Source organism: Nocardia aurea (genome assembly GCF_003123685.1).
Lineage (GTDB): Bacteria > Actinomycetota > Actinomycetes > Mycobacteriales > Mycobacteriaceae > Nocardia > Nocardia aurea.
Map to the genome: position 1 here is coordinate 514,547 of NZ_QCYJ01000021.1, position 113,813 is coordinate 628,359.

Annotated in this window: 95 protein-coding genes and 4 pseudogenes (1 of these 99 cut by a window edge); 57 read left to right on the plus strand and 42 right to left on the minus strand. The window is 67.7% G+C overall.

All coding sequences use genetic code 11. The annotated features are described in order from the left end of the window. The 10 genes from DAT37_RS43980 to DAT37_RS09890 form a co-directional block, all read left to right on the plus strand. Positions 1 to 192, plus strand: the 3' portion of a protein-coding gene (locus DAT37_RS43980; RefSeq protein ID WP_157978377.1) for an acyl carrier protein. Its footprint begins 60 nt before the window's first position; the window shows 192 of its 252 coding nt (coding positions 61–252); its start codon lies off the left edge, out of view; it ends in the stop codon at positions 190 to 192. Continuing rightward, entirely contained in the window at positions 189 to 1,916 is a 1,728-nt protein-coding gene (locus DAT37_RS09850) for a fatty acyl-AMP ligase (protein WP_157978378.1), read from the plus strand. The genes DAT37_RS43980 and DAT37_RS09850 overlap by 4 nt, the downstream gene beginning before the upstream one ends. After that, a complete protein-coding gene (locus DAT37_RS09855) occupies positions 1,913 to 3,307 on the plus strand; it encodes a cytochrome P450 (RefSeq protein WP_109524374.1) in 1,395 nt (464 codons plus the stop codon). The genes DAT37_RS09850 and DAT37_RS09855 overlap by 4 nt, the downstream gene beginning before the upstream one ends. 14 nt (positions 3,308 to 3,321) lie before the next feature. After that, positions 3,322 to 6,057 carry a PEP/pyruvate-binding domain-containing protein gene (locus DAT37_RS09860; protein ID WP_198654164.1) on the plus strand — a complete coding sequence of 912 codons (2,736 nt, stop codon included), beginning with the start codon at positions 3,322 to 3,324 and terminating at the stop codon, positions 6,055 to 6,057. Then, entirely contained in the window at positions 6,054 to 7,361 is a 1,308-nt protein-coding gene (locus DAT37_RS09865; RefSeq protein ID WP_109524376.1) for an aminotransferase class I/II-fold pyridoxal phosphate-dependent enzyme, read from the plus strand. Before DAT37_RS09860 ends, DAT37_RS09865 begins: the two co-directional genes overlap by 4 nt. Beyond that, entirely contained in the window at positions 7,358 to 8,752 is a 1,395-nt protein-coding gene (locus DAT37_RS09870) for a nucleotidyltransferase domain-containing protein (RefSeq protein ID WP_109524377.1), read from the plus strand. The genes DAT37_RS09865 and DAT37_RS09870 overlap by 4 nt, the downstream gene beginning before the upstream one ends. Beyond that, on the plus strand, positions 8,749 to 9,498 hold the full coding sequence (locus DAT37_RS09875; protein ID WP_109524378.1) for an HAD family hydrolase: 750 nt from the start codon (positions 8,749 to 8,751) through the stop codon (positions 9,496 to 9,498). Before DAT37_RS09870 ends, DAT37_RS09875 begins: the two co-directional genes overlap by 4 nt. Then, positions 9,483 to 10,436 carry a diacylglycerol/lipid kinase family protein gene (locus DAT37_RS09880; protein WP_157978379.1) on the plus strand — a complete coding sequence of 318 codons (954 nt, stop codon included), beginning with the start codon at positions 9,483 to 9,485 and terminating at the stop codon, positions 10,434 to 10,436. The genes DAT37_RS09875 and DAT37_RS09880 overlap by 16 nt, the downstream gene beginning before the upstream one ends. Then, positions 10,433 to 11,209, plus strand: coding sequence for an SDR family NAD(P)-dependent oxidoreductase (locus DAT37_RS09885; RefSeq protein WP_157978380.1), 777 nt, complete (start codon positions 10,433 to 10,435; stop codon positions 11,207 to 11,209). The genes DAT37_RS09880 and DAT37_RS09885 overlap by 4 nt, the downstream gene beginning before the upstream one ends. Before the next feature lie 178 nt (positions 11,210 to 11,387). Beyond that, positions 11,388 to 11,864 carry an HAD-IIIC family phosphatase gene (locus DAT37_RS09890; RefSeq protein ID WP_109524381.1) on the plus strand — a complete coding sequence of 159 codons (477 nt, stop codon included), beginning with the start codon at positions 11,388 to 11,390 and terminating at the stop codon, positions 11,862 to 11,864. 9 nt (positions 11,865 to 11,873) lie between these two features. Here DAT37_RS09890 and DAT37_RS09895 read toward each other — a convergent pair. Continuing rightward, positions 11,874 to 12,753 (minus strand): annotated as a pseudogene (locus DAT37_RS09895) (sigma-70 family RNA polymerase sigma factor). 128 nt (positions 12,754 to 12,881) lie between these two features. Between DAT37_RS09895 and DAT37_RS09900 the strand changes: the two are divergent. Then, positions 12,882 to 13,229: a DoxX family protein gene (locus DAT37_RS09900; protein ID WP_109524382.1), complete on the plus strand. Its 348-nt coding sequence runs from the start codon at positions 12,882 to 12,884 to the stop codon at positions 13,227 to 13,229. Positions 13,230 to 13,239: 10 nt separating this feature from the next. Here the strand turns inward: DAT37_RS09900 and DAT37_RS09905 are convergent, their stop codons facing one another. The 5 genes from DAT37_RS09905 to DAT37_RS43985 form a co-directional block, all read right to left on the minus strand. Further along, positions 13,240 to 14,823 (minus strand): GMC family oxidoreductase, encoded by a 1,584-nt coding sequence (locus DAT37_RS09905; protein ID WP_232839616.1) that lies wholly within the window; start codon positions 14,821 to 14,823, stop codon positions 13,240 to 13,242. Positions 14,824 to 14,926: 103 nt separating this feature from the next. Further along, entirely contained in the window at positions 14,927 to 15,505 is a 579-nt protein-coding gene (locus DAT37_RS09910; protein WP_109524384.1) for a TetR/AcrR family transcriptional regulator, read from the minus strand. A 19-nt stretch (positions 15,506 to 15,524) separates the two neighbouring features. Then, complete coding sequence (locus tag DAT37_RS09915; protein WP_109524385.1) at positions 15,525 to 16,991, minus strand: FAD-dependent oxidoreductase; 1,467 nt, start codon at positions 16,989 to 16,991, stop codon at positions 15,525 to 15,527. 51 nt (positions 16,992 to 17,042) lie between these two features. Continuing rightward, positions 17,043 to 17,933 carry an NAD(P)-dependent oxidoreductase gene (locus DAT37_RS09920; RefSeq protein ID WP_109524386.1) on the minus strand — a complete coding sequence of 297 codons (891 nt, stop codon included), beginning with the start codon at positions 17,931 to 17,933 and terminating at the stop codon, positions 17,043 to 17,045. Then, positions 17,930 to 18,070, minus strand: coding sequence for a hypothetical protein (locus DAT37_RS43985; protein ID WP_157978381.1), 141 nt, complete (start codon positions 18,068 to 18,070; stop codon positions 17,930 to 17,932). The genes DAT37_RS09920 and DAT37_RS43985 overlap by 4 nt, the downstream gene beginning before the upstream one ends. Positions 18,071 to 18,366: 296 nt before the next feature. Between DAT37_RS43985 and DAT37_RS09925 the strand changes: the two genes are divergently transcribed. From DAT37_RS09925 to DAT37_RS09940, 4 genes are all read left to right on the plus strand, one after another. Then, the gene (locus DAT37_RS09925) at positions 18,367 to 19,572 is read left to right on the plus strand and encodes a cytochrome P450 (RefSeq protein ID WP_109524387.1); all 1,206 of its coding nucleotides are present in this window, start codon (positions 18,367 to 18,369) and stop codon (positions 19,570 to 19,572) included. After that, positions 19,572 to 20,366: an SDR family oxidoreductase gene (locus DAT37_RS09930; RefSeq protein ID WP_109524388.1), complete on the plus strand. Its 795-nt coding sequence runs from the start codon at positions 19,572 to 19,574 to the stop codon at positions 20,364 to 20,366. Before DAT37_RS09925 ends, DAT37_RS09930 begins: the two co-directional genes overlap by 1 nt. Continuing rightward, positions 20,363 to 20,566, plus strand: a complete 204-nt coding sequence (locus DAT37_RS09935; protein WP_109524389.1) for a ferredoxin — start codon at positions 20,363 to 20,365, stop codon at positions 20,564 to 20,566. Before DAT37_RS09930 ends, DAT37_RS09935 begins: the two co-directional genes overlap by 4 nt. Positions 20,567 to 20,664: 98 nt before the next feature. After that, positions 20,665 to 22,275 carry a succinic semialdehyde dehydrogenase gene (locus DAT37_RS09940; protein ID WP_109524390.1) on the plus strand — a complete coding sequence of 537 codons (1,611 nt, stop codon included), beginning with the start codon at positions 20,665 to 20,667 and terminating at the stop codon, positions 22,273 to 22,275. Positions 22,276 to 22,355: 80 nt separating this feature from the next. On the opposite strand, the gene DAT37_RS09945 is transcribed toward DAT37_RS09940, so the two are convergent. Beyond that, complete coding sequence (locus DAT37_RS09945; protein WP_232839617.1) at positions 22,356 to 22,901, minus strand: hypothetical protein; 546 nt, start codon at positions 22,899 to 22,901, stop codon at positions 22,356 to 22,358. 386 nt (positions 22,902 to 23,287) lie between these two features. Here DAT37_RS09945 and DAT37_RS09955 point away from each other — a divergent pair, with 386 nt between their 5' ends. Then, complete coding sequence (locus DAT37_RS09955; protein WP_232839618.1) at positions 23,288 to 24,169, plus strand: hypothetical protein; 882 nt, start codon at positions 23,288 to 23,290, stop codon at positions 24,167 to 24,169. Positions 24,170 to 24,190: 21 nt separating this feature from the next. On the opposite strand, the gene DAT37_RS09960 is transcribed toward DAT37_RS09955, so the two are convergent. The 5 genes from DAT37_RS09960 to DAT37_RS09980 form a co-directional block, all read right to left on the minus strand. Next, positions 24,191 to 25,432 (minus strand): sensor domain-containing diguanylate cyclase, encoded by a 1,242-nt coding sequence (locus tag DAT37_RS09960; protein WP_232839619.1) that lies wholly within the window; start codon positions 25,430 to 25,432, stop codon positions 24,191 to 24,193. A 122-nt stretch (positions 25,433 to 25,554) separates the two neighbouring features. Further along, positions 25,555 to 26,697, minus strand: a complete 1,143-nt coding sequence (locus DAT37_RS09965) for a terpene synthase family protein (protein ID WP_232839620.1) — start codon at positions 26,695 to 26,697, stop codon at positions 25,555 to 25,557. A 37-nt stretch (positions 26,698 to 26,734) separates the two neighbouring features. After that, positions 26,735 to 28,051, minus strand: a complete 1,317-nt coding sequence (locus DAT37_RS09970) for an NtaA/DmoA family FMN-dependent monooxygenase (RefSeq protein WP_232839621.1) — start codon at positions 28,049 to 28,051, stop codon at positions 26,735 to 26,737. A gap of 37 nt (positions 28,052 to 28,088) precedes the next feature. Beyond that, positions 28,089 to 29,930 carry an ABC transporter ATP-binding protein gene (locus DAT37_RS09975; RefSeq protein WP_109524393.1) on the minus strand — a complete coding sequence of 614 codons (1,842 nt, stop codon included), beginning with the start codon at positions 29,928 to 29,930 and terminating at the stop codon, positions 28,089 to 28,091. After that, positions 29,927 to 31,975: an ABC transporter ATP-binding protein gene (locus tag DAT37_RS09980; protein ID WP_109524394.1), complete on the minus strand. Its 2,049-nt coding sequence runs from the start codon at positions 31,973 to 31,975 to the stop codon at positions 29,927 to 29,929. The genes DAT37_RS09975 and DAT37_RS09980 overlap by 4 nt, the downstream gene beginning before the upstream one ends. A gap of 236 nt (positions 31,976 to 32,211) precedes the next feature. Here DAT37_RS09980 and DAT37_RS09985 point away from each other — a divergent pair, with 236 nt between their 5' ends. The 4 genes from DAT37_RS09985 to DAT37_RS10000 all read left to right on the plus strand — a co-directional run bounded on the left by DAT37_RS09985 (position 32,212) and on the right by DAT37_RS10000 (position 36,886). Next, positions 32,212 to 33,153, plus strand: coding sequence for a TauD/TfdA dioxygenase family protein (locus tag DAT37_RS09985; RefSeq protein ID WP_109524395.1), 942 nt, complete (start codon positions 32,212 to 32,214; stop codon positions 33,151 to 33,153). Positions 33,154 to 33,395: 242 nt separating this feature from the next. After that, positions 33,396 to 34,328, plus strand: coding sequence for a family 2A encapsulin nanocompartment shell protein (locus DAT37_RS09990; RefSeq protein ID WP_109524396.1), 933 nt, complete (start codon positions 33,396 to 33,398; stop codon positions 34,326 to 34,328). Then, positions 34,300 to 36,288 (plus strand): family 2A encapsulin nanocompartment cargo protein cysteine desulfurase, encoded by a 1,989-nt coding sequence (locus DAT37_RS09995; RefSeq protein ID WP_109524397.1) that lies wholly within the window; start codon positions 34,300 to 34,302, stop codon positions 36,286 to 36,288. Before DAT37_RS09990 ends, DAT37_RS09995 begins: the two co-directional genes overlap by 29 nt. 211 nt (positions 36,289 to 36,499) lie before the next feature. Then, on the plus strand, positions 36,500 to 36,886 hold the full coding sequence (locus DAT37_RS10000; protein WP_232839622.1) for a nitroreductase/quinone reductase family protein: 387 nt from the start codon (positions 36,500 to 36,502) through the stop codon (positions 36,884 to 36,886). Positions 36,887 to 36,934: 48 nt separating this feature from the next. Here DAT37_RS10000 and DAT37_RS10005 read toward each other — a convergent pair whose 3' ends face one another. Further along, positions 36,935 to 37,741, minus strand: a complete 807-nt coding sequence (locus tag DAT37_RS10005) for an SDR family NAD(P)-dependent oxidoreductase (RefSeq protein ID WP_109524398.1) — start codon at positions 37,739 to 37,741, stop codon at positions 36,935 to 36,937. 111 nt (positions 37,742 to 37,852) lie between these two features. On the opposite strand from DAT37_RS10005, the gene DAT37_RS10010 reads away from it, so the two are divergent. Both DAT37_RS10010 and DAT37_RS10015 read left to right on the plus strand, forming a co-directional pair. Beyond that, on the plus strand, positions 37,853 to 38,515 hold the full coding sequence (locus tag DAT37_RS10010) for a TetR/AcrR family transcriptional regulator (RefSeq protein ID WP_109524399.1): 663 nt from the start codon (positions 37,853 to 37,855) through the stop codon (positions 38,513 to 38,515). Further along, the gene (locus DAT37_RS10015; RefSeq protein ID WP_109524400.1) at positions 38,466 to 39,689 is read left to right on the plus strand and encodes an oxygenase MpaB family protein; all 1,224 of its coding nucleotides are present in this window, start codon (positions 38,466 to 38,468) and stop codon (positions 39,687 to 39,689) included. Before DAT37_RS10010 ends, DAT37_RS10015 begins: the two co-directional genes overlap by 50 nt. Before the next feature lie 101 nt (positions 39,690 to 39,790). On the opposite strand, the gene DAT37_RS10020 is transcribed toward DAT37_RS10015, so the two are convergent. After that, on the minus strand, positions 39,791 to 40,651 hold the full coding sequence (locus DAT37_RS10020; RefSeq protein WP_109524535.1) for a helix-turn-helix domain-containing protein: 861 nt from the start codon (positions 40,649 to 40,651) through the stop codon (positions 39,791 to 39,793). A gap of 151 nt (positions 40,652 to 40,802) precedes the next feature. On the opposite strand from DAT37_RS10020, the gene DAT37_RS10025 reads away from it, so the two are divergent. Genes DAT37_RS10025 through DAT37_RS10035 form a run of 3 tightly spaced genes read left to right on the plus strand, consistent with a single transcriptional unit; the run spans position 40,803 to position 43,836 of the window. Further along, positions 40,803 to 42,026, plus strand: a complete 1,224-nt coding sequence (locus DAT37_RS10025) for an acyl-CoA dehydrogenase family protein (RefSeq protein WP_109524536.1) — start codon at positions 40,803 to 40,805, stop codon at positions 42,024 to 42,026. Positions 42,027 to 42,037: 11 nt separating this feature from the next. Then, positions 42,038 to 43,072, plus strand: a complete 1,035-nt coding sequence (locus DAT37_RS10030; RefSeq protein WP_109524401.1) for a phosphotransferase family protein — start codon at positions 42,038 to 42,040, stop codon at positions 43,070 to 43,072. Then, complete coding sequence (locus DAT37_RS10035; protein ID WP_109524402.1) at positions 43,069 to 43,836, plus strand: SDR family NAD(P)-dependent oxidoreductase; 768 nt, start codon at positions 43,069 to 43,071, stop codon at positions 43,834 to 43,836. The genes DAT37_RS10030 and DAT37_RS10035 overlap by 4 nt, the downstream gene beginning before the upstream one ends. Positions 43,837 to 43,908: 72 nt before the next feature. Here DAT37_RS10035 and DAT37_RS10040 read toward each other — a convergent pair whose 3' ends face one another. After that, positions 43,909 to 44,112 carry an EF-hand domain-containing protein gene (locus tag DAT37_RS10040; protein ID WP_109524403.1) on the minus strand — a complete coding sequence of 68 codons (204 nt, stop codon included), beginning with the start codon at positions 44,110 to 44,112 and terminating at the stop codon, positions 43,909 to 43,911. Positions 44,113 to 44,403: 291 nt separating this feature from the next. Between DAT37_RS10040 and DAT37_RS10045 the strand changes: the two genes are divergently transcribed. After that, positions 44,404 to 44,949, plus strand: a complete 546-nt coding sequence (locus tag DAT37_RS10045) for a PaaI family thioesterase (RefSeq protein ID WP_232839623.1) — start codon at positions 44,404 to 44,406, stop codon at positions 44,947 to 44,949. 53 nt (positions 44,950 to 45,002) lie between these two features. On the opposite strand, the gene DAT37_RS10050 is transcribed toward DAT37_RS10045, so the two are convergent. From DAT37_RS10050 to DAT37_RS10075, 6 genes are read right to left on the minus strand one after another with little or no spacing between them, the layout of a single operon-like run. Beyond that, positions 45,003 to 45,845: an acyl-ACP desaturase gene (locus DAT37_RS10050; RefSeq protein ID WP_109524404.1), complete on the minus strand. Its 843-nt coding sequence runs from the start codon at positions 45,843 to 45,845 to the stop codon at positions 45,003 to 45,005. Between the two features lie 18 nt (positions 45,846 to 45,863). Beyond that, positions 45,864 to 46,736 carry an SAM-dependent methyltransferase gene (locus DAT37_RS10055; RefSeq protein ID WP_109524405.1) on the minus strand — a complete coding sequence of 291 codons (873 nt, stop codon included), beginning with the start codon at positions 46,734 to 46,736 and terminating at the stop codon, positions 45,864 to 45,866. Continuing rightward, on the minus strand, positions 46,733 to 46,996 hold the full coding sequence (locus DAT37_RS10060; protein ID WP_109524406.1) for an acyl carrier protein: 264 nt from the start codon (positions 46,994 to 46,996) through the stop codon (positions 46,733 to 46,735). The genes DAT37_RS10055 and DAT37_RS10060 overlap by 4 nt, the downstream gene beginning before the upstream one ends. Then, on the minus strand, positions 46,993 to 47,544 hold the full coding sequence (locus DAT37_RS10065; protein ID WP_109524407.1) for a PaaI family thioesterase: 552 nt from the start codon (positions 47,542 to 47,544) through the stop codon (positions 46,993 to 46,995). Before DAT37_RS10065 ends, DAT37_RS10060 begins: the two co-directional genes overlap by 4 nt. A 14-nt stretch (positions 47,545 to 47,558) precedes the next feature. Next, positions 47,559 to 48,347: a ferritin-like domain-containing protein gene (locus DAT37_RS10070; RefSeq protein WP_109524408.1), complete on the minus strand. Its 789-nt coding sequence runs from the start codon at positions 48,345 to 48,347 to the stop codon at positions 47,559 to 47,561. 46 nt (positions 48,348 to 48,393) lie between these two features. Beyond that, entirely contained in the window at positions 48,394 to 50,064 is a 1,671-nt protein-coding gene (locus tag DAT37_RS10075) for an AMP-binding protein (RefSeq protein WP_109524538.1), read from the minus strand. Positions 50,065 to 50,394: 330 nt separating this feature from the next. Here DAT37_RS10075 and DAT37_RS10080 point away from each other — a divergent pair, with 330 nt between their 5' ends. From DAT37_RS10080 to DAT37_RS10155, 16 genes and pseudogenes are all read left to right on the plus strand, one after another. Beyond that, positions 50,395 to 51,558, plus strand: a complete 1,164-nt coding sequence (locus tag DAT37_RS10080; protein ID WP_232839624.1) for a cytochrome P450 — start codon at positions 50,395 to 50,397, stop codon at positions 51,556 to 51,558. Beyond that, positions 51,555 to 52,781 carry a cytochrome P450 gene (locus DAT37_RS10085; protein ID WP_109524409.1) on the plus strand — a complete coding sequence of 409 codons (1,227 nt, stop codon included), beginning with the start codon at positions 51,555 to 51,557 and terminating at the stop codon, positions 52,779 to 52,781. Before DAT37_RS10080 ends, DAT37_RS10085 begins: the two co-directional genes overlap by 4 nt. Further along, a complete protein-coding gene (locus DAT37_RS10090; RefSeq protein WP_109524410.1) occupies positions 52,778 to 54,097 on the plus strand; it encodes an NAD(P)/FAD-dependent oxidoreductase in 1,320 nt (439 codons plus the stop codon). Before DAT37_RS10085 ends, DAT37_RS10090 begins: the two co-directional genes overlap by 4 nt. Positions 54,098 to 54,128: 31 nt before the next feature. Beyond that, a complete protein-coding gene (locus tag DAT37_RS10095; RefSeq protein ID WP_109524411.1) occupies positions 54,129 to 55,409 on the plus strand; it encodes a cytochrome P450 in 1,281 nt (426 codons plus the stop codon). Between the two features lie 138 nt (positions 55,410 to 55,547). Beyond that, entirely contained in the window at positions 55,548 to 56,480 is a 933-nt protein-coding gene (locus DAT37_RS10100; protein ID WP_109524412.1) for a LysR family transcriptional regulator, read from the plus strand. Between the two features lie 86 nt (positions 56,481 to 56,566). Then, positions 56,567 to 58,231: an AMP-dependent synthetase/ligase gene (locus DAT37_RS10105; protein ID WP_232839625.1), complete on the plus strand. Its 1,665-nt coding sequence runs from the start codon at positions 56,567 to 56,569 to the stop codon at positions 58,229 to 58,231. A gap of 129 nt (positions 58,232 to 58,360) precedes the next feature. Beyond that, on the plus strand, positions 58,361 to 59,611 hold the full coding sequence (locus DAT37_RS10110) for an NAD(P)/FAD-dependent oxidoreductase (protein WP_109524413.1): 1,251 nt from the start codon (positions 58,361 to 58,363) through the stop codon (positions 59,609 to 59,611). After that, positions 59,608 to 60,210, plus strand: a complete 603-nt coding sequence (locus DAT37_RS10115) for an SGNH/GDSL hydrolase family protein (RefSeq protein ID WP_109524414.1) — start codon at positions 59,608 to 59,610, stop codon at positions 60,208 to 60,210. The genes DAT37_RS10110 and DAT37_RS10115 overlap by 4 nt, the downstream gene beginning before the upstream one ends. Positions 60,211 to 60,239: 29 nt before the next feature. Then, a complete protein-coding gene (locus DAT37_RS10120; protein WP_109524415.1) occupies positions 60,240 to 66,593 on the plus strand; it encodes a type I polyketide synthase in 6,354 nt (2,117 codons plus the stop codon). Then, positions 66,590 to 68,905 (plus strand): beta-ketoacyl synthase, encoded by a 2,316-nt coding sequence (locus DAT37_RS10125; protein WP_109524416.1) that lies wholly within the window; start codon positions 66,590 to 66,592, stop codon positions 68,903 to 68,905. The genes DAT37_RS10120 and DAT37_RS10125 overlap by 4 nt, the downstream gene beginning before the upstream one ends. Then, positions 68,905 to 70,473, plus strand: a complete 1,569-nt coding sequence (locus DAT37_RS10130; RefSeq protein ID WP_109524417.1) for a PfaD family polyunsaturated fatty acid/polyketide biosynthesis protein — start codon at positions 68,905 to 68,907, stop codon at positions 70,471 to 70,473. The genes DAT37_RS10125 and DAT37_RS10130 overlap by 1 nt, the downstream gene beginning before the upstream one ends. Continuing rightward, positions 70,470 to 72,164, plus strand: a complete 1,695-nt coding sequence (gene accD / locus DAT37_RS10135; protein ID WP_109524418.1) for an acetyl-CoA carboxylase, carboxyltransferase subunit beta — start codon at positions 70,470 to 70,472, stop codon at positions 72,162 to 72,164. The genes DAT37_RS10130 and accD overlap by 4 nt, the downstream gene beginning before the upstream one ends. Then, positions 72,161 to 72,727, plus strand: coding sequence for an acetyl-CoA carboxylase biotin carboxyl carrier protein (locus DAT37_RS10140; protein WP_109524419.1), 567 nt, complete (start codon positions 72,161 to 72,163; stop codon positions 72,725 to 72,727). Before accD ends, DAT37_RS10140 begins: the two co-directional genes overlap by 4 nt. Beyond that, positions 72,724 to 74,097, plus strand: a complete 1,374-nt coding sequence (locus DAT37_RS10145; RefSeq protein WP_232839626.1) for an acetyl-CoA carboxylase biotin carboxylase subunit — start codon at positions 72,724 to 72,726, stop codon at positions 74,095 to 74,097. The genes DAT37_RS10140 and DAT37_RS10145 overlap by 4 nt, the downstream gene beginning before the upstream one ends. 143 nt (positions 74,098 to 74,240) lie before the next feature. Next, positions 74,241 to 74,834, plus strand: coding sequence for a hypothetical protein (locus DAT37_RS10150; protein ID WP_109524542.1), 594 nt, complete (start codon positions 74,241 to 74,243; stop codon positions 74,832 to 74,834). A 340-nt stretch (positions 74,835 to 75,174) separates the two neighbouring features. Continuing rightward, positions 75,175 to 76,351, plus strand: a pseudogene (locus tag DAT37_RS10155) (alanine--tRNA ligase-related protein). A gap of 36 nt (positions 76,352 to 76,387) precedes the next feature. On the opposite strand, the gene DAT37_RS10160 reads toward DAT37_RS10155, so the two are convergent. After that, complete coding sequence (locus DAT37_RS10160) at positions 76,388 to 77,638, minus strand: aromatic ring-hydroxylating oxygenase subunit alpha (RefSeq protein ID WP_109524420.1); 1,251 nt, start codon at positions 77,636 to 77,638, stop codon at positions 76,388 to 76,390. A gap of 77 nt (positions 77,639 to 77,715) precedes the next feature. Beyond that, positions 77,716 to 78,453, minus strand: coding sequence for an SDR family NAD(P)-dependent oxidoreductase (locus tag DAT37_RS10165; RefSeq protein ID WP_408637387.1), 738 nt, complete (start codon positions 78,451 to 78,453; stop codon positions 77,716 to 77,718). Between the two features lie 158 nt (positions 78,454 to 78,611). Here DAT37_RS10165 and DAT37_RS10170 point away from each other — a divergent pair, with 158 nt between their 5' ends. Then, positions 78,612 to 79,205, plus strand: coding sequence for a TetR/AcrR family transcriptional regulator (locus DAT37_RS10170; RefSeq protein ID WP_109524422.1), 594 nt, complete (start codon positions 78,612 to 78,614; stop codon positions 79,203 to 79,205). Between the two features lie 111 nt (positions 79,206 to 79,316). Beyond that, positions 79,317 to 80,165, plus strand: coding sequence for a sulfurtransferase (locus tag DAT37_RS10175; protein ID WP_109524423.1), 849 nt, complete (start codon positions 79,317 to 79,319; stop codon positions 80,163 to 80,165). Between the two features lie 91 nt (positions 80,166 to 80,256). On the opposite strand, the gene DAT37_RS10180 is transcribed toward DAT37_RS10175, so the two are convergent. The 10 genes from DAT37_RS10180 to DAT37_RS10225 form a co-directional block, all read right to left on the minus strand. Then, positions 80,257 to 81,270 (minus strand): aldo/keto reductase, encoded by a 1,014-nt coding sequence (locus DAT37_RS10180; protein ID WP_109524424.1) that lies wholly within the window; start codon positions 81,268 to 81,270, stop codon positions 80,257 to 80,259. After that, positions 81,270 to 82,643, minus strand: a complete 1,374-nt coding sequence (locus DAT37_RS10185) for an NtaA/DmoA family FMN-dependent monooxygenase (RefSeq protein ID WP_109524425.1) — start codon at positions 82,641 to 82,643, stop codon at positions 81,270 to 81,272. The genes DAT37_RS10180 and DAT37_RS10185 overlap by 1 nt, the downstream gene beginning before the upstream one ends. A 39-nt stretch (positions 82,644 to 82,682) precedes the next feature. Next, positions 82,683 to 84,134 (minus strand): LLM class flavin-dependent oxidoreductase, encoded by a 1,452-nt coding sequence (locus DAT37_RS10190; protein WP_157978382.1) that lies wholly within the window; start codon positions 84,132 to 84,134, stop codon positions 82,683 to 82,685. A 19-nt stretch (positions 84,135 to 84,153) separates the two neighbouring features. Continuing rightward, positions 84,154 to 85,818, minus strand: coding sequence for a dipeptide ABC transporter ATP-binding protein (locus tag DAT37_RS10195; protein WP_232839628.1), 1,665 nt, complete (start codon positions 85,816 to 85,818; stop codon positions 84,154 to 84,156). Next, positions 85,805 to 86,716 (minus strand): ABC transporter permease, encoded by a 912-nt coding sequence (locus DAT37_RS10200; RefSeq protein ID WP_109524427.1) that lies wholly within the window; start codon positions 86,714 to 86,716, stop codon positions 85,805 to 85,807. The genes DAT37_RS10195 and DAT37_RS10200 overlap by 14 nt, the downstream gene beginning before the upstream one ends. After that, a complete protein-coding gene (locus DAT37_RS10205; RefSeq protein WP_109524428.1) occupies positions 86,716 to 87,654 on the minus strand; it encodes an ABC transporter permease in 939 nt (312 codons plus the stop codon). The genes DAT37_RS10200 and DAT37_RS10205 overlap by 1 nt, the downstream gene beginning before the upstream one ends. Positions 87,655 to 87,660: 6 nt before the next feature. After that, the gene (locus DAT37_RS10210; protein WP_157978383.1) at positions 87,661 to 89,259 is read right to left on the minus strand and encodes an ABC transporter substrate-binding protein; all 1,599 of its coding nucleotides are present in this window, start codon (positions 89,257 to 89,259) and stop codon (positions 87,661 to 87,663) included. A 431-nt stretch (positions 89,260 to 89,690) separates the two neighbouring features. Continuing rightward, complete coding sequence (locus tag DAT37_RS10215) at positions 89,691 to 90,584, minus strand: alpha/beta hydrolase family protein (RefSeq protein ID WP_198654165.1); 894 nt, start codon at positions 90,582 to 90,584, stop codon at positions 89,691 to 89,693. Next, positions 90,581 to 91,105 carry a YiiD C-terminal domain-containing protein gene (locus tag DAT37_RS10220; RefSeq protein WP_109524430.1) on the minus strand — a complete coding sequence of 175 codons (525 nt, stop codon included), beginning with the start codon at positions 91,103 to 91,105 and terminating at the stop codon, positions 90,581 to 90,583. The genes DAT37_RS10215 and DAT37_RS10220 overlap by 4 nt, the downstream gene beginning before the upstream one ends. A 28-nt stretch (positions 91,106 to 91,133) precedes the next feature. Then, positions 91,134 to 92,294, minus strand: coding sequence for an acyl-CoA dehydrogenase family protein (locus DAT37_RS10225; RefSeq protein WP_109524431.1), 1,161 nt, complete (start codon positions 92,292 to 92,294; stop codon positions 91,134 to 91,136). A gap of 118 nt (positions 92,295 to 92,412) precedes the next feature. Between DAT37_RS10225 and DAT37_RS10230 the strand changes: the two genes are divergently transcribed. The 5 genes from DAT37_RS10230 to DAT37_RS10250 all read left to right on the plus strand — a co-directional run bounded on the left by DAT37_RS10230 (position 92,413) and on the right by DAT37_RS10250 (position 97,757). Beyond that, positions 92,413 to 93,345 (plus strand): PDR/VanB family oxidoreductase, encoded by a 933-nt coding sequence (locus DAT37_RS10230; protein WP_109524545.1) that lies wholly within the window; start codon positions 92,413 to 92,415, stop codon positions 93,343 to 93,345. 55 nt (positions 93,346 to 93,400) lie between these two features. Next, a complete protein-coding gene (locus tag DAT37_RS10235) occupies positions 93,401 to 94,621 on the plus strand; it encodes a cytochrome P450 family protein (RefSeq protein ID WP_109524432.1) in 1,221 nt (406 codons plus the stop codon). Positions 94,622 to 94,740: 119 nt separating this feature from the next. Beyond that, positions 94,741 to 95,193: a PaaI family thioesterase gene (locus DAT37_RS10240; protein WP_109524433.1), complete on the plus strand. Its 453-nt coding sequence runs from the start codon at positions 94,741 to 94,743 to the stop codon at positions 95,191 to 95,193. A 102-nt stretch (positions 95,194 to 95,295) separates the two neighbouring features. Continuing rightward, on the plus strand, positions 95,296 to 96,378 hold the full coding sequence (locus DAT37_RS10245; protein WP_109524434.1) for an acyl-CoA synthetase family protein: 1,083 nt from the start codon (positions 95,296 to 95,298) through the stop codon (positions 96,376 to 96,378). Further along, a complete protein-coding gene (locus DAT37_RS10250) occupies positions 96,378 to 97,757 on the plus strand; it encodes an aldehyde dehydrogenase family protein (protein WP_109524435.1) in 1,380 nt (459 codons plus the stop codon). Before DAT37_RS10245 ends, DAT37_RS10250 begins: the two co-directional genes overlap by 1 nt. Here DAT37_RS10250 and DAT37_RS10255 read toward each other — a convergent pair. Next, entirely contained in the window at positions 97,735 to 98,712 is a 978-nt protein-coding gene (locus tag DAT37_RS10255; protein ID WP_109524436.1) for an NAD(P)H-dependent flavin oxidoreductase, read from the minus strand. The genes DAT37_RS10250 and DAT37_RS10255 overlap by 23 nt on opposite strands. 38 nt (positions 98,713 to 98,750) lie before the next feature. Beyond that, positions 98,751 to 99,383: a TetR/AcrR family transcriptional regulator gene (locus DAT37_RS10260; RefSeq protein ID WP_109524437.1), complete on the minus strand. Its 633-nt coding sequence runs from the start codon at positions 99,381 to 99,383 to the stop codon at positions 98,751 to 98,753. A gap of 137 nt (positions 99,384 to 99,520) precedes the next feature. Here DAT37_RS10260 and DAT37_RS10265 point away from each other — a divergent pair, with 137 nt between their 5' ends. From DAT37_RS10265 to DAT37_RS10275, 3 genes are all read left to right on the plus strand, one after another. After that, positions 99,521 to 99,871 (plus strand): DoxX family protein, encoded by a 351-nt coding sequence (locus DAT37_RS10265; protein WP_109524438.1) that lies wholly within the window; start codon positions 99,521 to 99,523, stop codon positions 99,869 to 99,871. 98 nt (positions 99,872 to 99,969) lie between these two features. Continuing rightward, complete coding sequence (locus DAT37_RS10270) at positions 99,970 to 100,719, plus strand: SAM-dependent methyltransferase (RefSeq protein WP_232839629.1); 750 nt, start codon at positions 99,970 to 99,972, stop codon at positions 100,717 to 100,719. Positions 100,720 to 100,812: 93 nt separating this feature from the next. Further along, entirely contained in the window at positions 100,813 to 101,316 is a 504-nt protein-coding gene (locus tag DAT37_RS10275; protein ID WP_109524440.1) for a hypothetical protein, read from the plus strand. Positions 101,317 to 101,318: 2 nt separating this feature from the next. Here DAT37_RS10275 and DAT37_RS10280 read toward each other — a convergent pair whose 3' ends face one another. Together DAT37_RS10280 and DAT37_RS10285 are read right to left on the minus strand one after the other, a co-directional pair. Continuing rightward, on the minus strand, positions 101,319 to 103,046 hold the full coding sequence (locus DAT37_RS10280; protein WP_109524441.1) for a GMC oxidoreductase: 1,728 nt from the start codon (positions 103,044 to 103,046) through the stop codon (positions 101,319 to 101,321). Positions 103,047 to 103,140: 94 nt separating this feature from the next. Beyond that, the gene (locus tag DAT37_RS10285) at positions 103,141 to 103,293 is read right to left on the minus strand and encodes a hypothetical protein (protein WP_198654167.1); all 153 of its coding nucleotides are present in this window, start codon (positions 103,291 to 103,293) and stop codon (positions 103,141 to 103,143) included. An 89-nt stretch (positions 103,294 to 103,382) separates the two neighbouring features. Here DAT37_RS10285 and DAT37_RS44840 point away from each other — a divergent pair, with 89 nt between their 5' ends. Together DAT37_RS44840 and DAT37_RS10290 are read left to right on the plus strand one after the other, a co-directional pair. Beyond that, positions 103,383 to 103,607 carry a hypothetical protein gene (locus DAT37_RS44840; RefSeq protein ID WP_198654168.1) on the plus strand — a complete coding sequence of 75 codons (225 nt, stop codon included), beginning with the start codon at positions 103,383 to 103,385 and terminating at the stop codon, positions 103,605 to 103,607. Further along, a complete protein-coding gene (locus DAT37_RS10290; protein WP_109524442.1) occupies positions 103,600 to 103,884 on the plus strand; it encodes a hypothetical protein in 285 nt (94 codons plus the stop codon). The genes DAT37_RS44840 and DAT37_RS10290 overlap by 8 nt, the downstream gene beginning before the upstream one ends. Here the strand turns inward: DAT37_RS10290 and DAT37_RS10295 are convergent. Next, positions 103,881 to 104,920: pseudogene (locus DAT37_RS10295) on the minus strand (transposase); the annotation flags it as partial. The gene DAT37_RS10290 and the pseudogene DAT37_RS10295 sit on opposite strands and share 4 nt — an antisense overlap. A gap of 193 nt (positions 104,921 to 105,113) precedes the next feature. Here DAT37_RS10295 and DAT37_RS10305 point away from each other — a divergent pair. Next, positions 105,114 to 106,505: pseudogene (locus DAT37_RS10305) on the plus strand (NF041680 family putative transposase). A 3-nt stretch (positions 106,506 to 106,508) separates the two neighbouring features. Here the strand turns inward: DAT37_RS10305 and DAT37_RS10310 are convergent. The 4 genes from DAT37_RS10310 to DAT37_RS10325 form a co-directional block, all read right to left on the minus strand. Beyond that, complete coding sequence (locus tag DAT37_RS10310; protein ID WP_109524446.1) at positions 106,509 to 106,856, minus strand: hypothetical protein; 348 nt, start codon at positions 106,854 to 106,856, stop codon at positions 106,509 to 106,511. Positions 106,857 to 107,675: 819 nt separating this feature from the next. Beyond that, positions 107,676 to 108,314 carry a sigma-70 family RNA polymerase sigma factor gene (locus DAT37_RS10315; RefSeq protein WP_109524447.1) on the minus strand — a complete coding sequence of 213 codons (639 nt, stop codon included), beginning with the start codon at positions 108,312 to 108,314 and terminating at the stop codon, positions 107,676 to 107,678. Between the two features lie 468 nt (positions 108,315 to 108,782). After that, on the minus strand, positions 108,783 to 109,592 hold the full coding sequence (locus tag DAT37_RS10320) for an ABC transporter permease (RefSeq protein ID WP_232839630.1): 810 nt from the start codon (positions 109,590 to 109,592) through the stop codon (positions 108,783 to 108,785). Then, positions 109,589 to 110,515, minus strand: coding sequence for an ABC transporter ATP-binding protein (locus DAT37_RS10325; RefSeq protein WP_109524449.1), 927 nt, complete (start codon positions 110,513 to 110,515; stop codon positions 109,589 to 109,591). Before DAT37_RS10325 ends, DAT37_RS10320 begins: the two co-directional genes overlap by 4 nt. An 899-nt stretch (positions 110,516 to 111,414) precedes the next feature. Here DAT37_RS10325 and DAT37_RS10335 point away from each other — a divergent pair. Both DAT37_RS10335 and DAT37_RS10340 read left to right on the plus strand, forming a co-directional pair. Next, positions 111,415 to 111,894 carry a hypothetical protein gene (locus DAT37_RS10335; protein WP_332873276.1) on the plus strand — a complete coding sequence of 160 codons (480 nt, stop codon included), beginning with the start codon at positions 111,415 to 111,417 and terminating at the stop codon, positions 111,892 to 111,894. Positions 111,895 to 113,070: 1,176 nt separating this feature from the next. Then, positions 113,071 to 113,742, plus strand: coding sequence for a TOTE conflict system archaeo-eukaryotic primase domain-containing protein (locus DAT37_RS10340; RefSeq protein ID WP_198654169.1), 672 nt, complete (start codon positions 113,071 to 113,073; stop codon positions 113,740 to 113,742). Positions 113,743 to 113,813: the final 71 nt, after the last annotated feature.

Here is a 113,813-nt window from a genome sequence, read left to right on the forward strand (position 1 = left end):
GAGGTGCTGTGGGTCGCCGCGGACGACATCCGCGCCGCCGCGCCGCTCATCGATTACGGCCTCGACTCACCGACCGCTATCGAGTTGACCATCCAGCTGGAGCAGGCGTTCGGCATCGAGATCCCCGAGGACGCCGCGTCGCGATTGAACACCGTCGACGACATCGTCGCCTACGTCCGGGACGACTCGTGAGCGCCCTGCGGCCCCGGCATCCGAGCATCGTGCACGCGCTGTTCGCGAACGCCGAACGGGGAGCACAGGCGCCGTCGACGATCTTCGCCCCCGAACGCGTCGGTGACAGCGCGGCCGACGATATCCGTTGGCGCCACGACGCGCTCGCGGCGGCGGCCTGCCGGTCGGCCGCGGCACTGGCGAGCGCCGGGGTGCGGCCGGGTGACCGGGTGATGCTGTGTCTGCCCACCTCACCGGAATTCGTGACCGCGTTCTTCGGTGCGCTGGTACTCGGCGCGGTGCCGACCGCGGTCGCCACGCCGGGCGGATTCGGTTCGTCGGACCTGTTCTACGACAAATTCCGCAGATTGGCGGCCTACCTGGAACCGAAGGCGGTGATCGCCTCGGCGGGTGTGCTCGAAGCGGCCGAACTCGGCGCCGACGTCACGGCGCTCGACAGCGCGTCGCTGCACGGATCGGCCGTCTCGCCGACGTCGCCCGCCGTCGCGCCCCGGTTTCCCGAACCCGGCGATATCGCCTTCATCCAGTCGACCTCCGGTTCCACCGGAACCCCGAAGGGCGTGCAGATCACCCACGCCAATCTGGCCGCCAACTGCGAGCAGATCGCGCTGGCCGCGTCGATGGATATCGGCGACACCTGGGTCGGCTGGCTGCCCCTGCACCACGACATGGGGCTGATCGGAGGATTCCTCACCCCCGTCTTCACCGCCAACGACGCGGTGGTGATGCCGCCGAGCCGATTCCTGCGCAAACCGGGCGACTGGCTGCGCGCGGTCGGCCGGTATCGCGGGACATTCACCGCCGCACCGAATTTCGCCTACGGATACGCCGCGGCCAGGGTCACCGACGAGGAGATGGCCGGGGTCGACCTGTCGAGCTGGCGCTTCCTGTTCTGCGGCGCCGAGCCGATCCACGCCCCCACGGTGCAGCGTTTCGTCGATCGTTTCACGGCGTGGGGACTGCCGGAGGACGCGCTCGTGCCCTGCTACGGCATGGCGGAAGCGTCACTGGCCGTGACGGTTTCCCGTCCGCACGCACCGGTCGCCTTCGACTCGATCTCGCGGCGCGCGCTCACCGCGGACGGGCTGGTCGCCGATGTCGACGTCGATGATCCGGACGCGATGCAGATCGTCGATTGCGGCGAGCCGGTGCTCGGCACCGAGGTGCGGATCGTCGACGGCGACAACCTGCCGGTCACCGAGGATGTGGTCGGACGCATCCAGTTCCGCGGTCCGTCGACCACGGTGGGCTACTTCCGGCTGCCGGAGGCGACCGCGTCGTCGCACGCCGAGGACTGGTGGGACACCGGCGATATCGGATATCTGCGCGCGGGCCGGTTGCGGGTCACCGGTAGGCAGAAGGATCTGATCATCATCAGAGGCGCGAACTACCTGCCCACCGATTTCGAGATCGCCGCCGAGGCGGTGCCCGGTGTGCGGCCCGGCGGAGCCGCAGCGGTCGGCTACGCCGATGCCGACGGATTGTCGGAGGACCTGTACCTGATCGTGGAATCGGCCGTCGACCCGGCCGAATACGACGAGTTGCGGCGCGCGGTCCGGGTCGCGGTCAGCAAGCGCACCGGGATACTCGCCGCCGACGTGCTGGTGGTGCCGCCGCGAAGTATTCCCAAGACGACCAGCGGCAAGGTACAGCGGGCCCGGGCCCGCGCGCTGTTCGTCGAACGCGCCGTGCCGGAACCGGTCGGAGCCGGGGGAGCCGGATGAGCGGGGCGCGCCCGAGAACGCTGACGGGGCCCTCGTCGCGGCATCCGCTGGGTTTCTACCCCGCCTACCGGTCCGATCCGTTGACGCTGTTCTACGAACAGGCCGTCGCCCACCGGGGCAGTGTGCGGTTGCGGCTGGCCAACCAGCACGTGCACCTGCTCGTCGATCCCGATCACATCGACCAGGTGCTCGTGACCGGCGCGGCCAAGTACCGCAAGGGCATCAGCTACCAGAGCCTGAATCACCTGCTCGGGCCCGGTCTGCTGACCAGCGGTGGCGAACTGTGGAAACGTCAGCGCGCGCTGATCAAACCGGCGTTCGGGCGCAGGCATGTCGACGCCGAGATCCCGCTCATGGTCGCGTGCGGGCAGCGCATGCTCGAACGCCTCGACGCCCGCGCCGCGGAGGGCGCACCGTTCGATCTGGTGCCCGAGGTGATGGGATTCGCGGCCGACGTGGTGTGCCGCGCGGTGATGGGCGCCGAAATCGACGGCATCCTGCCCCAGATCGAGGACGACGTCCGCGACGGGGTGGACTGGGTGATGCGCCACATGGCCGCGCCGATCCAGCTGCCGCCCGGCCTGCCCACCCCGGCGAACCGCCGATTCCGCGGCGTGCTCGCGCGTCTGCACCGGGTGGTCGACGACGTCATCGCGGGCAATCGCGATACCGAGGGGGAACAGGCTCATTCCCTGCTCGCCAGGTTGCTGGCCGCCCGCGACGACGCCGGTCACGCCATGGACGACGAACAACTGCGCCACGAGGTCCTCACCTTCCTGCTGGCCGGGCACGAGACCACCGGCGGCGCGCTGGCCTGGACGGTCTACGAGCTGTGCCGCAACCCCGCGGTGCTGGCGCGGGTGCGCGACGAGATCGACACGACGCTGAGCGTCACCGCGATCGAGAACGCCCTGCCCGCACTCGAATCGACCGGGCGCTGCGTCGACGAGGCCATGCGTCTGCACCCGCCCGCGTGGGCGTTCAGCCGCACCGCGATCGAACCCGACAGTTTCGACACCTTCGATCTGGAACCGGGGGCGATCGTGGTGATCAGCCCCTTCGTGAACCACCGATTCCCCGATTTCTGGGAATCGCCGCTCACCTTCGATCCCGAGCGTTTCACCAGGGAACGTGCCCGCGCGCGTCCGCCGTTCCGCTATTTCCCCTTCGGCTGGGGCGCGCACCTGTGCGTCGGCCAGCACATGGCCCTGGTGGAGGTGCGGGTCGGCCTCGCGATGTTGTTGTCGCGCTACGACATCGAACTGGTGAACGGCCTGCGGGTGCGTGAGAACCCCGAGATCTCCAATACCCCCGATCCGGTGCTGGTTCGGCTCACCCGCCGACAGCACGCGGCCCCCGCCGAGGACTCCTTGGCCGAGGCCGCGCGATGAAGAGGCAGAACTCTATGAATCCGACAGATACCGGCACCGTGGTGCCCGCCTCGGTACTGGCCGAATCCGGGACACCGGACGACACCGCGCTGTTCGGCGCCAAGGCCGCGAACCTGGGCAGGCTGCTCGCCGCCGGGTACCGCGTCCCGCCGTTCGTGGTGGTGCCGACGCGGGCGTGCGCGGAGATCCTGGCCCCGGTGGCCGACGCCGTCGCCGAAATCCTGACGACCCTCGACCACACCGATTCCGCGTCACTGCGTTCGGTGTCCGCCGATATCCGAGCGTTGATCCTCGATCTGTCACTGCCGGAGTCGGTGTCGGCCGGACTCGAATCCGCGCTCGCCGAATTGGCCGACGGGCCGGTACGGCTCGCGGTGCGATCATCGGTCAGCGGTGAGGATTCGGCCACCGACTCCTTCGCCGGGCAGCTCGACACCTTCCTCAACGTCGCCCCCGAAGCGGTACCTCGTGCCGTGCTCGGCGTCCTCGCCTCGGCGTACTCGGAGCGGTCGCTGTTCTACCGGGCCCACCGCGGGCTCGACAACGGCGGCGTCGACTGCGCCGTGCTGGTGCAGGTACTGGTCGACAGCGCCGTCGCGGGGGTGGCGTTCAGCTGTAATCCGCAGACCGGCGACCCCGCCGAATCCGTGGTCTCGGCGGCACTCGGTCTCGGCGAGGGGGTGGTCGCGGGCACGGTCGAATGCGATACCTATTTCCTCGACAACGCCTCGGGCGCCATCGTGTCCAGGAGTGTGGCGGACAAGCGCCACCGCGTCGTGGCCGACGGTGCGAAGGGCACCGTGGTGGCCGCGATCGAGGGCGGTGACACCGCGCCCGCGTTGACCGACGCGCAGGTGACCGAATTGGCGCGCACCGCCGCGCGGCTCGCCGAAACATTCGGCGCCCCACAGGATATCGAATGGGCCTACGACGTCGACGGCACGCTGTTCCTGTTGCAGGCGCGTCCGGTCACCGCGACCGGCGCGCGCGAGACCATCTTCGACAACGTCAATGTCGCCGAATCGTATCCGGGACTGTCGAGCCCGCTGACCTTCTCGATTCTGCGCGCGGCCTACGAGCAGGTGTTCCGCGCCTGCCACCGGGATTTCGGCGCGACCGCCGAGATCGTCGACCGCAACGCCGCCGATCTCTACCCGTATCTGGTCGGCACCGCACACGGGCGGATCTACTACAACATCAGCAACTGGTATCGGCTCTTCCTCCAGATCCCCGGCATGGAATTCGCGATCGAAGGGTGGGAGGCCGCGCTCAATATCGAGAACCGCTACCGGCGTCCCGCCGCTCCCGAACGCGGATTCGCGCGGTTGCGTATGTACGCGCTGCGGGTGCGAGTCATCGCGATCATCGCCTTCGGCTGGCTGCGGCTGCCACGTCGACTCCGGGCATTCTTCACCGAACTGGCCGCGTTCACCGCCGATCTCGACCATCGTCTGGCGCCGGAGACGCCCGCGCGCGAACGTGATCCGGAAGCGCTGCTGCAATGGACCGAGCGCTGCCTGAACGAACTGGTACCCGCCTACTCGGTGCAGATCTTCAACGATTTCCTCGCCCAGCAACTCTTCCACGTCGTCGGACAACTGCTCGAGCGCAAGGGCCTCGACGAATCCGAGGCCATCACGTTGCGCAACGAATTGTTCTGCGGCGAGGAAGGCGTCGACAGCGTCGACCCGGTCCGTTCGGCACTGGAGCTGACAGCGACCATCAGGGCCGACGCGGAACTGCGTGCACTGTTCGAGGGACCGCTGGACGCACACGCCGTCTGGAAGACGCTGGCACAGCGCGAATTCGGTACCTTCCGGGCCGCGTACCTGCGTCACATCGCCCTGTTCGGCGACCGCACCGTCGACGAACTGAAACTCGAGACCGATCCGCTGGGCGAACACCCGCAACGGCTCGTGCCGATGCTGCGCAACTACCTGCGCGGCGGTCAGAACATCGATGACATGGCCGCGCGCGAGAAGGCGATCCGGCGTGAGGCCGAGGCCACGGCGACGGCTCTGTTCCGCGGCGGCAGCGCCGTCGAACGGCTCGCGTTCCGGTTCGCGCTGGGCCGGGCCCGCGAACATGTCAAGCAGCGCGAGAACATGAGACTCGGACGCAGCCGTTCCTTCGGCCTGATCAAACGGGTGTTCCGGGAATTCGGCACGCAATTCCACGAGGCCGGGCTGCTGGAGCGGCCACGCGACATCTTCTGGCTGACCTACGAGGAGATCGCCGCGCTGACCAGGGGTACCGCCGTCGACACCGATGTCGCCAGGACGGTGCGGACCCGCCACGGCGACCACGAACGCTGGCGGGCCGTGGCGATGCCGTCGCGCATCGTCACCACCGGGATCGCCGCGACCGAGATCAACGATCCGGCCCTGGAAGCGCCGCCGACCGACGCCGACACCTCGCAGAAGGTTCTGCGCGGCATCGGTTGCGCGCCGGGACGGGTCGAGGCCTCCGCGCTTGTCCTGGGCACACCCGATCCCGACGTGGAGATCGACGGACAGATCCTGGTCGCCTCCACCACCGACCCCGGCTGGGTGTTCCTCATGGTCGCGGCCGGTGGCCTGATCAGTGAACGGGGCAGCGTGCTGTCCCATACCGCGATCATCGGGCGCGAACTCGGAATTCCTACCGTGGTGGGAGTTCCCGGCGTCACCCGATTGGTCGCCAGCGGCGACCGGCTGGCACTCGACGGCCGCGCAGGCACCGCGACGATCCTGGACGAGGACCCATCATGACCGCATCACCGGTATCCCCGCCCGTGGCGGGCCACGGCGAGAACTTCAGTCTGGAGCACTATCTCGACAGTGGGGCACACACCTTCGAGCAGCGTTTCGACGATTTCCGGCCCTATGTCACCAATGCCAGGGGCACCGGATTCGTGCTGCGCGAGATCACCGGCCCCGCCGGACCCGTGGTGCGGGTCCGCGATCCCGACGGCGGCGAGATCCGCGAGCTGATCATGCTCGGCTCCAACAACTATCTCGGCCTGGGCAACGAGCCGGAGATCATCGAGGCGGCCGTCGCGGCGACCCGCGAATTCGGTATCGGCTGCGGCGGGCCGCCGCTGCTCAACGGCACCACCTCGCTGCATCGGCGACTCGAGGACCGCCTCGCCGAGACCAAGGGATGTGAGGCGGCCCTGGTCTTCTCCTCCGGCTATGCCGCCAATGTCGGGTGGGTGACCGGGCTGCTGCGCAACGGCGACATCCTGCTCTACGACGAGCAGAGCCACGCGAGCCTCTACGACGGCATCCAACTGGGCAGGGTTCGCTCGATGGCCTTCGAGCACAACGATATGGGCCATCTGCGCCACCGCCTGATGCAGGTGCGCTGGCGCAATCCCGGTGCGAATATCGTCGTCGCGGTCGAAGGCGTGTACTCGATGGACGGCGATATCGCGGCACTGCCGCAGATCCGCGCGCTGTGCGATTCGTTCGGCGCCTGGCTGGCGATCGACGACGCGCACGGCACCGGGGTGCTCGGCGCGCGGGGGCACGGCACCGCCGAACATTTCGATATGCCCGACGGCGCGGTCGAGTTGTATATGGGCACCTTCTCGAAGGTATTCGCGACCACCGGCGGATTCGTGGCCGGATCGCGCGATCTGGTCGACACCCTGCGCTTCTTCGCCAGGTCCTACATGTTCTCCGCGTCGCTGTCACCGGCGGTGGTCGCCTCGGTACTGGCGTCGATCGATTTCATCGATGAGCATCCCGAGCGCATTCGCCGATTGCACGACAACACCGACTATTTCGTGCGCGAACTGCGCCGCATGGGTTTCGCTGTCGACCCGCAGACGGCCATCATCCCGATTCTGGTGCCGCAGCGGCTCGCGGTCGCCGAGGTGGTGGCGGCCCTGCATCGGGCGGGCGTGTTCGTCAACGGCGTCGAATTCCCCGCGGTGCCCCGCGAACAACAGCGACTGCGAATCTCCATGATGGCCACGCTCACCCGTGACCAGCTCGATTTCGCGCTCGAACAGATAGCCGCCGTCGCGCGGAACTTCGGATTCCATCCAGAACAGGAGGGCGACGCATGACCGAGATCGCGACGGGTGGTTCGGCGCCCGAACGGCTGCTGGTCCTCGCGGCCCTCGCCGCACCGAGTGCCGACGAACGGGTCGAACTCGCGAAACTGGCGCACGAGGTGACGGACTGGCCGGAATTCCTGGCCCTGGCCCGCCTCAACGCGACGGTGCCGCTGGTGCAACGCCGACTGGAGGCCGAGGAACTGTTCGGACTCGTGCCGGAACCGGTCGCCACCGAATTCCGTACCGTGACAGATCATATCGGCGCGGTGAACGACCGCAGACTGGCGGGCGCACTGGAACTGCTGCGGCGCTTCGACGAACGCGGGGTGCGCTGCGTCGTTCTCAAGGGGATGCTGTTCTCCGCCGAGATCTATCACGATCCGCGCTACAAACGCATGAACGACCTCGACATCCTGATCGAACTGGATCAGGTCGAGACCGCGATCGAGATCTACCGGGAACTGGGGCTTTTCGCTACCTCGGAGTTGCTGGGCAAGGCCCCCAAGGTGCGCGCGGAACGGTCGCATCATCTGCCGTCGTTCGTCTCGCGCGACGGCGCGCTCGTCGTCGGCACGCACTGGGGCCTGATCACCCCGCTGACCCCGTACACCATCGACTACGCCGCCATCTGGGAGCGGGTGCGGCGCATAGATTTCTACGGCGTGCCCGCCTGGGCGATGGCCGACGAGGACAATCTGCATCACCTGGGCATCCACCTGCCCTACTACAAGACCGGGGTGCGCGAACTCGGCGACATCTGGAACCTCGCGCGTCACGCGACCGACCTGGACTACGGCCTGCTCGAACGTGAGATCAGCCGGGCGGGGACCGAAAGCCTGATGTACCACGCGTTGTCGCTGTCGCACCGGCTGGTGCCGTCACCGGATTTCGCCCGTCTGCTCACCGGGCTGCGGCCGCGAATCACCCGATTCACCCGCTACGACACCGCGCGCAAGATCGCCGACATCTCCGCCCTGCTTCGCAGTCGCTCGACCCACACCTCCCGAATCGAGAAGGCGTACACCGAATTCAACATGACCGCGGTCGCGCACGAGAAGCGCGAGAGTTTCGCCCGGCTCTGGAAGGATCTGCTGGCTGTGCCCGGCGACGAAGCGGCGCGGATGAGTTCGCTGCGCGCGCCGGGTCCGCTCTCGGCGGTCGGCGCGCGGGTTTCGGCACCGTATCGACTGACCAGGGTGTTCCAGCGGGACCTCGGCCGCTGGCTGTTTCCCGCTGCCCTGGCGAAGACGGTCGTCGATCTGGGCGCCGCCTACGGAGCCGAGGCGACGCGCAGGGTGCGCGGACGCGGACGGGCGGTGCGCCCCGGGATCGAGGACTACGCGGCCGAACTCGGCCTGACCCGCGCCGACCTGCAAGCCGTTCTGGACAGTCAGGAATGACGGGCGCGGTAGGGCAGCACCCGCGCACGGTTCTGTGGGATCTGGACGGCACCCTCGTCGGCCTGCGCAAACGCACCTTCAAGACGGTGATGCCGCTGACGGCGGCGCTGTCGTTCCGCGATCTGACACCGCCGCACCGGTTCCTGCGGATCCTGCCCGGGATCATGAGACAGGTGCGCGGCAACGACACCGAGCACACCAATACCGACCTCATGGTCGAATTGCTGGCGCGTGGACTCGGCGTCCCGGCCGAGATCGCCCGGCTGCGGCTCGGCCGCTTGACCGAGGTGGATTTCGCCCGGCTGCGGGCGTGTTTCCCGGCGCTTCCCGCCGCCGTGGCGACGGTGGCGGACCTGCGCGCTGCGGGCGTCGCACAGGTGGTCGCGACCAATCCGCTCTGGCCGTTGGCCTCGGCGACCACCCGATTGGGCTGGGGCGGACACGATCCGGCCGATTTCGACTTCATCACCAGCGGCGAGACCATGCGGCGGTCGAAGCCGCGGGTCGAGTTCTACCACGAACTGCTCGAACGTTTGGCCGTCGAGCCGCGACAGTGCGTGATGATCGGCAACGACGCCGCCAACGATGCCCCCGCGGCCCGCGCGGGTATCCCGGTCTTCCTGATCGGCGCGGCGAAAAGCGCCGTGCCCGAGGAATGTTCGCGGACCGGACTGGTATCCACGGGCAATTGGCCCCGGCTGCGCGAATGGCTGGGTATCGAGGAGAGGTCATGCTCGTCGTCCTGAATCCCCAATCCAACGCCGGTACCGCGCCGCGGCGCTGGGAACCGGTGGAACAGCTACTGCGACAGCGGTATCCGGCGCTGACCGTGGAACTGCCCGCCGACGCCGAACAGGCGACGAAACTGGTCAGAGCGCATATCGACAACCACGCGGACCGCACGCCGGGACCCATCGTCGCGGCGGGCGGCGACGGCATGGTGAACCTGGTGCTCAATGCCGTCATGGATCCGGAAACCGATCGTCCGCGTCGCGGGGCCGAGGAGATAGCGCTCGGCGCGGTCGGACTCGGCAGCTCCAACGACTTCCACAAACCGCTCCGCTCGGAGTCGATGATCGCCGACGTCGCGGTCCGCGTCGACGCGGACCGCGCGGAACGGGTCGATGTCGGCAAGGTGAGCATGCTGCTGCCCGACGGCACGCGCGCGGTGCGGTACTTCCTGCTCAACGCCAGCATGGGCCTGGTCGCCGCGGGTAACGACTCGTTCAACCACGCGAGCGGTGTCGTCGGTTGGCTGAAGTCCAGGAATGTGGAGGCCGCCATCGTCGCGACCGCGCTGGCCAATATCGCCACGCACACGCCGCTTCGGGTCGAGATACGCGGCACCGATTGGGAACACCGGACGCCGATCACGAATATCGCGGTGATCAAGAGCGTGCATTTCGCGGGCGGCATGTACTACGACACCCCGGTGACCCGTGCCGACGGCCACTTCGATGTGAATATCTGGGACGCCGTGGGACGAGCGCGCGTCCTCGCCCTCATCGCGGGGCTCTACCGTGGCAAATTCAGCACGTCGACGGCGGCGATCTGCCATCGCGACACCGCCGTCGAACTGCGTCCAGACCGTCCCGCCCCGTTGGAATTGGACGGTGAGATCACCGTGGTCGAATCCGCGCGCCTGGAAGTGCTGCCGCGGGTACTGAAGGTGTGCGCGGCATGAGCGTCGTGCTGGTCACCGGCGCCGCCAACGGAATGGGCGCGGCGACCGCGAAATATCTGGCGGGCCTGGGCTATACGGTCGAGGCGTGCGATCGCCTCGACGGCGACGGTCACGCCACCGTGGATGTCAGGGATACCGAGGCCGTCGATGCCTGGGTCGGGTCGGTACTCGACCGGCACGGCCGTATCGACGCGGTGGTCACCTTCGCGGCGTACGGGGTCGTCGGCTCGGTCGAGGAGACCGGGCCGGACGAGGCCGCCGACCTGTTCGACACGAACGTCCTCGGCACCCACCGCGTCGTGCGGGCCGCCATGCCGACCATGCGCGCCCAGGGCGCGGGCCGGGTGGTCGTGGTGAGTTCGGGCGCGGGAGCGATCGCCGAGCCCTACGGCGGCTGGTACTCGGCGACCAAAGCGGCGGTGGAGCGTCTCGGCGAGGCGCTGCGGATGGAGGTCTCACAGTTCGGCGTGCGGGTCTCGGTTCTGGCCCCGGGGTGGACGGTCACCCCGATCATCGATTCGTCGCTGCGGGTCACCCGGCCGATCGCCGACTACGACGCGGATCGCGGCGCGGTGCTGACGAGGGTGAGCGGATATCTCGCGCAGGGACAGCAGGCCGAGGAAGTTGCCAGAAAAGTGCAGGAGATCCTGTCCGCCGCGAGACCGCGCCAGACCTATCTGTGCGGCAACGACGTTCGGCTCTCCTTCTGGACCAGGCGACTGGTGTCCGGACGGATGTACGAACGCCTGGTCCGGGGCTATTACGGGATTTGACGCCGGAAATGCCCCGTTATGCCGGTAATATCAGCCCGCCGGAACGGCCCCACGAAACCGGGGGCTTGCTCGGCACGCGTCGTGCCCTGGATTGTTGGGAGCAGTGTCCTCTCCCGCCGTCGTCCGCCGGGGTGCGCGCGGTAGGACACGCGACGACGACCAACGATAGGGGCAGGCGATGCGACCGGCTCTGAGATGTCTTGTCTGGGAACTGGACAACACACTGTGGGACGGAGTGGTGTGCGATGCCACCAGTTCCGCGCCCAGGCCCGAGGCGCTGCGCACCATGGCGATACTGAGCGACCGCGGCATCTGGCACGCGGTCGCCAGCCGCAGCGATCGAGAGGAAACGGTCGGCAAGCTGTACCGGGAGGGTGTGCACGAGAGGTTCGCCGCCTTCGAGATCGGCTGGGGCCGGAAATCCGCGGCGATCGTCAGGATCGCGCGCACGCTGGGTCTACGACTGGATACCGTCGCCTTCATCGACGCCGAACCGGTCGAACGCGCTGAGGTGGCTCGCGCGCTCCCGGACGTCCGGTGCTACGCCGCCCGCAATGTCGACGTGATCACCGCCCTTCCCGATTTCCGTCCGGTCCTGCGGCTCGGACCCGACCCGACACCGCCGCTGGGTTTCGCGCGCGTCCCCGCGTTCTGACCGGACTGCCTACACCTCGGGCAGCACCGCGATCTCCAGGGTCGGCAATCTCGCCGGATCGGCGACGACGTCGTACCCGCTGATCCGATCACCGTCGAAGGTCATCCGCAGGGCCAGCAGCAGCCGTCCACCCGGCGCGACGACGACACCCGGCGCGCCGTCGACCCACGCGGCGACCGCGAACCCGGCCCGCGTCCGCAGGAACACCGTCTCCTCGGCGACCGCGTCGGCGCCGCGCACCTCGGCCGCCATGCCGGGGCGCAGGGCCGCGAGGTCGGCGGTACGCACCACATCCGGCGCGAGAACGGCGACCAGGGCCTCGAGATCGCCGCTGCGGGCCGCCGCGAGGAACGCCTCGACGACCCGGCGCTCGCGGACGCGCTCGGGATCGGCCGCCGGCTGCCGGGCCGTGCACGCGCCGCCGGGCACGGCTGGCCAGTTTCTTCGCGGTCGCGGCGCTGCGGTCGACGAGGGGACCGATCCGATCGAAGGGCACCGCGAACAGATCGTGCAGGACGAAGGCGACCCGCTCGTGGGGCTCCAGCGTCGCGAGGACCACGAGCAACGCGCGTCCGACCGAATCCACGAGGACCGCTTCGGCTTCCGGATCGACACCGGTCGTGTCATCGAGTTCGGCGACCCGTTCCAGCGGATCCTCGCGCCGAGTGGCCCGCGCGCGCAGCATGTCGAGGCAGATCCTGGACACCACCGTGGTCAGCCATGCGCTCAGGTTCGCGATGGCGGCGGAGTCGGCGGAAGCGAGCCGTAGCCAGCTCTCCTGGACCGCGTCCTCGGCCTCGGCCGCCGAACCGGGCAGGCGGTAGGCGACGGCGCGCAAACGGTCACGTTCGGCCTCGAAACGCCGCGCTTGCACGTCCTGTTCGATCACCGGTCACCTTTTCCGCTCGGCATCCGTCTCCGATACGACGGGCGCGACCGCGCTCGGGCCACGGGGGTGTCGAGCACGCACCCACGATGGCAGATCCCACACTGTCGACCACCGGAGGGTATCCAGTCATGTCCATCGCCTATATCGTCGTCACCGTTCTCGCGGCTCTGGCCGCGGCCTTCGCCGCCGGATACGACGTGGTCGCCGCCGACCGCGTCCGTGAGACCATGCTCGGCTACGGTCTGCCGTTGTGGAGTCTCGCTCCGCTGGCCGTGATCAAGGCGGTCGGTGCGCTGGGATTGCTTGCCGGCCTGCTCTACCCCGGCCTCGGATTGGCCGCCGCCATCGGTCTCGTGCTGTATTTCGTGCTGGCGGTCGCCACCATCGTGCGGGCGCGCGCCTATGCCGACATCGGTTATCCGCTCCCGTATCTCGCGCTCGCGGCAGGCTCGCTCGCCCTGTTCGCCTATGCCTGACCCGGGCCGGTCACTCGAGCAGGAAATCGGCGGCGCGCGAGCCGACGAAGACGCTCGGCGCGTGGGTGTGACCGCGGATCAGCAGCGGCATGACCGACGCGTCGGCGACGCGAAGTCCCTGTACGCCACGCACTTCCAAACGCGGGGTGACCACACTGGCCGGGTCGGTGCCCATACGGCAGGTACCGGCCGGGTGGTAGAGGGTGTGGGCGTAGCCGCGCAGAGCGAGTTCGATGGTGGCTTCGATGTCGACGGGCGCCTCCGGCGGGTAGATCACCGGTCCCAGCACCGTTTTCAGCGCGCGCGTTTCGGCGAGCCGCGCGCAGACGCGCAGACCCGCGCGCATCGCCTCGTGATCGGCGCCCGCGCTGTCGGACAGGTAGCGCGGGTCGATCGTCGGCGCCGCGGTGGGTTCGGCGCTCGCGAGCCCGATCCGGCCGCGACTGTGTGGTCGCAGCAGTACGCAGGCCAGGATGACGCCGTGTTCGGTCGGGTCGCGCAGGCCTTCGTAGTAGAAGGGCGCGGGCGCGTAGACCAGTTCCAGATCGGGCAGGTCCAGATCCGGGGCACTGCGCACGAAACCGTAGGCCTCACCGACATTGGAGGTCAGCATGCCGCGGTGCCGGATCAGGTAATCCAGGAGTTGCCGCGGCTTCTCGGCGCCGAACAGGGAATCACCGTCGACGCCGTAGCCGATTCCGGCGACCAGGTGATCCTGGAGATTGGCACCCACTTCCGGTGCGTTGTACACCGGGCGGATACCGTGGCGCGCCAATTCGTCGATATCGCCGATCCCCGAGAGCATCAGCAGTTGCGGGGTATTGACGGCGCCGCCGCAGAGGACGACCTCGCGGCGCGCGGAAACGGTGAATGTCTGTCCACCCGTGACGTATTCGACACCGGTGGCGCGGGTGCCGTCGAAGAGCACGCGGGTGGCGAGCGCGTCGCCGAGCACCGTCAGATTCTCGCGGCGCATGGCCGGTCGAAGGAACGCGTCGGCGGCGCTCCAGCGGCGACCGCCGCGCTGGGTCACCATGGTCTGGCTGAAACCGTTGGGCTGCGGCCTGTTCGGTGGTTCCACCGGGTAACCCAGTTCCCGCGCGGCAGCCAGATACGCGGCGGTCGACGCGCGCGGGCTGCGCTGTTCGGAGATGTGGAGCGGTCCGGCCGCGCCCTCGTCGGGATACTGCGCGTTCTCGACGTTCTCGACGCGGCGGAACGCGTCGATGGCGGCGGCGAAATTCCATTCCTCGCCCGCGAGCAGGGCCCATTCGTCGTAGTCCGCGCGGAAACCGCGCACCCACATCATCGCGTTCATCGAGGAGGAACCCCCGAACATCCGCCCGCGCGGCCAGTAGATCCGCCGGTCGTCCAAACGCGGCTGCGGTTCGGTCAGATAGTTCCAATCCAGTTCGGAGCGGAACAGTTTGGCGAAGGCCGCCGGAATGTGGGCGAATTTGTTCTTGTCCGGCGGACCGGCCTCGAGGACGACCACCCGGACGCCGGGCGCGGCGCTGAGCCGATCCGCGAGCACGGCGCCGGCCGAACCCGAACCGACGATGACGTAATCCGCGACAATCTCACCCTGGTGCACAGTCCCCACTCCGATTCGACCCGACCTACGCCAGAACATACGAGCATCGGGCGGTGCGGTGGGTTCGAATCGGCCGAACGTGACCGAAGTTGCCGCGACAGTGCTAGTGCAGGATCAGCAGCGCGGATTTCTCGATGCGGTCGGCGATCTCGGAATAGGATCCGTACCCCATCCCCGCCCGGACCAATGCCCCCGCGTAGAGCAGTTCCAGTGATTCCACGACGTCGGGATCGGCGTCGGAGCCCAGCGCGGTGATGATGCGTCGGCGGATCTCGGCGCCGATGCGGATGCGCAGGTGTTCGACGTCGGGATCGCGCCCGAGCAGGGCGCTGGTGACCGCGCCGGACAACTCCTGTTCGTCGGCGACGAGCATCGCGATATCGCGCAGCTCGGCGACCACCCGGACGGTCGGGTCGGGATCCTCGCTGACGGGGGAGGGCGCCGCCATCAGCCGTCGCCAGAAGATCTCGGCGACCAGATGTTCCTTGGAGGAGAAATAGGTGTAGGCCGTCGCGGTTCCCACCCCGGCGGCGGCCGCCACCAGCCGAATCGTCATGCCCGCGAACCCCTCGCGGGCCAGCACCTCCACCGCCGCCTTGGTGAGTTTGTCGACGGTATCGGCTTGTTTGCCGGTGAGGCGACGACGGGTCGCCTCGCGGATGATGGACTCGGGCTCGGACATATGTCTGGATACTACCTGGTCAGCTCTTCGCGGCCGCGATGCCCGCACGCCGTCCGTAGAAACTGCCGTCGCCGAGTGACGCGCCGCTGACATAGCCGCCGGTCGCGATCCCCGACGTGCACCGTCCCGCGGCGAACAGGCCGGGAATGGGGTCGCCCGCCACGTGCAGGACCCGGGAATCCAGATCGGTGCGAAGTCCGCCCAGGGTGAACCCCGCGGTGAAACCGCGCAGGTCGAAGGCAGCCAGCGAACCACGCAGCGGGCGTACCCATTCCGGCTTCTTTCCCAGCAGCGGATCCGAGCCCTCGGCGGCGTGGCGGTTGTAGCACTCCACCGTGGATTGCAGCGCCAGCGTCGGCAGGCCCATATCGGCCTCCAATTCGGCGACGGTCTCGGCCGCCCACTTCGGCGGTTGCCGGAAGAAGGGGGTGGCGCTCACCGTCGCCAGCGCCTGTTCGTAGGACTGTTCGTCCAGGATCAGATACGCCTGGTTGTCCTGCTGCATCAGCGTGAGCTGCCCGATCCGGCCGCCGTAGGTGTCCTCGGGGACGTAGCGCTGACCGCGGCCGTTGACCAGGATTCCCCTGGCCAGCATCTGCGGATCGGCGAAGAAGGCCACCTCGGTCGCGTCCATGTGGGCGAGATCGGCGCCGAGGGCCTGTGCCAGCCGGATCCCGATGCCGTCATGTTCCTCGATGGCCGCCGCCGGTCGGCCGATCAGCCGTGGCGCGTAGCCCTCGATCATCTTCTCCTGGTAGGCGAAACTGCCGGTGGCGAGCACCACGCCGCGTTCGGCACGTACGGTGATCTCCTCCCCGAAGCGGGTCGCGCGCAGACCGACGACCCGGCCGTCCTCGTCGACTACCAACCTGCGGATGCGGGTGTCGAATTCGGCGCGCACGCCGAGGGATTCGGCGGTTTCGGCCAGCGGCTTCATCAGCATGTATCCGCCGCTGCGCTGCCCGATCCGCTTGTCGGCCATCTGCGGGACATGGCCGCGCGGAGCGGGTTTCGCGATGGCGTTGAACGGCGCGGCGTTCTCGCCGCCGGAGTACATGAGCCCTTCGTCGTGCGGGGGTTCCCAGCCGGGCTCGCCCCAGAACGCCTCGCGGAAGGGCACCCCGTTGGCCACCAGCCAGGAGTAGTGCTCGACGCTGCCTCGGCAGTAGTCGGCGATCTTCTCCTTGTCCGCGCCGGCCCCGATCGCGGCGAGCAGGAATTTCTCCATGTTCTCGGGGGTGTCCTCGAAGCCGAGGGCCTGCTGCAACGGGGTACCGCCGCCGAGGTAGATGAACCCGCCCGCCATCGCGGCCGCGCCGCCCCAGCCGCCGGTGCGTTCCAGGATCAGCACACTCGCGCCCGCGCGAGCGGCCTCGATCGCGGCGCACACGCCCGCGATGCCGTATCCGGCGACGACGACGTCGGCGGTATGCGTCCAGTCGGTGACCTCGGCGGCGGGCAGCGGGCGAAGGGAGGTGTCGGCCATCTGTCGGGAGTCCTTACTTCTCGGTTGTTTCGGTCGGTGCGGCCACGTCGCTCATGCGGGCGATCCGCCGGAGCGCTTCTTGGTGGCGATCGGGCCGGTGCCGACGCCCAGGCCGATTCCGAGGCCGTCGATCGCGAGTTCGGCGAAGGGCAGCGCGACACCGAGGCGTTCGCCGAGTTCCATCGCCAGCGACAGATCCTTCTCCCCGAGGTCGCGGGCATGGCTGAGGATCGGCAGCCAGAAATCGCCCTCCTCGATCGCGGCCGTGGTGTCGCGCAGCATGATGGCTCCCGCGCCGCCGGTCACCGCGTCGGAGTGGCGTACCACCTTGCCGAGTGCGGCGATGTCGAGACCGGCCGCCTCGGCCAGGCGCTGCGCCTCGGTCGCGGCGGTGAAGGCCGCGAAGTGAAGCAGGTTGCGCGCCAACTTCATTCGTGTGCCCGCGCCGACCGGGCCCGCGTGCACGATCAGATCGGCGAACGCGCCGAACGGCTCGCGCACCCGCTGGAAGGCGGTCTCGGTGCCGCCGACCATCACGGCGAGGACGCCGCGATTGGCGCCCGGCGCACCGCCGCTGACCGGAGCGTCCACGAATTCGACGTCGTGTGAGGCGCAGATTCCGGCGAGTTCCTCCGCGGTGGCGTCGCTGATCGTGGAATGTATGGCGATCACCGAACCCGGTTTCGCGGTCCGCAGAATGCCGTCGGGTCCGTCGACGACACCGCGCACCTGCGCGTCGTCGACCACCGCGATGCTGATGACCTCGGCCTGCTCGGCCACCGCCGCCGGTGTGTCGGCCGCGTTCGCCCCCGCGTCGGTGTAGGTGACGACGACTTCGGGACGCATATCGCAGACGGTGAGCCCGCCCGGCCGGTCCAGCAGTCGTTTCGCCATGGGCGCGCCCATATTGCCCAGCCCGATGAAACCCACGCGATCGGTCATGCCGGTGACCCCTGCCTGCCGTCGGAGATCTGCCCGGAGCTCGAGCATGTCTGGTCGGACCTCGCGGGCGCGTACGGCGCGCCGCCGGTCGGTGCCGCGTCGGCGACGATGGCGGATCTTCCCGTGAATCGGGTCATGCGGGACTCCTGAACTGTCTGGACACGTGTACGGAAATATAGGCTCGTCGCGTCGAATGGCGCAAGAACAGGTTTCAGAATGTCCCCCCGTGGTCGAGTGGAATCGATGTGGGACAGTTGCCGATCATCCGGGTTCGCGCCGGTAGATCGCCGGACTCGATCGGGAGTAAAAGCGAGCATTGTCTCGGACCGGTTGCGCTGGTAGTGTCCAGACACATGTCCAGCTATGTGTCTCCTAGTGGCTCGGCGGAGCGTCGCTGCGTAGCGAACGCGTTCTCGATTTTCGGATGTGCCCGATGACCGCCGCGTCGTTGGAGCCGCTGACCTTCGATCCGTACGATTACCGCTTCCACGACGACCCGTACCCCACGTATCAGCGACTTCGCACCGAAGCGCCGCTCTACCACAACGCCGATATCGGTTTCTACGCGCTGTCGAGGCATGCCGACGTCACCGCCGGATTCCGGGACCACCATCGGCTCTCCAGCGCCAACGGCGTCTCGCTCGACCCGGCCGCGTGGGGGCCGCACGCGCACAAGGTGATGTCCTTCCTCGCCATGGACGACCCGCGTCACGTCCGGATGCGCAAACTCGTCTTCAAGGGGTTCACGCCCAAACGCGTCGCGGCGATGGAAGACAGCATCAGGGATCTGACCGTCTCGTATCTGGAACCCGCACTGGCCGAACGCCGTTTCGACTGGATCGACGAGGTCGCGGGCAAGCTGCCGATGGATGTGATCTCCGAACTGATGGGCGTGCCGGTCGCCGACCGGGCCGAGATCCGTCGACTCGCCGATCTGGTGGTGCACCGGGAGGACGGGGTGCTCGACGTGCCCATGGCCGCCGCGCACGCCTCCATCACCCTGATCACCTACTACACCGAACTGGTCGCCGACCGGCGCAGGAAACCCGCCGACGACCTGACCTCGGCGCTGCTCGACGCGGAGATGAACGGCGACAGGCTGACCGACGAGGAGATCATCGGCTTCCTGTTCCTCATGGTCGTCGCGGGGAACGAGACCACGACCAAACTCCTCGGCAATGCCCTGTACTGGGCCGGAATGAATCCGGGGGAGTACGCCGAGGTGACGGCCGACCGGGATCTGGTCTCGGACTGGGTCGAGGAGACCCTGCGCTACGACGCGTCCAGTCAGATCCTCGCGCGCACCGCGACCGTCGATATCGAATACCCGTACGGCACGATTCCGGCGAATTCCAAGGTGCTGCTGCTCATCGGATCGGCCAATCGCGATACCGACGCCTTCGACGACGCGGACAGTTACCGGATCGGCCGTCCGGGCAAAGCCGCGCTCACGAGTTTCGGCGCGGGCGTCCACTTCTGCCTCGGCGCCCATCTGGCCCGTCTCGAAGCGAATATCGCGCTGGGTGAATTCGCCGCGCGGGTCCGGCGCTACGAGGTAGAAACAGCGGGCATCGAGCGGGTGCATTCCACCAGCGTCCGCGGATTCGCCAAATTACCGATCGTTGTGGAGGCAGGCTGATGCCACGTTTCGAACCCCATCCCGAACGCAGGACCGTCATGGTGGCGGGCGCGTCCTCCGGTATCGGCGCCGCGACCGCGATCACGCTGGCCGAACTCGGGCATCCGGTCGCGCTCGGCGCGCGCCGGGTCGAGAAATGCGAGGAGCTGGCCGCGCGGATCCGGGCCGACGGCGGCACCGCCTTCGTGTATCCGCTCGATGTCTCCGAAACCGGCTCCGTCGATGATTTCGTGACCGCGACCGAGAAGGAACTGGGCCCGGTCGAGATCCTGGTCTCCGGCGCGGGGGATATCGAATTCGGGCTGGTGCACGAAATGGATCCGGCGCGTTTCGTCGCCCAGATCGGTGTCCATCTGGCGGGCGCGCAGCGCCTGGCGCACCGGGTGCTGCCCGGCATGATCGAGCGCAGACGTGGCGATTTCGTGCTGATCAGCTCCGATTGCGCCGACCATCCGCGCCCGCGCACCGCCGCGTACAGCGCCGCCAAGGCGGGGCTGGAGGCGATGGCGGGGCAGTTGCGTATGGAACTGGAAGGCACCGGCGTGCGCGCCTCGCTGGTACGGCCGGGACCGACGCTGACCGGCATGGGGATGACCTCCACCCCCGAGGTGGTCGGGCCGATGTTGCAGGACTGGAAGGACTGGGGATTCGCCCGGCATCCGTACATGCTGCGCGCGAGTGATCTGGCCGCCGCGGTGGCCGCGGTGGTGAGTACCCCGCGCGGGGCGCACCTGGTGCTCGTCGAGGTGCAGCCGGAAGCGCCGCTGCGTCCGAAGGAGGAGGCGAAGGAGTGAGAATCCACCTCGACCCCGATCTGTGCCAGGGGCACGCCGTGTGTCAGGACGAGGCACCGGACGTGTTCTCCGTGCCCAAACGCGGCACGGTCGACATCCTCGATCCGACGCCGGGGGAGAACCTGCGCGCCGATGTCGAGCGGGCAGTGCGCTACTGCCCGACGCAGGCGCTGTCGATCACGGCCGACGAAAACGGCTGACGCTCGGATTCTCGGTAGGCGCGAACCGAGAACGTGTTCTAATTTCATTGCGCGGCCGCCCCCGCATCCCGGATGTCGAGCCCCAACGGAGAGAGTCGATGAGTACAACCGAAACCCGACCCGGTCCCGTGGCGACGCTGCCCGCCCGGATCACCCCGGAACTGATCGCCGGGCTGACCACGCTGGTCACCGCCACCCCGGCGGACGGCGCCGATGCCCTGCCCGCCTACGACATGATCGAGGTGTACACCGGCGCGACGGTCGGACAGTTGCCGCAGTCACGGCCCGAGGACGTACACGCCGCCTACGAGAAATCCCGTGCGGCACAGCGGGAATGGGCCTCCTGGCCGTTGAAGCGCAGGCTGGCGGTCTTCGAGCGCGCGCACGAACTGCTGGTGCGCGAATGCGAGACCGTCGCCGATCTGATCCAGATCGGCTGCGGGAAGACCAGGCGCATGGCGGTCGAGGAATCCTGTGACGTCCCCATGGTCATCAGCCACTACCTCAAGACCGCGCGCCGCGTCCTGCGTTCCACGCGCCGCGGCGGCCCGGTGCCGCTGTTCACCACCTCCACCGAGGAACATCGCCCGAAAGGCGTCGTCGCGGTCATCGCGCCGTGGAATTTCCCGTTCGCCATCGCCCTGTCGGATTCGGTGCCCGCGCTCATCGCGGGCAACGGCGTCGTGCTCAAGCCGGACAACAAGACCGCGCTATGCGCCCTGTTCGGTGTCGAACTGCTGCGGAAGGCGGGGTTGCCGGAGGGACTGTTCCAGGTGGTCTGCGGCGAGGGGCCCGACATCGGCCCGACGCTGATCGACAACGCCGATTTCGTCATGTTCACCGGATCGACCGCCACCGGGCGCGTGGTCGGCGAGAGCGCGGGCCGCAATCTCATCGGATGCAGCCTCGAACTCGGCGGCAAGAATCCGATGATCGTGCTCCCGGACGCGAATCTCGACGAGGTGATACCCGGCGCGGTATTCGGCGTCTTCGCGAATTCGGGCCAGGCCTGCATGCATATCGAGCGCATCTACGTACACGAGAGCATTCACGACGAATTCCTGCGCCGATTGGTCCGGGCGGCGACCGATCTGAACGCCACCATGGGCGCGGCCTACGACTACACACCCGAATTCGGATCGCTGGTCTCCCCGCACCATCTGGCTCGGGTCGCGGCCCACGTCGACGACGCGCGGGACAAGGGCGCGACCGTACTGGTCGGCGGCCAGGCCCGTCCCGATATCGGCCCCGCCTTCTACGAGGCCACGGTGCTCACCGATGTCACCCCCGATATGGCGCACGCGACGCTGGAGACCTTCGGGCCGGTGGTGAGCGTCTACCCGTTCACCGACGAACAGGAAGCGATCCGATTGGCCAACGACACCGAATACGGGCTGAACGCCAGTGTCTGGAGCCGCGACCTGTCGCGGGCCGGGCGCATCGCCGGGCAGTTGCAGGCGGGCAGCATCAATATCAACGACGGTTTCGTCACCAGCTACGCGTCCAAGGGCAGCCCGTCGGGCGGGGTGAAGCAATCCGGTGTCGGATCACGCCACGGGGACAGCGGGTTGCTGAAATACACCGATTCGATCAACGTCGGCGTGCAGAAACGTCAGGTACTCGCCGCGCGGTCGGGTCAGCCCTACGACCGCCAGCTCCGGATCACCCTCGCCACGCTCCGTTTCATGCGCCGCACCCGACTGCGCTGATCCGGCTCCCCGGCGGGACTCCTCGTCGACGATCGGCCCGAGGACGCGCGGGCCGTCTCGCCGATCGCGTCGGCGGCGAATCAATCGAGTTCGCGGGCCATCTCACGCAGTGTCGCGACACGGGATTCGAGATAGGCCAGTTCGGTCTCGTCGACCACGGTGCGCTGGATGCCCGCCTCGACGAGGAAGGCTCCCTGGCGGTGGTCGTCGATCACGTCGACATCGATGACGACGGCCGCGTAATCCTCGGCCCCCGGCATCGGATCGGCCACCACCCGCGCGGTACCGCGTGCGCACAGCGCCACGTCGCCACCGCCGATGATGGTCAGCGCCACCTCGGCATTGCTACGCAGCCGCAGCAGCGAACCGCGATTTCTTCGCAGGCTCAACAGGATTCGGCGATCACCCGCGCGGACCGGCCACGAGACCGGAATGGCGTGCAACGACGGCGCCGCCGTCACCAGCACCGCGATGGTGTCCAGCGGCCATTCCGGCAGTACCCTCAGTTCGGGATGCCCGACCGGTGCGGTCGGTGGATCGGCGGGGATCTGTCGATATTCCCGGGCCTCGGCCACCGCATCCCCCGCCATCACGCGCTCGCTCCGGACTCCGATCGAATCACCCATCGCACCAGTGTATGCCGCCGTACCGACAGTCGCCCGGCGTGCGAGCCGGGTGCGGTGCGGGCCTGCTCGCGTGCGCGACGAGCGCGCGAGATCCGCGGCACCGGGGTTCGGCCGTCCACTGTGAGACGACATGGAAAACGGGCCTCGCCGATTGGGATTCGTACGGCGTGTCCTGGCGCGTCGAAACTTACTTCGACCTGCGGTATGTCGATCCGGCCGATGTGCTGTAACTTACTGCCCGGGAAGAGGGTTGACCGTGTGCAGCGGTCGACATGCTGAACCGCAGTGTGGTTCATGACGCAGTGGGAGTGTTTGTCTTGGCAGGTCGGCATCGACGGGTACAGAACTCCGCGGCACGCAATGCCGTGAAGCCCATGGTGAGCGCGGTGCCGATCGTGCTAGCGGTGGTATGCGCGGGCACCGCGAACGCCGATCCGGTACCGACACCGCCCGGCGTCAGCCAGCCCGAACAGCCGATTCAGCCGAGGGCGATCCCCGCGTCGCCGTCGCAGCCCGGCGTCACCATCACCCCTTCGGTCACCCCGCGGCCCGCGGGCCCCGAGGCGGGCCCGGCCATCGTCGAGCAGGATGCCCCCGCAGATCCGGACGCTCCGGTCGACGCGGTCGATCCGGAGGCCGACGCCGGGATTCAGCACGCCGAACCCGCCCCCGCGCGGTCCGCCCCCGCGCCGCAGAACACCCCGTCGTCTCCGCAGGCCCTCCAGGAAGCGCCGGAACCGCCCGACACCATGACCATCTCGCCCGAGCCCGCCCACACGTTGCGTGTCGGCGCGTTCAGCGCACCGGTTCCGCGTGAGGTTCCCGCCGACATGCTGGCCGGGCTGAACAGCGGCATCGCCGGTATCGAAGCCCAGTGGTCGGCGGCGTCGCAGTCGGTGGGTATCGACGCGAACCGCGCGGGCACCATCGCCGGGGGCGCGCTGCTCGGCGCCGCTGTCGCCGGCGTGCCCGCCGCGGTCGTCGGCGGAGTCGGCGGCGGCCTGATCGGCGCCGGTGTCGGCTTCGGGGTGGGCGTGGCCGGGACCGCCGCGGGCGGTGCCATCGCCACCGCTGCCTCGGCGGTGCCGTCCGGCGGTGTGGCCGCACTCCCCGTACTCGGCGCGACGGCGATCGCCGCGGTCCCGATCGCCGCGGGCGCGATGGCGGTCGGCGCGGGTGTCGGCGCCGTCGTCGGCGCGGCCGCGGTCGGCATTCCGGCCGCAGTGGTCGGCGGCCTCATCGGCGGCGCGGTGGCGTCCCAGATCTGATTCGGGATCACCGCACCCGTCTCAGTCGAATGGTGCCTGCGTGTGCATGACCCAGCGCCCTTTGCTGTTTCGCTTGGCGTTGCGCAGTCCGGTATCGGCGGCGTCGAGCAGCGATTCCGCGTCGGCGTGGGCCAGTGAGGTGACCACGGCCCCGATACTGGCCGAGATCTCGATCTCGAGCCCGTCGACGATGACGGGCTCGTCGAAGGCGGCGAGCATGCGGTCGGCGAACAGGGAGACCGTGTCGCCGTCGGTCGGCGGCTCGATGAGGGCCACGAATTCGTCGCCGCCGAGGCGGCACACGAAACAGCCGCTCTCGTGGACGGCGCGGTAGAGGCGGTCCGCCGCTTCCGACAGCACCCGGTCGCCCACGCGGTGGCCGTAGTGGTCGTTGACGTGTTTGAAATGGTCGAGATCGGCGAAGCACAAACCGGTTCGAGTGTCCGTGTCCGCGTCGGCGATCAGCTCCTCGATCCGTTCGAGCAGGAAGCGCCGGTTCGGCAGTCCGGTCAGCGGATCGTGCCTGGCCTGTCTGTGCAATTCCTCCTGGAGCAGATGCCGTTCGGTGACGTCCGCGCCGATGGCGAGCAGGCAATCGGACCTGCCGTGCGAACCCCTGACGTAGGTGATGGCGAAGGTCATCCATCCGATGCTGCCGTCGGCGCGGACCAGCCGTTGGTCGAGTGTGACGGTGCCTTCCCCCGCGGGGACGAGTTTCTCGTACAGCAGGGTGCGAATGGTGTCGCGGTCGTCGGGGTGGGCGAAATCGTAGACCGAGATGCCACGCAGATTCTCGACGGGAATGCCGATCATATCGGCGAGGGCGGGGTTCGCGTCGACCAGTGTGCCGTCGGTGTCACCGATGGCTATCGCCACGCCGGTGCTGTCGAACAGGACGCGGAACCTCGCATCCTGTTCGCTCACCTCGTCGACCTTGCGCTGGTGGCCCTGGCCGAGCCCGGCCAGCAGGCCGCTGAGCCGGATACCGGCGTCGGGGTGCGCGCTCGCCTCGGCGAGTGCGTGCAGGACCGGCGCGGACAGGATCGGGACCATGGGGTCGGTGAAGTTCGCCGCCCAGAGCGCCGCGCCCACCCCGACGCCGACGGTCGCGTCGAACGGTTCGGCGTCCAACGCCGCGGCCAGCCGATCCACGAGGCCGGATAGTCGAAGACCATCGGTGCCCGCCTCGATGGGCTCGATGCCACCGGTGGCAAGGGCCTGTCGCCAAGTCCGCGCCAGCGCGGCACGGTCGATGTCGTCCACCACATCCCCTCGGAGCTTCGCTTACCCGCGGCTTCCGGTCGCCGAGGGCGGTGTGCTGCGTCTTTCGACCATAGTCGGTCGCCGGAACCGCCGTACGGAAGTCCCGGTCAGGGCAACGACGATCAGGTCATCCGGTTCTCGACGAAGATCGACGCGCCCTTGTATCTGAGGGTCGTGAGCTGCCAGACCCACGTGGCTCGCACGCACCCCGACATATCCTCGACCTGGGTGCCGACCATAACAGCGACGTCGCGTTCCGGCAGCGCGTCGCACAGGGCCCCGATCCGGTCGCGCAGCATGACGAACTCGAGCAACCGTTCGCGCACGATGCCCGCGGCCGCCTCGACGGCGTCGGCGAGGCGGGCACCCGGCGTGTTCAGCAGCCACACCGAGACGAGATTGAAATCCGACCCGTCGCGGATGCATTCCTTCTCGAAGGAGAACAGATCGTTCATCAACGCGCCGATATCGGCGGTCAGCCGCCGGAGCCGGGCCAGGGGTTCGCCGAGCCCGGCGGCTCGGATCCGATCCCATCGCAGGTACTCGTCGCGGCCGAATTCGCACAGCGCGATCGCGGGATACATCCCGGAGACATCGCCTCTGAGGTCGATGTACTCCGTCACGCCGAGTACTCCGCCGCGGGCGCGCGCGTTCTGGTCCCTGATGGCCGTATTCAGATGGGCGCGCGTGGACTCCAGGAATTCGTCGAGCCACGCCGCGTCGGCGGAATCGGCCAGCAGCGTGAGGAATTCGGCAGATGCCATCTCCACCGGATCGGGATCGGCCGCGGCGGAGCGTGTCTCGAGCAGAGCGGACAGACGTCGAAGGGTTCGGGTCGCGCGTTGCTGGTCGACGGCGGTCAGGTTCGCGAATTTCTCGCGACCCACGGTGTCGTTGAGCCAGAACAGGATCGCGTTGTAGATCCCGATGGTCGTCATGCGCTCCGGGGAGATCGTGTTCGGATGCAGGTAGGGGGTCATGCTGTTGTAGTGCGTGCCCGTGGACTCGAGCCAGATGCCGTATCGGCGGCAGAAGCTCTCGGTCTCGGCGAGCGCGACGGCTGCGAACCGGTTCGGTCGGAAATCCGCGCAGAACGCGGCGATATCGAAATCGGCCGTACTGAACAACCGCTGTAACGACCATCCGTCGCCGTGCAGTAACTCCTCGTACTCTGCCCGCATCGCCTCGAGCTTCGCCTCGACCTCGGGTAGGCACTCGACCACCACGAACCCCCTCATCACATCCGCTTCCACAAAGGTAGCCATGAAACAGACTGGACGCACGTTCAAAGGGGGTGTCGGGTCAGCGGGTCGGTGCGGACGCCACCGGGTCGGGAAGCCCGAAGCGGGCGCGGACGGTGGATTCCGGGTAATCGGTGGTCACCGCGCCCTCGGCCCGCAACAGCGGAACGACCTGTTCGACGAAGGTGCGCAGGTCGTGGGGGAGGGTCGGCGGCTGGATCGTGAAACCGTCGACCACGTCGTCGCGCCACCAGTCCAGGATCTGTTCGGCCACCTCGGCGGGGGTGCCGAGCACGAGCCGATGGCCGCCGTCGACGCGACGTGCGAGTTGACGCAACGTCGACGGTTCGGCGGACACGAGATCGTGCAGCGAACGGGTGAAACCGACGGGGCCCTGCTGGTTCTCCTCGGAGTGGAACAACTCCGGTACGACGATGCCGTCCGGATCGAACGGCAGACCGTGCCGGTCGGCGAAGGAGCGCACCAGCGAGAGCTCGTCGGCGTGACCGTTGAGGCGCTCGTGGCGACGCAGTGCCTCGTCGGTGCTGTCCGCGACGATCGGGACGAGACCGGGCAGCACGCGCACCGTCTCCGGATCGCGATCGTGCGCCGCGGCCCGCTCTCGCAGCTGCGCCCCGAACTCGCGTGCGGCATGCTTGCCGAGCAGTGCGGCGTACACCAGGTCGGCGTGACGGCCCGCGAGATCTATCCCCGCGTCGGACGCCCCGGCCTGGGCGATGAGCGGATGCCCCTGCGGCCCGAGCGGCACATTGAGCGGGCCGCGGATATCGAAGAATTCGCCGTGGTGGTCGATCGGGCGCGCCGACTCGCCGGACCACAGCGGGTCGCCGAGTGCCGCCGGGGTGTCGACGGCATCGTGGTCCCAGCTGCGCCACAGCTGCTTGACCACCGAGACGAACTCCTCGGCACGGCGATACCGCTCCGCGCGACCCGGCAGCGGAGCCGATCCGAAATTGGCGGCGATATCCGGATTGAAGCTGGACACCACATTCCAGATCACCCGGCCGCCGGAGATGTGATCCATACTCGACAGCCGCCGCGCCAGGTTGTACGGCGAGTTGTAGGAGCTCGACGCCGTCACCACGAACCCGATATCGGGTACCCGGGCGGCGAGCGCGGTGAACAGCACGATCGGGTCGAGCGAGTGCAGCGGCCTGCTGGTGTCGGCGCGCTGCAACGCGGGATGGTCGGAGAGGAACACGGCGTCGAAGCCGCCCTCGCGCGCCAGCCGGGCCACCTCGACGTAATGGTCGAAGGAGAGGAACCGGTCCCACGCCGCGTCCGGGGCCAGCCACGAATTGCCGTGGTAGCCGGTGCTGTTCACACCGACATTGAGGAACAGTCTGCGAGAGGGCATGTCGATTCTCCGTTCGGACAGGGATGGGTGGGCGCGGTCAGCCGCCGACGTCGCTCGGCACACGCTGGTGCACTGCGACCGAATCCCGCGCCCAGACCGCGTGCAGGCGCGCGTAGCGACCGTCGCGCGCGAGCAGTTCGGCGTGCGTGCCCTGTTCGACCACGGTCCCGTCGTGGAACAGCAGCACACGATCGGCGGTTTCGGCGGTGTGCATCCGGTGCGCGATGGTCACCGTGGTCCGGCCGTGGGTCAGCCTGGCCAGCGCGTGCTGCACCCGTACGTCGGTACCCGCGTCCACCCCGCTGGTCGCTTCGTCCAGAACCAGCAGATCCGGGTTGACCATGGCGGTCCTGGCCAGCGCGACGAGTTGGCGTTCACCCGCCGAGAGCGCTTCGCCGCGTTGACCGACGCGGGTGTCGAGCCCCTGGGGCAGTCCGCGAATCCAGCCGGTGAGGCCGAGTCGCGCCAGCACCGCGAGCACGTCGGCCCGCGAGGCTCCCGCACGTCCGAGGGCGATGTTCTCCTCGACGGTGCGATCGAACAGGAAGGCTTCCTGCGGGACGATGGCGACGCGTCGCGTGAGCGCGTCGTCGGAGATCTCCGCGATATCGACATCCCACAGCGTCGCCGTGCCCGACCCCGGCAGCAGCTGCCTGGTCACCAGTTTCGCGAAAGTGCTCTTACCCGAACCGGTCTCGCCGACCAAGGCGACGTGCTCGCCCGCGGAGATGCGCAGGTCGACATCGTGCAGCGCGGGTCTGCCGGTGACGTAGGCGAATCCGACCTCGCGGAATTCGACGGTGGCGGGTCCTTCCGGCAGGGTGGTGCGGCTGCCCGTCCCCGACACCTGCTCCAGATCGAGTATCTCGACCACGCGGCGCAGGCCCGCTTCGGCATTGCGCGCGTCGGCGAGACTGCTGACCGCGAACTGCATCGGCCGGACGAAGAACGTGACCAGGAACAGGAAGGCCACGACATCGCCCGCGCTCAGCCCGAACCCGACCCCGAACACCCCGACCCCGGCGGCGGTGCCCGCGACGAGTACCGCGGTGGTGATCAGTCCGCTGGCGACCTCGCCGATGGAGATGTTGAAACCCATCGGCCACAGCGTGCGGCACTGTGCGTCGCGCACCCCGTCGATCTGCGCGGCGGCGCGTTCGCCCATGCGCTCCTCGATGCCGTATCCGCGGATGGTGTCGATGCCGACGAGTACCTCGAGCAGCCCCGCGTAGAGTTCGCCGATGCGTCGACGCACGGTGTCGAACCGTCGGCCCACCCACCGCTGCAAACTGTGTCCGGCCAGCGGGACACCGAGACCGATCAGTAGGACGAGTACGGCGGGCGGCCAGGAGTAGACCAGCATCACCGCCAGCGCCAGCAGCATCTGGGCGATGTTCTGCACCAACGTGATTCCGCCGGACTGCGCGTACAGGGTGACGACGTCGACATCGTTGGTGACGCGCGCGACCAGCGCGCCGCCGGACTCGGCCCTCGGGTCGGCGGGCGAGAGCCGCAGGATGCGCGCGAACGCCGCGACCCGCAGTTCGTACAGCGCCTGTTCGACGGCGCGGATCAGCCGGTGGTTCATCAGCGCGGAGGCGAGCATCGCCAGCAGGACCGCCGTGACCCCGACGGCCACCGCGCCGGTCACCACACGCGACCGGGTCGCGGCGTCGGCGTCGGAGAGCAGGGCGTGGTCGAGCGCGTACTGGATGGTGACGGGAATGACGATGCGGCCCGACGCCGCGACCGTCGCGAGCAGCAGGATCAGAACCAGGGAACGGCCGGAGAACGTCGTGTCGCGACGCACCCGCCGCAGCAGAGCGGCGGTGCCGTAGGTGCGTTCGGGGGTGGCCCGCTCGTACTCGGAGGTGCTCACCGCGCCTGCAGAACGGTGCGGCCGGGTCCGGACCGGTGGCCGGGTGGCGGTGGGTTCGCGCAGACCGTGTCGAATTCGCGCCCGTCACCGTCGCCGGGTCGCGTCGGGAATCGCCCGTCGGCGGCATCTGTTTCGTGCACCTCGCCGCCGTCTTCGTCCGCCCGGTACGCACCGAGCAGCGCGCTGTATCCCGGCTCGGTGTCGAGCAGTTCCTCGTGTGCGCCGACCGCGCGAATCCGCCCGCCCTCGAGGAAGACCACGGTGTCGGCCAGGGCGATGGTGGCGGCGCGGTGTCCGACCAGCACGACGGTGGTACGGCGATCATCGCCCGCGTACTCCGCGCGCAGGGCGTCGACCACCTCGCGTTCCACCAGCGGGTCGAGAGCGGAGGTGGCGTCGTCGAGCAGCAGCAGGCCGGGACGTCGGAAAACCGCCCTGGCCAACGCGATCCGCTGGCGCTGTCCGCCGGAGAGTTGCACGTCCTCGCCGAGGACGGTGTCGGCGCCGTGCGGCAGTTCGCCGACGAATTCCGCCGCACCCGCGATATGCAGCGCCCGGTCGAGTTCGGTGTCCGCGTCGTCGACGCTCCGCGGCCGGGCCGGCTGCGGTGTCGTCCCGTCGACGAATCCGGTGGGCCGCGCGTCGAGGACGACGTTGGCCCGCACGGTATCGGCGAACAGGAACGCGTTCTGGGTGACGAGCGCGGTACGTCGGCGCACCGCCTCCGGCGCGACGAGTCGGGTGTCGACGCCGTCTACCGACACCGTGCCGCGGTCGGCCTCCAACAGGTGGGCGAGCAGCGCGAGCAGCGTGGTCTTGCCCGCGCCGGTCGCCCCGGCGACGGCGACGACCGCACCCGGGCGGACGGCGAGCGTGAGATCCCGCACGGCGTCGCGATCGGCGTGCGCCCGCCCGCCGCCCGCGTCGCGATAGCCGAAGTCGACGTCGGCGAGTTCGAGCGCCACCCCGTCGGGCCGTCCCGAGGGCGTGGACCGGCCGTGGGCGGGTCGCTCGGTCGCGGTGAGAATCTGCTCGACCCTGGTGTGCCCGGCGACCCCGAGCGGCAGCACACCGAGGAATCGGGCGATGACATTGAGTGGAATGGCCGTGGTGATGAGCAGATAGATGACCTCGACCAGGGCGCCGACTCCGAGGTGGCCCGCGTCGACACGGGCCACCCCGACGGCCAGGATCACCAGCGCGGCCAGCGGCGGCATGAGTTCGATCGCCGGATCGAAGATCGCGCCGGCGTTGCCCATGCGCCGGTTGGCCGCGCGTGAGGCGTCGGCGGCCCGCGCGAACCGATCGATCTCGCGTTCGGTGATGCCGAGGGTCCGGATCACCTGGCGTCCGGCGACCGCCTCGTGCGCGAGTCCGCTGACGACGGCGCGCTGCTGTTGGGCGGCGCGCGCCCGGGGCGCGAGCACCCGCTGATACAGCAGGTTCGCGGCGAAGACCAGCGGGATGAGGATCGCCGCGATCAGCGCCAGCCAGGGGTCGGCCAGCGCGATATCGGCCATGACCAGCAGCAACATGCCCGTCATGCCGACCGCGAAGGGAAAGTGCTGCATCGGGTCCCACGCGGTCTCGGCGTCGGAGACAGCGCGCGACACCAGTTCGCCCGCCGAATGCCTGCGGTGCCACGAGACGCCGAGCCGCAGGTACGCGGCGGTGACGGCCTTCCTGGTCGCGGCCTCGTTGTGGTACTGCACGATGCCGGTCGCGACGCCGCGGGAGATGATCGTCAGGATGCGCAGCAGCGAGACCACGAGGACGAACAGCGCTCCCGTCGCGGCCGCGCCCACCAGGAATCGCTGCTCGGCGAAGCCCGCGACGACCACGTGTTCGGTACTCCAGCCGATCGCCTTCGCGGCCAGCACCATGCACACCGCGTTGGTGAGTCCGGAGCCGATCGCTATCGCGGCCGCTCCCGGCATGCGGGCACATCCGCGCGCCATCATCGCCAGGCCGGTACGCAGGGTGCGGACGTCGCCGCCGGTCCCGGTATCCGCTCCGGCGAGCAATGCGCCTCTGCCGTAGCTCATGATCGGGAAACCTCCTGCATTTCGAACACACACGCCAGGACAACAGTGCGCGAAATTCGTTGCCTAGGGCAATGAACTGGATCAGGATGATCGAAAATTCTGCTCGGAAACACCGTCAAGGGAAACTTCAAGAATGGTGTAGACAATCTTGCCGATCGCAACCCGTCAGGGATTTCGCCGTCCGTCCTAGCCTGGTCAGGACATGTTCTCCCCGAGCGAATCAGGTGGTGGGTCCGATGACAATCGCGGCGACAGAACAGATTTCGACGGAATCGACGATCACGGTCGCGCCGCAGTCCGGGTATACCGGCGCTGAGATATCCGGTGTCGACCTTTCCGAGGAACTTTCCGATCAGGTGATCGCGGAAATTCGGCAGGCATTGTTGAAGTGGAAGGTGGTGTTCTTCCGGGATCAGACGATCGGGCACGCGGAACAGATCGCCTTCGCCCGCCGGTTCGGAAAGGTCACTCCGGCCCATCCGTACGAGGAGAACCCGCCGGAGGGTTTCCCGGAGATCCTGCCGATCGACAGCCGTCGCTACGGCACGCAGTACGGGCGCAAGCGGACCTCCTACGACAGCAGTTGGCATACCGACGTCACCGCGCTGATCAATCCGCCCGCCTTCTCCATCCTGCGCGCCGACATCCTGCCCCCGTACGGCGGCGACACCGCGTGGACGAATCTGGTGGCCGCCTACGAGAATCTGCCCGCCGAGGTGCGCGCCTTCGCCGACGTCCTCGACGCCGAGCACACCTTCGAGAACCGGGCGACCCAGGGCAGTGCGCGGGCGGCGGTGATCGACGGCAAGCCGTTGCGCACCTTCCATCCGGTGGTGCGCGTGCATCCGGAGACGGGGGAGCGGGCGCTGTTCGTCAGCCCCGGTTTCACCCGCAAGACGAAGACGGTGCGCAATCTCGGCCCTCGCCTGAGCTCCCACCTGCTCGACGCGCTGTGGGAGGAAGCCACTCGCACCGAGTACACGGTGCGCTTCCGCTGGGCGCCGGGCAGCGTCGCGTTCTGGGACAACCGTGCCACCGCGCATCTCGCCATTCCCGACGCGGGCCACCTCGGCTACGACCGGGTGCTCTACCGGGTGACCATCGAGGGCGATGTCCCCCGGGGTGTGGACGGGCGGCTCTCCGAATCGCTCGAGGGCGAGGCCTTCCTCGGCGCCTGACCGCCACGCTCGGCGAAGAATACTGAACGGCAGGGGGATTCGGGCACGCCATCGATACGCGGCCACCGGCATCGCCGGTGGCCGCTCGGCGTGTCCGGGGCGCCACCGACTCGGCGTGTCCAGTTGGAGTGACTCTCGCGACACGACGCGTCGGAGATCGGATCCAGCGCGACAACCGGGGTCTGCGGCGCTAGCATTGGCCCAGCCGATAACGGTGGATTTGCCGAGCCGAGGTGGTTCGAATGACAAGTGCAAGGCCGCAACCGGTTGCCCTCAGCGACGACGCCGCGAGGACACTGGCCAATGCGACGAAATCCGTTCCCCAGATGGAGTCGATCAGCCCCCGCTGGCTCGTTCATCTGCTGAACTGGGTTCCGGTGGAAGCGGGTATCTTCCGGCGCAACCGGGTCACCCACGAGAACACCGTCGATATCCAATGCGACAATTTCGATGAGTCCCCCCTGCCGGACACCTTCGTCGATTACGACCGTGAACCCAGGGAGTACCGCCTCAAGGCGGTGCACACCATCATGGATGTGCACACTCGCGTCTCCGATCTGTACTCGAGCCCGCACGATCAGATCGCCCAGCAGCTGCGGCTCACGATCGAGGCGATCAAGGAGCATCAGGAAGGCGAATTGATCAACAGTCCGGACTACGGACTGATCGCCAATACCGCGGAGAAACAGCGGATCTCCACGCTCGGTGGACCGCCGACCCCGGACGATCTGGATAATCTCATCGCCCGCGTGTGGAAGGAGCCCGCGTTCTTCCTCACCCACCCGCAGGGAATCGCGGCCTTCGGCAGAGAATGCACCCGGCGCGGGGTTCCGCCGCCGACGGTGAGTCTGTTCGGGTCCCAATTCATCACCTGGCGCGGCATTCCCATCATTCCGTCGGACAAGGTTCCGGTCGAAGGCGGGAAGACGAAATTCCTGCTGATCCGTACCGGTGAGTCCAGGCAGGGCGTGATCGGTCTCTACCAGCCGGGCCTTTCCGGCGAGCAGGGCCTCGGTCTCTCGGTGAAATTCATGGGAATAGATCGCAGCGCGATCGCCTCGTATCTGGTGTCGCTGTACTGCTCGCTCGCGGTACTCACCGACGACGCGGTGGCCGTGCTCGAGGGAGCCGAGGTGGACAAGTTCCATGACTACGCCCCGACCTACCGCAGCTGATCAGTCGGGCGCGTCGGAGCAGGCCGAATACGCCGCTGCGCCGGGTCCGCTGTTACCGGACGAATCGACCCTGAATCGGCTGGCCGCGCAGATCTTCGCGGCCATGCCGTCCGCGTCGCCGGGTGTGACGGCACTCGCCGCCACACCCACGGCTCCGGCGCCCCGAGCGGGTACGTCGCCGTCCGCGACTCCGGTCGGCGGGGCCGCCGCGCCCCCGGGCGGGGCGACACCGGAGCCGACCGTGCCCGGCTGGGAGATCGACCCGGCCGGGCCGCCCGCGCGGACGGCACCGGTGTACACCTCCCCGGCGACCGCCGTCCCGTCCGCTGCCGTGAATGGCATGCGCGAGCCGAGTTCTTCGGTACCGCAATCACTTTCGTCACCGCGTGGTCATTCGGGAACACCCGCCACCGGCATCCCCGCCGCCGGTGCGGCCGTGCCCGCGCCGACATACGCGACCGCGGCGACCGTCGCGCCGGAATCCGCGGCCCCGACCGTCGCGGATCCGTCGACCGGTGTGATCGGTTCCTACGCCGAATACTTCACGCCGCCGCTGCCCGCGTTCACCGAACTGCTCCCACCGACCCGGGCGCTGGATTCGGCGGGGTCGGTGCCGATCGCGGGTGCGCCCGCTTTCTATTTCCTCGACCGGCCGACAGAACAGGCCAAAGCCCCCGCGCCGTCGTCGCCGTTCTACTTCCTGGAATCGAACGCGGGCCGAATCGCGCCCGACCCGCGTCCGCCGTTCGACGTGTACGCCGTCCGCAACGATTTCCCGATTCTGCGGGAGCGGGTCAACGGTCATCCGCTCGTGTGGTTCGACAATGCGGCGACCACGCAGAAGCCGCGCGCGGTCATCGACCGTCTCGCGTATTTCTACGAGCACGAGAATTCGAATATCCACCGGGCCGCGCATGAGTTGGCGGCGCGTTCCACCGATGCCTACGAGAACGCACGCGATATCGTCGCGCGTTTTCTCGGTGCGTCGTCCTCGGAGGAGATCATCTTCGTCCGAGGCGCCACCGAGGGGATCAACCTGATCGCACAGACCTGGGGTCGCGCCAATATTCGCGAAGGCGACGAGATCGTCATCTCACATCTCGAGCATCACGCGAATATCGTGCCGTGGCAGATGCTCGCGGCGGAGACCGGCGCGGTACTGAAGGTGATCCCGGTCGACGAGAACGGGGATCTGCTTCTCGACGAATACACCCGTCTGCTGTCCGACCGCACGAAACTCGTTTCGGTCGCCCACGTGTCGAACGCGCTCGGTACGGTGACCCCGGTACGCGCCATCGTGGACCAGGCCCACCGTGCCGGAGCGATCGCGGTGATCGACGGCGCTCAATCGGTGCCGCACACGCGTGTCGACCTGCGTTCGCTGAACGCCGACTATTTCGTGTTCTCCGGGCACAAGTTGTACGGGCCGACGGGTATCGGCGTGGTCTACGGGAAATCCGAAGTGCTGCAAGATGTTCCGCCCTGGCAGGGGGGTGGCAACATGATCAGCGACGTGACACTGGAACGCGCGTTGTTCCAGCCGCCGCCGGGACGTTTCGAGGCGGGCACCGGCAATATCGCCGATGCCGTCGGTCTCGGCAGCGCGATCGAATACGTGGAACGTATCGGCATGGAGAATATCGCCCGCTACGAGCACGATCTCCTCGAATACGCGACACCGCTGCTCGCGGCCGTTCCGGGTGTGCGGTTGGTCGGCACCGCACGGGAGAAGGCCAGCGTCCTGTCATTCGTGATGGCGGGATTCGAGCCGCTCGAAGTCGGAAAGGCATTGAACGAGAAGGGGATAGCGGTGCGCGCCGGGCACCACTGCGCGCAGCCGATCCTGCGCCGCTACGGTCTGGAGGCAACGGTGCGTCCCTCCTTCGCCTTCTACAACACCTGCGAGGAGATCGACCGGATGATCGCGACCCTCATCCAACTCGCTCGTTCTCGGCGGTAGAAACCTGCGATAGCTGAAAGGTAGCGAAGGGCCCGTTCTCGCCTCGTATCGAAGCGAGAACGGGCTCTTTCGTTGTCCGACTCGAGTCGGGCTGTCGCGGTCGCCCCGAGGTGTCCTCGGGCCGCCGCCGCAAGTCGTCCGCAAGTCGACCTTCAGTGGCATCGGGAGGCTGGTGACAGGTATCCACCGATAGCCGAGAGAGAGTCGAATCATGGTGACCGATCGCCAGCTCAGAACCATCAATGCCATTCACCGCGGCGTGATGACGCTCAGCCGGGGCACCCTCGGCACGGTCTTCAAAGGTATGCCCACGATCGCGCTCACCACGATCGGCCGTCGATCCGGGCGATCGCATACCGTCATCCTCACCGCGCCGATCCTCGACGGGGACACGATCGTCATCGTGGCCTCCCGCGGTGGCGCACCGACCGACCCCGCGTGGCTGCACAACCTGCGTGCGAATCCCGCCGTCGAGGTCTCGGTCAAGCGCGGCCCCGTTCGGCCGATGATCGCGCGCGAGCTGCCGTCGGAGGAACGCGACGAACTCTGGCGCGAGATCGTCGCCGTCCAGCCGGGGTACGCCGCTATCAGTCGATGACCACTCGGACCATTCCGATCGTGGTGTTGACCGCCGCCGCATGACGGTTCAGACCGCTTTGTTCGAACCGGCGTCCACCAGGACGTCGGTCCCGGTGGTACTGGCCGAACGCGGTGAGCACAGCAGCACGATCGCGTCGGCGACCTCCTGTGGCGCGATGAGCCGACCGGTCGTCAACCGCATCATCCGCGCCGCGCCGCCGCCGAGGACGTCGGCGCGATCGGTGCCCGTCGCCGCCGCGATGACATCGGCGGCGCCGCCGTCCTCGGTCCACCAGGGTGTGACGACCGGCCCGGGCGAGACGGTGTTCACCCGGATGCCCCGCGGCCCGAATTCCTCCGAGAGGGCCTTGGTGAGATTGCGGACACCCGCTTTCGCCACCCCGTAGTCGACATTCGTGCCACTGGGCACGTGGGCCATGGTCGAGGAGATGTTGACGATCGCGCCCCCGCCTCGTGCCAGCAGGCGCGGGATCGCGGCACCCACCGCCCGCACCGTCGTCATGAGATTGAAGTCCAGCATCGCCTGCCAGTCGGCGTCGTCGAGGTCGTGGAAGGAGAACCGCGGCAGAACCGCCCCCTTCGGCGGGCCACCGGCGTTGTTGACGAGGATGTCGAGTCCGCCGAACAGCTGTTCGGCCCGCTCGACGGCCCATGCGGGACCGTCCGGGGTGGACAGATCGACGGCGACGTGAGCGAACCGATCACCGGCGAGTTCGTCGAGTTCGGGGGTCGAACGCCGCGACGCGGCGACGACGAGTGCCCCTTCGGCGTGAAGGGTGCGCGCGGTGGCGAGCCCGATTCCCTTCGACCCGCCGGTGACCACCGCGACCTTGTTCTGCAACTGAAGATCCATGAGCAGAAGTCTCGTTCGGCGCCGGACGGTGCGCTGGCGGCTTCCGGTCGCGGCGTTGGGGCCCGGGGGTGAGACATTGACATAATGCAACATGATTTCTATCTTCGTTACATGAGGGATGGATTCGACGATGTGGACGAGGCGATCATGGACGCCGCGCTCGAACGCATCGTGCAGGTCGGAATCCGGCGTGCCAGCCTCGAGGACATCGCCCGTCGAGCGGGTATCAGCAGGGTCACCGTGCACCGCCGGTTCGCGGGTAAGGACAACCTCGTGGAAGCGGTCCTGGCCCGCGAGACCCGGCGGATGCTCGCCGAGGTCACCGGGATCGCGGCGACGGCCTCCGGCGTCGACGCGCAGATCGAGGAGACGATGCTGCATGTCCTGGTGCAGACCAGAATCCACCGGCTGATCACCGAATTGCTTCGCGTCGCCCCCGATGAAGTGCTCGGTTTCTACACCGTCCAGGGCGAACGCCTGGTGGCGATCGGGATCGACTACATCGTCGGGATGCTCACCCAGGCGCAGGCCGCGGGTCTCGTCGCCCGATACGACCCCCGACCCGTCGCCGAACTCGTTGCCCGCCTGGCACATTCGCTGATGCTCACGCCGGGCGGCGGCAACGTCGACTTCGCCGATCCGGACAAGGCCCGCGCTTTCGTCCGCACCGCCATCGTGCCGTTGATGAAACACGGCATCGCCACACCATCTGAGGAAGTCAAGGATGACCACTTCGCCGAATCTGCCTACTCGACACCCCGATCAGCCCCGTAGGCCGCCCGGTCTCGGACCGATCGCCCTGCTGCTCGGCATCGGTGAGCCCTCGCCGGACCGGTGGCGTCGACTCGGCGAATCCCTCGTCGTCGGCGACGAACCGATGGATCGGCTTGTCGACTGGATGTACGCCGAGGGCATGGCGACCACCCGCCCCCTGTTCGAACAGGCGCTGCGTGCGGGAATCGACAGCGTCCCCGACGCGCCGCGACCCCTGCGCGCGTTCTTCTCCATGGTCGAGACGACGCCCGACTGGGTCGATCCCGAACTGCTGCGCCGTGGCGAGCGGGTCTTCCGTTCCGGCGGTTCCGACGGTCTCTATTTCGCGCGCGACGTGTCCTTCCTCGGTGGATATCTCGCCTCGGGTTTCAACAAGACGCTGATCCGCACCGGTGCGCTGGAGAAGGGCCCGGCCCGGCGGTTCGCCGAAACCCTGCAATGGGCCATGGATGTGTCCACCGAGAACGGTATGGACCTGTTCGGTCAGGGCTACCGCTCCACGCTGCACGTGCGTTTCATCCACTCGATGGTCCGCCGCCACGTCGCCGCCATGCCGGATTGGCGCGGGGACGATTGGGGCCTGCCCATCAATCAGACCGATATGGCGGCCACGCTCGTCGGCGCGCTGCTCGCCCCCTTCGTCGGAGGCATGGTGCTCGGCATCGTCCCGTCGCGGGCCGACACGGTCGCCGCCGCCCACCTGACCCGCTACGTGGGCTGGCTGATCGGCGTCGAAGAGCAGTGGCTGCCAACGGGTTTCCGCGACGGCGTGGAGATCCTGTACCACTGCCTGGCCGCCATCACCAACCCCGACGAGACCAGCCGCCAGCTCGCCGTGCCGATGGCCGACGACCCGTTGCAGTGGTCCTATCCCAACCTGCCCGGCCTGCGCGGTCGCATCGCCCGCGCCCAGCATCTGTCGGTGACCACCGCGTTTCTCGGCCCGAAGGCGATGCGCACACTCGGCCTGCCCGCCTACGTTCCACCCTGGTACCCGGCGCTGCGCATCCCGGTCAACCTGGTGCGCAGCGCGTTCGTCCGCTTGTCACCCGGCGGCACCGACCGGGCCGCGATCCAGGGGCGACGCGAACAGGAAGCGTTCCTGCGCAGGCTGATCGGCGAGACGAAGGCCACCATCGGCGAATCCGCGCCGCCGCTGGAGAAGATCGCTTAGCCGCGCGATCCGATCCGACAGGGATGGGCGAGGGAGTACTCCCGCCGCCGACGTGCGCGCATCCGGGTGAGCGGTCGGTCGAGCGGGCCCGTGCCCATCGACTACCCGGGCGTCTTCCTGAGCAGATCGAGTGCGAATTCGGAGTATTCGCGCGCGATCTGCTCAGGCGTGGAGGGGCCGTCGATCCGGAACCACTGTGACAGCGAGGTGCACATGGTGGCGATCGCCCGCCCCGCGTCGCGCGGGTGTTCGGTCCGCAGGGTGCCCTCGGCGGCGGCCGCGGCGATCTCCTCGTCGAGCAGATACTGGATCTCGTTGCGGGAGTGCGTGATGCGACGTCGGTTCTCACCCTTGAGACTGCGCATCTCGCTCGCGCCGATGAAGGCGAGCGCCCGGCGGTGGGTGTGGTAGAGCGCCAGCGCCTCCACGATCAGCGCGACCCGTTCGACGCTCGTCGCACCGTCGGCGCGCGCGGCGGCGACCCGCCAGTGCAATTCGTCCATGGTGATGTCGAGGACACGGACGAGCAGTTCCTGTTTGTCGCGATAGCGGTGATAGACGCCGGGCACGCTCATTCGCGCGCGATGGGCCAGCGAGCGCATGGTCGCCCCGTGGTACCCGGTCTCGACGAACGATTCGATCGCCGCGTCGAGCACCGGATCGATCGACAGCGGCGGGAATTCACGCCAGTGCCGCGCGCCGTCCCGCCGCACCGCCGCCCGTACTCCGGCGTCGGATCCGCGACCGCGCGCGACGGGCTCGGCGCCGCCGACCAGGTCGCGTACATCCACGTGCAGGGCGTCGGCGAGTACCCGGAGTCGCTCGACGCTGACACCGGTCTTCCCGCTTTCGATCGCGCTGATGGTCGCGGTGCTCAGACCGAGCCTGCGCGCCAGTTCGCGCTGGGAAACCCCGGCCGCGCGCCGCGCGGAACGAATCGACTCGTGAGTATCGGACGCCATCGCCGGTTCTCCTCCGCTCTGTTCAGGATTACTGAACATTTTGACGTGCACAGCACGAACATGCCAGTGTATTGCCTCAAGAGGACCGAACGATCGTTCTAATCGATCGGTGGTCCGCTGCCCACCGCCGCCCACGCTGGAGGAGTTTCCGATGCCGATCGACCTGTCGTATTCACCGGAGACGACCGCGCTGGTCGAGAAGGTGCGGACCTTCGTCCGCGAGGTCGTGCTCCCGATCGAGGACCAGCACGTCGGCGATATCGCCGCCGCCGGTGGGGACGCGATACGGGTCGAACTGCACGCGCGGGCGCGGAAGGCGGGCGTCTTCGCCCCGCACGCGCCGGTCGAATACGGCGGACACGGTCTGAACATGTCCGATCGCGCACCGGTCTTCGAGGAGGCGGGTTATTCGCTGTTCGGTCCGACGGCGCTGAATATCGCGGCCCCGGACGAGGGCAATGTCCACATGCTGGCCCATATTGCCGACGCAACGCAGAAGCAGCAGTACCTGGAACCGCTGGCACGCGGTGAGGTCAGGTCCGCCTTCGCGATGACCGAACCCGCGCCCGGCGCGGGCTCGGATCCCTCCGCGCTGACGACACGAGCGGTACGCGCGGACGGCGGCTGGCGGATCTCGGGCCACAAATGGTTCATCACCGGAGCGGACGGCGCGGGATTCTTCATCATCTTCGCCCGTACCTCCGGCGAACCGGGGGATCGCGGTGGCGCCACCATGTTCCTCACCCCGGCCGACGCGCCCGGCCTCCGGGTCGGCAGGCATATTTCCACCCTGGACAAATCCATGCTCGGCGGCCACTGCGAGGTGTTCTTCGACGACCTGTTCGTCCCCGACGCCGGGGTGCTCGGCGAGGTGGACCGCGGCTTCGAATACGCGCAGGTGCGGCTCGGACCCGCCAGGATGACCCATGTGATGCGCTGGCTCGGCGCGGCCAGGCGCGGGCACGACATCGCCGTCGCCCACGTCGCGCGGCGGCAGGGATTCGGCGCGAAACTCGGGGATCTGGGCATGGTCCAGCAGATGGTGGCCGACAACGAGATCGACATCGCGGCGACCAGGGCGCTGCTGACCCGTGCGTGCTGGGAACTGGACGCCGGTGAGACGGCGGCGAATTCCACTTCCGTGGCGAAGACCTTCGCTGCCGAGGCGATCTTCCGGATCGTCGACCGCAGCGTCCAGATGTGCGGCGGACTCGGGGTTTCCGACGATCTGCCGCTGGCACGACTGTCGCGCGAGGTGCGGCCGTTCCGGGTATACGACGGACCGTCGGAAGTGCACAGGTGGGCGATCGCCAAACGGGTGATCGGCGCGGCCAAGCGCGCCGCGCGGGAGACCGAATCGAAGGAGACCCCGTGACTCTGCCGGGTATGGACGTCGCGGCTCTGCGTGACTACCTCGTCGGCGCCGGTATCGACGTCGCAGGCGAACTGCGGGTCGAACTGATCAGCGGCGGGCGCTCGAATCTGACCTTCAAGGCCTACGACGACCGCTCGACCTGGGTGGTGCGCCGTCCGCCGACGAGCGGACTCACCCCGTCCGCGCACGACATGGCGCGCGAGTACACCGTCACCAGTCGACTGGCAGGGACCTCCGTGCCGGTCGCGGCGGCGGTGGCCTTCGACGCCGACGGCGCCGCGCTGGGCGCGCCCATGACGGTCGTGGAATACGTCGAGGGCAGCGTGATCCGCGACCGCGCCGATCTGGCGACGCTCACCGACGCGCAGGTCGAGGCGAGCGCGGCCGCGCTCGTCGCCACCCTGGTCGATCTGCACGCCGTCGACTATCGGGCCGCGGGGCTGGAGAATTTCGGTCGCCCACACGAATTCGTCGCCCGCCAGGTCGCGCTGTGGGCCCGGCAATGGGATCGGGTGAAGACCCGAGACCTCCCGGATTTCGCGGCACTGCACGCGGCATTGTCCGAGGCGATTCCCGCGACGTCGGACGCGTCGATCATCCACGGCGATTTCCGGATCGACAATACGATTCTCGATTCGGAGTCGCCGGATATCGTGCGCGCCGTTGTCGACTGGGAGATGTCGACACTGGGTGACCCGCTGACCGATATCGCGCTGATGTGCGTCTATCGCACACCGGTATTCGATCTCGTCCTCGGCGCGGACGCGGCATGGACCAGCCCGCGCCTTCCGTCGCCGGAGGTTTTGGCGCAGCGATACGCCACCCTGTCCGGGCGTGATCTCGCGGACTGGAATTTCTATCTCGCCCTGGCCAATTTCAAACTCGGCGTCATCGGCGAGGGCATCACGCATCGCGCGTTGCACGGTTCGGACGCGGGCGGGGACGCCCGTCGCGCCGCCGAGGCGACGCCGGAATTCATGGCCGCCGGATTACGCGCGTTGCGAACCGTCTCGCGCACCGGACATCGTTCGACGGAGTCACTGTGAGCAACGTACTCGACCTGTTCCGCCTCGACGGCAAGGTCGCGATCGTCACCGGCGCGAGCTCGGGTCTGGGCGCGGGATTCGCCCTGGCGCTGGCCCAGGCGGGCGCGGATCTGGTACTGGCGGCCCGCAGGACCGAACAGTTGCAGACCGTCGCCACCCGGGTGCGCGAACTCGGCAGGCGCGCACTCGTCGTCGGCGCGGACGTATCCGATCCCGAACGGTGCCAGGCCATGGCCGAGGCGGCGATGACCGAGTACGGCCGCATCGACATCCTGATCAACAACGCCGGTATCGGAACGGCGGTCCCGGCCATGCGGGAGCAGCCCGACGAATTCCGCAAGGTCATCGACCTGAATCTCAACGGCGCGTATTGGGCGGCGCAGGCCTGCGGGCAGCGGATGACGCCGGGTTCGAGCATCGTCAATATCGCCAGCGTGCTCGGCCTGATCAAATCCTATGCGCCACAGGCGGCCTACGCCGCGAGCAAGGCCGGGCTCATCGGCCTGACCCGAGATCTCGCCCAGCAGTGGTCGGGCCGCCGAGGTATCCGGGTGAACGCCATCGCCCCCGGCTATTTCGCCAGCGAGATGACCGCCGCCGTGCCCGCCGACCAACTGCTGACCTTCGTGCGACAGACCAGCCCGCTGGGCAGGCTCGGCGAACAGCACGAACTCGACGCGGCCGTCGTCTTCCTGGCGAGTCCCGCGAGTTCCTACATCACCGGGACGACCCTCGCGGTGGACGGCGGCATGTCAGGGCACTGACACCGACGAGAAAGTCGGTCCCGGAACGATATCCGGGACCGACTCGCTCGCGGAGCCCGCGTTCGAACCGACTCAGATACGGTCGCGCGCGGCCTGGACCTCGTGCTTGACGATCATCCCGTCACCGTCGCTGTCGAGAGTGTCGAACATGGCGATGATGTCGTGCGGCTGACGTCCCTCGTTCTGGTAATGCGCGAAGAATTCGTCGCGGGTGACGTAGCCGTCGCCGTCTCGGTCCATGAGTGCGAAGGCGGCGAGAATGTCGCGATTGTCCATTCGGTGCTTCTCCCAACTTCTAGGCGAAGTGGTCGAATACCACTTCGCGACAGGTGGTCGAGCCGTAGTGGAAAACTGACGCGTCAAGGGTAGGCGCACAGGGGCGTGATCGGTGGCGAATTCTTCGATATTTCTGCACGCGGTGCGTCATGACATCGAATGCGTACCCGCGTGAGGCGGTATTTTCGGGCATTGTCACAGATCGCGAAACGCCGTTCGTGAGGCGTCGATCGCGAACGTCGATCGCGCCAATCGAATATCGCGCGGGACCGGCGTCCGGCCGGGGAATGGGTGAGCGTTGAGAAGCCGATGCGGATGCGCGGCGAATTCGGCACTTTGTACGGCAGGGAGGAAGATCTCATGACCAGCACCCAGACCAACGGCAGCGGACTCACCGGAACGGTCGCGTCGCGAGCCGGTGAACTGACCGAGGTGTTCGAGCGGGGCCTGCGGGAGAATCTGGGCGTCGGCGCGTCGCTCGGAATCCGGCAGGAGTACGTGGGCGACGGTCGTACCCGCTACTACCTCGACCCGAATCCGGCCACCATCAACGCGATGTTCACCGTGCACGGCGGCGTGCTCGCCACCCTGATGGACACCGCGATGGGCAGTGCGGTGTTCACCAGGCTCGCCGACGGCGTCGCGTACACGACGCTGGAACTGAAAGTGAATTTCATCCGGTCGGTCACGCTCGACGGCAGCAGGCTCACCTGCGATGCCGAGGTGGTGCACGTCGGGCGGCGCACCGCCACCGCCGAGGGCCGGATCACCGACGCGGGCGGGAAGCTGATCGCGCACGGTTCGACCACGATCCTGGTCCTTCAGCCGGGGAGCTGACCCGACGAGAAGGGGCCCGCGACACGATGTCGCGGGCCCCTTCCTTGTCGCGGTCAGGCCACGATCCGGCACTGGTCGATGAATCGCACCAGTTCGTCGACCCGATCGGTGCGCGCGTCGACCGCGCGGTCGATCACCTTGACCAAATGTTCGTAGGCCTCGGTGTGGTCGTATTCGGCCACGTCCGCGATCTTGAGCGCCCAGCGCCAATACCCGCGCATGGTGTCGGCGAGCGGCATCCGGAAATGCGCCACCACGTCGCGGATCGGTTCGACGACGGCGTCACCGTGCACGCGCAGATAGCGCCCGACCACATCGGCCATGAAACTGAAATGCCGTGACTCGTCGCGCGCGAGCCGCGACAGCACCGTCGCCAGCACCGGATCGCCCACCACGTCACGCAGCTGCTGGTAGTACATCTGCGTCGCCTTCTCCTGCACCAGCGCGTAGGCGAAGAACTGCACCGGATGCTCGTAGGGCAGGTCGAACGGGCGACGACCCTCCACCGCCAACGCGGTGCGAAGGGCGTCGCGCTCGGCCATCCCCGACGCCTGCTGGTAGCGCGTCAGCGCGCGGGCATGAGTGTCCTCTTCCAGGGCCCAGCGGACCGTGAAGTGGTACAGCTCGCGATTGTGGACGAAGGTCGGCGCGTCGACGGTGTCGTCGACCGGGAAATACCGGTGGTACACCTCGAAATAGCCGGGCAGGTGATCCTCGATGAGCGTGATGAACTCGACCGCCGAGCGTTGCCCCTCGCTGAGCAGACCCGCGTCGGCACGGCTCCAGTCGACGGCGGTCTCCACATCCCAGCCACGGGCGGCGGGGGAGGCGGCGAGGAACCCGTCGACGGCCTCGGCGATATCGCCGACGGGGATCAATCCGGACTCGATGTCCATGGTCGTCGTCCTCCGGTGTCAGCGGCCGTTGCGGCACACCAGCGCGTAATGCTTGGTGGTGTACCCCCAGCCCGCGTTGGCGATCTCCAGGTAGTGCCGCAGCCGCTGGGCCATGCCCGCCCCGTGCGTGTCGATCGTGGCCGCGTTCGCCTCGACGTTGGCGATCCAGTCCTCGATGGTGCGGTGGTAGTCCTCGGTCAGATCGTCCACCGAGATGATCGACAAGCCCGCGTTCTCCGCGGCGGTGACCAGATCCGACAGCGGTCGCAGATCGCCCCAGCCGAAGATGTCCTCGCGGACGAAATCGGTACCGGCTCTGTCGTCGAAACGGGCCCGGATCGCGGCATTGCGGAAGCAGCTCTCCGAGACGTAGAGCCTGCCGTCGCGGCGCAGCACGGCACGCGCGCGCCGGAACACCTCGTCCAGGTCGGGCATGTGCACGATCGAACCGAGCATGGTCACCGCGTCGAAACCGCGCGCGGGCAGGTCGAGACGTTCGAAGTGGCCGACCCTGGTGCGGACCAGATCCGCGACACCGCGGGCGGCGGCCTGTTCGGCGATGTATCCGTGCTGGCGCGGCGCCGGGCTGACCCCGAGTGTCTCGCACCGCAGTTCGGCCGCCATGTACAGGATCAGCGAACCCCAGCCGCAGCCGATGTCGAGCAGTCGTTCGCCGCCGCGCAGGCCGAGGCGGTCGGCGACGAAGCGCAACTTGTTGCGCTGGGCCTGTTCGAGGGTGTCGTGTTCGGACAGGTAGCGGCCCGCGCTGTACTTGCGCAGCGGATCGAGGAACTGGCCGAAGATATCCGGGTCGAGGTCGTAGTGCTGATTGGTATCGGCGATCGCGCCCGGCCCGCTGACGCTGTCCGCTGTGACGCTGTCGACGCTCACGCGGCGGCCTGGCGCAGTTCGCTGTCCACCACGGCGACGACATCGTCGAGTGTGGCCATGCCGAAAACGGCTTCGTCTTCGAGTTCGATGTCGTAGGCGCGCTCGATCTTGGCGACCATGCGCAGCACTCGCACCGAGTCGACGCCCGCCATCGCGCGCAGGTCGACATCGGGACGCAGGTCCGCCTCGGGGATACCGGTTTCGGCCACGGCGATGGCGGTGATGGTGCGCAGGATCTCGTCGGGGGTGTTCGCGGTCATGGCAGGGCTCCGTTCGTTGCGGGACGGTTGGTTGCGGGGCGGTCGTGCGATTCGGGGGCGAGAGCGTGTGCGAGCAGGGCGACCTCGTCGTCGTCGAGGGTGAGCTGATGGCGCACGTCGCGGAAGTCGAAGGGCTGGTAGGTGGCGGTCGATCCGGCGCACAGGGCTCCGGACGCGTCGAGGATCTCGGCGTTGCCCTGGATCAGGGCATCCGAGCGGCTACCGGAAAGACTTGCCACGCAGGTGTATTCGCGATCCACGAGCAGCGGTGTGACGAACCGGGTGCGCTGGGAGACGGTGAACGCGGGCGTGTGCCGTGCGAGCACGATCAGATTCCCCATCACCTCGTCGCAGATCACGCCGGTCAGTCCGCCGTGCACGACACCCGGGTAGGACTCGAAGGATCGGTCGAGTCGGAACCTGGCCTGTAACCCGTCGGGGTGTGCGGTGAAGACCAGACGCAGGCCGCCTTCGTTGTGCGGGGAACACCCGAAGCACCGGTAGTCGGGGATGACCGACCACGGCACGGCGATGGTTTCCTGATCCATGACGTCGATCCGGCTCAGACCAGCGCGTCCGCGAGCGCGCGGCGCACCCTGGCGTTACTCGACAGATCGAGGCCGGTCATATTCGCGAAGGTGCGGCGGACCTTGTCGTGCAACACATCCAGTTCGCCGACGGCTGCGACCTGTTCGAGGAACAGCTCGAATCCGGTATCGATGGTCTCGTGGTCGCCGAGTTCGGTGATCCCGGATTTGAAGGTGCTCACCGGATGTTTGATCTTGGCTTCGGAGCTGTAGACGTAGAGCGTTTCCAGCACGGAGGGCAGCTCTTCGGGGCGTCGCTTCAACCGCTCGGTGGCGTAGTGGATGAATTCGCGGGCATGGCCCGCTTCGTCGCGGCTGGCGTCGAGCAGCAGGTTCTTCAGCACCGGCTCGCGCACCCAGTTCGACACCGCGCGGTAGATGTGGTTGACCGTCAGCTCGGAGATGATGTTGGTGGCCAGGGTGGCGGAGGGGGTGGTGCCGGGGGCGTAGGGCTCGCGCATGGAATCGACGGCTTTCTCGTCGACGGCTTCGCCGACCGCGCCGAGCCACGACCGGAACGCGTAGTGGTGCTGTACTTCCTGGTATCCCCAGATCACGGCGAAGGTGGAGAAGTCGTAGTCGTCGACGAATTCGTTCATGAATCCGTGGACGGCGGCGATCACATTGGATTCGCCCATGGTAGCGCTCTTGGCCAGGGTGATGTACTCGGGGCGGACCAGACTGCGGTCGATCGCGTCGAGATCCAGGTCGGCGAGGCGCCAGTGCAGCCGCTCGTAATGGCGGAATACGTCGTAGCTGTGCATCGTGGCTCCAGATCGGTAGAGGCGGTGCGGAAGTGGCCGGAGGGGTTCAGTGACCGGCGGTCAGCAGGTCACGTGCGGCGAGGCGGCGGAGTTTGCCGCTGCTGGTGCGGGGAATGCTGCGCGGAGCGACGATGTGGACTTCGACGGCGGCCAGGCCGAGTTCGGCCGCGATCCGGTCGCGGATATCTCGGGCGAGCAGCTCGGCCTCGGCGCCGGTGCGCTCGGATTCGGCGATCAGCGCGATGATGTCGGCTCCGCCCGGATCGGCGGCCGCTGTGCACCGGCCCTTGTAGATGCCGTCGAGATCGCCGATCGCGGCCTCCACGTCCTGGGCGTAGTAGTTCGCGCCGCGCACGGTGATCATGTCCTTGCCGCGGCCGGTGACGAAGAGTTCACCCGCGCGCAGGTATCCGAGATCGCCGGTGCGCAACCAGCCGTCGTCGGTGATGAGGCCCGCGGTCGCGGCCGGATCGGCGGACAGATACCCCGCGGTCACCGCGGCGCCGCGGATCAGGATCTCGCCGACCGCGCCGTCGCGCAATTCGGTTCCGGTATCGGGTGCCACGACGCGCAGGGTGAGTCCGGCCACGGCCGAACCGACGCCCGCGACCGCGCGTGCGCCCGCGGCGTCGGAGGGGACGGTCTCGGCGCGACTGTCGTCGCTGAGCCGGGCGCGGTCGACCCATTCGAAGACCGGTACGCGGCCCAGCGGCGGGAAGGCGACGGCGAGCGTCGCCTCTGCCATGCCGTACACGCCGAACATGGTCGACGGCGCGAATCCCACCGGTGCGAAACGTGCGCAGAACGCGGAAACCACGTCGTGCGAGATCGGTTCGGCCCCGTTGAACGCGATCCGCCACCGCCGCAGATCGAATTCGGTGACCTCGTCCGGCGGGATCGCGGCCAGCAGCGATTCGTAGCCGAAATTCGGCATCGCGGTGATGGTCGATCCGCTCTCGGCGAATTCGCCCAGCCAGCGCGCCGGATCCTTGACGAACGACATCGGCGACCACACGTGCGCCGGGATACCGCGAAGGACCGCCGACAGCGTGCCGAACAGGCCCATGTCGTGGAACAGCGGCAGCCAGAATCCGCCCTGATCATCGAGGCTCAGGTCGATGCCGGAACGGATGGCGGCCAGTCCGCTCAGCACGTTGCGATGGGTCAGGCGAACACCTTTGGGCATCGCCGTGCTGCCGGAGGTGAACTGCACGATGGCGGGTTCGTCGTCTCGCATCTGCGGCAACGCGGTGTCGGTGTCCTCGATCTCGTCGGCGAGGCGGGTCAGCGCGCCGGTGTCGAGCAGTTCGGCCTCGACCGCGTCGGCGATCAGGGGCGTGAGATCGGCGAAGCGATGCGAGACGAGCAGGGTGTTCATTCCCGCCGCCTCGGCGATGGCGGCCAGTTTCTTGGGATAGGCCCCGGTCTGTTTCGCGCCGGCGGGCAGCGGAAGCGGCGTCGCCGCGCCGCCCGCCGCGGCGACGGCGAACAGGCAGATCAGGAATTCCGGAGCGTTGGGGCACAGGATGCCGATCGGTTCACCGCGCCGGATCCCGCGCCGGACCAGCGCGGCGGCCATCGAACGCGCCGCCCGATCGAGTTCGCGATAGCTCAGCGATTCGGAGACCGACCAGAACCGGGCGTGCACCAGGGGGTGGTCGGCGGCGACGCGGGCTAGCAGGCCGTGCAACGTTTCGGCCGAATCCGCAGAATTCATGTTTTCCACGACAACAGCGAATTGTGACAACTCTTTGAACGCATCGTGAATTGAACGGTGCGATATGAATCCGCGATCACGCCATTGTTCCGGGTGATCGAGAAATTCCGCTATGGCGCGATTGAAGCAGTCGATTGCCGAGGCGTCCCCGCCGGTCGATGGCACGATTGTTCTCGAATGCGCTGGGCTGCAAGTCGTTCCGAACGGCGGGAGTGCGGTGCGCTTTTCACCTATTTCTGTATCCAGGAGTTGCCGGTGATTTCCGATCATTCCGCGAGTGCGGCGCCGACCCCCGTGCAAATCGCGGTTCTCGAGAGTGTCGCACCACATATGCGACACAATCCGTACGGCAGCTACGAGATATTACGCGCCGACGGCCCGTTCGTCCCGGGACCGCACGACACGCATCTGGTCACCCGGCACCGGGAGGCGCAGGCGATCATGCAGGACGCCAGGTGGAGCCATGCCGAGGAACCCGAACTCCTGCACGGCGACAGCGATGTCGAACTGCCGGGGTCGTTCCTGTGGATGGAACCCCCGGAGCACACCAGATTGCGCGGCCTGGTCGGCAAGGCGTTCACCGCCCGCACGATCTCCGGCATGCGCGAGCGCGCCGAGCAATTGACCGGGGATCTGCTGGACAAGATCCTCGCGCAGGGTGAGGTCGATCTGCTCGACGCGCTGGCCTACCCCCTCCCGCTGACCATGGTGTGCGAACTGCTCGGCGTCCCCGAGGAGGCGCACGAGCACGTCAGGACCATGTCGACGGGGATCGCTCGCGGGCTCGATCCGGATGTGCTGCTCTCCCCGGACGAATTGGCCGCGCGGACCACGGCCGTGCACGCCTTCCTGGAATTCTTCGGCGCCCTGGTCGACCGACGGCGCGCGGAGCCACGAGCGGACCTGATCACCGCCCTGGTCCAGGCCGACGACGCGGGCGCCGGACTGACCCGCACCGAACTGCTCGGCACCCTCCTGATCCTGGTCGTCGCGGGCCACGAGACCACGGTGAACCTCATCGGCAACGGCGTGCTGGCCCTCATCCGCCACCCGGAGGAATTCCAGCGACTGCGATCGTTCCCCGAACTCGCCGAACCGGCCGTCGACGAAGTGCTGCGCTACGACGCCCCGGTGCACCTGACCACCCGCACCGCCCACGACGAAATCACCGTGGGCGAAAGGACATTCACCCACGGTGACGCGGTGATCGTCCTGCTGGCCTCCGCCAACCGCGATCCGCTCGCCTTCCCCGACGCCGACCGCTTCGATATCGCCCGCTACGCGCGCGGCAGTCGCCCCGAACGGCACCTGTCGTTCGGTCTGGGCCTGCACTACTGCCTCGGCGCGCCGCTGGCCCGGCTCGAGATGTCGGTGGTCCTGCGAGCTCTCGCGAGCCGGGTCGAGTCGATGACGCTGCTCGAGGAACCGCCGTACCGACCGAATGTGGTCGTGCGCGGCATGTCGCAACTTCGTGTCCGAATGGAGCCCCGATGAGCACCGCACTCCCCACCGGCGTCACCTTCGACGCCTGGCAACCCGATCAGCACGCCGATCCCTATCCCGCCTACCGCCGCGTACGCGACGCGGCGGCGTTGTTCCCGTTCGAATTCGGGGACGTGCCGGTCACCATGGTCACCCGGTACGAGGAGTGCGCGCAGATCCTCACCGGCTCGGATTGGGGACACGGGTACAGCGCGGGTATCAGCCCGTTCCGCGACACCACCGCGGCCATCCCCGGGTCGTTCGTTCGGATGGACCCGCCCGAACACGGCCGCTATCGCAAGGTCGTCGCGAAGGCGTTCACGCCGAAGACCATGGCGGAGATGTCGCCGTTGGCGGGCCGGGTCGTCGGCGAATTGGTCGATCGCGCACTCGAACGGGGCGAACTCGACGTCCTCAACGATCTCGCCGTGCCGCTCGCGGTGGCGATGGTTCCGGTGCGCCTGCTCGGCGCCGACCCCGCCGACGGCGCGCTGTTCCGCGAATGGCAGCTGGCGATCGCGCGCGGCAGTGACCCCGATTGGCTGCTCGGTGAGCAGGACGTCGCCGCCAGGGGCACGGCGGCGATGGAATGTATGGGATATTTCGCGCGGGTGGTCGCGCGCAAGAAGGAGCAGCCGAGTTCGGATCTGCTCGGCGAACTCGTCGCGGCCTCGGCCGCGGGCGTGCTGACCGAACCCGAGGTCATCGGCATCGCGCTGTTGACACTGGTCGCGGGTATGGAAACCTCGATCAATCTCATCGGCAACGGAATGCTCGCACTGCTGCGCAACCCCGACCAGGTGGCGATCCTGCGCGAGAATCCGGACCTGATCGCGCCCGCCCTGGACGAGATGATGCGCTACGACCCGCCCACGCAATTCACCATCCGGGTCGCGTTGGCCGACACCGTGGTGGGCGGGCGTACCTTCCGTCGTGGCGACGGGGTCGTGGTGCTCACGGCGTCGGCGGGTCGCGACGACCGGGTGTTCTCCGACGCCGACAGCTTCGACGTCACCCGTTACGCCGGAAACCGCCCCGCCCGTAAACATCTCGGCTTCAGTCTCGGCATCCACTTCTGCGTCGGCGCGCCGCTGGCCCGGATCGAAGCCGACACCGCCGTGCGCACGCTGTTCGAACGGACCTCGTCGGTGGACCTGGCCACCGAACGGATCGACTACCGGCCCAGTCTGATCCACCGTGGGATCGCCGCCCTCCCGGTGACGCTGACACGATGAGTGCCGAGGGTTCCGGGCACGCGGTCGTACTCGGCGCGGGAATCGCCGGAATGCTCACCGCCCGTGTGCTTTCCGATCACTTCGCGCGGGTCACCCTGGTCGAGCGCGACCCGCTCGACGAGGAGGGCTCGCGCCGGGGCGTCCCGCAGGCGAGGCATCTGCACGGCCTGCTCGACCGTGGACGCACCATCATGGAGGAGCTCTACCCGGGTTTCACCGCGCGGGTGGCCGCCCTCGGCGCACCGACCGCCGAGGCATTGCTCGGCACCCGCTGGTATCTCGGGGGCCTTCGGGTCACCCCGACGTCCACCGGGCTGACCTCGCTGATGGCGACGAGACCGTTGCTTGAATCGGTCATCAGGGATCACACGCTGGCGATTCCCGGTGTCACACTGCGTGATCGGACCACGGCGAAGGCGCTCGCGGGCACCGCGCGGGAAGTGACCGGGGTCGTGGTCTCCCGCGACGACGACCCGCGCACGCTCGCCGCCGATCTGGTGGTCGACGCGACCGGAAGAGCATCGCGAGCATCGGAATGGCTGCGAGCCCTCGCGGCGCCGGTCCCGCCGCAGGATCGGGTGGAGGTCGATCTCGGCTACGCGTCGCGGTTCTACCGGCGCAGTCCCGGCCAGCTCGACGATCACAGCTCGGTCATCATCTCGACCGGACCGAACGGACGCGGCGGCGGCGCGATCCGCGTCGAGGACGATCGCTGGCACGTGACACTCGCCGGGATGCTCGGCGATCATCCGCCGACCGACCCCGCCGGCTTCGCCGCCTTCGCGGCCACGTTGGCCGCACCCGATATCCACGGCATCATCACCGCCGCCGCACCGCTCGACGACATCGTGCCCCACCGGTTCCGGCATTCGATACGACGCCGGTACGAGCGCAGCGACGCGCCGATCGACGGATTCCTCGCCCTCGGTGACGCGGTATGCAGTTTCAATCCCCTCTACGCGCAGGGGATGTCGGTCGCCGCGCAGCAGGCACTCGCGTTGCGCGACTGCCTCGCCGCCGCGGGCACGAAGGATCTGCCTTCGCGTTTCTACGCCGCCGCGGGCCGGATCGTCGACGTCGCGTGGCAGATGTCGACGGGCTCGGATCTGCGCTACCCCGGTGTCGTCGGTGACCGCACGGCACGCGTCCGCGTCACCAACGCCTACGTCGGCGCGGCCCATCGCGCCGCGCATACCGACCCGAAGGTGGCGCGGACCTTCCTGCGCGTCGCCAACCTCGTCGAGCCACCCGCCGCGCTGCTGCACCCCGCGATGGCGGGCCGAATACTGCTGCGTGGCAGTCGAAACCATCGATGACCGATCGTTCGAACAGGAGGCACCACCCGCTATGACTTCCGAGACAGTCGCACCCGCTCCGCTGACGGTCGTCGCGGAACGCGACGCCGCGATCCAGGACGCACTCGTGAAACTGTTCGGCCCCGAAGGCCGATCCGACCCCTATACCCCCGGCCGCGTGCTGCGCGAGGCGGGCCCGGTGCACCAGACCCCACTGGGCCACCGCGTCCTGACCCGCTACGAGGATTGCGCCGCGGTGCTCTCGACCACCGCGTGGAGCCACGCGGAGGAAGCGGGAATGATGCATCCGACGGTGTCGCCCGAAGACGCACCCGAGGAACTGCCGACCTCGTTCCTGTGGATGGAACCGCCGGACCACACCCGGCTGCGCAATCTGGTGACCAAGGGTTTCACGCCCCGCATGGTCACCCGGCTGCGGCCCCGGATCGAACAGCTCACCGAACAGTTGGTCGACAACGCTCTCGAGGCCGGGGAATTCGATCTGGTCGAGATGATCGCCTACCCGCTGCCGCTGGTCATCGCCTGCGAGCTGATCGGCGTCCCCGAGGAGGCCTACGCCCAGGTCCACCGGTGGTCGCTGGATCTGGCGCGCGGTTTCGACCACGACTACACGCTGCCCGAGGAAGCCTTGCGGGCCCGCAGCGCGGCCTCGCGCGGTTTCATGTCCTACTTCCGCGAATTGTTGAACGAGCGCAGGGCGCGTCCCACCGACGACCTGCTCAGTGTGCTGTCCCAGGTCGAGGATCGCGGTGACGTGCTGACCGAACAGGAGTTGCTCGCCACCTGCATCACCACCTTCGTCGCGGGTCACGAGACCACGGCGAACCTGATCGGGACCGGCATGTTGCGGCTGATGCGCAATCCGGACCAGATCGCCGCCATGCGCGCGAACCCCGGCCTGACCGCCTACGCGCCGGACGAATTGCTGCGGCTCGAGCCGTCGGTGCAGATCACCACGCGCGCCGCCACGCGCCCGATCACCGTGGCGGGCCACGAATTCGAGAAGGGGGAGGGGGTCGTCGTCCTGATCAACTCGGCCAACCGCGACGACGCGGCCTTCGCCGACCCCGACCGCACCGATGTCTCCCGCTACGCCGACCGGATGAAACCGGCCAACAGGCATCTCGGTTTCAGTCTCGGCATCCACTACTGCCTGGGTGCGCCGTTGGCGCTGCTGGAGATGGAGGTCCTGCTCGATGTGCTGCTGCGCAAGGTGCGCGGCATCGAATTGCTCTCCGACACGCCGCCGTTCAAGCCGAATGTCGTCATTCGCGGCCTCGAAGCGCTGCCCACCGCGTTCACAGCCGATTAGCCGCGCCGTCACCATCGCGCCGATGAACAGCGGATTCGGTTCACCCATCCGCAACTGTTTGGGCAGGTGCTGTGCGGGCTCGGTTCATACTCGGTTACTTGGCGAAGCTAGCGTATCGGGTACCCGGAAGGAGTCGGCATGGAGTTCCGACATCTGGTCTCGTTCATCGCGATCGCCGAAGAGCTGCACTTCGGCCGCGCAGCGCAGCGCTTGCATCTGACGCAGCCCAGCCTCAGCACACAGTTGCAGAAGTTGGAGAAATCGCTGGGGGTACAGCTCGTCTCACGCAATTCGCACGAGGTGAAGCTGACCCCCGCCGGTTTCGAGTTCGAAAGCCAGGCACGATTGATCGTGGCCCAGATGGAACGGGCCACGAAGTTGACGAAGGCTACGGCAGCCGGGCGGGCGGGTGCACTCAATGTCGGGTACAACCTGCCTGCCAGTCGACACGTGGTGCCGGACGCATTGGAGCGGATGACCCGTAGACATCCCGATATCGTGGTGTCACTTTTCGAGAAGCGCACCGGACCGCAGCTGGCGGCCTTGGTTGACGGCTCGCTGGATATCGCCCTGGTCTATGGGCATCCGAGCACTACCGAATTCCGGTATCGGCGACTGCTGCACCGGGTTCCGCTCGTCGCGGTCGTCGGCCGCAGGCACCGGTGGGCGGACCGGCCCGGTGTGCCGTTCGCCGAACTGGACGCGCAGGAATGTGTCCTGTTCGCCCGCGATCAGTGTCCGGCGATGTACGACGCGATCTTCCAGGCGGCGGCGGACAAACGGATCTCGCTGGAGGTGGTCCACACCGCCGACGATCCGGGGGCGACGGCGCATATGGTCTCGGTGCGCCCGCTCGTCGGTTTCGCGTCGCTGCCACGGGCGGTGTCGATGGGCATGGGCGCCCCCGACAGCAGCACGGTCGCGGTGAAATTATTCGATCCGGTTCCCACACTCGATCTCTACGCGGTATGGCTGGCGGCCGAGGCGAATCCGGCGGTATCCCTGTTTCTCGAATGCATAGAATCAGCCGAATCCCCACGAATCGATATTGCGCGCGCGGCAACCGCATGACCACGTCGATAGGATTTGACATTCGCGCGGTCGCCAAGGAGGTATAGCGGAGACATCATTCGTCGCGGCCGAGAAGAATTGGCGCTGTGAATAGTGTCTCGATCACCGAAAACGGATCAGATCTGGCGGACCACACCGGTTTGTACTCGGTGATATCCGCGGCGGCGGCGGGGAATCCGGAGCGGAATTCCCTGTCCACCGCGGACGGAACCGTGCTCACCTGCGCCGAACTCGACACGGCGGTGCGCGCGGTCGCCTCGGCGCTGCTCGCCCGCGGTGTCGCGGCGGGTGACCGGGTCGCGGTACTGGGGCGGACCACACTGGAGTGGGCGCTGCTCGACTGCGCGATCCTGGCCGTCGGCGCCGTCCTCGTTCCCGTCTACCCGACCTCGTCGCCGGTGCAGATCAAACACATCCTCTCCGACAGCGGCAGCGCGCATTTCGCCGCCGAGGACGCGACCGACGCCGAACGGCTGACGGCGGCGGGCGCGACGGCGGCGTGGACCTTCCCCGAGATAGCCACCTGGACGACCACGGCGGTCGCCCCCGAACTCGACGCCCGCATCGCCGCGGTCCGCGCCGACGACCTCGCCATGATCGTGTACACCAGCGGCACCACCGGAGTTGCCAAGGGCTGCATGATCACCCACCGCAACATGTACGTCTCCTCGGCCAACACCGTCCGCCAGACCGGCGCGATGTTCGACGGAACCACCGTGCACGCGCTGCCGCTGGCACATGTCTTCGGTCAGACCATCCTGTTCGCCTGCCTGGTCGGCGGTTCGCAGACCTACCTGCTGCCCGGCATCCCCGACCTCGTACCCGCACTGCCGCGGCTGCGCCCCACCTTCCTCGCCATGATCCCCTACGGGCTGGAGAAGATCCGGAAGTTCTGCCGCACCCTGATCACCGAAGAGGCCGAACAGGACGCGGTCGCACGCGGACTCGACCTCCTCGGCGCGGGCGCGGCGCCGGAGTCCACCGACAATCCGGTCGGCGCGGCACTGGGCGGCCGGTTGCGCCACGTCATCTCCGGCGGTGCGTCCCTCGACGATTCCACCGCCGGTTTCTACGCGGGTTTCGGTGTGGTGATCCTGAACTGCTACGGCCTGACCGAGGCGGCGACCGCCGTGACGGTCAACGCCCCCGAGACCAATCGCCTGGCCACCACCGGCCGCCCGATCCCGGGGACGTCGGTCGGCATCGGCGCCGACGGCGAGGTGCTGGTGCGCGGTCCCCATGTCTCGCCGGGGTACTGGGGCGCGGCCGCCGACCAGCGGCCCGTCGACGACGAGGGCTGGCTGCACACCGGTGACCTGGGCGAACTCGACGACGACGGTTTCCTGCGGATCACCGGACGCAAGAAGGAAATCCTGGTCACCTCGACCGGCAAGAACGTCGCGCCCGCCCCGCTCGAAGATCGGGTCCGGCTGCATCCGCTGGTCAGCAATTGCATGGTGATCGGTGACGGCCGCGCCTACGTCACCGCGCTGGTGACCCTCGACGAGCCGCAGGCCCAGCGCTGGCGCGCGGCGAATCCGCAGGGCGATCCCGCCGCGGCGATCCAGGCCGCGGTGGACGAGGCGAATTCGCTCGTCTCACGTCCGGAATCCATTCGCGAATTCCGGATCATCGACGGCGATTTCACCGTCGAGAACGGACTGCTCACCTCGTCGCGGAAGTTGCGCCGCGCCGCGATCGAATCGGCCTATTCGGACGATATCGATCAGCTCTACCTTTCCCGCGGGTGAATTCGCGGGAAATCATTCGCGTGATAGCCGGGACCGATCGGCCGATGAATTACGGCTCGGCCCACTGGTTCCCGGCCATGCACGGCGACAGACTCGAATCGTCATTCGACTACCGAAAGTGATGCCACCATGTACGACGTCATTGTTGTCGGAACTCGCGTCGCGGGCGCACCGCTGGCGATGCTGCTGGCCAGGCGCGGCTACCGGGTGCTCGCCGTCGACCGGGCCACCTTCCCCAGCGACACCCCCTCCACCCACTACATCCACCAGGCCGGCCTGAGCCTGCTGAACTCGTGGGGCCTGCTGGACCGGGTGGTGGCCACCGGATGCCCGCCGGTGCGCAACCTGAACTTCACCTACACCGATATCGTCATCAACGGCATGGCCGACCCGTCCGCCGACGGCATCGACGCGGTGTACTGCCCGCGCCGCACCGTCCTGGACAAGATCCTGGTCGAGGCGGCCGGTGAGTCCGGCGCCGAGGTCATCGAAGGTTTCAGCGTCACCGAATTGGTCTTCGACGGCGATCGGGTGGCCGGTATCCGCGGCCGGGTCGGTGAGGGCGCCGAACAGGAGTTCCGCGCGCGACTGGTGATCGGCGCCGACGGGTCGAATTCGACGGTGGCCAAGCAGGTCGGCGCGCAGGAGTACGACGGCTCCGCCGCCGCGTGCTTCATCTACTACTCGTACTACGAGGGCGTCGACTGGGGGATGCAGCACCGCACCGGCTTCGGGGAACAGCAGTTCGCCGCCTGGCCGACCAACGACGACCAGTACCTGGTCGCGGTGATGCGCAAGCGCGACCGCTTCCGCGAGTTCCGCGCCGATCCCGACGGCAGCGTGCAGGAGATCATCGACCAGATCGACCCGGCGATCGGCGCGCGCTTCCGCGACACCGGCAAGCGCGTCGAACAGTTCCGGCCGATGCTCTACCCCGACAACTACCGGCGGCGTTCCTTCGGACCCGGCTGGGCCCTGGTCGGCGACGCCGGCTACCACAAGGACCCGTTCACCGGTTGGGGCATCACCGACGCCTTCAAGTACGGACAGCTGCTCGCCGACCTCGCCCACGAGGGTCTGTCGGGCGCGCGTCCGATGGACGAGGCCCTCGCCGAGTACGAACGCGAACGCGACGCGCAGAGCGCGAGCACCTACGAACTCACCCGCAGCATCTCCGAACTCACGCTGACCCCGTACTACGACTCGGTCTTCCGTGCCACCAGCATGAGCCCCGACTACTCGAAGAAGTTCTTCGGTCTGATCGCGGGCCTGTACCCGCCGGACAAGTTCTTCGGCGAGCAGCAGCTGGCCGACCTGTACGAAGAGGTCGGATTCCCCGAAGCCGACCGGCACGTGACCAATACCGAGGCGCTGGCATGAGTGCGGGTCTGGTCGCGCTCGGCGACAGTTTCGTGGAAGGCCGCGGCGACCCGGCCACGGGCGGCGGTTACCGGGGCTGGGTGGCGCGCCTGGGCGGCCAACTCGGTATGCGCCCCGCCGCCGTGCGCAATCTGGGCGTGCACGGGGCCACGACCACCGCGGTGGTCGCCGCCCAGCTGCCCTCCGCTGTCGCGGCGCGTTCGAACGTCTACGGCGTCGTCGTCGGCGTCAACGATCTGGTCAGCGATTTCGAGCCGGATCGTTTCGCGGAGAACCTGCGCGTCATCTTCGGCACGCTGTGCGATTCGGGCGCAACGGTTTTCACCGCCAGCTACCCAGACATCCCGGCCCGGCTCCCGGTGCCGGACGGATTCCGCGGACTGCTGCGCGAGCGGTTCGACTACGCCAACACCACCCTGGCCGAGGTCACCGCGAACACCGGCGCCGAACTGCTCGACATCGCGGCCCGCCCCGAATGGGAACGGGCCGAAGTGTGGACCGAGGACGGCCTGCACCCGAGCCCGCTCGGCCACCGACTATTCGCCGCGGGGGCGGCCGAGGTCATCGCCTCGGCCACGGCGACCAACGTCGCCGCGTGACCCGCATCGCTGCTCGAGAGGAATTTCCTGTGACGGACGACAGACGACTGGCACGCAACCCGATCGCCATCGTCGGGATGTCGGGCCTGCTGCCGCGGGCCCGCGACCATCGCGAATACTGGCAGAACATCGTCGACGGCGTGGACTGCACCGAGGAAGTGCCCACGTCGCGATGGAGCCTGGACGACTACTACGACCCGGATCCGACGGCCGCCGACAAGACCTACTCCCGGCGCGGCGCCTTCCTGCCCGATATCGACTTCGACCCACTGGAATTCGGTCTCCCGCCCAACCAGCTCGAAGTGACCAGCACCATGCAGACGCTGAGCCTGGGCGTCGCGCGTGACCTGCTCGTCGACGCGGGCGCGGTGGACTCCACCTGGTACGACCCGAGCCGGACCGGCGTCGTCCTCGGCACCACCGGCCCGGTGCCGCTGATGCATCCGCTGGCGGCACGGCTCTCGACCCCGGTGCTCAAGGAAGCGGCGCGCTCGGTCGGACTGTCCGACGACGACGCCGACGCGATCGCCGACAAATTCGTCGCCGCGTTCGCGCCGTGGGAGGAGAATTCCTTCCCCGGTCTGCTCGCCAATGTCGTCGCGGGCCGGGTCGCCAACCGGCTCGGCCTGGGCGGCATCAACTGCACCGTCGACGCGGCCTGCGCCGCGTCGATGGCCGCGATCCGCACCGCCATCGCCGAATTGCAGGACGGCCGGGCCGATATGGTGCTGACCGGCGGTGTCGACACCGAGAACACCATCTTCATCTACATGTGCTTCAGCAAGGTCGGCGCGCTCTCGCCGACCGGGCGGATCAGCCCGTTCTCCGACGAGGCCAACGGCACCCTGCTCGGCGAGGGCATCACCATGCTCGCCCTGCGCCGCCTGTCCGACGCGCGCCGCGACGGCAATCGGATCTACGCGGTCATCCGTGGACTCGGCTCGTCCAGCGACGGACGCGCCAAGAGCATCTACGCCCCGCGCGCGGAGGGACAGCGGCTCGCCCTGCAACGCGCCTACGCCGACGCCGAATGCTCGCCCGCCGATATCGAACTCATCGAAGCGCACGCCACCGGCACCGCCGTCGGCGACAGGACCGAACTCACCGCCCTCAAGGGCGTGCTGTCGGACGCGAGCGCCGAAACCGGTTTCGCCGCGCTCGGCAGCGTCAAATCCCAGATCGGGCACACCAAGGGCGCCGCGGGCACCGCGAGCGTCATGAAACTCGCGCTGGCCCTGCACCAGAAGGTGCTGCCAGGCACGATCAATGTCGACGCGCCCAACGCCGAGATCAGCGCGACCGAGACCCCGTACTACGTGAACACCGCCACCCGCCCGTGGATTCTCGATCCGCAGCGGCCGGTGCGCCGGGCCGCGGCCTCCGCCATGGGATTCGGCGGCACCAACTTCCACCTCGTGCTCGAGGAAGCCGACCAGGTACGCGGGCCGGTCCTGCACCGCACGCCGTGCGCGCACCTGTGGCACGCGCCCGATGTGGCCGGACTCATCGACGCGGTGCGCAGCGTCGTACCGCACGACGGCGGTGACATTCCCGAGGATCACGCCCGCGTCGGCTTCGTCTCGGTGGACGACGACAGCGCCGACCACCTGCGCGAACTCGCCGTCGACGAGTTGATCCGCGACCCGGAAGCGAGCCACTGGGACCATCCCGAAGGCGTGTTCTTCCGCGCCGCCGCACTGCCGAACCGCAAGGTCGCCGCGCTGTTCGCCGGTCAGGGCAGCCAATACGTCGACATGGGAGCCGCAGCGGCACTGGACAATCCGCCGGTCGGCGCGGCCTTCGACACCGCGAACGCGGCTTTCGCGGGCGCGGCGCGTCGACTGTCGTCGGTGGTGTTCCCGCCGCCCGCCTTCGACGAGCAGACCCGATCGGAGCAGGAACTGACCCTGCGCCGCACCGAATTCGCCCAGCCCGCGATCGGCGCGATATCGGCGGGACAGTTCCTGGTACTGACCGAATTCGGTTTGCGCGCGGACGGTTACCTCGGCCACAGCTTCGGTGAGCTGACCGCGCTGTGGGCTTCCGGCGCGCTCGAGACCGAGGAATTCCATCGTCTGGCCCGCGCCCGCGGTGTGGCGATGACCCCGGCGGACGGTGTCGACGCGGGCACCATGATGGCGGTGGGCGCGACCCGCGAGACCGCCGAGGAACTCATCGCCGATATCGACGACGTGTGGATCTGCAACCACAACGCCCCCGATCAGGTCGTGGTCGGCGGGGGAGCGGCCGGAATCGCCGCGGTCGCGGCACGCAGCGCCGAACGCGAGATCGTCACGCGCGAACTGCCGGTGTCAGGCGCGTTCCACACGCCCTATGTCGGTCACGCCGTCACGGCCTTCGCCGAAGCGGTCGCCGCCGTGCGGATCGGCGAACCGGACGCGACCGTGTACGCCGACACACCCGGCGTGCGATACGGCGCCGACAGCGCGCGCAACGGTGCGATCCTCACCGAACAGCTCAGCAAGCCGGTCGAATTCGCCGCGGCACTGAACGCCATGTACGACGACGGCTGCGCGATCTTCGTGGAATTCGGCCCGAAACAGGTACTCACCTCACTGGTCCGGCGCACCCTCGGCGACAAGGCCATCGCCATCCCCACCGATTCCGGACCGGTCGGAGACGGCAGTCTCGCACTCGCCCGCGCCGCGGTCCGACTGGCCGTGCTCGGTGTCGATCTGCGCGGATTGAACCGTCACGGCGCGCCCGCGCGGCCCGCCGTCGCCGCGAAAGCCGGTATGACGGTGCCGCTCTCGGCCCCGGAGTACGTCCCGCCGAGCCGCAAACAGGCCTATGCCGAAGCACTCGGTGACGGCTATCGCGTCGGCGCGGCCGCACCCGAACCGGCTCTCGCCCACGCCGCCGCCGTCCCCGAATACCGTCGAGAAATCGAAAGGCCAGTCGTGCCAGCACAGTCCAACGGTGCACCGAAGACCTCGGTGGATCCGTCTCCGCAGCCGCGCGAGCCGTTCGCCGACGATGTCTACGCGCCCGTCCCGACGGTCGACGCGCTCGACACCGCCCTGGTGCAGCATCTGCGGACCCACAACCAGTATCTGGACGGTCAGCTCGATATCGCCCGCGGCCTGGCCGGTGCGTTGAGCGGCGGTGCGCTGGACGAGTTCACGGTCCGGGCGATCGAGGCCGTCAAGGACCACGGCGTCACGATCAGCGCCAGTCACACCCACGCGGTCGATGTCCTGGTGCAACTGGCGCAGCTGGAAGGTGGTGGCCCGGCGCCCGTCCGCGCGCCGTCGCGCCGGGTCGCTCCGCCCGCCCCGCAGGTGTCGCAACCGGCCGCCGTGCCCGCCCGGGAGAGTTTCGCGCCCGCCGCCTACGAGTCCGCCGCCGCCCCTGTCGACGTGAGCATCGGTGTGCCGATGGCCGTTCCGTCGGTCGAATCGAACGGGTCCGCACCCGCACCGGCGCCGGTAGTCGAATCGTCCACCTCGGCGAAGGACACCGGTGTGTCCGCCGACGAACTCCGTCGCGCCCTCCAGGAGGTCGTCGCGGACAAGACCGGCTATCCGGTCGAGATGGTGGATCCGGGCCGCGACCTGGAAGCGGATCTCGGCGTGGATTCGATCAAGCGGGTCCAGGTGATCGGCGCGCTGCAAGAGCGCTTCCCACACCTGCCGAATCTCGGTCCCGAACAGCTGGGCACCGTGCGCACCCTGGATCAGATCGTGGATCTGCTCGGTGTGTCCTCGACCGAGCCGCAGACCGCCCCGGCGGCGGGCGAGGACCCGCGCGTCGCGGACGGCGACGCGAACCCGTCGGAGGACGAGCTGCGCCGCGCCCTGCGCGAAGTGGTCGCGGACAAGACCGGATATCCCGTGGACATGGTGGATCCGGGCCGCGACCTGGAAGCGGATCTGGGCGTGGATTCGATCAAGCGGGTGCAGGTGATCGGTGCTCTGCAAGAGCGGTTTCCGCGATTGCCGAGCCTGGGTCCGGAGCAACTGGGAACCCTGCGCACGCTGGATCAGATCGTGGCCGAGTTCGCGGCGTCGACCGGCGGTGATGTCCACCCAAAAGCTGAAGCCGCGGCCTCGACGCCGCGGCATCTCGTCGAGTCCGTCGCCCTGCCGCCCGTGGACGTGGCGGTGGACCGGTACCCCGCGCGGGCCGAAGTCCTCGTGGTCGATCTCGCCGACAACCAATCCGATCGGACCGCGATCGAGAAGGCCTGCGCCGCACGAGGCTGGCGCGTCGCCACCGTCGGCTCGCCCACCTCGGATCACACCGGCGCGGTGGACATCTGCGTGGTTCTCGTGGGCGGGCACGCCGACGCGGAACAGGCAGGACGCCGGTTGACCGACGTCATCCTCACCGCGAAACACGTGCTCCCCGGACTGCTCGCCGCCACCGGCCCGGCGGCGTTCGCGACGGTCAGCCGCCTCGACGGCGCACTGGGTTTCCTCGGCACCGCCGACCCGTTCACCGCACTCCTCGGCGGCGCGGGCGGCGTGGTGAAAACACTGGCCGCCGAACACTCCTCGATCTTCACCCGCGCGCTAGACCTGGCACCCGGCGTGACCGGCGAACAGTTCGCCGCGACGATCCTGACGGAACTGTCCGACAGCGCGCGCGACACCCTCGAGGTCGGCATCGACGTCGCCGGAAACCGTCGGACCCTGGTTCCGAGCGGATACGCCGGTGCGCGCACGGTGACGGCGGTGCGCCCGGCCGACGAACAGCCGCCGAGCGTGCTGTCCGCCGACGACGTACTCGTGGTCACCGGGGGAGCGCGCGGCGTGACCGCCACCTGCGTTCGCGCACTCGCCGACCGCGGTCCGGCACGTTTCGTCCTGCTCGGGCGGTCCGAACTCGTGCCGGAACCGCAATGGGCCGTCGCGGTGGACGATCCGGATCTCAAGCAGGCGGCGCTGCGCGCGTTGGGCGGCACCGGCGTCACCCCGCGCGATATCGAGCGGCACTGCTCGGCGATCCGCGCGACCCGCGAAATACGTTCCACCCTGCGGGATCTGGACGGCCGGGCCGACTACATCGCGGTCGATGTCACCGACCCCGATGCCGTGCGCACCGCGCTCGCACCGTGGACAGACTCGATCACCGGTCTCGTGCACGGCGCCGGTGTACTCGCCGATTCGATGATCACCGCCAAGACCGCGGAATCGAGCGACCGCGTCGTGCGACCCAAGATCGGCGGACTGGTGGCTGTGCTCGCCGCAGTCGGCGAGTTGCGCCACCTGATCCTGTTCACCTCGGTGGCGGGTCTGTTCGGGAACGCGGGCCAGTCCGACTACGCCGCCGCCAACGAGGCCCTCGGCCGATTCGCGGTGAGCTATCGGCACGCCCATCCCGACTGCCACGTGACCGCTATCGACTGGGGTGCGTGGGACGGTGGAATGGTCACCCCCGAACTGCGTGAATTCTTCGTCGATCGCGGTATCGAACTACTCGCGCCCACCCGAGGCGCCGCCGCCTTTACCGAGCAGTTCACCGAGGAGCGGGCCGCCGACACCGTGGTCCTGATCGGACCGGCCACACCGTTGTCGCGCGCTGATTCGTCCGTGCGCGGCGGAATTCGCGCGCGGCGCACGGTGACCGGGCTGACCGAGGAACCCGTGATCGCCGCACACCGCATCGGCGACCACATCGTCCTACCCGCGACCTTCGGTCTCGGCGCGATGATCAACCTGGCCGAACGTCACCTGCCCGGCCGGACGGTGATCGGCGTCCGGGACTTCCAGGTACTCAAGGGGATCGTGTTCGACCACCCGATCGACGAACTCCACCTCGAACTCGAACCCGACGGCGACAACGGCGCCACGGTGCGGGCGAGCGTACTCGGTGCCACCGCAACACATTTCCGCGCCCTGCTCACCCTCGCCGAGCACCCCGACACCCCACCCCGACACTCGGTACCCGACGGTGTCCGAGCCCCGGCCGACGAGATCTACCGCGACGGCGTGCAATTCCACGCCCCCGCACTCCAGGGCATGCGCTCGATCCTGACCGTCTCCGACGAGACGATCGTGCTCGAATGCGCGCTGCCCGCCACCACGGTCGCCGCGGGCGCGTACGCGGGCAGACTCCACGACCCGGTACTGGCCGACCTCGTCCTGCAGGGACCACCGGTACTCGGTCACCGCCTGCTCGGTTCGGCCTGCCTACCGCTCGGGGTCGGGCGAATCGACTACTACCGCCCGCTCCCGTCGCACGAGCCGTTCCTGCTGGTCGTGGACAACCCGCGCGCCGGAAAAGTGGATGCCCGTATCGACGCGACCGCCGTCGGGACCGACGGCGCAGTACTGCAACGCTTCTCGGACGTCACCGTGGTGACGACACCCGATCTGACGGAGAAGTTTCGAACCTCGGTGAGGCAGTGGATGTCATGACAGTTCTCGACTTCGACGGAATCCCCTTCGACCCGGTCCCCGCACCGGCCGCACACGCACCGGCCGCACCGGCAGGTGCGAACGCTGGAGCGCAGTCCGCGCGCGGCGGACCGGAGGCGGGACCACGTACGGACACGGAGTACCGGCCGGTCACCGCCACCGGCGGTGCTTCGGTCTACTCGGTCGGTCGGCGCATCGGCGAGGAGCACAACCCATCGGCCACAGGCGCCGGCGGCGTCGTGCACAACGCAATCGGCAGACTCGACGGAGACCTGGTGCGCGGCGCTGTCAGCGGGACCGCTGGTGACGTCGTGCGCAGCGCAGTCGGTGAGCTTCGCGCGGGAGTCGTGGAGGCCCACCGCACCGCACTCGCCGCCCAGGTGGCCCTACAACGTGCCATCTGGCAACGATCTGCGTCGTCGTCGGCACCCGGTGCCCGGCCGTTCGCTCCTCGGGCCGCCGAAACATATCCACCCTTCGGGATTGCGGCGGCCGGTGCGATCGGCGCTGAACGGGCAGGCGCACCCGGCACTCCGGCAGCTGAGGCGTTCGGAACGGACGCTGCCCCACCTGCCGACGTGCTCGGCCGTCGACTCGCCACACTCGGCACTCACGAGGTGGCACCACCCCTCTCCCCATCGCGGGCCGCGTCACACCCCGGCACCTCGAGTGCACCGGAAGACGCCTTCAAACCGCCGGCTCGTTCGGCGGTCACCCACCTCGACCTGCCCGCCTTGCGTCAACTCGCCACCGCCGACATCGCCGGTGTATTCGGCCCCGGCTACCGGCGTGGTGCCGCCGAGGTGACAGCACGTCTGGCGGCCACCTCACCGTTGGTACTGACGGGAGTGGAACGCATCGAACTGCGCGGCGGCAACGGCAAGGGTCTGGTGGTCGCGACCTTCGACGGCGACCCGCGTGCCGCCGTCGTCCAGGCGGCCGAAGTATTCGCCCTGTACACCGGGATGTGGCTGTGCCTGTCGCACGGTGACCTCGTCTCGGCGGTGGGTATGGATGTCGAGGGCGAGAACATCTCGGGCAAGGTCGAATTGGTCGTCACCCGGATCGATCTCGTCCCGCGTCCGCACGTGACCGGCTCCGCTCGGGTATCCGGTGTCGCCGATCCCGTCGAGGTGACGGTCGCCGTGGTCGAACCCGCTGGAGCGTCGGTGGGCCCGGGAGCCGCGGCCACCGGCCTGCTCCTCAACGAATTCCATATGACCCACCTCTCGCGTGGCGACCAGGCCATCGCGATGGGTCCCGAATTCGCGGAGTACACCGGTGTACGGGCGACCCGGTTGCCCACCGGCGGACTGCTGCTCGTCGACCGCGTCATCGAATTCGACGGCGAGCGCGGCAGATTGGACTCCGCCTCCTACACCACCGAATACGATTCGCCCGCCGATTCCTGGTACTACGCCGACACCGCCAACGACTCCATGCCGCATTTCGTCTACATGGAGACCTCATTACAGGCAGCGCTGCTGATGGGCTACTACGCGGGGCCGACGCTCACCCAGGCGGGCACCACCCTGAGCCTGCGGAATCTGGGCGGCACGGCGACCGTGCTGCGCCAGGTCGACCTGCGCGACGCCACCATCGAACAGTCCTCGCGCCTGCTGAGCACCACCATCCTGCCAGGCTCCTCGCTACAGACCTTCGACTACACGCTGAGCGTGGACGGCGAACCGTTCTACCGCGGCGAGACCATGTTCGGGTATTTCAGCGATCAGGCGCTGGCCAATCAGACCGGACTCGACGCCGGCAGGACCAAACCCGCGTGGCTGTCCGAGAACCCCTCCGCCGCCGTACGTTCGGTCGATGTGGCGGCACGGCGGGCGGACCCGTCCGCGCCGCTGTGCGCGCGCCGGAACCTGACCCTGATCGACCGTGTCGACGTGGTCGACGGCGGCGGCGAATTCGGCGAGGGCTACCTGCATTCGTTGCGCGTCATCGACCCGTCGGACTGGTATTTCGCCCGGCATTTCCACCTGGACCCGGTGATCCCGGGTTCGCTGGGGGTGGAGTCGGTGATTCACGCGATCCAGGAATGGATGCTCGACGCGGGCCACGCCGACACCATGACCGACCCCGTCTTCCGCATCCCCCGCGATATCGCCTTCAGCTGGCGCTATCGCGGACAGTTCCTGCCGACCGACGGCACGGTCGAACTCGAAGCCCACATCAAATCCGTCACCCGGACCCACGACGGTGTGGTGGTCGTCGCCGACGGATCGCTGTGGAAGCCGGGCCTTCGCATCTACGAACTCCTCGATCTCGCCGTCGAATTGACCGATCGGAAGGTGACGTGATGACCGCGACACGGACGGCCGCTGTCGCCGAGACCGCCGCCGATATCGGCGCGCTCCTGCAGGACCTGCGGCGCCCGTGCTGGATCATCCGGCACGGCGACCGCGTCGTGGCCACGGCCGACGAGACCGTGGCCGCGGGTGCGCGAATTCTCGCCGCCGTCGCACCGCTTCCACCGGAACAGCTGGGCGAGCGCGGATTCCGTGCAGTACACGGTGTCCGCACCGCCTACGCGGCGGGGGCGATGGCGAACGGCATCGCCTCACCGGCGCTGGTGTCGGCGATGTCGCGGGCCGGGCACCTCGCGTCCTACGGCGCGGCGGGTGTGTCGCCGGGGATCGTGGACGCGGCCCTGTCGCGGCTCGCCACCGATCTCGGTGACCGGCCATTCGCCTGCAACCTGATTCACAGTCCGTCCGAACCGGCGTTGGAGCGGGCGATCGTGGATTCCTGCCTGCGCCACGCGGTGCGCTGCGTCGAGGCGTCGGCGTTCATGTCGCTCACCCGCGAGGTGGTCCGCTACCGGGCTGCCGGGCTGGCCACCGACCGGGACGGTCGCGTCGTGGCTCGCAATCGCCTGATCGCCAAGGTATCCCGGGTGGAGGTCGCCGACCTGTTCCTGCGTCCGGCGCCCGCGCACCTGCTCCGCGAACTGGTCGAACGGGGCGATCTCGACCCCGAGCAGGCGCGCTTGGCCGAGCGGGTGCCGATGGCCGACGACATCACCGCCGAAGCCGATTCGGGCGGGCATACCGACCGTCGTCCGCTCACCGTTCTGCTGCCCGAGCTGATCGCGGCACGGGATCGCCTCGCCCGGGACATACCGTCCGCGGCGGCCGTGCGGATCGGCGCCGCGGGCGGAATCGGGACACCCGCCGCCGTGGCCGCCGCGTTCGCGCTCGGCGCGGCCTACGTGGTCACCGGCTCGATCAACCAGGCCGCCGTCGAGGCGGACCAGTCCGAGACCACCAAGAAGCTGCTCGCCACCGCGGATTTCGCCGACTGCACGATGGCGCCGTCCTCGGATATGTTCGAACTCGGCGTCCAGGTGCAGGTGCTGCGGCGCGGCACCATGTTCGCCGCTCGCGCGCACCGGCTCTACGAGACCTACCGCGAGTACGCGGGCGTGGACACCCTGCCCGAGGCGCTGCGTACCGAACTCGAGACCACGATCCTGCGGCGACCGCTCGAGGCCGTCTGGCAGGACTGCGTCACCTTCTTCACCGACCGTGACCCCGCCCAGCTCGTCGGCGCGGCAGAGGATCCGAAACGCCGTATGGCACTGATCTTCCGGTGGTATCTCGGGCTCTCGTCCGGGTGGAGTATCCGGGGTGAGGCCGAACGCGCCGCCGACTACCAGATCTGGTGCGGGCCCGCCATGGGCGCGTTCAACAGCTGGACCGCGGGCACCTACCTGGCCGCGCCGAACAACCGCACCGTCGCCGATATCGCCGACCAGATGATCACCGGCGCCGCCTATCTCACCCGGATCGCGCAATTGCGCACCGCCGGTGTGCGTGTGCCCGCCGACATCGCCCGATTCGTGCCACGACCGAGCGAGGAACGATGACCGTCACGGATACCGAGATCGACACCGCTACGGAACCGTCCTGGATGCTGTGCCCGCGCTGCGGAGCCATCGTCTACGCCAAACGCTACGAACGCGCGGGCTACGTCTGCCCGGAATGCGACGGGCACGGCACGCTCACCGCCGATCAGCGCATCGACTCACTGCTCGACACCGATTCCGTCGAACCGATCGGCTACGCCGAAACCGTCACCGATCCACTGGAATTCACCGATTCCCGCAGCTACGTCGACCGGCACGCCCAGGCTCGCGCGGTCACCGGCCTCCCCGACGGAATCCGGTGCGCGCGCGGCACCATCGACGGCGCGCCGGTGGTTCTCGCCGTCATGGATTTCCGTTTCCTCGGCGGCAGCCTGGGCGCGGCGGTCGGTGAGGCCGTCACCACCGCCGCCGAGACCGCGCTCGAGTCGCGCATTCCGCTGGTCCTGGTCACCGCCTCCGGCGGCGCGCGCATGCAGGAGGGCATCCTCGCGCTGATGCAGATGGCCAAGACCAGCCAGGCACTGCGCGCGCTCGACGACGCGGGGATCCTGACCATCTCGGTGATCGCCGACCCCACCTACGGCGGTGTGGCGGCCTCGTTCGCCACCAGCACCGACATCATCATCGCCGAACCGAAGGCTCGTCTGGGCTTCGCGGGGCCGCGGGTGATCAGCCAGACCATCGGCGAAACCCTGCCGCCGGGCTTCCAGACCGCCGAATTCCTCGTCGAGCACGGCATCGTCGACATGATCTGCCCTCGTTCGGCACTGCGCGACCGGCTCGCCCGGCTGCTGAGCATGGCCGCCGATCGCGGTCGCCGGATTCCCGCGACCGAACTCCAGCCGCCGATCATCAGCGATCCGGCGTCGCTACCGGAACGCGATCCTTGGGAATCCGTGCGCGCAGCACGGGAATTGGGCAGACCGACCACGCTGGACTATTTCGCCGCCGCCTTCGACGAATTCGTCGAACTGCACGGTGACCGGATGTCGGCCGACTGCCCGGCCATGATCACCGGCCTCGCTCGCCTCGACGGCGTCCCGGTCGCGGTCGTCGGCACCCAGAAGGGCCACACCGCCGCCGAACTCACCCGACGCAATTTCGGCATGCCGACACCGTCGGGCTACCGCAAATCGGCGCGCCTGCTGCGCCTGGCCGCGAAACTTGGCCTCCCGGTGATCACCCTCGTCGACACCGCGGGTGCCTATCCCGGGGTGACCGCCGAGGAACAGGGCCAGGCCGTCGCCATCGCGGAATCGTTGAAACTGCTGGCGGGACTGCCCGTTCCGGTGATCACCGTCATCACCGGCGAGGGCGGCAGTGGCGGCGCACTGGCATTGGCCGTGGCGGACCGGGTACTGGCGCTGGAGAACGCGGTGTACTCGGTCATCAGCCCGGAAGGCTGCGCGTCGATCCTGTGGAAGGACGCGGCGGCGGCCCCGAGGGCGGCGAAGGCGCTGCGCGTGGACTCGACCTCCCTGGTCCGGCTCGGCGTCGCCGACGCGGTCATACCCGAACCTCCGGGCGGCGCGCACCGCGACCCGGCCGTCGCGGCCGCCAACCTCCGCCAAGCGCTGCGTCACGTACTGATCGGCTGCGGCTCGCTCCCGGTCACCGAACTACTCGCGCGGCGACACCACCGATTCCGTGCCTACGGCACCATCCGACCGACGATCGAGGAGTACCGATGACCGAGTCCGTGGCCACCGAACCGCTCGGCCGGGCGCTCAACGCGGCCGACGCCGACCAGGCCCTCACCATCCTGTCGCGTCACGCGCTGACCGTGCGCGACGCCACCGCACCGACCACGGTGACCGTCGCCAACGGTCCGGTCTCACTGCGTATCAGCTGGGAAGCGCATCCGTCGGCCCAGGAGGGGGTCGCCGCCCCCGTCAACGGCGTCGTACCGGTGAACGGGGCATCGGTGGACGGCGGTGCCTCCGTGAACGGCGCGGTCGCCAACGGACGACCGTCCGCTGCGGCGACCGTGGAAAGCGCCTCGGAAAACGAGACTTTCGTGATCGCCTCCGACACCGTCGGCGTGTTCTACCGACTCCCCGAACCCGGTGCCGACCCGTTCGTCACCGAAGGGGATATCGTGCGCTCCGGCCAGCAGGTCGGCATCGTCGAAGCGATGAAACTCATGATCCCGGTCACCGCGACCACCTCCGGCCGGATCGTGGAATTCCTCGCCGACAACGGCGCGGCCGTCGAACACGGCGCACCGCTGATGCGGCTCGAGGTGACCGGGTGAGCGTCGGCACGATCAGGAAGGTCCTCGTCGCCAACCGGGGCGAGATCGCCGTGCGAGTCCTGCGCACCTGCGCCGAACTCGGCATCGGGACGGTCGCCGTGTACTCCTCGGCCGACGCGGATTCGGCGGCCGTCCGCATGGCCGATCAGGCATACCGCATCGGTCCCGGCCCCGCCAAACGCAGCTACCTGCATATTCCCGCGATCATCGAGGCGGCACGCGCCACCGGCGCCGACGCCATCCATCCCGGCTACGGATTCCTCTCCGAGAACCCGGATTTCGCCGAGGTGTGCGAAGCGGAAGGTTTCGTCTTCGTCGGCGCGCCAGCCACGGTGATGGCCGACCTCGGCGACAAATCGACCGCACGCACACTGATGGCGGCCGCGGGGCTGCCCTTGCTGCCCGGCAGCCGCGACCCCCTCGATTCCGCCGACGAAGCCGCCGCGCTCGCCGAGGACATCGGCTACCCCGTCATCGTCAAAGCGGTCGCAGGCGGCGGCGGACGCGGTATGCGGGTCGTACGCGAGTCCGGCGATTTCGCGGCGGCCTGGCGGGAGACGCGCGCCAACGCCGCCGCCGTCTTCGGCGACGACCGCCTCTACGTCGAGCGCTACCTCGATTCCGCCCGCCACGTCGAAGTGCAGATCCTCGCCGACCACCACGGCACCGTCCGCCATCTCGGCGCGCGCGATTGTTCACTTCAGCGCCGTCATCAGAAACTGGTGGAGGAATCACCGGCCCCCGGCCTGTCCGAGGAGGTGCGCGACGCGATCTGCGCCGCGGCCGTACGGGGAGCCGCCGCGGTCGGCTACGTCGGTGCGGGCACCTTCGAATTCCTGCTCGATCCGCTCGGCCGCTTCTACTTCATGGAAGTGAACTGCCGCCTCCAGGTGGAACATCCCGTCACCGAGATGGTCACCGGGACAGACCTGGTCGCCGAACAGCGCCGCATCGCGGCGGGCCTGCCCCTCACCCTCTCGCCCGACCTCACCCCGCACGGCGTCGCCATCGAATGCCGCATCAACGCCGAAGACCCCGCCCGCGAATTCGCGCCCGCCCCGGGCACTCTCACCGAATGCGCCTTCCCCGGCGGCCCTTTCGTCCGCGTGGACACCCACGTCACCCCCGGCTACACCATCCCCCCGCACTACGACTCACTCCTGGCCAAGATCATCGTCTGGGCCCCCGACCGCCCCGCCGCCATCGCCCGCATGCGCCGCGCCCTCACCGAAACCCGAATCTCCGGCGCGAACATCGCCACCACGACCGAATTCCTCCACGACATCCTCGACCACCCCCGCTTCGTCGCCGCCGACCACGACACCGCGCTCATCGGCGCGATCACCGAACCCGCCCGCATCGGCTCCTGACACGAGTTGATACGAGTCCGCCGCACCGCTTACCTCCGGTCGGCGAACCTCGCGTGCACGACCATCGTGCACGCGATCGTCGCCGCCTCGATGTCCCGGCCGACCCGGGTACCGGTGTCGGCCCGCGGTGGCAGTATGCGGGTGTGGGTGACTTCTTCGAACGAATCGTCGACCTGGACGTGACCTCGGCCGACGCGAGCGCACTGGCCGAGCACATGGTGGACTGGATGGTGTCGCGCGGATGGCTGCTTCGGGAGACCTCGGGTGACGCGATGTACAGCCTCCAGGTCGACGAGGGCTATGTGCCGGGACCGGATTGGCCGCAGCTGACCCAGGAATGGGGCGGCGACTGGATTCCCGGCCCGGTCGCCGTCATCGTCGGCCGCCAGGACCACTATCCGGGCCAGGGTGCCACCGAACCGGCCTCCGCCGTATGCCCACACTGCCGGGCCGCCGCCGTGATCATCGACTACCCCCGACAGTGGGAAGCCGATCCCGCCGTTTGGCAGCCGTTCTCCGACGCGATCGACGACTGGAAGCGAACAGGTACCGGATCGGCGACCTGCCCTTCCTGCGGCACACCGAGCCCCATCACCACCTGGCAGTGGGCCGACGGTTTCGCCCTGGGTGCCCTCGCCTTCGATTTCTGGGGCTGGCCGCCCCTCACCGAGGATTTCGTCACCGATTTCGCCACCCGGCTCGGGCACCGAATCGAACACCACACCGGCAAGTTCTGAACCGGGGGCCTATTTCCGTCCGGAAAGGCCGGACGAACCGCTGATCCACGGTTTCCCGGGCAACGAACCTGCGGTATCCGTCCGAAATGCTGATGTCGTAGCGGGCTTCCGATCACGTCGCCGCGGATAAATCGGTCGTGTTACGCACGGTCAGGTTGCTACCGTGCACCCATGAAGGTCATTTCACCAATCGCCGCCGCGGCCGCACGAGCTCTCAGCTCGCCGGTCGCCGCCGCCTGACCTCTTTCCCCTTACCGGCGACCGGAAACGGTCCGCTGGTATGCGTGGTTCCTGCCACGTGCGGTCGTTTCCGGTCGACATCGAACTCGACGGAGCAACCATGATCACCACAGACCACACCGTTCGTACATTCCTCGATTTCTTCCACGAACGCGGGCACCGACTCACCCCGGGCGGATCACTCATTCCTCCGCCGGGGGATCCGGTGCTGTTCACCACGTCCGGAATGCACCCGTTGACCCCGTACCTGATGGGCCGACCCCACCCGCTGGGTGGGCGGCTCACCGGCCTGCAACGATGTCTGCGCACCACCGACCTCGAGGAAGTCGGCGACGACACCCATCTGACCGTGTTCGAAATGCTCGGGTCCTGGTCACTCGGGGATTACGGCGGCCAGCAGAGCCTGCGTTGGGGATGGGAACTGTTGCGCGACGGTTTCGGCATCGATCCCGGCCGGATACACGTGACGGTGTTCGGCGGTGACGAGCAGGTCGAGCCCGACCACGAATCGTGGCGCACCTGGGAGGAGTTGGGCGTCCCGGTCGAACCGACCACCGAGGAGAACTGGTGGTCCAACGGCCCGACCGGTCTCTGCGGACCCGATTCGGAGATCTTCGTGTGGACCGGAGACGAGACACCACGGGGGACACCGACATCCGACAGTCGATGGGTGGAGGTGTGGAACCACGTCATGATGCGATACCTCCGCCACCCCGACGGCAGCCTCCAACCACTGCGCCGACCCGGCATCGACACCGGCCTGGGTCTGGAAAGACTGGTGCGCATCCTGCGGAACACCCGATCGGTCTTCGACATCGACGTATTCCAGCCCTGGCTGAACACCCTGCCCCGAATCTGGGGCCCGCTCGACGAACGGTCGCTGCGACTGCTGTCGGACCATCTGCGCTCGAGTGTCGTCGTCCTCGGCGACCGGGTCCCCGTCGGGTCGCGGTCACGTACTGCGCCGCGTGATCCGCCGCACCCTGACGACGCTGTGGCGCGACGACTCGACCCGCACCCTGTCCGACCTACCGATCGAGCTCGTGGAACACACCCTCGAGCATTTCCGGCAACCTGTTCACCCGGACGAGGTTCGCACCATGCTGCTCGACGAGGAACGCACATTCCATCTGCAACTCGAGCGTGGACGAAAGGTACTGTCCCGCAGTAGGTTCACCGGCCCGCTGACCGACGACGACTACCACTATCTACACGACACACACGGCCTGCCCCGTGATCTCGTGGAGTATCTGGGCGCCGAGACCGAAATCGGCTGATAGCCACCGACGCCGCGTTTCCCGGTCCCTCGTCGACTACCGTCCGGCTCGGTACGCGTCCACATATTCGCCCGCCGTTTTGTGCAGGTGTCGGAGCAGGATTTCCTGATCGTTGAGTGGGAAGTGGGTGACCACGCGGGATTCGAGCATTCTCTGGGTGGCTTCGAGGGTGTTGCAGTCCTGGAGTGCGAATTCCTTGAAGGTGACCGCGGCCAGTTCTTGGCGCAGCCGGGCGGTCGCGTCCTTCGGGGGCACGAAGTACAGGGTGCTTTCGAAGATGTGGTGGTTGTAGGCGGTGGGCCAGTAGTGGTAGGTCAGATACCAGCCCGGCGCCCAGACCACCATCATGAAGTTCGGGAAGAAGACGTAGGAGTCCAGTCCCCATGCCTTGTGTCGTGCCGGGTTGAGTCCTGGCGGCAGCGGGTCGAGGCCGGGGATGTCGGGACGGTCCCATGCGCCGAAATTGCCGCTGCGCAGAATTCGTTCGATCGGTTTGACCATGCTCAGGTCTTTCGGTGGCGCCATGCCGCCCCAGGACGACACCATGCCGTGCGGACCGTCGATGTCGTAGTGCAGTGCTTCGAATCCGTAGTTCATGAGTTTGCGCGACTCGTCGCCGACGTACTGCTTCCCGTGCAGAACCGGTGCGTGGTAGAACTCGAGGAAGGCGTCCATGAACAGTTTCCAGTTGCTGGAGATCTCGGCCCGGTAGGTGAACGCCTGGGTCATCCGATCGAACGGATAGCCGCGCAAACCGGCGGCGAACCCACCGAGATACTCGATAAGTCCGGTGGCGTTCTCATCGAAGTTGACGAAGACGAAACCCTCCCAGATCTCGCACCGAACTGACCTCAAACCGAGCTGCGGCATATCCAGGTCGAGGAATTCCGATTCCCGCTGAACGAAGGTGACCTCGCCGTCGCGCGCCGGACCCTGTGGGCATTCGTGCGGGTGGAATGCGCTGTCGGTATCGACCGGTCCGTGGTCTGGCACGAGTTCGATGCCGCAGTGACGGCAGATATTGTGGAATGCCCGGATCTCGTCATCGATGCCGCGGACGATCACCACGGTGGTCCCCGCCGCGGCGATCTCCTTGGTGAAGTAGTTCCCTTTCTTCGGGATCTGTTCCACGCGTCCGACATTGAGCCAGGTGCGTTCGAAGATCGCCGTGCGTTCGAGTTCGTAGTGCTCGGGGGTGATCGAGTCCTCGTAGGACATCGGGGCGGTGCCCAGGTCGGGAAAGTGCTGTGTCCACGAGCCCTCCGCGGGTTTCGCGAAATTCGGCATATCGGTTCATCCTTCCTTCGAAATCGGCGGTAACACCGGGCGCGTTCCGGGGCATCGCACCGAAAACGGCACGTCGATCAGGTGTTACGGCCGCCGTTGACGCCGAGGATCTGGCCGGTGATGTACCCGGCCTCCGGTGAGATCAGGAACGAGCACGCCGCGGCGATATCCTCCGGTCTGCCGACCCGCCGGACCGGCGTCTTCTGGATGTGGTCCTCGACGGTCCCGCCCAACCGTGCCTCCGTCTCGGATCTGCGCAGCATGGGTGTGTCCACGAACCCCGGCGGCACCGCGTTGACGGTGATCCCCGACGGCCCCAACTCCAGGGCCAGCGCCTTGGTCAAACCGTTGACCGCGGATTTGGCCGAGACGTAGTGCGCCATGAACGGCTGGCCCGAATGCGCGCTCGAGGAGGAGATGTTCACGATGCGGCCGAACCCCGCCTCCAGCATGTCGGGCAACACCGCCTGCACGGTGTGGAACACCCCGTGCAGGTTCACCTCGATGACCCGCTGCCAGGTCGCGAAGTCGAGATTGACGAAACGTTTGTAGCCCTCCAGTCCCGCGGCGTTCACCAGAACCGTGATCGGGCCCGATTCGGCGCGGATCGCCGCCATCGCGCTGTCCACCGCGCCGCGATCGGCGACATCGGCGGTGTAGGCGAGATCGGTGTCGGTCGGCCGCAGATCGATGGTGGCCACGCGATAGCCGTCCGCGCGCAACCGTCGGGTGACCGCCAGCCCGATCCCGGACCCGCCACCGGTGACAACGGCCGTTCCCTTGATCGCGTCGTCCACCTGATCATGGCTGCTCACAACGTTGTCTCCTCGGCGGCGTATGTCGAAACTTAGGCGATTGCCTAAGTTCTCTCGAGGAATTCGTAACACCCGCACGAGGCCTCGGTCAAGGGCCGATACAGTGACCGGGTGTTGTCGACCCGTGAGTGCCCCAGCGTCGAGCGTGCGAGGACCCGATGAGCGGTTCCCGCGTGGCCGGGGCATCCAAGACCCGCGCCGCGCTGATCGAGGCGGCCACACAATTGATGGCCGACGAGGGCTACGCCGCGGTCACCACCCGCAGGGTCGCCGCCAAGGCCCAGGTCAACCAGGCGCTGGTCTACTACCACTTCGGAACGATGGACGAACTGTTCCTCGCGGTGTTCCGGCGCGGAGCCGAGGCGAACCTGGCACGACTGCAACGCGCCGCCGAGGCCGAGAACCCGGTGCGCGCGCTGTGGGAGATCACCAGCGAACCCCGTCAGGGCACCCTGAACATCGAATTCATCGCCCTGGCCAACCATCGCGAGGTCATCCGCACCGAACTCGCCTCCTACACGCGCAAATTCCGGCAACTCCAGGAAGCGGTATTCGCCCGCGTACTCGACACCAAGAGCCGAGGCGACTCCGAGATCGAGCCGACCCCCGCCGCGCTCAGTGTCCTGATGGCCGGGCTGTCGCGCATCCTGGCCATGGACGACCTGCTCGGCATCGATGACGGTCACGCCGAGGTACTCGCCCTGCTCGACGAATACCTGACCGGTTTACAGGGGCCCGACCCGAGGTCGTGACAACCGCTGGCCGGCACCTCTAACGATCAGCGCGAGTGCAACCGTCCCCGTAGCGGGCATCCCGCATTAGCGTCGACTCGGTTGTACAACCGACTATCGGCAAGGATTGTGATGAGCTCTGTTACCCCGGTGATCACCGCCGCGGACCTGGGGGCCGCGCTCGACGCGGGCTCCGACGTCGTCGTTCTCGAGGTCCGTCGCGACCCCGCCACGATCCCCGGCGCCGCGAATCTTCCCCTCGCCGACGCCCCGGCCCCCGGGCACATTCCCGGCGCCCACGCCGTCGATTTCGCCGAACTGGTCGGGCCGCGCACCGAGACCTCGGGCAACGGTCCACTGCCCGAGGAAGAACAGGTTCGAGAGCTCGTACAGCGTTGGGGTATCAGCGATTCCAGCCTCGTCGTGGTCTACAGCGCGGACACCCCGTCGAGCGCTTCCCGTGCCTGGTGGGTGCTGCGCTGGGCCGGATTGGCCGATGTGCGCTACCTCGACGGCGGCGTCCACGCGTGGCGGGCATCGGGCCGTGAACTCACCGATATCCGCCCGGCGACAGGCGGCGGCACCGCGACGGTCCGGCTCGGCGCACTGCCCACCCTGGACGCCGACTCCGCCGCCGCACTGGCACGCGACGGACACCTGTTGGACGCCAGGGGCGCCGCCGCGTACGCCGGTTCGGCCGACCAACCGACCAGTGGCCACATCCCCGGCGCGTACAGCCTGCCCGGGACCGACAATCTGCGCGACGGCTACCTCGCCGACGACGACACCTTGAAGACCCTGTACGCGCCCTACCTGACCGGCGCGCCGATCGGTTCCTACTGCGGCGGCGGCGTCGCCGCGACCCTGGACGTGCTGGCACTGAGCAAGCTCGGCATCCCGGCGGCCCTGTACCCCGGGTCGTGGTCGCAGTGGAGCTCCGACCCGTCGCGTCCGATCGCCACCGGTTCCGACCGGGGCTGAACGCTCCGAAAGGACCGACGCCCTCGGTCCGATTGCCCCGCAACAGGTTACGGCGGGCGATCGAACCGAGGGCGCGGCGCGGAGTCGACACTCAGCCCTTGTCGACCACCCCCGGCCCACCGGACAGATCACCGGTGAACAGTGCACGCAGCTCCCGTTCCTCCTCCGGCGTCGGCACCCACCGGGCGGCGGTGAGATTCTCCTCCAACTGCTCGGGCACCGTGACCCCGGCGATGACACTGGTCACCGTCGGCTGGGCGAGCAGCCAGCCCAGCGCCAGCGCCGTGGGGGTCACCTCGCGTTCGGCGGCGAATTTCTCGTACTGCCGCAGCGCGTCCCACGGCGCGGTGCGCAGCAGATAGCGCTTCAGATTGGTGATCTTCGCACCCTCCGGCGCTTGTCCCTCCTGATATTTCCCGGTGAGCAGGCCGTTCTGCAACGGGAAGTACGGGATGAACCCGAGTCCGTAATTCCGCAGCGCGGGGATCAGTTCTTCCTCCGGTTTACGCCACGTGAGGTTGTATTCGTCGGTGGTGGAGACGAACCGGGTGTAGCCGTCGCGGGCCGCGACGTGCTCGGCGTCCGCGATCTGCCACGCCTTGAAATTCGAGGCGCCGATATAGCGGACTTTGCCGGAGGTGACCAGCGTGTCGAGCGCCGCGAGGGTCTCCTCGATCGGGGTGTGGGTGTCGGGGAAGTGGATCTGGTACAGGTCGATGTAGTCGGTGCCGAGCCTGCGCAGCGAATCCTCCACCGACGCGAGGATGTACTTGCGCGATCCGGTCAGCGCGTAGGTGGGTCCTCGATCGGCGAGCAGCGAGCGGCCGAATTTCGTTCCGATCACCACGCTTTCGCGTCGAGTGCCGACCGCCTTCGCGAACAGTTCCTCGCTCAGGCCGGTGCGGTCCCCGTAGCCCTCGGCCAGATCGAAATAGGTGATGCCGAGATCGATGGCCCGGTCGACGATCGCCGTGACGTTCTCCGGATCGACGGCGCGCATCCCGGTGCGCCCGAAGGTGCTCGCCCCGATACCCAACTCCGACAGGATCAGACCCGAGCGGCCGAGTGCGCGATATCCGGCGGGAATCGCCGTGACGCCCGCCATCAGCCGTTGTCCGTATCGAGCAGACCCTGGAGGGTGTCGGCCTCGTATTCGGTGCGGAACAGGCCGCGCCGTTGCAGTTCCGGCACCACGGTGTCGACGAACAGATCGGCCGGACCACGGTGGTAGGGCGGGAAGAACTGCACGCCGTCGAGTACCTGCTCCGCGAAATGTTCCTCGACCCAGTCGGCGATGGTGACGGCGTCGCCGACCAGCGCGGGCTGGGCGGCCTGCCGGGAACGATGCACGTGGTGGTAGAGCTCGCGCAGGGTGAGATCCTCGCCGATGGCGGTGAGCAGACGGCGGATGATCTCGCGGTCGTCGCGGGTGTCGGTGTGGCGCTTCTCCCGGCCCAGCGTGGGCAGGAAATCCTCGAAGACGTCGGGCGCGACGGTGTCCAGATCGACGACGTCGACGACCTTCTCGCTGTCGCGCACCCGCGACAGGTCGATGCCGAGCGCGAGGGAGAACTGCTCGGGAATCTCCTCGGTCAGCGTGAAGTTGGTGACCTGGCGGTAGATCGCCTGGGCCTCCCGCTTGGTGCCCGCGATGTAGAAGGTGGCGCCGGGAATGATCTTGAACTTCTCCGGATCGCGGCCGGTGGCGGCCACCCGCTCCTTCAGCTTGCGGTACTCCTGCTTGCCTCGTTCGATACCGAAGTACGGCGAGAACCGGATCTGGGCGAAATCGGCGCCGTAGCGCAGCGATTCCTCCGACGTGCCGACGTGCACGTTGGGAATGCGCTGCTGCACCGGCGGCGGCACATTGAGCGGTCCGCGCACCTCGAAATGCTCACCCGCGTGCTCGATACGATGCCACGACCCCGGCCTGATCAGGACATTCTTGTCCTTGTCGGCGAGCAGGAAATCGTCGTCCCAGCTCTGGTAGAGCAGCCGGTTCACCACATCGGTGAATTCACGAGCCCGGCTGTATTTGCTCTGTTCGTCGGGAACCGGGTTCTTGCCGTAGTTGAGCGCCGGATCGCCGTCGCGATCGATGCCGAACACCACATTGAGCGCGGTGCGCCCCTTGCTGAAGTTGTCCAGCGTGGCGAGTTGGCGTGCCACCGCGTAGGGGTGTTCGAAGGAGGAATTCACCGAGACCAGGAATCCGAGGTTCTTGGTGATCGCGGCCGCGTACCCCGCGTACACGAAATTGTCCCAGCGGTAGACGCGCTGAAGGTATTCCGGTTCGCTGCCCAGCGCGCTGCCGGAGAAGACGTAGTCGAGTTTGCCGCGCTCGGCCGCACGGGCCACGTCCAGGATTACGCTGGGGTCGCGCAGTCCGGAACTGGTCGCCTGCGGTAACCGCCAGGCCTCGGCGTCCCATCCGGTGCCGTAGGCGGCCAGGCCCAGCCGGAGTTTTCTGTCACTCATCGTATGTCCTCGAAAATAACGTCGGGGGAGAAGGGATCGTCAGGAATCGGTCGCGAATCGATTGGGCGGCACCTCGAGCCCGAAATGACCGCGGAAGGTGTCGGCGGTGTAGTCGGTGCGGAACACGCCCTTGTCCCGCAGGATCGGCACCACCCGGGAGGTGAAGCGTTCCAACTGATCCCACATATAGGGAGAATTGATATTGAATCCCTCGGCCGCGCCGCGATCGAACCATTCGATGAGCCGATCCGCGACGTCCTGCGCGCTTCCGATCACCTGGGGGAATCCGCCGCCGATGGAATTGCGCAGCAGATCACCCGCGCGCACCGTGCCCCGCTCGACGGTCCGGTCGGTGCGCGTCGCCACCGCGCCGAGCAACGCCCGGCCGAATTCGTTGAACCGCGAGGCGGTTTCGGCGGTGATCACGGCATCGAGGCCGCCCGCGCGCAGGTCGACGCCGATCCGCTCCGAGAGCGAGCGCAGGCTGCGCACGCCCAGTGGCAGTCCGCCGCGCGGGGCCTGCTGGATGGCGGCCCACGCGTCGCTGCTCCAGAACTGCTCGTCCTTGTCACCGTCGACCGGGTCGTCGTCCAGCGGGAGTCCGGCGTTGAGCCGTTCGAAGATGTCCACCGCGTCGGCCCTGTCGTCGCCGATGATCGGCGAGATTCCGGGCAGGAAGAAGATCGGGACGTCGCGACCGTGGATGCGGCGGGCGCGTTCGCGCACGTCGGTGTTGAACGCGATCGAATCCTCGATGGTGCCGGGTCCGGTGAAGTTGAGTTCGCAGTGCCGCGCGGTCAGCTCCCGGGACAGTTCGGACGCGCCCGCGTACAGCAGCGGGATCTGGCCCTGTGGCGGACGCGGCATCGGCAGGGTGCCCGCCACCTGGAAGAACTCGCCCTTGTGCGCGAGCCGGTGGATCTTGGTCGGATCCAGGTACTGTCCGGACTTCTTGTCCTGGAGGTAGGCGCCGTCCTCGATGCTGTCCCACAGCAACCGGATCACCCGGATGAATTCGTCGGCGCGGGCGTAGCGGCGTTCACCGCCCAGATCCGGGAGGCTGAAGTTCTGCGCCGCGAGGTCCGAGGCGCCGAGCACGACGTTCCACGACAGCCTGCCTTTGCTCAGATGATCGAGCGAGGCGGTGAGCCTGGCCAGGATGTAGGGCTCGTAGTAGGTGGGGTGCGCGGTGACGACCAGACCGATCTTGGAGGTCTGTAGCGCCAACTGCGAAGCGAGGGTGAACGGCTCCAACCGGCCCGCGTTGTGGGTCGTGCCCCAATGCTCGGCGTAGATGTCGCCGGGCAGGGTGTCACCGAGGAAGAAGAAGTCGAACTTGGCGTCCTCCACCAGTTTCGCGGCCTTGGCGGCGTAGTCGAGTTCGAACGCGTTGGCGGTGGGCGCTTCCGGCAGGCGCCAGCCGCCCCAGTGCGTGCCGTTGAGCCAATACATATAGCCCAGGTGCATTTCGCGTTTCGCGGGGGAGCCCACGTGAATTCCTTTCGGTGGATCAAACCGGGACGGACTCGACGCCCGCTCCGGGAATGGAGGCGAGGAGTTCTTTGACGTAGTCCGTCTCGGGGGAGATGAGAATGTCGCGAGCGGTTCCGCGCTCGACGATGTCGCCGTGGTGCAGGACGAGGATCTCGTCGGACATCTCGGCGATCACTCCCAGGTCATGGGAGATGAAGACATAGGTGAGCGAGAACTGCCGTTGCAAGGTGGTCAGCAGATCGAGGATCTGCCGCTGCACGGTCACGTCGAGCGCCGACACCGGTTCGTCGAGGATCACCAGCCGGGGGTCGGGGGCGAGGGCGCGCGCGATCGCCACCCGCTGACGCTGTCCGCCGGACAGTTCGGCGGTGTAGCGGTCGGCGACGTCGGCGGGCAGGCCGGTGACCTCGAGCAGTTCGGCGACCCGGCGACGGCGTTGCGCGCCGTCGCCGATCTTGTGGCCGCGCAACGGTTCCTCGATGATGGCGCGCACGGTGGCGCGCGGATTCAGGGAAGCGAACGGGTCCTGGTAGACCATCTGCACCGTGCGATACAGCTCGGCCTGGCCCGCGCCGCGGCGATGGTGCACCACCTTCTGCCCGGCGACCTCGATCGTCCCCGAGTCCGGCGCGGTCAAACCGGCCAGCAGTCTGACCAGAGTGGTTTTGCCGGAACCGGATTCGCCGACGATGCCGAGGGTGGTGCCGCGCCGCACCTGGAACGACGCGTCGGCGACCGCGGTCACCGGATCCCTGCCGCGTTGCGCGGGAAAAACCTTGCGCACGTTCTCGGCCTTCACCACGACGGGGGCGTCCTGGTCGACCGGATGTGTCGAGCGCCGCTGCGCGGCGGCGATCCCCGAGAAACCCAACGACGACGAGTGCAGCAGCGCGGTCGTGTAGGCGTCGCCCGGTTCCGCGATGACTTCCGCGGCGCGCCCGGAGCGAACCAGCTTCCCGTCCTTGAGCACCGCGATCTCGTCCGCGCGTTCGGCCGCGACCCCCAGATCGTGGGTGATGAGCAGGATCGACAGCTCGTCCTCGGCCACCAATTCGCCGAGCAGATCCAGGATCCGCTTCTGCACGGTGACATCGAGCGCGGTCGTCGGTTCGTCGGCCACGAGGAGTTTGGGACGGGTCGACATGGCCGCGGCGATGAGCACCCGTTGGCACATGCCCCCGGAGAGTTCGTGCGGATAGGCGTGGAAGATCTTCTCCGGATTGCGCAGTCCCACTTTGCCGAACAGGTCGATGACGCGTTCGCGGCGTTGCGCCTTGTTCGCCAGGCCGTGCGCGCGCAGCGGTTCGCCCGCCTGCACTCCGACGGGCAGGAGCGGGTTGAGGCCGAGCAGCGCGTCCTGCGGGATATAGCCGATCTCCCGGCCGCGGACGGCGCGGTACTGCTTGTCCCGCAGACCGTTGAGCTGCCTGCCGTCGAAGACCACCCGACCGGCCGCCACCCGTCCGTTCTCGGCCAGCGTGCCGGTCACCGTGCGCGCGAGAGTCGACTTGCCGGAACCGGATTCGCCGACCAGCGCCAGCACCTGTCCGGCGCGCAGGCTCACGCTCACCCCGTCCACGACCCGGGCCGAACGCCGACCGGGCACGTCGAAATCGACGGCGACCTCGTGCAGGCTCAGCAGTGCGCCCGGTTCGGGCACCGAAAGGTCAGGCGACGACACTGGTTCTCCCGCGGTTGAGCGATCGGCCGATCCGGTAGATCGCGACGACCGAGACGGTGATGACGAGTCCGGGCAGCAGGCTCAGCCACCACTGGGTGGCGATGAAGGTGCGGCCCTCCGAGACGAGCAGTCCCCATTCGGGCGTCGGCGGCGGTGCACCGAGGCCGAGGAAACTCAACGCGGCGACGGTCAGGATCGCCGAGCCGATCTCCATGGTGGCCGCGGCGAGCACCGAGCGGGAGGCATTGGGCACGACGTGGCGCAGCAGCCGGTAGGCGTATCCGTGCCCGGCGAACACCGAGGCCTCGACGTATTTCGCGCCCGCCACCTTGAGCACCTCCGAGCGCATCAGCCGGGCGAAACCGGCCGTGCTGTTGATACCGATGGCCACGGCGATATTGACCACCCCCTGCCCCAGCGCGGAGATGATGGCCAGCGACACGATGAGGCTCGGCACGGCGAGCATGATGTCGACGACCCGCATCAGCACGCTGTCCACCCAGCCGCGCACCGCCCCGGCGATCAGACCGACCAGCGCGCCGCTGACCAGTCCGATCAGCACGGCGATCACCGCGGCCTGCACCGACAGCGAAGTGCCGTGCACCATCCGGGCGAACTGGTCGCGCCCCAGATCGTCGGTGCCGAACGGATGCGACAGGCTCGGGTTCACCAGCAGCGCGTCGGCGTCCTGCGCGAGCGGGTCGCGCGAGCTGAACACACCGGGCGCGAAGGTCGCGACGAGCATGAGGACGACCCACACGTAGGCCAGCAGCAGGCTCGGCGAACCCGCGATGTGGCGCAGCCACAGCGCCGCGCCCGCACCCCGCCGAGCCGGGACAGCGACATCGTCCGCCTTCTCCGGCGCGGTCGCGGTGGGGATGACATCGAGCAGACTCATCAGTCGTCCAATCGGATTCGCTTGTCGATGACCGGATAGATCAGGTCGACGACGAGGTTGACCGTGACGAAGATCAGCGCGCTCGCGGTCACCGCGACGAGCACGATCGGCATGTCCCGGCCGTCGACGGCGTCGACGATCAGCCTGCCGACACCGAGCCGGGAGAACACCGTCTCGGTCAGGACGGTCCCGCCCACCATCACGCCGATGGTGGTGCCCAATGCCGTGACCACCGGCAGCGCCGCCGCGCGCAGGGCGTGCCGCACGACCAGGTCGAAACGGCTCAGTCCCCAGTTCCGCGCGGTCTCGATATACGGGGAGGTCAGCGCGGCGCGCAGGTTGACGGTGAGCAGCTGCGAGATCTGCCCGCCGCCCGCCACCGCGATCGTCAGCGAGGCGATCAGCAGACCGAGGGTGGTCTTGTCGCCGAAGGCCTTGATCCAGTGCAATTGGAACGCGCAGATCTGCACCGCGACCAGAGCCACGATGAACGGCGGCAGCGACACCGCCACCGGCGGCAGCGAGATCAGCAGCTCACGCGCCCATTTCCAATTGATCAGCTCGATCACCACCGACAGCGTGACGCCGAGGATCACCGCGAGCAGCAGGCCGAGGAATGCCAGTTGCAGTGTCTGCCCGAAGGATTCGAAGAAGATGCCGGTGGCGGGCCGACGCTGGTAGACGCTGTCGCCGAAGTCGCCGCGCAACGCGCCGGTGAGCGCGTCGAAATACTGCACGTACAACGGCCGGTTCAGCCCGAGCAACTCACGTTGCTCGGCCAGCAGCTTCTCGACGTCACCACCGTCCGCACCGAGGGTGAGGCCGCCCGCGGCGTCGCCCGGCACGATGTACAACAGGAAGAACGCTCCCGTGAACGCGCCCCAGACCACGACGACCGCGTAGAGCAGTCGCCGCAGGGCGTACCTCACCATCCGCATGCGTGCCTACTTGTCGAGCCAGGCGTTGAACAGGTACTGGTCCAAACCGACCGCTTGGATACCGTGCAGACTCGGCTGGTAGGCCCAGACGTCGACGTCGTTGACGACCGGGATCACATAGGCCTGTTCGACGAGCAGTTGCGCCGCCTTGTCTACGATCTGCTGGCGAGCGTTCTTGTCCAGCACGGTGTTCTGCTCCTGGAGGAGTTTGTCCACCTCGGTTCCGTCGGGCAGGAAGGACCGGTTGGAGCCGGTGGTCTTGCCGTAGTTGGCCCGCAACACATCCGGGTCCGGCGTCGAGTGGTACCAGTAGGCGATGTCGTATTCGCCGGAGAGCAGTTTCTGATTGGCCTCGGCCCGCAGTGGCGGTTCGAGCGCCAGATCCACACCGATCTTACGCCACTGGCTCTGCAACACCTGCCAGCCCGCGTCGTCCTGTGGCGCGCGCAGCCGCAGCCGCTCACCCGCGGCGTTGACCCGGATGCCGTCGGAGCCGACCTTGTTCCAGCCCGCGTCCTCCAGCAGTTTCACGGCCCGGTTCGGGTCGTACTTCAGGTACTGGCTGACGTCGACGAAGTACGGATTCGACTCGCTCAGCGGGCCTTTGGCGGCGCGGTCGTGACCGTTGGAGACGATCTTGACGTACTCGTCGCGGTTGAGGCCGACCTGGAGCGCCTGACGAACGCGCACATCCTGGAGGAAGCGCGAGGAGGTGTTCACCGGGAGTTCGGTTCCGGTCGCGGGATTGAGCGTCTCGGAGATGGTCAGACCCGACGATTTGAGCTGGTTGACGTATTTGCCGTTGACCCAGTAGATGAACTGGAGTTCGTCGCCGCCGATCACCGCGCCGTTGCGCACCGAATCCTCGGGGATGATCTTGTAGACCACCTCGTCCAGATAGGCCGCGCCGGACCGGCCGAAATAGGCCGGGGCCCAGTTGTACTCGGGACGCTTCTTCAACACGATGTGCTGGTTGGGGATGTATTCCTGGAGGTAGAACGGACCGGAACCGTCCACCCACTTCTGCCGCTCGGCGACCGGCAACGCGGCCGTCTTCGCCGAGACGATGCCCGCGTGAGCCCGCGAGAGACTGGTCAGGAAAGCCGCGTTGGGCTTCTCGAACTCGACGGTCACCTCGTACTCCGACGGCACCGTGATCTGACGGATGCCCTCGACGATGGTCTTGGCGCTGGAGTGGATGCCCGGTCGGTTCAGACTCTCGAAATTCTTCTTCACCACGTCGCCGGTCAGTTTCGTGCCGTCGTGGAAGGTCACGTCCTGGCGCAGCACGAAGTGGTAGACGCGGGCGTCGGTGACATCCCACTTGGTGGCCAGCCACGGCTCGAGCTGTTTGGTGTCGGGGTTGTAGAACACCAGCGAATCCGACAGTGCGCGTGCCGCGGTCCGCCACACCTGGTTGACCACCGCCGCGTCGACGCCGTTCAGGTCCTGGGACAGGCCGATGTTGAGCGTTCCGCCCGACTGTGGCGTACCCGATCCGTCCCCGCCGGACGGACCGCCGCCGCCGCACGCGGACGCCACCAGCGTCACGAGCGTCGCCGCTACCGCGAAACGCCATCCCCCTCTCCTCCACCCGACCGACACTGTGACTCCTTTCACGCACAACACCTGACGAGAACGCTGTCCCGCACAAGCACGGATTTCGGCCCGAGCCGCATCGGCTCGGTGGGTTCAACTCAGCCGCACCATGTTTCGGAACCGTCAGAGATAGAGCACGCAAAGCCGGACACGTCCGGGTCAGCCGCGACACCGTCCTGGCGCGGCGCCCGAGGGTCACATCGGGCACGCACGGCAGGTAAGCGATCGCGCAGCAAAACCTATGCGAGCCGCCGACCTCGAGAAATGATTTGCCTCAGCGCAGTTTTAACTAGCACTCGCTATTCCCCGGCATACACGGGTCGCTCGGCGGATCGTCGTCGTCGGAGACCCCGGCCGAGCGTCGGCGCAGGGCCTTCGGCGGAAACGACGACACCGCAGGCCGCGCGGAGTCTGCGCGGCCTGCGGTGTCGTATCGACTACGCGGGCAGCTCGCCCGCCGTGATCCACCCCGCGACGATCGGCGCGATGGCCGCCGAATCCTCCACCCAACGGAAGTGGTCACGATGGCCGATGCCGGAGTTTGCATCGATATGCCACCGGGAGATGCGGGCGGCGGGCATTCTCGACACCAGGAAATCGACATTGGATTTCGGGCCGAGCACATCGTCGGAAAGTGAGATCGGCAGTACCGGCAGCGTCATGCGCGACAGCAGACGGTTGTAGCGGCGCTCGGTGCCCTTGGGACGGTAGTAGCTGGTCAGCGAATGCACCGACCAGTCGATCATCACGCCACCCGGCATCGGCGCCGGGATGAGGACCCCACCGGGCCAGTGGCCCTTCCATCGCGACACCAGGCCGATCCACTGGATCCGGCTCAACGCTTCGTACCAGCGGCGCGGTCCGAACGCCCACCAGAACACCGTGCCGGTGCCGATCGTCACGACCCCGGCGACCTTCTCGGGTTCGGCCGCGGCGAACAGCAGGGCGAGCTGTCCGCCGAGGCTGTGTCCGAACAGGTGCAAAGGTGCCGACGGAAACCGCTTCCGCACCGCAGCGACCAGTGCGGGCATATCGATTTCCAGCATTTCGCGATAACCGAAATCGGTGTGCTCACCCAGCGTCGGCACCGCCTCTCCGTGCGCCCGCAGATCGCATGTCGCGACCGAAAGGCCCTGTGCGTGCAACGACTTCGCCAACGCGAGATAGTTGCGCGCCTTCATCGCCATCGCGGGAATGATCAGCACCACCGGAGCGTCGGCTTTCGGGCCAGGCAGGAATCGAACGGTGAAACTCACCCCGTCCGACGTCGGTACCGTCACCGACTCCAGCGCGGTGAATTCCGATTTCGCGGTACGAGCCCCCGAGGTCACCGCGGTGTCTCCGTGGCCGTCACATCGCAGACGTAGTCGAAGGTGAACTTCGCGACCACGACATCGTTGTCGTCGAGCAGTAGCGCCCTGCCCGCCAACTCGAACCGCCCGCCGCCGACCGCGCCGAGCACGTCGGCGCAATCGCGCTGATCCACCGTCGCGACGGCGCGGATCCGGCCCACCGCGGGCTTGCGGTAGGAAGCCGTTCCCGCGCGAAGTACCAGTCGTTCGATGGTGAACAGCCGGGTGGCGGCCGCGCCGACGAAGGCCGCGGCGCCCGCGATATCGGCGGCGGTGAACAGCGCGCCCGCGTGCACCGTGCCCATGTGGTTGCGGACGGAATCGACGGCCGGGATCTGCACCACCGCGCGGTCGGGGCCGATCTCGGTGACCAGGGTGCCGACCCGCTCGGCGAAGGGCACCATATCCTGGGAGACCGCGCGCAGGTATTCGTAATCGACAGCGTCGTAGTCGAGTTCGGGGTAGGCCGCCGCGAATCCGGCGATTTCTCGTGTGGTCATCTCTGTTGCCTTTCCTCGGTGGTCCGGTTCAGCGCGCTGGACGCAGTGCGCGGCGGGCGATCGACCACCGCAGCACTTCGGAGGGCCCTTCGTAGATCCGGAAGGCACGGGCTTCGACCAGGAACCGGGCGACCAGATGGTCCTCGCAGACGCCGAGTCCGCCGTGTAACTGCACCGACCGGTCGAGTACGCGCCACACAGCCTCGGACACGAAGGTTTTCGCGATCGAGGTCTCGTGCTTGGCCTGCGAGGAGGCCGGACCCTGTTCGTCGATGGTCTCGGCGGCCTGACGGATCAGTCCGCGCGCCGCCGCGATATCGATCTCGCTGTCCGCGATCAGCCCCTGGGCCAGTCCGTGTTCGGCGATGGGCGCGCCGAAACCGGTGCGCGTGCCGATATGTTCGATGGCGAGCCGATGTCCGCGCACCGCGAGACCGAGCCAGTTCATGCAGAACACCAGCCGCGACGGAGCCAGTCGCACCTGCGCGAGCGCAAGCCCCTGCCCGACCTCGCCGAGCACCGCCGCATCGGATACCTCGCAGTCCTCGAAGACGACCTCGCAGTGCCCGCCGGGCGCGCTGCTGTGATCGAGCGTCTGCATCCGCCTGCCGACCCGCATACCGGGATTGTCGGCGTCGACCAGGAACATGGTCGGTCCGTCGTTGGTGCGGGCCACGCAGATGGTGAAGGCCGCACCCTGCGCGCCGGTGGTGAAATGTTTGGCGCCGTTGATGACCCAGCCGCCGTCGGTCTCCTCGGCGAAGGTGCGCAGCATGCTCGGATCCGAGCCCGCGCCCGGCGCCGGTTCGGTCATGGCGATCGCCGAGCGCACCTCACCGGCCGCCAGCGGCGCCAGGTAGCGCCGCTGCTGTTCCGGGTCGGCCACGTGGGCGAGCAGGTGGATATTGCCGTCGTCGGGGGCCCACGCGTTGACCGCCAGCGGGCCGATGAGGCTGGCTCCGGCCGCCTCCAGCACGCGGGCCTGGGCCCGGGTATCGAGACCGAGCCCGCCGTAGCGCGGGTCCGAGAGCGGGCCGAACACGCCCGCCTCCTTGGCCTTCTTCTGCAATTCCAGACGCAGTGCGTCATCCATTACCCGGCCGTCGGCGACAACCTCTCGCTCGACCGGAAAGACGTGGTCACGGACGAATTCGGTGGTCTTTTCGACCAGGTGCGCCACTGAGGTCATGCGGCCAGTGTCGGTCGCGCCGGCACGGGGCGCGACGCGCGATAGTCAACGTCGATCGCGTGAATCGACTGCGCGAACCAGGTGGCTGCCGTTCGCGGCCCTCGGCGACAGTGGCCCTATGACCGACTTGCCGGTACGGATCACGGCCCGTCGCGACGTGGCCACCGCGGTGTTCGCACTGGAACTCGCCGCCGTGGACGGGGGCGAATTGCCCTCCTGGTCGCCGGGAGCCCATATCGATGTCGCGGTGGGGGAGTTGGGCGTGCGCCAGTACTCCCTGTGCGGAGACCCCGCCGACCGACAGCGGTGGCGTATCGCGATTCTGCGCGAACCCGACGGCCGCGGCGGCTCGGATCTGCTCCACCGCACCGCGCACCCCGACAGCGAACTGCGGGTATCACTGCCTCGCAACAATTTCGAGTTGAAGACCGAGGACCGCTATCTCTTCATCGCGGGCGGAATCGGGATCACCCCGATTCTGCCGATGGTGGTGGCGGCGGCGCGGTCCGGCACGCCGTGGGAGTTGCACTACGGCGCGCGGACCCGGCGACACATGGCCTTCGCGGACGACATCGCGCGGCGCTACCCGCACGCGAAACTCGTGGCCCAGGACGTCGACGGACTGCTGCCGCTGACCGCGATACTCGACGAAAGCGCCGACGCGACCGTCTATTGCTGCGGCCCGGAACCCCTGCTCGACGCCGTGGAAACCGCAGGGGCGCAACGCGGTATCGCAGTACGGACCGAGCGGTTCGTACCGCGTGCGGTCGACATGACCGGCGACCGGGCCTTCGACATCGAGCTCGCGCGTGACGGGCGGACCCTCCGGGTCGGCGCACGTCAGAGCATCGTCGACGTTCTGGAATCCGCAGGAGTCTCCGTCGTCACCTCCTGCCGCGAGGGCACCTGTGGAAGTTGCGAGACACTGGTAGTGGCGGGGGAGATCGAACACCGCGATTCGATACTGACCGACGAGGAGCGGGCGCGCGGGGAAACGATCATGTTGTGCGTCTCGCGGGCCGGTTCCGATCTGCTCGTGCTCGATCTCTGACCCGCACCGGGGCGTCGTCACCGGCGCCCGGACCGACAACCGCAGGGAGGACGTCATGGTCGATATCGAGGCAACCGACCGGATCGTCACGCTCGACGACGATTTCTTCGCAGATCCGCACGCCCACTATCGGCAATGGCGCGAACACAGTCCGGTGCACCGCGTCCGATTCCCCGACGGCGCGCTGCGCTGGGTGATCGTCGGGTACGCCGCGGCACGGGCCGCGCTGTCCGATCCGCGGCTGCGCAAGGACGCGCTGCGCGTGGAGGAGTTGCTGAGCGCGAAACGGCGCACCGCCGCGATGAGCCCGCAGTGGCTCGCGCTGACCACCCATATGCTCAATGCCGATCCGCCGGAACACAATCGGCTGCGCAAACTGGTCAACAAGGCGTTCACCGCCCGCAAGGTCGCCGAACTGCGGCCGCGCATCGAGGAGATCACCACCGCGCTGCTCGACGACATGTCCGCACACGACGAGGTCGACCTCATGGCGGATTTCGCGACACCGCTCCCGGTCACCGTGATCTGCGAACTGCTCGGCGTGCCGTTCGCCGACCGCGCCGACTTCCAGGAGTGGACCAAGTCGCTGGTCGGCGTGCTCGGCCGCGACGAGGAACGGGCCCGCGCCGCCTCGGCGATGGTCGCCTACCTACGGGATCTGGTGCGCGCCAAGCGCGAGGACTCCGCCGAGGATCTGCTGTCGGCCCTGGCGCACGCCCGCGAGGACGGCGACCGGCTCACCGACGCCGAACTCGTCTCCATGGCCTTCCTGCTGTTGGTCGCCGGTCACGAGACCACCGTCAATCTGATCGGCAACGGCGTGCACGCGTTGCTGCGCGACCCATCCCAGCTCCACGCCCTGCGCGCCGACCCGTACGCGATCCCCGCGGCCGTCGAGGAGTTCCTGCGGTTCGACGGCCCGGTGGACATGGCCACCATCCGATACACCGAAGAGCCGGTGCGTGTGGGGGACACCGAGATTCCCGCGGGGGAACTCGTCTACGTCGCTCTGGCCGCGGCGAACCGCGATCCCGACCGATTCCACGAACCCGATCGTCTCGACGTCGACGGCGACACCGGCGGTCATCTCGCGTTCGGGCACGGCATCCACTTCTGCGTGGGCGCGCCACTGGCCAGGATGGAAGCATCGATCGCGTTCACCGAACTGCTTCGACGCTTTCCCGAACTGACCCTCGCCGAGGGCGCGACACCGCACTGGCAGGCGAGCACCCTGATCCGTGGTCTGCACGAACTTCCGGTGCGACTGCGCCACTGATCGACCGGATACGTCGCGGTGCCGCTTCCCCGACCGCGAACGGTATTTCGGCCGGGTGGGAGGAGTAGCGTCACCGCGGGGCGGGACAGTCGATCCCGTCCACCGTCTCCGAGGAGTTGATGAGCGTGCGGGCGTGGGAAGCGGCGAATCCGGATTTCGCGGCGGCGGTGACGGGAGCGGTGCTCAGCATGCCCGCCGCGCGCCACCTGGGTTTCGAATTCGGCCGTATCGCGCCGGGCGAAGCGGAGATCATCCAGCCGCATCGGGTCGAACTCACCCAGCACGACGGATACTTCCAGGGCGGCGTACTCGGCTCTCTGGCCGATTTCGCCGCCGGGTCCGCGGCGGGCACCCTGCTGAAAACCGGCTGGGTGAATATGACCATCGACTACACGGTCAAGATCCTCGCACCGGCGAAAGGCCCGACGGTGGCGGCCAGGGGGAGGGTGATCAAGCCCGGCTCGTTGATCACGATCGCGGCGGCCGAGGTGTTCTCGATAGGCGACGACGGTGAAACCCTCTGTGCCACCGCGTTGGTGACCATGCGCAACGTCGAGTTGTTCAAGGTCTGAACAGCCTGACGGCTATCGCGTCATTGATTCTGCGGCGGATCGGTTCACCGGCCCCTCCGTGTGCGCGATGGTGTGCGTGACGTACACGCAGCTGGAGGGCGCATGTGTTCTGCCATTCTCGACATCTCCACGGCCACGGTCGATCCGGACGAATATCTCAGGGAGCTGATGGCGTGGCATTTCTCCGCCGACACCGGTAGCCCCTACTGGCTGCGCCGGGCGCGCACCCTCGATTTCGATCCCGTCACCGATATCCGCACCTTCGCCGACCTGACCCGATTCCCGAACGTCATCGACGAGTTCCGCGACGTGGCGGTCGAGGATCTGATTCCCCGCGGGTTGACCGGGGCCGACGCGGAGATCGCCGGAATATTCGAGAGCGGCGGGACCACCGGCGCGCCGAAACGTTTCGTGATGTTCGAGCGGTGGATGGAATTCGCGCTCGGCTGGGACGAATTCCACTACGCGGACCTCGGTGTCGTGAACACCCTGGCCGTCGCGCCGAGCGGCCCGCATATGTTCGGCGAGTTCGCGACCCGCCGGGCCCGCAGACACGACGGGGTCAAGTTCACGATCGATCTCGATCCCCGCTGGATCAAACAGCTGATCGCGCGCGGCGCCACCGACGAAGTGGAACGCTATGCCGAACATCTCGTCGACCAGGCGGCCGACATCCTGAAGTCCCAGTCGATCGGAATCCTCATCACCACCCCGCCCCTGCTCGAACGGCTCTCCCGGCGTGACGAACTCGTCGACGCGATACGCAAGCAGGTGAAATTCATCTGCTGGAGCGGAGCGCATATGGACGCCGATTCGCGCGACATCTTCCGGAACGAGATCTTCCCCGGGATTCCGCTCAAGGGTCTGTACGGCAGCACGACCATTCTCGGCATGTCACGCGAGCGCCCCGAGGAACACCCCGACGGGCTGGCCGTGTTCGACGCACCCAGCCCCTATATCGCCTTCCGCGTCACCGATCCGGATACCGGAGACGATGTCGCCGTCGGCGAACGCGGGCAGGTCGTCATGAACCACCTCACCAAATACGCGCTGCTGCCCAACAATCTGGAGCGGGATATGGCGACCAAGGTCGAGGCATTGCCCGGTGCGCTGGGCTGTGCCGTCGCCGACGTCGGCCCGGTCCGCACCTTCAAGGACCACTCCGTGATCGAGGGCGTGTACTGATGCTCATCCAGATCGACGCGCTAGGTCCCGCCGGACCGTTCCGCTCCCGCGAACGCAAACCGCTGACCTCGCTCGCGGGAACTTCGATCGGCGAGATCAGCCAGGTACCACCGCTGTATGTGCGACGCACTCTCACCGCCATGCGCGCGGCCCCGGTACTGCCGACCGCCGCCCGGCTCTCGGCACTGGAGAAGGCCGCCGAGATCTTCCTGCACGGCACCGTCGGCGGGCTCGACCCCGGCGCCTTCGAGCGACTGGTCTCGACCGCGTCCGGTGTTCCGCTCGTGGTGGTCCGTCAATCGGTCGCATGGGTCGCCGATGTGCTGCGCTCGCAGCGCGCGACCCGCGAACTGGCCATGCCGCGAGGAGCCGTGGACGAATGGCACGCACCGCAGACACTCGACGGCGCCGCCGTCTGGACCCGCAAGGGCGATATCTTCGCGGTCCACGCGGCGGGCAACACACCGGCCGTGCACGGCTTGTGGCCCGAAGCGCTCGCCCTGGGATACAAAGTGGCCGTCCGTCCTTCGACCCGCGAGCCGTTCACCGCGTTCCGTCTGGTGAGCGCGCTACGTGAGGCAGGCTTCCCCGACGACGTCCTCACCCTGCTGCCCACCGACTACGACGCCGCCGACGTGATCATCGCCGAATCCGATTTCGCGATCGTCTACGGCGGACAGGACGTGGTGGACAAATACGCGACCAGCGCACGGGTGCTCACCCAGGGACCGGGCCGTTCCAAGATCCTGATCACCGACGAGGTGGACTGGCGAGCGAAGATCGACATCCTGGCGGCATCGGTGAGCCACCTCGGCGGCACCGCGTGCACGTGCGCGACGGCGATACTCGTCGAGGGCGATCCCGAACCCGTCGCCGTGGCGCTCGCGGAGCGGTTGCGCGCGATCCCGAGTCTGCCCGCCGACCACCCCGACGCGCTGCTCACGGTGGGGACCACGGCCGCCGCGCGCGAGGTCGACGGGTACCTGCACGCGGTCGCGGGTGACGCGACCGCGATCCTCGGCGGCGATACGATCGTCGACGAATTACCCTCCGGCGGAGCCGTTCTGCGCCCGGCGGTGCATCTGGTCACCAGCAGCACCGCACCGCAGTTGAATATCGAACTCGGATTCCCGTGCGTATGGGTCGGCCCGTGGAACGCACGCGACGGTATCGCGCCGCTGCGCGATTCCCTGGTCCTGACCGCGATGACGTCCCGCGCCGATCTGATCGACGCCTTGCTGGACGAGCCGTCCATCACCAACCTGTACTTGGGTGACAACCCGACGACCTGGCTGCGCCCGGGCGTACCGCACGACGGGTATCTCGCCGAGCACCTGATGCGAACGAAGGGAATGATCAGGTCGGCGACGGTCCCGTAAGCAACTCCGCCGCACCGGAACACATTTCGGTGACCACATCCCGCGCCGATTCGACCGAGGTGATCATGCCGACGCCCTGCCCGGCATCGATCGGCGCGATGCGCGGATCGACGGATTCGGCCGCCGCTCGAACCGAATTTCGCGCTTCCCCGTCCGTGCGCAGCGTGTCCTCGTCGCCCGCCCAGCGGTCGGTGAACTCGTTGCGCAGTACCCGGGCGGGGAAGCGCGTCGGCCAGGGCAGTTCCATCGCGATATCGAAGACGGAGGTGAGGACGGTGTCGCTCCCGTCGGCGGCGATCATCGCCCGCCTGCCCGCGTCGCGGAGCAGCGATTCGGAGCAGGCGGCGAGTCGGGTACCGAGCCACGCGCCGCTCGCGCCCGCCGCGAGCACCGCCGCGAGACTCGCGGGGGAGCCGATCCCGCCCGCGGCCAGTACCGGAACCGACACGGCCTTCAGGACGGCGTCGAGCAGCGGCAGCGTCGTCATGTCGGGAGCTCCGTGCCCGCCGCCCTCCAGTCCACGCGCCACCACGACGTCGATCCCGGCGTCCTCGGCCCGCCGCGCGTCGTCGGCGTTGTAGACCTGGGCGGCGGTGCGGATTCCCGCGCTCGCGACACGGTCCACCCAGCCGGAATCGTCGGCGAAGCCGACCGTGATCAGCGCGGGCCCCGCCTCGATGGCGACGTCGAGCAATTCCGGTTCGGCGTCCAGGACCCAGCCGACGAGCCCGATGCCGAATCTTCCACCGAGCGAGGCGGTGAACGGGAGTTCGTGGCGCAACGCCGCGACCGACCCCGCGCTACCCATGCCGATCAACCCCAGCCCGCCCGCGGCGGTCACCGCTGCGGCGAGGCGTCCGCCCGCCACCCCGCCCATCGGGGCATTGACCACGGGGACGCGCAGGCCCCACGCTTTCGACCACGGGGTGCTCGGCTGTTCCGCTGGCGACGACATGCGTCCATGCCATCACACGGCGTCGCGGTGGACCGTGCTCACCCCTGCGCCCGCTGCGATCGGTAGAGCGTGCGCTCCGCGGTGGTGACGAGCCGTTCGGTCGCCTCCTCGACGGTGAGACCGCGCCCGGTGACGAGCAGGTCCAGACTCTCGAAACTGCTCAGGGCCCACAGCACGTCGACGGCCCAGTCCACCGAGACGTCCTCGCGGAGCAGCCCCGCCGAGGCCAGCCGGTTCGCCAGGTGGGTGACACCGCCGCGCCGGTCCTCCTCCATCGCCCGCACCGCTTCGGCGGCAGAGGACGGGTCGATGCGGTCCATCGCGTGTAGCACCCGATAGATATCGAGATCGCGGGATTTCATCCGGCCCGCCGCGGCGAGGGCCTCCCGCAGATGTTCGCGCGGATCGTCGGCCGCGACGGCCGCGGAGAGTTCACGCAGGCCGGTGCGCTCGTAGAGATCCATCACGAAGGCGTCGAAAAGGCCCGCGCGCGAGCCGAAGTCGACGTAGATGGTGGAGCGTGACACCTTCGCGGCCCGAGCGACCTTCTCCAGGCTGACCGGTTCGGTCGGTGCGGCGCGGAGTTGCTCGCCGACGGCGTCGAGGATGCGTCGTCGCGTCTGCTCCGCGGCATCGGCCCGCACGACCTGCTCGTATCTGCGTGTACCCATGACGCCATCTTCGCATATTTCACTTGACAACCTGTCCGGCAGAAGTCGTATATTCGAGAAGACGACCTGTTCGATGAATTCGAGCGAAGCCTCACCGGCAGCCGTCGGCGCCGGACACCCGCACCCGGAGGAATCCCATGGATATCGCGCTCACCGCGCTCTCGATCACCACGGCCGTCGCGCTGACGGGTTCGGCCACGGCCACCCTGGCCCGCACTCCGGCGCTCGTCGCCATTGTCGCCGCTGTCGGATTCCCGGAACATCGGATGTGGTTGCTCGCCGTACTCAAACTTGCCGCCGCCGTCGGACTGGTGGCCGGGCTCGCCTACCGGCCACTCGGCATCGCCGCCGCCGTCGGCCTGGTCGCGTACTTCTGCGCCGCGGTGTGGATGCACCTGCGCGCCCGGCAGTACGACCTCGCCGGACCGATCCTGTTCCTGGCACTGTCCGGCGCGACGCTGGCCCTGTCCGTCTACGCGGCCGCATGACCCCGGCCGCGAAAGGAGAACGAATGTCCACCGACCGGCTGCGCTCCACCCGGTTTCCGAGATCGTCTCGGTACCACCCCGATTGGATCCGATCGAGTGTGAGCGGAGGAGCCAATTCGCTGTGGCTCACCGAATGGTTGACCAGCGCGATGGACCTGCGGCCCGGTATGCGGATCCTCGACCTCGGGTGCGGACGGGGCGCCTCGTCGGTCTTCCTGCACAACGAGTTCGACGTCCAGGTCTGGTCCACCGATCTGTGGTTCGACGCGGACGATCGGCGTCGCCGCATCGTCGACGCCGATGCCGCCGACGCGGTCTTCCCCGTCCACGCCGACGCTCGCACACTACCGTTCGCCGCCGACTTCTTCGACGCCGTCGTGAGCATCGACTCGTTCCCCTACTACGGAACCGACGACCTGTATCTCGGCTACCTGGCGCGATTCGTCGCACCCGGCGGTCAGATCGGCATCGCGGGCGCGGGCCTGTCCGCCGATTTCACCGGTGCCGTGCCCGACCACCTCGCACCGTGGTGGGAACCGAGCATGGCGTGCCTGCACACCGCCGCGTGGTGGCGTGAGCACTGGGCGCGCGGCGGAGTCGTCGATGTCGAATGCGCCGACACCATGGCCGAGGGCTGGACGTTCTGGCGGGACTGGCAGCTCGAGGTCGCGCCGGACAACACCGTGGAGATCGAGGCGATCACCTCCGACGCGGGCCGCCACCTCGGCTACGTTCGGGCGGTCGCACGTCGCCGCACCGACGTGGCGCTCGACGAACCGATCACGACGATTCCCACGCGCTACGAGCGGCATCCGGTCTTCCGATCCGATCCGGTCGACCGACCGTGATCCCTCCTGGCTCACCGCGATCGACAGCGCGACGGCGTAGGTCGTGCGGTATCGACATGCCCCGGCCGATATCGGTCGTTAAGCTCACCCACCGTGAAAGACCTCGGCTCGATCCGAAATCCCGTCCACGACGGTCTGTTCCTGATCCTGTGTGACGCGCACGCACGATTCGGCGGCTGGGACGTCCACGGCGACGAACTCGCCGACGAGGGCAGTAAGTCCCTGGTGCTCGACGGTGTGCGCGCCTACGTGGAGGAGGCCTGCGGCGACGGACACCACGCGGTCTATCGCGGCGATGACGGAACCCTGTGGATCACGCCACCGGTCGAGCCCGGGGTGCGGCCGATCCCACCGGACGGTCTGGAGCGTGACCCCAGAACCGAAACCGTCCCGGTGGGGACCGTCGACGTGCCGAGCGGAACCCTGGTCGTCGCACTGGCGTATCCGCCGCTCAATATGACGACCGACGGCGATCACGCGGGCGTCACCCACGGAGCAGGGGAACGTCTCGACGTGATCGTCGGGCCCGCCGTCCTGTCGATCACGCGCGAGCGCACCGCCGAGGGCCAGGTCCTGGCGCTGCGCGTCGAATCCTGATGTCAGGCGCTGGCACTCTTGTCGGTACTGCGGATCTCCACGATCGGCAACCTCAGCGCAGCCGGGGCGCTCGCAGGCACCACCGGTCGCGCGGGGGCGATCGGTGAAATCCGCTGGTACCCGGCCTCTTGCGGCGGGCGGTTGTCCAGTTCGCCCTTGTTCGGCCAGTAGGCGGCCGCGCGCTCGGCCTGCGCGGTGATCGTGAGCGACGGATTCACACCGAGATTCGCCGAAACAGCGGCACCGTCCACCACGCTCAGCGTCGGATATCCGTAGACCCGGTGATAGCCGTCGATCACGCCGTGTTCCGGGTCGGCGCCGATCGCGGCACCGCCGAGGAAGTGAGCGGTGAGCGGGATATTGAAGATCTCGCCCCAGCTGCCGCCCGCGATGCCGCCGATCTGGTCGGCGACCCGGCGGGTCACGTCGTTACCGACCGGGATCCACGTGGGATTGGGTTCCCCGTGCCCCTGTTTGCTGGTCAGCTTGCGACCGAACACACCCCGTTTGGTGTAGGTGGTGATGGAGTTGTCCAGATGCTGCATCACCAGCGAGATGATGGTGCGCTCACTCCAGTTTCTGGTGCTGAGGAAGCTGATCAGGTGCATCGGGTGCCGCAGCACGAGCAGCACGAACCGCAACCAGCGCGGAATACGCCCGCCACCGTCGACCATGAGGGTCTGCAACAGGCCCATCGCGTTGGAACCCTTGCCGTACCGGACCGGTTCGATATGGGTGTCGGGAGTCGGATGGATCGAGGACGTGATGGCGACACCCTTGGTGAAATCGACGCCGGGCGTCACCGTCTTCGTCGCCGCACCCACGATCGATTCGGAATTGGTGCGGGTCAGCATGCCGAGCCGATCCGACAGACCGGGCAATACACCCTTGTCACGCATCTCGAACAGCAATTTCTGGGTGCCACGCGTCCCTGCGGCCAGAACGACGTTGGCAGCGGTGTAGGTCTGAGGTCGCTTACGAATCCGAGCGCCGGTACGCGCGGTCGACACATTCCAGGTGCCGTCCGGCAGCGGCCGCAGATCCGTCACCGTCGTCATCGGAAGAACCTGCGCCCCCGCCTTTTCCGCGAGATAGAGGTAATTCTTGACGAGCGTGTTCTTGGCCCCGAACTTGCAGCCGACCATGCAATCTCCGCATTCGACACAGCCGGTGCGATCCGGCCCGACCCCACCGAAATACGGGTCGGCCACCGTTTCACCCGGCTCGCCGAAGAACACACCGACCGGCGTCTGCACGAAGGTGTCGCCGACGCCCATATCGTCGGCCACCTTCTTGAACACCTCGTCGGCCGGGGTCATATGCGGATTTCGGACCACGCCGAGCATTTTCTGGGCCTGCTCGTAGTACGGGGTGAGCTCGGCGCGCCAGTCGGTGATATCGCGCCACTGCGCGTCCTGGAAGAACGGCTCCGGCGGCACATAGAGCGTATTCGCGTAATTCAGCGAGCCCCCGCCGACACCCGCACCCCCGAGGATCAGCACATCACGCAGCAGATGGATCCGCTGGATGCCGTAACAGCCCAGCGCGGGCGCCCACAGGAATTTACGCAGGTCCCAGCTGGTTTTGGGCAACTCGTCGTCGGCGAAACGCTGCCCCGCCTCCAACACCCCGACCCGGTACCCCTTCTCCACCAGTCGCAACGCGGTGACGCTGCCACCGAATCCGGACCCGACGATCAACACGTCGAAATCCGTCGCACGCTGGTCCATATGGCACTCCTCGATCATCTCACCAGTGACAACGCCCACACTACTCCCGAGTAGGTTAGGGCCTCGCCCCCGGCTTTTCCACCCCGAGGAACGTTTACGGAACGCTTTCGGCCACCGACCGGTCCAGGATGGCCGTGAAGTCCGGCGCGAGCGTGGGCTGGTCGATGTAGTGCGCGCGGGTCACCGCGTTGCTCGCGTGACCGAGCTGGGCCGCGGCCAGATCGGGTCCGTGCTCGTGCGCGATCATGGTTGCCACCGTTTTGCGGAAGGTCTGTACCGTTACCCAGTCGAACTCCGGGCCACGGGCCTGCGACCAGGGCCATCGAAGCCGACACGATGCGCCTGCTCCGCGAGGCCAAAGCGAACAAATGGGACAACATCGCCCGCACCGACCGCGAGATCCGCGTGCTTCGCGCCAACGTAGCCCGCCTGCGTGTACTCGTCGACGATCCACTCGCGCCACCGGTGCGCGCAGCACGAGAACGAGCCGAACTACATCGAATCGAACGCATCATCACCGAACACGAGGCCCAGCGTCGGAAACGGCGGGGCCGTGAGTGACTCCGAGACAGAACGCACCGCGATCCGAGCGGCGATGCAACGACTGCTCACCGGTACCGGGTATCGCTCCACCGGCGCGCTGAGCATCGTGCAACTGGCCGCGGAAGCCGGAGTCAAACGCTGGCTGCTGACCCACAAACACCCCGACCTCGCCGAGGAATTCCGCCACCGCGCCACCGCAGACGGTGCCAAGCCGACGACAGGGGCACTCGAATCGCAGCTGCGGGCAGCCGAACCGGAATTTTTCAAGCCGAGTGAGACCGTCGGGTGTGTTTAGGCGGCTGTCGTGTCGGTCTCCGGGGTGATCTCGTGTGCTGGTCGGTTGATCCAGACGGTGTCGGGCATGGTGAGGATCTTGGGCGCCGCGGTGGTGGTGAATCGGTGGGGTGGCGAGCACGGGCCCGGTCCAGGACCGCACGCCGGTCGGCGGATTTGTCTGCTGCCGGCCCGTAGTGCAGGTCGGCGGGTGTGTGCAAACCGATCCCGGTGTGGCGGTGCTCGTGGTTGTACCAGTGAGCAAAGGAATCCATGAATTGTCTTGCCTGGGACAGTGATCGGAATCGTTCGGGGAATGCCGGCCCGTACTTCAGGGTCTTGAACAGTGATTCCGAATAGGGGTTGTCGTTGGAGACCCGCGGTCGTGAATGCGAGCGGGTGACCTCCAGATCGGCCAGTAGCGCGGCGACGGTCTTGGAGGTCATCGACGTGCCGCGATCGGCGTGGACCACCTGCGGGATGCCATGGACACCGACGATCTCCTTCATCAATTCTGTTGCCAGCACGCCGGATTCATAGTTGTGGACGTGGACGCCGACGATGTAGCGGGAGTAGATGTCGATCATCACGTAGGCGTCGAAATATCGGCCTTTGACCGGGCCGGCGAGTTTGTTGATGTCCCACGAATACACCTGCCTCGGCGCGGTGGCGACCAGCTCCGGGCATACCTTCGCCGGATGACGCGCCAACCGGCGACGCTCTTTGACCTGCCGGTGCTCGCGCAGAATCCGATACATCGTGGAGACCGAGCACAGGTAGACGCCCTCATCGAGCAGCTGCGCGTAGACCTGCAACGGGGCCAGGTCGACGAACCGATCGCTGTCGAGTACCTCCAAGACCCGGCGCCGTTCGGAGACGGTCAGTTTGTTCGCCGGGGTCAGCCCCGCCACGGCCCCGGGCCGGACCGTGGTGGTGCCGGTTCGCCGGATCGCGGTCGAGCGCGCCAACCCTGTCAACACCGCAGCGGTCCGGGTGGCGACACCAGCGCCGGTCAGCGACACATACGCACCGGTCAACGCTTCTTGCGTTGCTCGTCGCAATCCGCTCTCTCGGAGAGAGTTTCCAAGCTTGAGATTTAACCAGTGCGAGCTCAACCCATGTAGGTTCAGCTGATCTGGTTGACTGTCAATGACTTTCGGATAGTCATGCTTGTTGTCGGTGTCGGTTTGTTGTCGGCCGTAGGGGTGGAGTGTGTTGTGTGGGGACGCCGCTGCGGCGGAGTCGGGTTTGGTGGAGTTTCGTCGTCGGTTCTACGGCTGCCTGGACACGCGAGCGGACGCGCTGTTCGAGCTCGCCGATGCGGCGATCTGCTCGGACGGACCGGTTACCTCGCTGGTGGAGTTGTCGCTGGCCGCGGTGTTCCGCCGTGGGCACGGGGCCCTGTACGACGCGTTGGCCGACGGTTCGATCGATGAGGATCTGCTGCGTGATCTGCTGGCCGACCAGCTACCGATCGACGCGCCGTTGATGTTCGGTATCGACTCGACTACTTTTCCGCGTCCGAACGCCGAATGCTCGCCCGACCGGGGGCTGCACTATGCGCCGTGTCGCTGTGACGTTAATCGGAAAGTGTTGCCGGGCTGAGAGTTCCAGTGGGTCATGGGCTTGGAGTGGGGCAGTTCCTCGTGGACTCGACCATTGGACGCGATTCGCCTGCCGGAGGGTTCGTGCCCTGTCGTTTCGACTGCTGACCAGATTCGTGATCTGGTCCGACGGATCGGCCGGAGAGAAGAATCGGCGGCGCGGCCCGCACCGCTGTTCATCCTGGATCAGGGGTATGCGGCCGCGGCCCTGACGCACGCGCTGGACGGATTGGAGGTCCAGACGCTGGTGCGGATCTCCGGCGATCGCGTCTACTACGACGGACGTCCCGGCCCGCGCAAGCCGGGTCCAGGACGAGATGGTGTTCATGGCAATAGGTTCGAGCTCGCCGGCGAGGTGAATCTGCGCCGCCCCGACCAACTGATGATCGTGCCCGACACCGACAAGTATGGGCGGGTCGAGGTCCGTGCTTGGCGTCGGATGCACCAGAAGGTCCAACGCGTCGGGTATTTCGCTCGCCTGGACGCCGAGCTGTTCACGCGGTTGCCGGTCATCGAGGGCACCGTCATCGAGGTCCGGGTCGAACGGCTGCTCGACGGCCGCAATCCGCATCGCACCATGTGGCTGTGGCACTCCGGCCCGCATGCCCCGGACCTGGACGTGTGCTGGCGGGCCTACCTGCGCCGGTTCGACATGGAGCACACGTTCAAGCTGATGAAGTCCCAGCTCGGGTGGACAGCGGCGCGGCTTCGTCATCCCGAGCAGGTCGTCCGATGGACCTGGCTGCTGATCGCCGCCTACACCCAACTCCATCTGGCCCGCGACCTGACCATTGATCTACGTCGCCCGTGGGAACGGCGCCCGCGTCCGGGAAAACCGTTGACGCCCTTTCGAGTCCGCCGCGCATTTCGACACGTGCGTGATCGCCTGGGCAGTCCGGCACGTCTGCCGAAAACCGCTCACCCCGGCCCCGGCCGCCCGCCAGGCGGCAAGAACACGCCAGCCCCACGTCACCTCCTCGGGTCAGAAATTCGCAAAACGGACAAGGTGGCGAATAGGAGAGGGAAGAAGAAAGGTTAAATCTCAAGCCAAGAGAGCGTGTGCTTTTCCCATGATGTCGAGCGCGGTCTCGGTGGTCGTCAACCGCTTGTTCAATCGTTCGTTCTCCCGCCGCAGACGCGCGATCTCGGCCTGTTCGGCGGTGAGTTTGCCGATCTTGGCACCCGGGGGCTTACCCGCCAGCACCCCGGCATCACGTTGCTTGCGCCACTCGCTGATCAACGACGAGTACAAGCCCTCGCCCCGCAGATACGCCCCGCCCTCACCACGCTCGACTGCTTGTTCGTAGGCCAGCAGATACGCGAGCTTGTCGGCGGCGCTGAACGCGCGCCGCCGCTTCGGTTCCTCACCACGCGGCCCAGCAGAACTCATCGCTCCATTGTCGCCGCTGCCCTTCGAGGCCCTCGTCCTGGTCATGAAATGCCGATCCGTATCTCGCCCCGCGTCAGGCCGATTTGCTATGAACCAATGGACTCAACTCAGCCTGACACGCAGGGAACAAGCCAATACCGCCCTACGCCAGGAGAACACACGGCTGCGCAGCCAAGTGCGGACTTATGCGCGGGTCATTCACGAACTCCGCACCGAAGAGGCGTCGTACGGGCCGCGGCCATTGCATATCGTGCCCAACCATCCACCGGACTGACTGCGCCGAGAACTATCAGCTATTGCCGAGCGATAGCTCGCCACCAGGCCGATCCACCTCCAGCGCGGATGGGTGATCAGATCCGGGACCGCGTTATGGGCGGTAGTGGTTGCGATCGTGCACGTCACAGAAGCAAGCCGTGCACCGCCCGTCGTGCGAGCTCAAGCGTGCACCACGCAATCTGCCCTCACCGATGTCGTTGGTGCGTCCTTTCGTGCTTTGTTCCGTCTGTGTTGGTGCCCATCCTTCACAGATCAAGGAGTCACCATGAGTACCAACCCGAGTGAGTTCGAGGCGGCGGATCCCACCGACGCACCGACCCAGTCTGCGGCGCCGACGTGTTGCGGCAGTGAACGGCAGTCGACCTGCTGCGATGAGAGTGAGAAGTCATCGTGCTGTGCTCCGGCGATAACGGCCGAGGGCGGGTGCGGCTGCCAGTAGCCCTCTTGGAACAAGGATGCGGTGCGAGCCACGTGGCTCGCACCGCATCCTTGTTCCGGTCGTGGGGATGCCGATGACCAGTAGCTGTTCCGGGCCCGTGGGCGCTATCGGTCCGCGCCGCCAGTGTCTCCGCAGGCGCAGGTTGGGCTGCGGGGTTGGTAGTCGTGGACGTGGCCGGTGCGGTCTTGGCTGATCTGGCAGCAGGCGTGGAGTTGGGCGTGTAGGGCGGCGCGGCCGCGTTGGACGCGGGATTTCATCCCGGATACCGAGATCCCTGCTTCTTTGGCGGCTGCGGCGTGGGTGTGGGCGTCGAGGTCGACCATCTTCACCGCGGCGGCTTGCTCGGCGGGCAGCGCCGCGAGCATCGGCACCAGGCACTTGGCGAGTTCTTTCTGCGCTGTGACGTCAGTATCGAGTCCACCGTCGCTGGTGCTCGGGTGTTCGGGGACGGTGTCGACGGGCAGTTCGCGGCGATGCGGTGCGGAGCGGTAGTAGTCGGTGATCGCGTTGCGGGTTATGGCATACATCCACCCGAGCAGCCGGTCCTGATCGCGGAGTTCGTCGAGGCTTTTGGCCATGCGCAGGAACACGATCGAGAGGATGTCGTCGGCGTCTTCGGGGCGTGCGACGCGGCGGGCGATGAAGGTCCGCAGGTCGCTGGAGAAGCCGCGCCACAATTGTTCGAGATCACTGTGCCGGTCCGGTGGTGTCGTCGCGGTCGTGGCCGCTGTCTGGTTCGTCATCTCGCCTCCTGCTCTGTATCCAGCATCCTCGCCTGCCGCCGCGATCGCGACCCTCGATTCGTCCTGACCTGCCCCGATGCAGCGGGCGCCGCAGTGTCGTCATGCGTCCATTGCGGGGGTGTCACGTCTGTATAGGCATCGATGTCGATTTCGGGTTCTCCGGTTCGACGTATCACTAGGAGCGTTGAGGAGGTGAGAGAGCGATGCTGACCACACATCTGTTGTCGGGTCTGACCGATGAAGAGGTCGAACTGATCGTGGAGCAGGAACTGCATCTGCTCGACGCCGCCGCATGAGCGCCGCCGCCGCCCGCAGCGGGCGTATCCGCTGAGACCGCCTCCACGCCGAACCTCTACCTCGCGGGTAGAGGCCATCGGCGTGTCCGGGTGCGGGTGAACGATGTGGACGCCGACAGCGGCTCCGTCCTTCCCTCGGCGGAGGAAAGGACGGAGCGGTCGGGTGGTTCGGTCAGTGCACACGTGGCCGAATCCGGCGCGTGAGGGCGGGGATCACGGTGACCGCGGCCCACAGTCCGATCGCCGCGACCAGAGCGGTGGCGGTGTCGGCGAGGGTGCCGGTGCCCAGGACGTGGCCGCGTAGGGCGTCGGTGGCGTGGGCGACCGGGTTCACCGTGGCCACGGCTTGCATCCAGCCGGGCATGGTGTGGATCGGCGCGAACGCGCTGGAGACGAACATCAGCGGCATCATCGCCATCATCCCGGCGAACTGGACCACGTCGGGGCGGCGCAGCCGGTCACCGATCAGCCCGAACAGGGCACTCATCGCCCCCGCCAGCACGACCAGGACCACGACCGCGGCCAGCGCGTCGAGCATGGTGCCGTGGAAGTGGAAACCCAGCGCCAGTGCGGCGATGCCGAGCAGTGCGGCTCTGGCGAGAGTGAATACGGCTTCGTTGATGGTGCGCGCCATCCCGGGCAGTGCCGTGCGCATCGGGAGGGCGGCGAAGCGGTCGTGCAGGCCGTTGGTGTGATCGATCGCGGCCGAGACTCCGGCGTTGGTACCTGCCATGACCGTGGAGACCGCGAGCATGGCCGGGGTGAGGAAGTCGATATAGCTGATCCCGGCCGGGAAACCGGGACCGGCGGCGACGCTGCGGAACACCTGGCTGAACAGCACGAGCATCGCCATCGGCATGGTCAGCGAGAACATCAGCAACTGCGGGACGCGGGCGCTGGTACGCAGGTTGCGCACGGTCAGGGCGGCGAGCTGATTCCCGAGCGGGGAACGCCCCACATCAGTCATCGCGGTAGTGGTCATCGGGTGGCTCCAGTGGTGTGGGTGAGGTGGGTGAAGACGTCGTCGAGGCTCGGCGAGGTCACGTCCAGGTCGGTGATATCGAGGCCGTCACGGTGCAGGTCGGCGACCAGCGCGGTCGCGGTGGGGGCGTCGGCGACGGTGACCGATACCCGGACCCGAGACCCGCCGGCCCGGTCGACCTCGGGAGTGAAGGGCAGATCCGCGACTCGTGCGGCGGGGACGGTGAGGTGCACGACCTTGCCGCCGATGATCTGTTTCAGCTCGGCCGGAGTACCGGACGCGGCGATGCGGCCACGGTTGAGGATCACGATGTCGTCGGCGAGACGGTCGGCTTCTTCGAGGTATTGGGTGGTCAGGACCACGGTGGTGCCCGCGGTGGTGAGTTCGCTGACGACCTCCCACAGCGCGGTGCGGGCCAGCGGGTCCAGGCCCGTGGTCGGCTCGTCGAGGAACAGCACCGCCGGATCGGCGACCAGGCTCGCGGCCAGGTCGACACGGCGGCGCGAACCCCCGGAAAGTTCTCCGACGCGACGGCTGGCGTATTCGTGCAGCCCGAGCCGGTCGATCAGGGCGTCGGCGCGCGGGCGAGCACGGCGGCGTAGTCCGGCCAGGCGGCCGATCAGCTCCAAATTCTCGCGGGCGGTGAGGAATTCGTCGAGTCCGGCGTATTGTCCGGTCACCCCGATCCGGCGTCGGACCTCGGTGGCGTCGGCTACCACGTCCAGGCCGGTGATCTCCACGCGGCCGACCGTCGGCCGGACCAGGGTCGTGAGAGCGCGGATCAGGGTGGTTTTCCCGGCGCCGTTGTGGCCGAGTATTCCCAGCGTCGTCCCTGCGGCGGCTACCAGGTCGACACCGTCGAGTGCCCAGGTGCTGCCGTATGCGACATGCAGATCCTCGACCACGACCGTCGGGGCGCTCATCGCGCACCACCGAGATGCTGATCGGCGAAGTGGTGGTGGAGCAAAGGGATGGTCATCGCGGGGATTCCTCTCGGGAGGCGGTGTGCTCGCATCCGGGTGGATGGGAGTCCGCTTCTACAGACGAACCAGGCGCGAATTGGACGCAGCACCGCCGATTCGAGGCCGCTACTCGGATCGCGAGCGTGTAGTCCCGGTCCGCCGCACGTCCAGGCGAAGGCGGTGTCGCACGGTGATCACGCGGCGGTGCGCAGCTGTGCCGCGAGCCGGGCGGCGTCGCGGCCCACGCCCCGCAGCGAGGCCGAGGACAGACTGCGTTGCCATTCGAGGCCGACGTAGCCGAGTCCTCGGTGTGTCGTCGACAGCCCTTTGCGATGGCGCGGTGACCCGGCGGCAGTCAGCGCGCCGATGTCGTTGAGATAGGCCGAGTTCGGTGTGTATCCGGTGGCCAGGATGACGGTATCGACGTGTGTGGTGGTGGCATCTGGCCAGAGGACGGAATCCCCCGCGCAGGGTGGTGAACATCGGTCGGTGTTCGGGTTTGTTCGCGGCGATGGCCGATCGATAGCGTCCGGTGTCGAACACCGGGGCGGTCGGATGATGCCGGAGTAGGTGTCCGATGGGTGCGGTGTCGATTCCGGTGAGGGTGAACCAGAAGTGCATATCGCGGCCGAGGGGGCGTTGGGGCACGAACTTCACCGGTGTGCGGCTGGCGAGGGTGACGGTGGCGTGTTCGGCGAGTTCGGTGGCGATCTGGACCGCGGAGTTCCCCGCCCCGATCACGATGACGTTTCGGCCAGCGAATTCGGTAGGTGACCGCTATCGACCCGCGTGGACGATGGTTCCGGTGAAGCCGTCCTGTCCAGGTAGCTCGGGGATGCGCGGACCCCGTCATCGCGTCGCTGGCCGAGGCTCCCTCGGGTTTCACCCCCACCCCGGCGCACTCCGCGGCATCCCTGGACCTGGTGAGAGCACCAATGTTCGACTGGAGTGCGGGGCGGTCACTTCCGCCCAGCGGCAGCGCCAACGCCGACGACCTACAAGATCTGCTGAGCTTGTATTTGGACCAGTGTCGCGCCAGCGGGGGAGAACTGTTCGAACGAGAACTCACCGATCAGAGCGGACCACCAAACCTCGCCACCTCGACTGCGTCACTGCAGGGGTGGACTCTGGTGGACCGCAACGATCGAACCACCGTCCTGGACACGGAGATACCCGGCGGTGAATCGACGGTGATCGTACTGGACGGCAGTGGGGTGCAGCTCGGTAACGACGGCGGCAATCTGGTCTTGCGCGACCCCCACACCACCCAGATCGATAGCGTCACCTACTCGAGCCAGGACGCGGAAACCCCCGACCGATACGTCCGCTTCCGCCGCTGAGAGCGACACCGACCATCGGCGGGTGGCCGATCGTTCCATGCCAGCAGCAGAGTCAGCGACAACGCGGTCAAAGCCGTCGCGTCGTAAGCGAGATCCGCGAGGGTGATACCGGTTTCGGTGCCGGGCGCGGCACCGGAGGTCGCGTCGGTGTGCCACACATGTGGTCCTGTCATCACGCCTCCGCCGTTCGATTCGAGTCCCCTCGGTGCGGGGAGTTTGCCGTACTCGGGCATCAGGGCGCTATCGGTCGAATGATCGACTAGCGGAAACTAGGGCGTTCAGCCTGGCAGATTGCAGATATGGTTTGGAAGGTGAGGATAGGTCATCCCAAACCGGGTGGGTGCGGTGGTGGTTAGCGGGTGAGGCGATCAGCCGGGTCCGGGTGGCGAGCCTTACTCACTCCGACAACCACCGTTGGCTGCTGTCGATCGCCGGAAGCAACGTGACCGCAGGCCGATTCGCTCAGTCATGAGCCCATCATGGCAGCCTGACCGGGGCCCTTGTCTGGCCAGGGCACCGCTACCCCTGAGCGGAACACCGTCGGCGCTGGGCTGCCCGACGTGGCCGTCCGGCACTCTGAGCGGGAGCAGATGAACTTCCTCGCTGTCCGCGAGGCACGGCCAGGCCTCCGCGGACTGGGGCGTGCGATTCGTCCGTATAGCGAGGACACCGACACGGGCCCGCTGCCCTGGACCAAGGCTCTGAGCGTCCTACAGGAACCACTGGCTGCTGCAGGACCCGCTACCGTCGACCGGAGTCGGTGAATGTGACTCGGGCGCAAGCCGAACTGATTGTATGGGATGTTGACGACACCAGTGTGACCGCAGGTCGGGCATGGCTCATCAGCTCGAACAGTCAAGACAAGTCCGACAGCCCCACAGCAAGTCGGCGCGATTGCGGCCGCACCGGCTGCGGAAGGTGAGCCTGGAACCGCTGGAGCGCGGCCCCATTCGATTCGATGCTGCCGAATTCCGTGCACCATCGAGAGCGAAGCGGTGTCGAAATTCTGCGCTCCCAGAGATCGAAACAGTCCTGGTCCAATATCCGGGCAGGCAGGTTCATTTCGCCGCCCCGACCAACGTCAGGTCACTGTTGAGCGCGGGCACCCTGACGTTGAGCATGACCAGGTGATGCCGGATTCGGTGTTGGTGGGCTGGCGGTGCACACTGGTTGTCTGTGGACGCCTTCGCTGGTGAGCTCGAGTTGTTGCGGGCGGAGAACGCTCGGTTGCGGAACCTGTTGCGGCTCACCGAGGAAGAGTCTCGTGCGTCGGCCGGTGATCAGACCGCTGCTGCGGTGTCGCCGGTGGACATGGAGTCGAGTCCTCAGGAGAAGGTGCGGTTCTATCTCGATCTGTTCGCGTGCCGCTCGGATACGTATGCGCTGCGATGGGAGGACACCCGCGACGGGCGGTCGGGATGGTCTCCGGCGATTCGAGGCCGCTGGCGCAAGGGAATGGCGACCTCGGACGCGTCGTATCTGCCGTTGACCGGCGATGTCGTGGACAGGCATTTACGTGGGGCACACCATATCGGTTTGTATCCGCTCTCGGATGAGGACACCTGCTGGTGGATAGCAGCCGACTTCGACGGCGAGGCCGCTATGTTGGACGCGTTGGCGTATCTCAAAGCTGCTCGCGCCGTGAACATCCCGGCTGCCCTCGAAGTGTCACAGTCCGGTCGGGGAGCGCACGTGTGGATCTTCTTCTCCCAACCCACACCTGCGGTATCAGCGCGACGTATCGCCACCGGGCTGCTCACCGAGGCTATCGGTTTGCGGGGGCGTATGAGTCTTGCCAGCTATGACCGATTGTTTCCCTCCCAAGTGTCGGCAGAACGTGAATACTGACCCCCGCGTGGCATCTGAAAATTGACCCCTTTGGTCGGTCACCCTGGCTCTCACCGAGTCAGGGAGGACGA

Excerpts from the sequence above, each read along its gene's own strand:
- DAT37_RS09855 (WP_109524374.1), top strand. The coding sequence starts at position 1,913 with ATGAGCGGGGCGCGCCCGAGAACGCTGACGGGGCCCTCGTCGCGGCAT.
- DAT37_RS09860 (WP_198654164.1), top strand. The coding sequence starts at position 3,322 with ATGAATCCGACAGATACCGGCACCGTGGTGCCCGCCTCGGTACTGGCC.
- DAT37_RS09865 (WP_109524376.1), top strand. The coding sequence starts at position 6,054 with ATGACCGCATCACCGGTATCCCCGCCCGTGGCGGGCCACGGCGAGAAC.
- DAT37_RS09870 (WP_109524377.1), top strand. The coding sequence starts at position 7,358 with ATGACCGAGATCGCGACGGGTGGTTCGGCGCCCGAACGGCTGCTGGTC.
- DAT37_RS09875 (WP_109524378.1), top strand. The coding sequence starts at position 8,749 with ATGACGGGCGCGGTAGGGCAGCACCCGCGCACGGTTCTGTGGGATCTG.
- DAT37_RS09880 (WP_157978379.1), top strand. The coding sequence starts at position 9,483 with ATGCTCGTCGTCCTGAATCCCCAATCCAACGCCGGTACCGCGCCGCGG.
- DAT37_RS09885 (WP_157978380.1), top strand. The coding sequence starts at position 10,433 with ATGAGCGTCGTGCTGGTCACCGGCGCCGCCAACGGAATGGGCGCGGCG.
- DAT37_RS09890 (WP_109524381.1), top strand. The coding sequence starts at position 11,388 with ATGCGACCGGCTCTGAGATGTCTTGTCTGGGAACTGGACAACACACTG.
- DAT37_RS09900 (WP_109524382.1), top strand. The coding sequence starts at position 12,882 with ATGTCCATCGCCTATATCGTCGTCACCGTTCTCGCGGCTCTGGCCGCG.
- DAT37_RS09910 (WP_109524384.1), bottom strand. The coding sequence starts at position 15,505 with ATGTCCGAGCCCGAGTCCATCATCCGCGAGGCGACCCGTCGTCGCCTC.
- DAT37_RS09915 (WP_109524385.1), bottom strand. The coding sequence starts at position 16,991 with ATGGCCGACACCTCCCTTCGCCCGCTGCCCGCCGCCGAGGTCACCGAC.
- DAT37_RS09920 (WP_109524386.1), bottom strand. The coding sequence starts at position 17,933 with ATGACCGATCGCGTGGGTTTCATCGGGCTGGGCAATATGGGCGCGCCC.
- DAT37_RS43985 (WP_157978381.1), bottom strand. The coding sequence starts at position 18,070 with ATGACCCGATTCACGGGAAGATCCGCCATCGTCGCCGACGCGGCACCG.
- DAT37_RS09925 (WP_109524387.1), top strand. The coding sequence starts at position 18,367 with ATGACCGCCGCGTCGTTGGAGCCGCTGACCTTCGATCCGTACGATTAC.
- DAT37_RS09930 (WP_109524388.1), top strand. The coding sequence starts at position 19,572 with ATGCCACGTTTCGAACCCCATCCCGAACGCAGGACCGTCATGGTGGCG.
- DAT37_RS09940 (WP_109524390.1), top strand. The coding sequence starts at position 20,665 with ATGAGTACAACCGAAACCCGACCCGGTCCCGTGGCGACGCTGCCCGCC.
- DAT37_RS09945 (WP_232839617.1), bottom strand. The coding sequence starts at position 22,901 with ATGGGTGATTCGATCGGAGTCCGGAGCGAGCGCGTGATGGCGGGGGAT.
- DAT37_RS09965 (WP_232839620.1), bottom strand. The coding sequence starts at position 26,697 with ATGGCTACCTTTGTGGAAGCGGATGTGATGAGGGGGTTCGTGGTGGTC.
- DAT37_RS09970 (WP_232839621.1), bottom strand. The coding sequence starts at position 28,051 with ATGCCCTCTCGCAGACTGTTCCTCAATGTCGGTGTGAACAGCACCGGC.
- DAT37_RS09980 (WP_109524394.1), bottom strand. The coding sequence starts at position 31,975 with ATGAGCTACGGCAGAGGCGCATTGCTCGCCGGAGCGGATACCGGGACC.
- DAT37_RS09985 (WP_109524395.1), top strand. The coding sequence starts at position 32,212 with ATGACAATCGCGGCGACAGAACAGATTTCGACGGAATCGACGATCACG.
- DAT37_RS09990 (WP_109524396.1), top strand. The coding sequence starts at position 33,396 with ATGACAAGTGCAAGGCCGCAACCGGTTGCCCTCAGCGACGACGCCGCG.
- DAT37_RS09995 (WP_109524397.1), top strand. The coding sequence starts at position 34,300 with ATGACTACGCCCCGACCTACCGCAGCTGATCAGTCGGGCGCGTCGGAG.
- DAT37_RS10000 (WP_232839622.1), top strand. The coding sequence starts at position 36,500 with ATGGTGACCGATCGCCAGCTCAGAACCATCAATGCCATTCACCGCGGC.
- DAT37_RS10005 (WP_109524398.1), bottom strand. The coding sequence starts at position 37,741 with ATGGATCTTCAGTTGCAGAACAAGGTCGCGGTGGTCACCGGCGGGTCG.
- DAT37_RS10010 (WP_109524399.1), top strand. The coding sequence starts at position 37,853 with ATGAGGGATGGATTCGACGATGTGGACGAGGCGATCATGGACGCCGCG.
- DAT37_RS10015 (WP_109524400.1), top strand. The coding sequence starts at position 38,466 with ATGACCACTTCGCCGAATCTGCCTACTCGACACCCCGATCAGCCCCGT.
- DAT37_RS10020 (WP_109524535.1), bottom strand. The coding sequence starts at position 40,651 with ATGGCGTCCGATACTCACGAGTCGATTCGTTCCGCGCGGCGCGCGGCC.
- DAT37_RS10025 (WP_109524536.1), top strand. The coding sequence starts at position 40,803 with ATGCCGATCGACCTGTCGTATTCACCGGAGACGACCGCGCTGGTCGAG.
- DAT37_RS10030 (WP_109524401.1), top strand. The coding sequence starts at position 42,038 with ATGGACGTCGCGGCTCTGCGTGACTACCTCGTCGGCGCCGGTATCGAC.
- DAT37_RS10040 (WP_109524403.1), bottom strand. The coding sequence starts at position 44,112 with ATGGACAATCGCGACATTCTCGCCGCCTTCGCACTCATGGACCGAGAC.
- DAT37_RS10050 (WP_109524404.1), bottom strand. The coding sequence starts at position 45,845 with ATGGACATCGAGTCCGGATTGATCCCCGTCGGCGATATCGCCGAGGCC.
- DAT37_RS10060 (WP_109524406.1), bottom strand. The coding sequence starts at position 46,996 with ATGACCGCGAACACCCCCGACGAGATCCTGCGCACCATCACCGCCATC.
- DAT37_RS10065 (WP_109524407.1), bottom strand. The coding sequence starts at position 47,544 with ATGGATCAGGAAACCATCGCCGTGCCGTGGTCGGTCATCCCCGACTAC.
- DAT37_RS10070 (WP_109524408.1), bottom strand. The coding sequence starts at position 48,347 with ATGCACAGCTACGACGTATTCCGCCATTACGAGCGGCTGCACTGGCGC.
- DAT37_RS10075 (WP_109524538.1), bottom strand. The coding sequence starts at position 50,064 with ATGAATTCTGCGGATTCGGCCGAAACGTTGCACGGCCTGCTAGCCCGC.
- DAT37_RS10080 (WP_232839624.1), top strand. The coding sequence starts at position 50,395 with ATGCGACACAATCCGTACGGCAGCTACGAGATATTACGCGCCGACGGC.
- DAT37_RS10085 (WP_109524409.1), top strand. The coding sequence starts at position 51,555 with ATGAGCACCGCACTCCCCACCGGCGTCACCTTCGACGCCTGGCAACCC.
- DAT37_RS10090 (WP_109524410.1), top strand. The coding sequence starts at position 52,778 with ATGAGTGCCGAGGGTTCCGGGCACGCGGTCGTACTCGGCGCGGGAATC.
- DAT37_RS10095 (WP_109524411.1), top strand. The coding sequence starts at position 54,129 with ATGACTTCCGAGACAGTCGCACCCGCTCCGCTGACGGTCGTCGCGGAA.
- DAT37_RS10100 (WP_109524412.1), top strand. The coding sequence starts at position 55,548 with ATGGAGTTCCGACATCTGGTCTCGTTCATCGCGATCGCCGAAGAGCTG.
- DAT37_RS10110 (WP_109524413.1), top strand. The coding sequence starts at position 58,361 with ATGTACGACGTCATTGTTGTCGGAACTCGCGTCGCGGGCGCACCGCTG.
- DAT37_RS10115 (WP_109524414.1), top strand. The coding sequence starts at position 59,608 with ATGAGTGCGGGTCTGGTCGCGCTCGGCGACAGTTTCGTGGAAGGCCGC.
- DAT37_RS10125 (WP_109524416.1), top strand. The coding sequence starts at position 66,590 with ATGACAGTTCTCGACTTCGACGGAATCCCCTTCGACCCGGTCCCCGCA.
- DAT37_RS10130 (WP_109524417.1), top strand. The coding sequence starts at position 68,905 with ATGACCGCGACACGGACGGCCGCTGTCGCCGAGACCGCCGCCGATATC.
- accD (WP_109524418.1), top strand. The coding sequence starts at position 70,470 with ATGACCGTCACGGATACCGAGATCGACACCGCTACGGAACCGTCCTGG.
- DAT37_RS10140 (WP_109524419.1), top strand. The coding sequence starts at position 72,161 with ATGACCGAGTCCGTGGCCACCGAACCGCTCGGCCGGGCGCTCAACGCG.
- DAT37_RS10160 (WP_109524420.1), bottom strand. The coding sequence starts at position 77,638 with ATGCCGAATTTCGCGAAACCCGCGGAGGGCTCGTGGACACAGCACTTT.
- DAT37_RS10170 (WP_109524422.1), top strand. The coding sequence starts at position 78,612 with ATGAGCGGTTCCCGCGTGGCCGGGGCATCCAAGACCCGCGCCGCGCTG.
- DAT37_RS10175 (WP_109524423.1), top strand. The coding sequence starts at position 79,317 with ATGAGCTCTGTTACCCCGGTGATCACCGCCGCGGACCTGGGGGCCGCG.
- DAT37_RS10180 (WP_109524424.1), bottom strand. The coding sequence starts at position 81,270 with ATGGCGGGCGTCACGGCGATTCCCGCCGGATATCGCGCACTCGGCCGC.
- DAT37_RS10185 (WP_109524425.1), bottom strand. The coding sequence starts at position 82,643 with ATGAGTGACAGAAAACTCCGGCTGGGCCTGGCCGCCTACGGCACCGGA.
- DAT37_RS10200 (WP_109524427.1), bottom strand. The coding sequence starts at position 86,716 with ATGAGTCTGCTCGATGTCATCCCCACCGCGACCGCGCCGGAGAAGGCG.
- DAT37_RS10205 (WP_109524428.1), bottom strand. The coding sequence starts at position 87,654 with ATGCGGATGGTGAGGTACGCCCTGCGGCGACTGCTCTACGCGGTCGTC.
- DAT37_RS10220 (WP_109524430.1), bottom strand. The coding sequence starts at position 91,105 with ATGACCACACGAGAAATCGCCGGATTCGCGGCGGCCTACCCCGAACTC.
- DAT37_RS10225 (WP_109524431.1), bottom strand. The coding sequence starts at position 92,294 with ATGACCTCAGTGGCGCACCTGGTCGAAAAGACCACCGAATTCGTCCGT.
- DAT37_RS10230 (WP_109524545.1), top strand. The coding sequence starts at position 92,413 with ATGACCGACTTGCCGGTACGGATCACGGCCCGTCGCGACGTGGCCACC.
- DAT37_RS10235 (WP_109524432.1), top strand. The coding sequence starts at position 93,401 with ATGGTCGATATCGAGGCAACCGACCGGATCGTCACGCTCGACGACGAT.
- DAT37_RS10240 (WP_109524433.1), top strand. The coding sequence starts at position 94,741 with ATGAGCGTGCGGGCGTGGGAAGCGGCGAATCCGGATTTCGCGGCGGCG.
- DAT37_RS10245 (WP_109524434.1), top strand. The coding sequence starts at position 95,296 with ATGTGTTCTGCCATTCTCGACATCTCCACGGCCACGGTCGATCCGGAC.
- DAT37_RS10250 (WP_109524435.1), top strand. The coding sequence starts at position 96,378 with ATGCTCATCCAGATCGACGCGCTAGGTCCCGCCGGACCGTTCCGCTCC.
- DAT37_RS10255 (WP_109524436.1), bottom strand. The coding sequence starts at position 98,712 with ATGTCGTCGCCAGCGGAACAGCCGAGCACCCCGTGGTCGAAAGCGTGG.
- DAT37_RS10260 (WP_109524437.1), bottom strand. The coding sequence starts at position 99,383 with ATGGGTACACGCAGATACGAGCAGGTCGTGCGGGCCGATGCCGCGGAG.
- DAT37_RS10265 (WP_109524438.1), top strand. The coding sequence starts at position 99,521 with ATGGATATCGCGCTCACCGCGCTCTCGATCACCACGGCCGTCGCGCTG.
- DAT37_RS10280 (WP_109524441.1), bottom strand. The coding sequence starts at position 103,046 with ATGGACCAGCGTGCGACGGATTTCGACGTGTTGATCGTCGGGTCCGGA.
- DAT37_RS10285 (WP_198654167.1), bottom strand. The coding sequence starts at position 103,293 with ATGATCGCGCACGAGCACGGACCCGATCTGGCCGCGGCCCAGCTCGGT.
- DAT37_RS44840 (WP_198654168.1), top strand. The coding sequence starts at position 103,383 with ATGCGCCTGCTCCGCGAGGCCAAAGCGAACAAATGGGACAACATCGCC.
- DAT37_RS10310 (WP_109524446.1), bottom strand. The coding sequence starts at position 106,856 with ATGAGTTCTGCTGGGCCGCGTGGTGAGGAACCGAAGCGGCGGCGCGCG.
- DAT37_RS10315 (WP_109524447.1), bottom strand. The coding sequence starts at position 108,314 with ATGACGAACCAGACAGCGGCCACGACCGCGACGACACCACCGGACCGG.
- DAT37_RS10320 (WP_232839630.1), bottom strand. The coding sequence starts at position 109,592 with ATGACCACTACCGCGATGACTGATGTGGGGCGTTCCCCGCTCGGGAAT.
- DAT37_RS10325 (WP_109524449.1), bottom strand. The coding sequence starts at position 110,515 with ATGAGCGCCCCGACGGTCGTGGTCGAGGATCTGCATGTCGCATACGGC.